Raw genomic sequence first — 100,686 nt, 5'->3', positions numbered from 1 at the left:
TTCTTAAACGATCGGCATTAGAGCATTATGCTCGGCTTTTAAATTCACTGTTTAAGCTATTCACCTATAAGCACTTGGCTTGTAAGTTCCACTTAAACTAAAGGTTGATTAACCTTCGTTGCGCTCTGGACGACGACCGCGGTTGCCGCCATTGCCTGCTGCGTTGCCATGGCCACGTTCGCCACGGTGGTTACCACGGTGATCGCCACCACGGTTACGGTCAAAGCGACGTTCGCCATCACGACCACCAGCAGAGTTACCATCACGTGCGCCGTCACGGTTGCCACGGTAGCCACCACGACCGCCATTGCCACCTTCACGGTTACCACCTTCGCGATTACCGCCTTCACGGTTACCACGGTAGCCGCCACCATCACGACCGCCACGACCGCCGCCACGGTTGCCATCACGACCGCCGCCGCCACGACGAGGCTCACGGAAGTCATTGAAATCAACAACTACAGCGCCAGCTTCTTTTTGACGAATGCGAAGTTTGCTTAGCTTACCAGCAGTTTCAGAGTTCATTGCTTTTGGCAGTTGAACGTAAGTAGAACCTTGGTCTAGCTTGATAGCACCGATAGAACCTTTAGTTAGGCCTAGTTCGTTTGCTAGTGCGCCAACGATGTCTTTAACCTGAACGCCTTGCTCACGGCCAACTTGTAGTTGGTATGTATCCCAATCTTGAGTATTGAAGTTACGACCACCACCGTCACGGCCATTGTCACGATCTTCACGACGCTCTTTGCGACGGTTCTTATCACGCTCAATAGCAGCGATCATTGGGTCTTCGCCAACGTAGAATAGAGGGCTCTTACCTTGCTGACGCTTAAGAAGCATTGCAGCTAGAGTAGCAGCATCAACTTCTAGAGATTCTTGTAGTGTAGAGATTAAACCTGCGAAGTTTTCTAGAGCTTTGCTCTCTTTCTCAGTTTCAAGCTCAGCACCAAGCTTAGCAACACGTGCAGCAGCAACTTCGTCACGTTGTGGAAGTTGGATTTCTTCCATTTGAGACTTAGTTACACGCTCGATAGTGCGAAGCATACGAATTTGGTTAGTACGAACTAGTAGGATCGCTTTACCTTTACGTCCAGCACGGCCAGTACGACCAATACGGTGGATGTAAGATTCAACATCAAATGGGATGTCGTAGTTGAATACGTGAGTGATACGTGGAACATCAAGACCACGTGCTACAACGTCAGTTGCAACTAGGATATCGATAACACCTTGTTTGATGTGATCAACAGTGCGCTCACGTAGAGACTGAGGAATATCACCGTGCAGTGCAGCAGCTTTGAAGCCACGTGCAGATAGCCAATCAGCTAGACGCTCAGTGTCTTGACGAGTACGTACGAATACGATTGACGCGTCAGTTTCTTCAGTTTCAAGAAGACGAGACATTGCTTCGTCTTTTTCTACGCCTTTAACAACCCAGTAGTTCTGCGCTACTTTGTCAACTGTGTGGTTAGTACCAGCAACATCAACTTTAGCCGGGTTACGTAGGTAACGGTCAACAATAGTTTTAACCATTGGAGGCATAGTCGCAGAGAAAAGTACACGTTGTGCAGATTCTGGAGCTTGCTCTAGGATCCAAGTAACGTCATCTACGAAACCCATTTTTAGCATTTCATCTGCTTCATCAAGAACAAATGTGTGCGCTTCATCTAGGTGTAGACGGTCACGAGTTAGTAAGTCTTTAACACGACCTGGAGTACCAACAACAATGTGAGCACCGCGGCTTAGAGCGCGCATTTGGTCAACAATTGAAGCGCCGCCGTAGATTTCAAGAACTTTAAGACCTTTGATATCACGGCCTAGGTTTTTGATTTCCGCAGCAACTTGAATCGCTAGCTCACGAGTAGGAGCCATGATGATTGCTTGTGGTTTATGTTGGTTCAGGTTGATTTTGTTAAGTAAAGGCAGAGAGAATGCTGCTGTTTTACCAGTACCAGTCTGTGCTTTACCTAGTGCGTCACGGCCTTCAAGAAGAAGAGGAATAGCTGCTGCTTGGATTGGAGTCGGAGAAACGAAACCCATGCTATCAAGAGCTGAAAGAATGTTTTCGTTTAGGGCTAATTCATTAAATTGAATTACAGATTCGGACATTGGGATCCCACTATATATAAGTAAACAAAAGGTCCCGGGAGCTCTATCAATTCCAATACTGATCCAATCAGATACTGATTCCATTCAGAGTTACGAAGCAGTAATAAAACACTTCAAGCCATTAGGGACGTCTAAGGGAGGCGGATTATTCCTTAAATGCATAAAAAAAGCCAGAAAAAATTGAAATACATCACATATTTTTCGGTTTTACATCAACACTGGCTATCATATCGTCAAAACTTGATGAATATCTCGTCACAGCACCAAACTTCTAGCAAATTGACCTAGTTAAATAAGAGGGCAATTAATTTACGCTCACTTCGCCTTTAAGTAGTAATCAAGCCTCGCAATGATTATAGTGTGCTCAATTGTCCTCGATAGATAAAAGTCAAATGTTTCAAGATAATCCTCTACTCGCTCAACTCAAACAGCAAATCCAAGAAACCCTCCCTAAAAAGGAAGGTACGATCAAAGCCACTGAAAAAGGGTTTGGTTTTCTCGAAGTCGATAGCAAAACTAGCTTCTTCATCCCACCGCCGTACATGAAAAAATGTGTGCACGGTGACAAGGTGATTGCCATCATTCGCACAGAGAAAGAGCGCGAAGTTGCAGAGCCAGAGGAGTTGATTGAACAGGGTCTTACTCGCTTTATTGCACGAGTTAAGCTTTTCAAAGGTCGATTGAACGTTGTTCCAGATCACCCGCAACTGAAAAAACTGCAGCTTAAAGCGAAAGCACAGAAGGGTTTGAACCCTGAAACGCTTAAAGAAGGCGACTGGGTTGTTGCTCATATCGTTCAACACCCGTTAAAAGGTGACAACGGCTTCTTAGCTCAGATCTCTGAGAAAATCACAGACGCTGATGACAAAATCGCGCCTTGGTGGGTAACGCTAGCGCAAAATGACCTACCAAACAGCGAACCTGAAGGCATCGACGACTGGCAGATCAAAGACGACGCTGATCTTGAACGTGTAGACATGACTCACGTCCCTTTTGTGACTATCGATGGCGAAAGCACAAAAGATATGGACGATGCGCTTTACGCTAAGAAGAAAGAGAACGGTGATTTCGAACTGACTATCGCAATTGCTGATCCTACCGCTTACATCTCTCCAGATGATGAAATGGATAAAGTGGCTCGCGAGCGTGGTTTCACTATTTACCTGCCTGGTCGTAACATCCCAATGTTGCCTCGCGATCTAGCTGACAACTTATGTTCACTCATAGAGAACGAAGTTCGCCCGGCACTTTGCTGCACAGTAACGGTATCTAAAGATGGTGTTATCGGTGATGACATTAACTTCTTCGCTGCAAACATAAAATCTCACGCTCGTCTTGCTTACGACCACGTATCAGACTGGCTAGAAACAGGTGCATCAGAGAAATGGCAACCGTCAGAAGAGATTGCTGCAATTGTTTCTGATCTTCACCAATTCGCACAAGCGCGTTCAGCATGGCGCTCAGCCAATGCTGTTGTGTTCCCAGATCGTCCTGACTACCGCTTTGAACTTAGCGAAGACAACGATGTTGTCGCTATCCACGCGGACATGCGTCGTAGCGCAAACAAGTTGGTTGAAGAGTCTATGATCAGCGCGAACATCTGTGCAGGTCGAGTATTAAAAGAAAGCTTTAACCAAGGTGTCTTTAACTGTCACTCTGGTTTTAAAGCTGAGAAATTAACAGACGTTCTGGAGCTGGTTAACCCAGAAGCAGAGACGCCGTTTACAGAAGAGCAGATCGTTTCTCTGGAAGGTTTTGCTACTCTGCGTCGTTGGTTAGGTTCTTTAGACAACAGCTACTACGACAACCGTATTCGTAAATTCCAAGCATACAGCGAGATCAGCAATGAACCTGCGCCGCACTACGCAATGGGATTAGACATTTACGCAACTTGGACTTCTCCAATTCGTAAATACGGTGACATGATTAACCACCGCATGCTTAAAGCACACATCCTAGGTAAAGCGCCAATTCAAACACCAGACGAAACCATTGGTGATGAACTTGCCCTGCACCGCCGTCACCACGGTATGGCTGAACGTAACGTTGGCGATTGGTTGTATGCTCGTACTCTAGCGAACGCTCCAGTTGAAGAAACTCGTTTCCAAGCAGAGATTTTCGATATTAACCGCGCAGGTATGCGTGTACGCCTACTTGACAATGGTGCAGCGGCGTTTATCCCTGGCTCTCTCATTCTTGATAATAAAGAGAGAATAGAGTGCAACGGTGATATGGGTACTGTATCTATCGATAAAGAAATGGTATACAAACTGGGAGACGTTTTAGAAGTAGTTCTCTCAGAAGTTAATCAGGAAAACCGTAACTTGGTAGCAAAACCTACACAAGTTTTTGCGGACTTGCCTAGCGGGCCTGAAACGACAAATGAAACCGAAGCCTAATTTCTGATAGGTTTACTTCTAAAGGCGCTAATTATTAGCGCCTTTTTTGTAAATGTCTCATGCTTAAACAATACTAAAAAAAGCAATTAATCTACAACGCCAAAGAAGCTCACTATGCCATCAATCACGGTCACTCAATTCAGAAACTTTATTCCCAGGAAACGCGAACGCTACCCCGCCTCTAAAAACGGTATCTTTATGGTATCGAAAGGAAGCATATCTTTTATGCTGCCCAATGGCACCCAAGCCTCGTTAAAAGCGGGAGATTTCACGCTTTACAATTCTGGTCAGATTAAAGACATCACGGTCGACACTGAAAATGGTGAGTTTAGTGCGATTTGCTTAGATTTTGATTTGGCAATTTTCCAAAAGTTCATAAATCAGTTCAGTGATTTAGAATCCACTCAAACTCCAGATAAGTACATTAAGTTCAATCAAACGGATACCGAAATCTGCCAATTGAAAGAGCTCATCATGTCCCTGGCCAATTCATCGACTCAGAATGATTACGCACTCACCCAGCTAGGCTTAGGTTTGCTGTCTTTAATGGTTGAGCAGTATCCGGAACTATTAACGATTATTAGCCGAATTTCTAGATTGACGGTGACACAAAAGGTCATTCATTACATTGAACAGAATATAGAAAATAATATCTCACTCGATACCCTAGCCAGCTATATGGGGATGTCACCAGCCACACTTAAACGCCGTTTATCGGCGGAAGACCTTTCGTTTTCAAACCTCTTGAAGATAAAGCGAATCGCCCACGCAGCCACACAGCTCAGAACATCGAACAAATCGATTACTCAAATTGCTTATGAATCCGGATTTAAAAGTGCGGCGCATTTTAGTACCGCCTTTAAAACCTATCACGGCAAAACACCAAAAGATTTCCGGTCTTTGGTTTCACAATCTTATTAATACCAATCGTAGTAAATCACTGATCACTTACTCACTGTGATTGGTATAACTACGCAATCTTATTGGCATAATTTGAAGTGACATCCATCATTTATAGTGATGCGGATAGTTTTAGTAACATAGATCGTTTTACTGACGCAGATAAGCTTTATTAACGTAGACTGTTTTTAGTGACTCAGATAGGTTGTAATGTGGTGAGTTAAAAAAAGTTGTTCGTTTTAGGTATCAAGCCCCTCGCAAACATCTCAACAGAATAATCACGACCAGAAGTACGATTTAGGGTCTTTTTCTATTTCAGACAAAATAGCATCAAGATCCTTCGATTGAGGTAAGTAAGGATAAGGCCCCCAATTTACTGAATCGGTTTTTACATCACCTTCTAGCGGCACCATTACCAACCAACATGACAGTGACTCATCAAAACTAACGCAGGCGATCTCATTTGTGTAATCGCTATGAGATGAGTCGAGCAGATAATGAGCCTGAGAAAACAGCACACCACCCTCACACTCTTCATAAAGGGACTTGCCTAGCTCGACAGGTAAACTGCGATTTCGAGATGTACAGAGCTTCTCAGCTCCAATTAAAAGACGATTCAGTTCGATATGAATGACGGACATAACACCTCTTGTAACTTCATAGAAACTTCTAAGTAGTGAATTCCTTTGTTTAGCTTAGGACTCAACCAACATTTTAGCGAACTAGCGCAAACAAAATACCCGTCCTGCTCCCAGAAACGAATCCTGCTTTTGTAAACCTAACTCGCTTTCACTCATCAAGCTAATAGCGACACATTGAGCGGATAGAATTTCACAAAATTGTCATATAACCGACCTATCATAGCCGGCAAATGTTATTAACTAGGAGTTGTTTATGTTACGAGTCGCGCTTGCCTCTCTTTTATCCTTAGCCCTGTCTTCTCACGCTGCTTTTGCACAAGAAACCAATATTTCGGGCTCCACTTCGGTATCACGTGTGATGGATGTATTGGCTGAGGAGTACAACAAGACTCACCCTGATAACTATATTGCGGTTCAAGGCATCGGTTCTACAGCGGGTATTACCATGGTCAATAAAGGTGTCGCTGATATTGGTATGAGCTCACGTTACTTAACTGACCGCGAACAGGGCGAAAAATTGAAGGTATTTCCAATTGCCTTTGACGGCCTAGCCGTCGTGACTAACCGTTCAAACGGTGTAAGCAACGTTACACGTGAACAGCTATTCGATATCTACAAAGGAAAAATCACAAACTGGAAAGCCATAGGTGGTGCGGATCAACCTATCGCAGTTGTAACTCGTGAAGCTTCTTCTGGTTCACGTTACAGCTTCGAGAGCTTACTTGGTTTGACAAAAATCATTAACGACCGTCTAGTGTCTGACATCAACCCAAATAACTTGGTTGTAAACAGCAACAGCATGGTAAAAACGATTGTTAACCATAACCCACATGCGATTGGATTCATCTCTGTTGGCTCTATCGACCGTTCGATCAAAGCAATCACATTTGAAGGCGTTGAGCCGACATCTAAGAACATCGCCAACCACAGTTATGAATTGGCTCGCCCATTCTTATTGCTGCACAAAACTGAATCAGTTTCTGACGAGAGCAAAGATTTCATTAAGTTCGTGAAGTCAAAACAAGGGCAAGATCTTATCGAAGAGTACGGTTACACGCGCATCAAGTAACTATAAACGCATTAAGTAGCTACAAACGCATTAAGTAACTACAAACGCATTAAATAACTACACACGTATCAAGTAAGATAACGACTTTTGTGATGTTGTTAGGATGCTGATGATATCGCCTTGATAGACAAAAACAAAAAGAGAGAGCCTTAAGCTCTCTCTTTTTTGAATCTATAATCTTCGCTAAAAGCAATTCTACTTATAAAAAAGCTCTAGAAGTGAAGTTGAATCACCGAAACAATCACAGCACCAGGACGACGGATGCCTTCGATTTCTACACGGATTTCGCGTTCAATCTCTAGGCCTTTCTTAATTGGCGTTACTTTTGTTAGCGTACTTTTAGCGCGAACGTTACTGCCCGATTTTACAGGGTATGGGAAACGTACTTGGTTAAGACCAATGTTTACAACCATCTTCGCCGTTGGGAATTGAGATTTGTCAGGATCAACACTGTCTGTCAGTCGAGGAAGCAGAGACAAAGTCAGAAAACCATGTGCAATGGTTGTTTTGAACGGAGAATCTGTTTCAGCCTTAGAAGGCTCTGTATGAATCCACTGCATATCTTCAGTAACGAGGCCAAACTGGTTGATTCTGTCTTGGCTTACATTGATCCAATCACCAGTATGGATCACTTCACCGATCTGCTGTTCAAGCTCATCAAATACAAGTTGTGCTTCTGGCTTAAGTACGATCTGTGGTTCAACAGGCATCTCTGGCGCATCTTCATTGACAGCAGGTTTGTGGTGATCACGAACCCACGCAAAGAAATGACTATTTTGCGTGCGATTCAGAAAGTCTCCCCAGTAATCTCTAAGAGCTGGAGACATCCATTGCATAAACTCTGAGTGTTGCGAAGACACGCTGTCGCCTCGGTGTTTAAATAAATCAATGACTTTCATAAGAACCTCAATGCACAAAATATTTCAATATAACTTGGTAATTTTGAAACACTTCACACTATTGTGCAAATACTTTCGAGCATACAAGTGTTAGCCGAACACTTATATATCCAACAAAAACAACAACCTAAGAATAAAACACCATTTTATTGGAGAGCTTTAATTGGAGTATTAACTCTACCTTATAATAAACATTTCATTATATAAACAGATTCTTTATTCACAAGTGGAATAAAAAAGGCTTAGCACAATGCTAAGCCTTCGTTTTTACAAGAAATTAATTACCAAGGAGAAACCTTGTAAAGGGCTCATCCTACAAGACACTAACTTCCCTATTCATCGTCCAGTGGAATCAACTTGGTATTGCCACCGTGTGCCTTCTCACGCTTACGTTGCACGAATGCATAGAAGCCAGGGATTAGGAACGTACCCGCTAACAACACACATAGCAGGCCACCAATCAGAGAAATACCCAATGAGTTTTGACTCACGTGACCAGCACCCGCAGCGAAGATAAGCGGGAATATACCTAAAATGAATGACCAAGACGTCATGTTCACAGCACGAAAACGCAGCGTACCGCCCTTCACCGCCGCATCTTCAATCGGTGCGTCTTTCTCTTCACGCTCAACCTTTGCGAATTCCACAATCAAGATTGCGTTCTTCGCGGCCAAAGCTATCAAGAGGACCAAACCAATTTGTGCATAGAGATTCAGCGGTGTGCCTGTCAGGTTCAGCGCCAAGAAAGAACCTAAGGTTGCAACCGGTACCACTAAGATAATCGCTATAGGGATTGTCCAACTCTCGTACTGCGCCACCATGAACAGATAGATGAAGATCAGAGCCAGTGCAAAAGCAAAGATCGCTTGGTTGCCTGCCAATACTTCTTGATAAGCCATGCCTGTCCATTCGTACTGGTAGCCTTGAGGCAGCACGTCAGCTGCGACACGTTCCATTGCAGCAATCGCATCACCGCTTGAGTAACCCGGTGCTGGTTGGCCTTGAATCACCGCACTGCGGTACATGTTGTAACGCCATGCTACGTCTGGTTCAAAGATCTGATCGTAAGTCACCAATGTGCTTAACGGGATCATCTCGCCATTAGACGAACGCACGTGGAATCGTTGTAGGTCATCCATGCTGCTACGGTGTTCACTGTCTGCTTGCATGGTGACACGGAAATTCTTACCAAACATGGTGAAGTCATTCACGTACATTGACCCAAGATTGCCTTGTAGCGTTTGGAATATTTCCGATAGGGGAATACCTAGCTGTTGCGCTTTCTCACGATCAATATCGACATAGTAGTGAGGTACATTGGCGCGGAAGGTACTGAAGGTATGTGAAATCTCAGGCTGTTTATTTGCCTCAGCAATCACGTCATTCATTACCATCGCCAGATCAGTGCGGCTACGACCTAATGTATCTTCGAGAACAAACTCAAAACCAGACGCAGCACCCATGCCCGGAACCGCAGGAGGTCCCATTGCAAATACAATCGCTTGAGGCAGTTCTGTTGCTGCTCGGCCATTAATACGTTGTGAGATAGCTTGCGCTGAATGTTGACCGTCTAGTGCGTTACGCATTTCCCAATCGTGGAGCTTGATGAACATCGACGCACCATTCGAAGCTGAAGCGCCCGTCATGAATGCATAGCCGTTAACCAGTGTCACACCATCAACGCCCGGCTCTTGCTCAACCATCTCTAGTAACTGCTCTGTCACATCTTCTGTACGAGACAGCGATGCCGCGTCAGGAAGCTGCACGTTAACCAGCAAGATGCCTTTATCTTCTTGAGGTACGAAAGCCGTAGACGTGGTTTTCGCGAAGTAAGTTACCGCTGCTAGCGCCACAACGAAGAAGGTAAACAGCAGAACACCCTTTTTCACAAGGAAGCCTGCAATTTGACCGTACTTGCTGGTTACTGATTCAAGACCACGGTTAAACGCTTGGTACCAACGTGCTGTGTTACCACCGCCCTGCTTAAGAACCAATGAACACAATGCTGGCGACAGCGTTAGAGCGTTAATAGAAGAGATCACAACCGCGATACAGATAGTCAGAGCAAACTGGCGATACATGATGCCGGTAATACCTGGCAACATCGCTACAGGGATAAACACGGCAAGCAGTACCAATGTAGATGTCACAATTGGACCGGTCACTTCTTTCATCGCGATCAGTGTTGCTTTTCGCGGTGAAATGGTAGGATCTTTGGCCATCGTAGTATCTACGTTCTCGATAACCAAGATCGCATCATCTACTACGATACCAATCGCCAAAATCAAACCAAACAGGGTTACTGTGTTGATGGTAAAGCCGGTCATCTGCATGACCGCAAAAGTACCAATCAAAGATACCGGAATCGCAACCACAGGAATCAAGGTTGCACGGGCACTGCCCAAGAACAAGTACGTTACTGCGATAACCAGCAAAATTGCTTCGATGAGTGTTTTAACTACACCTTTAATCGACTCAGCAACGAATAGTGTGGTGTCGTAACTCGCCTCGTAAGCAACGCCTTCAGGGAAATTTTTGCTTAGGTTGTCTAGCATCGCCATGACTGCTTTACCACTTTCCAGCGCATTAGCGTCTGACTGAAGTGACAGCGTTACGATTGAAGCGTCTTGACCACGGTATTTACCGTTACCATCGTAGAACTTTTTACCTAGCTCAACACGTGCAACGTCTTTTAAATAAACCGTTGAACCGTCTTGATTTGCACGAAGCACTACATTTTCAAACTCATCAGCCGTTTCTAATCGGCCTTTTGTCACCAAGTTGAATTGCACTTCTTGCGCGTTGTTATAAGGCGCTGCTCCAATACGGCCTGCAGCGACTTGAACGTTCTGCTCCGCCAAAGCGCGATTCACGTCAGAGGTAGTTATATTGAGGTTAGCCATTTTTTCAGGATCTAACCAAACACGCATCGCGTATTCACCACCACCCAACACGTTAACTTCACTGATGCCCTTTACACGAGCCAATTGGTCTTTAATGTTCAAGTTCACGTAGTTGATAAGGAATTGGTCGTTGTACTCTCCGTTCGGCGAGTAGAAGTTCAATACCATCAATAGGTCAGGTGAACGCTTCTTGACCGTTACACCCACCATTCTTACTTCTTGTGGAAGTTTCGATTCGATCTGAGCAACGCGGTTCTGAACGTTGACCTGAGCCATATCAGCATCAGTCCCGACATCAAAGGTCACGTTAAGGTTGTATGAACCATCATTAGCACTTTTAGAAGACATGTAGATCATATCTTCTACGCCATTCACCGATGTCTCTATGGGGTCGGCTATCGCCTGTTCCACCACTTCAGCACTGGCACCCGTGTAGAATGCCGACACACTGACCGATGGTGGGCTAATTTTTGGATATTCGGCCACTGGTAAGATAGCGAGAGAGATCGCACCCGCCAGCGTTAATATTATGGATATGACAAGGGCAAACTTAGGCCTTTGAATAAAGAAACGACTTAACATAAATAGCCCCCTTACTCAGCTTGTTCAGCAGAAGCTTGAATACGAACAGACATACCATTACGTACACGCTGTAGGCCTTGAGTGATCACTGCGTCGTTCTTCTCTAGACCAGAATGAACGATCACACCACCTTCAACTTGTCGCCCCATCTCAATGTTTCTGCGCTCAGCAACTGGTGCGGCTTCACCTTCAACCAATACCATCACAAAGTCACCTTCTAGGTCGGTTTGAACCGCACGACGCGGAATAGTCACAACATCAATAGATTGCTTTTCACGTAGATCAACGCGAACGTGTTGGCCTGGAAGTAATTGCTGGTTCGGGTTATCAGCAATTGCGCGCATCGCGATCGTACCAGTATTGAGGTTGATACGGTTACCCAAGAAATCAAGCTGACCTAGATGTTCGAACGCTTCACCATTCTCAAGCATGATCTGAACTTCAACACCTGCAGAATCGCTGCTGCCGTCGCCTTCGATGCGATCCATACCCAGCTCAATACGCTCACGCTCACTGATGCTGAACGATGCATGGATTGGATCTAGGCTAACCAACGTAGTCAGTACACCTGAAGACGGTGAAACCAGATCACCCGTGCTCACTTTGGTGTCACTAATTCGTCCAGAGAAAGGCGCAATAATTTTGGTATGAGAAAGCTGAACATTGGCTGCATTGAGTTGTGCTTGACTTGCTTCAAGCTGTGCCTGAGAACCCAATAAGTTTGCTGTCAATGCATCAAATTCCGATTGAGAAATACTCCCCTTAGGGAGAAGGTTCTTACCTCGGTTAAAATCAAGCTCGGCTTTTTTAAGGTTCGCGTTCGCTTGAGCAACAGACGCTTTTGCGCTTGCTACTTCAGCTTCAAATGAAGAGGGTTCAATGGAGTACAGTAATTGGCCCTTTTCGACCATTTGACCTTCATTGAAATGACGGCTTTGTAGATAGCCAGAAACCTGCGCTGTGATAGCCGTGTCTTCAACGGCTTCAATACGACCGATGTACGACTTACTTTGCTGGTGAGAAACAACGCTAACATCCTGTACTGCTACGAGAGGTAGAGGCGCTTGCTTGGCATTTTGAGCATCTTGCCCACATCCAGCAAGAATAAGAGAGCTTGCAAGAGCCGTAAGGATCAACTTTTTACGCATGGTTATACCGTCACTTGTTAGTATTTGAACAGTATAAAATTTACGTAACACACCTGTTACTATTGTCCGAGGAATATCAATTATAACGAACCAAAGTGTATCAATATGTTAATTGAAACTAAGTGCTTATAAAGTAATTACAAACGCGTTACAATTTCTAAGTAAATCAACCTCTCAGCTTCTGTTCTCTATGGATATTGTCTAACATCATGTATTGTCAGACAGATAAGCATTCACATTTAATTGTTAAGGAATTCTCATGATTTCAAAATGGGCTAAACGTTTCTATCAAATGGCGGAATTGGTCGGTTCTTGGAGTAAAGATCCTTCAACTCAAGTCGGCGCCGTCATCACTAAGCACAACCGTATTGTTTCAGTTGGCTTTAATGGCTACCCACATGGCGTGTCTGATAGTGCGGATACTGACGATCGCGAGATGAAATACCTCAAGACACTTCACGCTGAAGAAAATGCAATCTTGTTTGCTAAACGTGATTTAGACAGTTGTGAAGTTTGGGTCACTCACTTCCCTTGTCCGAACTGTGCAGCAAAAATCATCCAAACTGGAATTTCAGCGGTACATTGCCCAGAGCAAAGTGAAGATTTCCTTTCTCGTTGGGGAGATAAGATCAAGATAAGCCAAGATATGTTTGAGCAAGCTGGTGTAGAAGTAGACTGGTTGCCACTCGCTGACCTGGATTAATCTCTAACGCTAGGTCTCAGGTCTAAGTCTAGATCTCAAATACAAAAAAGCCGAGAGTCGATATTATCGCTCTCGGCTTTCTTTTTATTCGGACTTGTTAGCTTCCAGCATCGTATTAGTCACTTGAGGGAAATGCCAACGCGTAAGCTTCCATGAAATCTTTACGGATATCCTGTTCAAGGTGAATCGCTTTCTCTGTCGGGCAGAAGATCATAAAGTGGACTTCTTGCTCACCCGTTGAGCTGCTCGTGATATGAATGTGCGGTTCAGAGCCAGGAAGGTCAACCCCAGCGTGCTTCTCAATCACACCATTGTAACGACGGGCAACATCGATAAACTCTTCACAATGCTCTTCAATTTTCACGATAAGACCCGGCACCATAGGGTATAGGTTTACAAAGTCTTTCACCGTCACAAAAAAGTTATGATAAACATAGCGCTTCATGAAGTTGAGGTTCTTTACCGGATAAGTGAAGAACATGCTATTAGGCAGCGTGGCAGTCTTGCCAGTGAAGTGATATTGCCCATGATACAAATCGATTTCTTGAATCACAGTCGCCATCAAGTTGTGCTCAATCACCTCACCGCTGATTTTGCCCACTTCAATCCAATCACCAATTCGAAATGAGCGAGAACTCGCACGCTGAATAGAGCCAGTAAAACAGAGGATGATCTCTTTTGAAGCCACGACTATCGCAACCGCAATAGCGGTAACAGACAGCGCAAATTCGCTGATTTCGGATTTCCACAACACGAATAACGTCACAACAATAATCGCGAATGTGCCATTTTTGGTACGTGACATCCAGTTACGTTGGTCTTCACTAAGAAAAGCGACATCACCACGGATTCGAGACAAAGTGATTCGTCGGATTATTAATATAATGCAGATGATCAGCACACTAAAAATAAACTTATTAGCGAGTAAGAAATCTATTACTTGCCACATCTTTTCCATTACTTATTCCTTTGTATTACAACAATTAAGCTTTATAACGACGAGCATTAAAACGATTAGCTCTATAACGATGAGCTTTACAGCGACTGACTCAACCCAATAAACGCATTATGAAAAAGCACTCAAAAATAGAGCGCTCCTTTTCATGCTTTTATCAGCTATTAGGGCGTGTTGACCTTTCGCGGTTAAATTTTGTTCGAAAGATCAACACGCCCTAGTAAGGCTATCATTTTATCTTGGCAGAAGTAATAAATTGGCCAAAAGTTTCACACCAAATCACAACGGTATTAAATCGATTAAGATCAGTACCTTCTGGGAGGTTAACCATAAATCGGTCGAATGTTTTTACATCTCCGACTCTCAGTAACTCACTCTTGCTGTCATTGAATGCCTGTTCGGTTTCAATAAACTTAGGTGATAGGTAAACCTTATAATCCGGCCCCGGCGCCAATTCACCTTCAAAAGCTATCGCACTTTCAGAGACAGAGACCATGCCCTCTCCCCAATGCAAAAAGTCACTGTCTTGTCGGTCTTTGGTGAACTCACCTGTATAGATCGCCTGCTGACTGATCGCTTCAACAGAACTTGAGGAAGGAGAATCAGGCTCAATCAAGATAGGTAGTGCGTAGACACCAAGCCCAAAACCAAAAGCACCCACGGCTAAGTGGGTGCAAAGTAAAACTAACTTTTTCATCGCGTACTCCCTTATGCTTAAAGAGAGTATTAATGAATACTCTCAAAAATACAAAGAGATATCGCGTTTTAGGCGGCTATTTTTGATAGTGAATAGCGGTACGTTGAGAGAGTTTCACGATCACTTCTACCCCTTGTTCCATACCTTGAATGGTAATGAACTCGTGAATACCGTGGAAGTTGTAGCCACCAGTAAAGATATTCGGACACGGTAGCCCCATGAAAGATAAGCGAGCACCGTCTGTACCACCTCGGATAGGCTTGATCATTGGCTCAACATCGCACTCAATCATCGCTTGCTTCGCTAATTCAATAATATGTTGATGCGGTTCAACCATCTCTTTCATATTGAAGTAGCTATCGGTTAGCACCAGCTCAACACGGCCTTTCTCAAGACGCTCATTCAGCTCATCCACTTTCTGTTGCATGAATGCCTTACGCGCTTCTACACCCTCACGTTCAAAATCACGGATGATGTATCCCAGTTCAGAGCGAGCCACCCCCATTTCAGCCGACTTCAGGTGGTAAAAACCTTCATAACCTTCTGTGCACTCTGGTGTTTCTTGCGCAGGCATCATCAGTTGGAATTGCGCTGCAATGTTCATTGAGTTCACCATTTTACCTTTGGCGGTACCTGGGTGAACGTTCACACCATGACAGATAACATCAGCGCTCGTGGCATTAAAGTTCTCAAATTCCAACTCCCCTACTGGCCCACCATCGATGGTATACGCCCACTCGGCGCCAAATTTTTCAACGTCAAACAGGTTCGCACCGCGGCCAATCTCTTCATCCGGTGTGAAACAAATGCAGATGTCGCCATGTTTGATGTCTGGATTCGCTTTCAGGTAAGCAATCGCACTGATGATCTCAGCGATGCCCGCTTTGTTATCGGCACCAAGCAGAGTTGTGCCGTCAGTCGTAATAAGGTCGTGACCATGTAAAGAATCAAGGTCTGGGTATTGGCTTGGGTTCAAACTCTCGCCACTTTCACCTAATTCAATCGTTCCACCCTGGTAAGCTTTAATCACTTGTGGTTTCACATTTGCTCCTGAAGCATCAGGAGCGGTATCCATATGCGCCACAAAGCCAATCGCAGGCACTGGATAATCGACATTCGACGGCAGTTTAGCCATCAAATAGCCATTTTCGTCTAAAGACACATCAACTAACTCTAATGCAACCAATTCTAACTTTAAGGCTTCAGCAAAAGTAATTTGACCCGGTGAACTTGGGCATTGCTGATTAGAAGGATCGGATTTAGTATCAAAAGTAACGTAATTCAAGAAACGTTCTACAAGCTTTTCCATAATTCATCTCACCATGGATTAAGTAATTGATTTACTGACCTAATTATTAAGATAGATAAGCGATGTATTTTTAGACAAATACGTACGCAGAGTCAGTCGCGAGGCTTTTCATCTTACGCCCCTGACCATGTATGTAATTGCTCTAAATCATTGTTGTGCGAAATTAGATGCGCTTCCTATACTTGAAAACAGAGGGTTTCGTCAGTTCAACATTGCATACGGATGATAAGCGATCGCTTTGTACGCATTCTACGCCCTCCGCTCTCAGCCTAAAAAAAGTACAAAGTAGATGATGATCACAATTTATCCTTGATGCAGAATCTGTCATACGTTACACGGAGACACAGTTATGACGATTAATAAATATTTCATTTTCTCTCCTCAAGCCTCTGAGGAAACGCTTCAACCAGTATTAACTGAGAAAGAAGTTCAAAGGCAGGAAGCTCTAAGACAGGCGCAATCTCAAGGTGGTTTTGACACCAACGCGACCTCGTAACTTAATCAATACTCAGAACTTGTTTATAGAACCCCTAAAAAAGAGCTCTACTTCTCGTTGATGTAGAGCTCTTTTGTCTCTGAATCTTTCTCCTATCCCAATGCAGCTTCATTCAGGCGCCTGATCTATTAACACCTTGTTATCTATCGCGTCTTTTGTATGTTGCTTCTCAATCATCAAGCAGACTCATTTGTTGCAATGAGAAATGATTCATTAAACTTGTCCAAGCCATACCCTGTGTTGCCATTTTGTGCTAATAATTTATATTCGTTTTCATTCCTCACTCGCCCTCTTTCAATATCCACACTGCGAGCACTAACGAGCCTCACTACAGGAACCCCGAATTTAATGGAATACTCAAAATTAGGAAGTAGTCAAATTCCCGTTTCCCGAATCTGCCTTGGCAGCATGACTTGGGGGCTGCAAAATACGCAACAACAAGCTGACCAACAAATCGAATACTCGCTAAGCCAAGGTATTAACTTTATCGATACCGCAGAGATGTACGCAGTACCACCGTCTCCAGACACCTACGGTAAAACGGAAGCAATCATAGGTAACTGGTTAGCTCGCAATCCGCAGCGCCGCCAAGAAGTCATCATCGCCAGCAAAATTGCAGGTCCGGGATTGCCTTGGGTTCGAGATGGCGGGCCAATCACGGGGGAAGCTGTAATTGCAGCGGTTGACGCTTCACTAGCGCGTTTACAAACGGACTATATCGACCTTTACCAACTGCATTGGCCAAACCGAACGACGCCTCACTTTGGCAAGCATTTCCCGAATCATATTCGATTCAGTGATATCGACCGAAAGCAGCATGAAGCGGAGATGCTAGAGATCCTCCAAGCACTAGCGGGCTGCATTAAAGCCGGAAAAATCCGTCATGTTGGTTTGTCTGATGACACCACTTGGGGTATTAACACTTACCTTAAGCTCAGTGAGAAGCATGATTTACCGCGAATGGTCTCTATTCAGAATGAATTTAGCTTGCTGCACGCGAAAGACTGGCCTTATTTGATTGAAAACTGTGTGCATGAAGACGTTGCCTACCTACCATGGTCACCGTTAGCAGCGGGCATGCTGAGTGGCAAATACATTGATGGTGCGAGACCAGAAGGCAGCCGTTGGACGTACATGCAGCGTAAAGGTATTTTCCGCGACACTGAGTCTGCCAATGAGGCCGTAAAAGGATATTTCGAAGTTGCGAACGCTCACGGGTTTACACCGAGCCAACTAGCATTAGCGTGGTGTAATCAAGTTGATGGTGTCACCTCCACTATTATTGGCGCAACCACTATGGAACAACTGAAAGAGAACGTAGCAGCGTTCAGCAAACCGTTGTCAGAAGAGATCCTTACCGATATCAACACAGTGTTTAAGCGCTACCCTGCCCCATATTAATCATACAGGTCAGCTAATCTTGAGTTCAGCTTAATGTTAGATGATTAAATCAGATAAGAGCGCGCTATTTAGTGCGCTTTTCTTTTTTAAGTGGGTTGCTTTTGCTTTTTAGTGGATCGCATTGAGTTATCACGCTTTTGGTTATCCAACCTTTGCTCTATAATGCGCGGGCTTATATCTAGGATAAAAACATGATTTCAAAAAACCAATTAAAACTCCTTCGTGCTTTGGGCCAAAAGAAACAACGTAAAGCCCACGGCCTGTTTCTAGTTCAAGGTGAAAAAAACGTACTTGAGCTGTTCAATAGTGACTTAGTCGTAAAGAACGTCTTTGCTACGGCTGATTTCTTATCTGAAAATCACGCGTCACTGTTTGAGTTTGATTGTGTTGAAGCCTCGCTTGATGACCTAACCAAAGCGAGTACTTTGGTGAGTAACAATGCGGCGATTGCTGTTGTTGAGATCCCAACGTTTGAATTACCAAAAGCTACTGGGTTAATGATTGCACTGGATGGTGTATCTGATCCGGGCAACCTAGGTACGATTATTCGCGTAGCAGACTGGTATGGCATTAAGCATATCGTTGCGAGCAGCGATTGTGCAGACCCATACAACCCGAAAACGATCAGCGCGACCATGGGCAGCTTTGGCCGAGTACACGTAAGCCAAACAGACTTACCTGAATACTTAGAGCAAGCGAACCTGCCTGTTTACGGAGCGTTCTTAGAAGGTGAAAGTGTTCATAAGACGGAATTTACTGCCAACGGTATTTTACTGATGGGCAGTGAGTCTCACGGTATTCGTGAACACGCCGCTAAATTCGTGACAGACAAGATTACGATTCCAGCATTCGGTGGCGCAGAGTCTCTGAACGTAGCAATGGCGACAGGTATTATTCTCGACAACATGCGTCGTCAGCATAGCTAAATTTCATAAGCTAACGAGCCAGTCGACACTGCTCAGATATTAAAAAAGGCGTATTGATTAAATCAGTACGCCTTTTTATTTGAGTTCTTTTCAACAATTACTTTTCTAGCATTGCCAACTTATCAGCGACACCATTCCACTTTTCAGCTTCATCCATCGGTGCTTTGACTTCAGTTTGTACCGGCCAGATTTCGGCAAGCTCGGCATTCACTTCAATAAAGATCTTTTGATCTTCTGGCAGATCATCTTCTTGGAAGATCGCTTGAGCATCGCATTCAGGTACACATAAACCACAATCAATGCATTCGATTGGGTTGATTACCATGAAATTCGGGCCTTCATGGAACGCATCTGCGGGGCATACCGCCACACAGTCTGTGTATTTACATTGAATACAGTTATCGCCTACGACAAATGCCATGATGCTCTGCTCTATAAGTTAGTCAAAATTGAAGAATGGAGGATAATACTCATCCCAAGGCAAAATTCAACATCATACGGCTCTAATATCGTGTCTATTTGCTCCATGTTTCCAAATTAGTATGACAGATAAATCAATTTCTCGTAAAATGCGCGCCATTGTGAGCTTATCGCTTCTTTCAACATCAGCGTTTTCATCAAACTCTGCGTTTAGAAGCGGTCTAGCTAAGACACCTATAAAGACGAGACATCGAAATGATACGTTTAACCGAAATTAAACTCCCTCTAGACCACGAAGAATCAGCCATTCAAGCTGCTATTGAAGCGAAGCTTGGCATTAATTCTGATCAGGTACTTTCTTTTAATATCTTTAAACGTGGCTACGATGCTCGTAAGAAATCAAAAATCTTACTTATCTACACGCTTGATGTTCTCGTTGAAAACGAAGCTGAGTTGTTAGAGCAATTCATTAGCGACCCGCACGTAAAAGTGACTCCCGACATGGAGTACAAATTCGTGGCTAAAGCGGTTGAGAACCAAACTGAGCGCCCTGTCGTTATCGGTTTTGGCCCTTGTGGTTTATTCGCTGGCCTAGTGCTTGCTCAAATGGGTTTCAATCCAATCATCGTTGAGCGTGGCAAAGAAGTTCGTGAACGTACGAAAGACACCTTTGGTTTCTGGCGTAAGCGTACTCTGAACACTGAATCAAACGTACAGTTTGGTGAAGGCGGCGCAGGTACATTCTCTGACGGTAAGCTTTACAGCCAAGTTAAAGATCCAAAGCACTACGGCCGTAAGGTAATCGAAGAATTCGTAGCTGCTGGCGCACCAGAAGAAATTCTATACGTAAGTAAGCCACACATCGGTACCTTTAAACTGGTTACCATGATCGAGAAGATGCGTGCTTCTATCATTGAGCTAGGTGGCGAAATCCGCTTCAGCACTCGCGTTGATGACGTTCACATGGAAGACGGTCAAATCACTGGCTTGACGCTTTCTAACGGTGAAGAGATCAAATCTCGCCACGTTGTACTGGCTGTTGGCCATAGTGCTCGTGATACGTTTGAAATGCTGCACGAACGTGGCGTTTACATGGAAGCTAAGCCTTTTTCTGTTGGTTTCCGTATCGAACATAAGCAAGCGATGATCGATGAAGCTCGCTTCGGTAAAAACGCAGGTAATCCTATCTTAGGTGCAGCGGACTACAAATTAGTACACCACTGTAAGAATGGCCGCACTGTATACAGCTTCTGTATGTGCCCGGGTGGTACTGTGGTTGCCGCGACTTCTGAAGAAGGCCGCGTAGTAACCAACGGCATGAGCCAATACTCACGTGCAGAGCGCAACGCAAACAGTGCCATCGTTGTGGGTATCGACCCAGAGCGAGATTACCCAGGTGATGCACTAGCAGGTATCCGTTTACAACGTGAATTAGAAAGTGCCGCTTATGTTCTAGGTGGCGAGAACTACGACGCCCCTGCACAGAAAATCGGTGACTTCCTGAAAGGTCGCGATCCAAGTGAGATCGGTGAAGTAAAACCATCATTCACACCAGGTATCCACCTAACTGATATTTCAAAAGCACTGCCTGATTTTGCTATCGAAGCAATTCGTGAAGCAATCCCAGCGTTCGAGAAGAAGATCAAAGGCTTCTCTACGCCAGACGGCCTGCTAACGGGTGTTGAGACGCGTACGTCTTCTCCTGTCTGCATCAAACGTGGCAAAGACTTCCAAAGCATCAACCTTAAGGGCTTCTTCCCGGCTGGTGAAGGCGCAGGCTACGCTGGTGGTATCCTATCTGCTGGTATCGATGGTATTAAGGCTGCGGAAGCGCTAGCGATATCAATGGCTGAACAAAACCAAGCTGAGAAAATTGAGATCGCTTAGGCACTTTCGATAAAGCAAAGCTAAATTGCGATTAACCAAAACTAAAAATCCAGTGTCTTGTAGACACTGGATTTTTTATTGCATACGGATTATCTAGATTTACTCGGTATCGACGGGCTTTACTTACAAGTGTTTTTTGACCAGTTCACACCATCATTTGAACACTCAAACAGACTTGTCCCATTCTGGTAATAATAACCTCTAGTCCAGTTACCTTGAGAATCTTTAGACGTTATCGTCTGAGTATAATCAAAAGGTGTATTTTCAATGTGCGCATATTTATGACGAGTCCAACTATCTGAACCGTGTGCAGTGTTCTCATTGAAATCAACTGATAGATAGTTTAATACATCAAAGTCGCTTCGTGAGATATTAGATAAAGTATCACCTAAATTGACCCACTCAGGGTAAGGAGCATTTGAACCATAATGGTACTTCACCTGAGTTTGAGTAAACTGGTCTTTATAATCACCAACAACATCTGACGTTAAAGTTTGGCTAAATCCATTACCCACACTTTGAGTGGAACAGCTTTCCCAATCAGGCTGTTGAGACCAACCACTATTCTTTACACCAAAGGTGGTTAGTGAATTGGGTTGCACCTGTTGTTTAATTGTTTCCTGAACTGAACACGAGTGCTGCGTTCCATCACTGCTCAATGAAAACCAAGCTTCCTTGTCATATTCCAAACCATTTTTCTTCTGGCTATTACGCTCAATGTGCTTATTTAATTCTAGTTCTGTTTGTAGATCAGCTGACACTTCATGTTCAATAACAATCAGCTTGTCAGCGGTCATCACTGTTTTAACTTTATACCACTTATTAATTTCGTTCTTTTTAGAATAGTCCCAATGCTCCCAATAATAATCAACATAGGCTTGCTGAGCTTTGGGGTTTTCTTTTTGAATATCTTTAGTCTCTTGATACGACTTTTTAATGGCTGGCATCATTTTCTGCGCTAATTCATAAAGCTCAGTGTTTTGGGCTTTGACGAAGTCGCCATACAAGTCTTTCACTGCAATGTTATATCGATTCGCAATTCGGAAATCATGTTCCTTAACATTTTGGATAATGCTATTTTGAGTGTTTACAGCTTGCTTCAAAGCGGAACAACTGTTTAAACCACCTTTATATAGGTCGGCTTGGATCTGATTCCATAAAACGGTAGTAAGTGGCGTAGTAGATTTAATTTCTTGGTCAGAACTCACTGTCATTACTGGTGGGAAGACCAATTGATAAGGTTCAGTAATCGGCGAGTTAGGGCTATCCGCATCAATAGCACCAACCGGAACATTCACTACAATTGGGGCATAGTCCATACAGTCAGAGTTAGAACCAGTTAAAGACAATTGATAACTGCCTTCATCGTCCGTGATACTACTTGGCTCTCCCTCATCCAATACACCATTATAATTGATGTCTAGAAACGCGGTTGCACCGGAAATATACCCGTCAATGGCAACACCTTGTAAGGTTTTTGTTTGAGGAGCGGGAGCACTTGTACTGCTGCTACCACCGCCTCCCCCCCCGCCACAAGCAGCAAGACCACCAGCTATAAGTGCGATAGAAATAAGCTTAAGTTTCATTCGATGAGATCCTAATAAAATACATTAATAAGTAGGGTTGCCATTGGGGGGATGACCGAGAATGACTGTGATAGTCATGACCAGCCATAATAACGATTGGTATTCAAAAGAAACATGAAAGAGTGCTAGCCGATTCGTGCATGTTTTCATTTTGAACAGAAACTAAAAAATGGGTAAATGGAGTAAAAATGGACTAACTACTTCTCGCTCGAAGTTATCCAAAGCTTATAAAAATCACTATAACCGGTTTGGTTAACCTCTACGCCATGAACCTCAACACTATTAAAAACCTTCTCTTTACCGTGAAATAACGGACAAAGTAACTTCTGTTGATAAAACGAATCTTCAATCTCTTTCAAGTCGCTCATTAGGTTCTCGCCACTCACAGCGGCTCTAACTCTCTCGCAATGCGCCTTCATCTCAGAACTGTTGAAAATGAATCTAAGCCCAGATGAAGCAAGTAGCCAATCGTAAAGGCCATAATCGGCTGGCTGTTCGATAACTTCTTCAATGAATAACAAGTCTGCCGACTCACTCATGGAGCTAGGGTCACTGATGTTGGGAAGCTCAACAACTTCAATAGCAACACCTGTCTTTACAATAGTTTGTTGTAGCCAATCAGCCATCTCTTGAAGTAAAGGAATCGTCATTCTAGGTCGTGTTAGGACAACAGTGCCCGTCAAATTAGGAATTGGATTACTGGACGCTAGTTCGCTAAGCGAGAAAGACAAGTCATCGGCCACCATATCAGCATCGAACTCTTTACTACTGGACTTAATAAACGATACCAGCCTGTCGAGTTCTTCAGGGGTTATACCTGATTTTTCTCTACGATTAACCGCAAGATACGAAAGTGCATTGATGGTGGTTTCTTCAGCGACGCCAGATTGATTAAAACTCAGAGTGTGGTCATTTAAACCTTCTATGTCGGTAAGCGTTATTTGTTCTAACAAGGCATTTTGAGCAAAGTAACCTCGGTGACGTTTAAGAACCAAGCGCTCTTCGCTCCAATCATCCAATGAGAAAGGTCCTGTTCCGATATAGGCACTGCGGCCACTCGAAAAATAGGTACGCTTACGACGATAAATAGACGCGTGTGGACTAGTCAAAGCATGGAGAAACATTGGGTTTGCGTATGTCAGCTCAATAGTCAGTTGTTTATCACCCACCACTTGAACATCACTGACCTGATCAAATAAAGACTGTACCGGACCTTCAATATTTTTTAGCTGCAACAAACATTGAGCAACATCTTTGGCCGTTAAAGTTTCACCGTCATGGAATAACACATTCGGTCTCAACCAAAAATGCAGAAAGCGCCCTTCCATCTTCCAATGGTGCGCGAGGCTCGCTTGGGGATTTCCATCATGATCTTGGACGAGTAGCGTATTGTAGAGGCTTCTTAAGATGTGATGTTCACCAGTTCGGTATGTTTTGGCTGGCTCAAGGTTATCGACCCACGGATATTGAGTGATCAGTAAATGGTCATGTTGTTGATTGAACAGACTATGTTTTTCAGTCGCTAGCGTCAGTGCCTTTATTGCCGCATCACCATAGCTTTCTAGAAGACGGGGAATAACATTAAAGCCCCCCTGTTCTAACTGAAGCGCTAACACTTGTTCTAATGCTTCGGGAAAGCTGACCAAAATTCTAAATTGGCTAAGCTTCCCTCTCCCTTTAGACGGAATCCAACAAATCCAGCGATATTCCGATAAGCATTTAAGAATGATCGAAGTGTTTCTGCGAGAAGTCGATAGCGAGTGTTCGAGATCATCGATCGTTAGATGATACTCTTCACCTATTTCATACTTTGCAATAAGTTGTTGAAGTCTACGTAAGTTAGCGTCGTTCATTGAATTCCAGACTAAAGCTGTATGTCAAATGTCATTAATATCAGTATGAATTTATAAATTCAACTTTACACTGAAATATCTATAACAAGTTTTGGCTTTAAATATCAATAAATTAGATAAAAAAGCCTTTAATCACTCCGTTTTACTAGGGCTCCACTTACCTTCATGAATCGCTGAATTCACGTCTCTTCTTGGTAACCAACCCATGGTTTCAAGTTCTGGCTTATCTTTGATAGTGGTCAACGTAACCAATGCACAGGTACGCCACAATATCGATGTTTTCTGGTATATCTAATGCGTCTCGTAGTGTTGAGTCGTGCATGATACTCACCCACCCTAAGCCTAGGTTTTCGGCTCTAGCTGCCAGCCATAAGTTTTGAACCGCACACACGGTGCTGTACAGATCCATCTCTTGTTTGATGGTTCTACCTAACACGACCTTTCCGGTTCGGTTGCGATCGCAAGTCACACAGATACCGATAGGCGATTCAACAATACCTTCAAGCTTTAGGCGCTTATACATCGCTTGTTTTTCATCGGTGAACATTTCCGCGGATTCTGCATGAGCCTGATTAAAACCGGCTTTGATTTGTTGTTTGGTTTCGATATCACGGACAACGACAAAGTCCCAAGGCTGCATAAATCCAACACTGGGAGCATGGTGCGCTGCGGTTAGCACACGCATCAAAACGTCTTCTGGGATCTCATCAGGAAGAAACTGACCACGAACATCTCGGCGAGAAAAAATCGTTTTATATACTGCATCGCGTTCATTCGGCGTAATTTCCATACATCCCTGTCTTATCGTCGTCTTATTGAGCCAGTATTATCCAACTAAAGTGTGTATGTTGCTAGGGCGTGTTGACCTTTCGTGGTTAAATTTTGTTCGAGATAAAAGCGTTTTAATCGCGGCGAGGGAGAAGTTGCCTAGTCACTCTAAGCAAATCTCCCTCAACAAAGAGTAAAACGCTTTTAGCCGAACCCTTCGGGCAGCGTTTGCTGGTCATTTCTACTACGTTATCGGCTTCTCATGTAGGCTAGCTACACATCAAAGCCTCTGCCTTGTATAAATCCCCAGCAACTCGCTGCAAAAATTAGCTCGAAAGATCAACATGCCCTAGCAGTACACAAGCAACATGGTAGAATGCCGCCATTAATCTTATCCTTGTATAAGATTGTTGAACCTTTCCATCGCTATTTAGCCAAATCATACCGAGAAACTTATGCCATTTTCCAAGCTTGGATTAAGCTCACCTATTGTTAAAGCCGTTGCAAAACAAGGCTATGAAAAGCCAACCTCTATTCAAGAAAAAGCAATTCCGATTGTGCTTTCTGGTAAGAACCTAATTGCTGCTGCACAAACAGGTACAGGTAAAACTGCGAGCTTTGTTCTCCCTATCTTAGAAATGCTAAGTAAAGGTGAAACACAACGTAAAAAACGTATTCGTGCTGTTATTCTGACACCAACTCGCGAGCTTGCGATTCAGGTTGAGCAGAACATTACTAAGTACGCGAAGTTCCTAAACCTAACATCACTAGCGATGTACGGTGGCGTATCTTACCAACACCAGAAAGACCGCTTGATCGAAGGTGTCGATATTCTTGTGGCAACTCCAGGTCGTTTGATCGATATGTACGGACAACGTGCCGTTCATTTTGATGAAGTTGAAGTACTGGTTCTTGATGAAGCCGACCGCATGTTAGACATGGGTTTCATTGAAGACATCAACAAGATCATTGCGCGTTTACCACAAGACATCCAAAATCTACTGTTCTCAGCAACGCTTTCAACGCCAGTGCGTGCGCTAGCGAAAAGTGCTATCAGCGAAGCGGAAGAGATCTCAATTGCCAAAACTGACGCTTCTAAAGCGAACATTGAACAATGGTTGGTAACCGTAGATAAAGACCGTAAGTCTGCACTTTTAAGCCACATGATCAATGACGGTGAATGGGACCAAGCGCTTATCTTTATCGAGACTAAGCACGGCGCGGCTAAGCTAGTTGCCCAACTTGAAAAGCGTGGTATCGAAGCTGAAGCTTTCCACAGTGGACGTAGCCAAGCGATTCGTGAAAAGATTCTGGCTGATTTCAAAAAAGGTCGTCTAAAGTATCTAGTTGCGACAGGTGTTGCTGCTCGTGGTATCGATATCGATAATCTAAGCCGCGTAGTAAACTACGACATCCCATTCCCAGCAGATGATTATGTTCACCGTATTGGTCGTACTGGCCGTGCTGATGCATCTGGTGAAGCGATCTCTTTCCTATCGAAAGACAACTTCAAGAACCTGTGCATTATCGAAAAACGTCTTGGTCACTTGATTGAACGTCGTGTTGTTGAAGGTTTTGAACCACGCAAAGAAGTGCCAATATCTGTATTGAACTTCGTGCCTAAAAAGAAAAGAGACCTACAGCAACCTGAGTAATTTCAGGTTTAGACAATGCGAAAGTCGCGTTAGCCAAAATGAAAATAAAACGAAGCCCTATGTGGCTTCGTTTTGTTCTTTGAAATACATATAAAGTTGAGGCAATAAGATGATCACTCCTATCGCAACGAGATTAACTAGAGGCCAAGATCTAAAGCTTGAACTCCAAAAGCTAGTGACAGCGCACAATATCTCAGCGGGCTCTGTCGCGTCATGTGTCGGATGTGTTTCTCAACTCAATATTCGTCTGGCTAATGCAAACAACACCAAGCTAATCAAAGCTCCATTCGAAATCGTATCTGTGATGGCAACGCTAACCTCGAACCACCAGCATATTCATATATCCGTTGCTGATGAAAATGGTGACGTGATTGGCGGTCATCTGTTGGAGGGAACGATCATCGCAACCACCGCTGAATTGATTGTTCACCGCTACGATACTTTGACCTTCAACAGAGAGCATGACGATTCGACGGGTTACACTGAGCTCACTATCAGCAGTAACACATAATAGCTTCACTGATAGCAGCACCAAACGCCTCACATAAAGCGATACCACCCAATAGTAATTAGGAAACACGATGGCTCCAAACTCCGCAGACTCCGTTATCGTTCTCGATTTCGAAACCACAGGCTTATCACCAAACATGGGTGACCGAGCGATTGAAATCGGTGCGGTTAAATTAGTTAACGGCGAAGTCGTCGACACCTTTCAGCAACTCATGAACCCAGGGTTTCGTGTTAGCGGGTTCATTGAAAGCTATACCGGGATCAGTAACCGCATGTTAAGCAAAGCGGCCAATTGTAGCGAAGTGATGGATGAGTTTGCAGACTTTATCCAAGGCAGCCAACTTGTTGCTCACAATGCGTCGTTTGATAAGCGCTTTCTCGATGCGGAATTAGACTTTATTGGCCGAGACTACACAGGCAAGTTCGCTTGCTCAATGTTGATTGCTCGCCGCCTAATCCAAGATGCGCCGACTCATAAGCTAGGCGACCTTGTGCGCTTTAAGAATATCGACAACGACGGTACTTTCCACAGAGCGTTAGCCGATTCAGAAATGACAGCACGGTTGTGGTTATTGATGATTGATGAGCTTCAAAGTGACCACGGCATTCAACAGCCGAGTTTTCAACTGATGCAGAAAATATCTAAGACCGCTAAAGGCTCTATTCCAAAGCTGCTGATGAGCAACAGAAATTAAATATCTAAACTCTCTCCCCTTCAAGTTTGATTGACAGGCTAGTCGCATGGATAACTACTAGCCTTTAGAACGAAAGAAGACTCTACTCCTGCAGTGATTCAAATGTTCCTTTAAGGCTTGCTAATTCACTCATGAAATAAGCCCACTGCTTATTAGTGCTGCTTTCTACGATATCGACTAAAAAATTGGCTGATGTCTGCATGTTCTTATCAAGCTCAGGCTCAAGTCCTTCAGGATAATAAGCTTCATTGTTCAGAAGCAGGTTCATAATAATCGGCTGAGCTATATCTAAGTCACTTTTCTTTTCTATCAGTGTCGATAAATCTTGGTAGGTATTATTTTGATATTGGCGCCAGTTATCGTTGGTATTTACCCATTCTTGAGACCAAGTTGAAATAATCTGCTTTTGCTCTTTCGATACCGATCCTAGCCATCGCTCTAACCGATCTTCAATTCGACTTCGATAACGTTCTCTCGAATCTTCATCATTCAATGATAATCTTTCTTCGTAATATTCTTGCTGCTTTTCCCTAAAATTCTTTAAGAATTCCTTATCTTGTTTAGGGTTAAACTGCATGCTTAAAGCGTAAATATCGGGAGAGAACTTACTAACGATTGAGCGAATATGGTCTCTAATTTGGTCACTTTGTTCAGTGATAAAAGCAGAATTCATATCAGAACGATCTGTGTTTTGGATCACTTTTAATTGCGAAACATATAACGGCAGTTGAGTTTCTTTATGCCATTGCTGTAATGAATCGAGGCGCTCTTCGAGCTCTGATTCCTGACTATTGGAAAGAGTTACAAAGTCTTCAATATAGCTAACGACAAACCAGCTTATATTGTTATAGGCAAATTTAGTCCCGCAGCCAAAGAATAGAAAACAGCTTAATAAGACTAACCAGCGACACTTTCTCATTACACCCTCTCACAACATTTTACTCAACAACGAACCTCAAGACGATCTTATAACATTAGCTACAAAATCGGGTTCTCGTAAAAACTTTCGGATAAATTGAGACTCAGACTTGCTAATCTAACTATTTCGGCAAATGATTAAACTAAAAATAATTAATGGCAGTGATGTAACTTGATTTTTATTACTCATTTGACGCAATACGAGCCCTATAAATGAGTTGGGTTGGCGTATTTCAAATGATTGATATTTGGGAGGGGAGCTATGGCCGCTATTCCTGATCATCCAAGCGATTTAGAATATGAGCTTTGTTATTTTGACGATGGTTCAATAACCACAATAACGATATTGGTTCACAATCGAAAGGAAGCGATGACTTGGTATCTTAGCGAGGGAAAACATATCAACGATCTTTATTCGATAAGACCCGATGAATAATGCTTTGGTATAGAGAACTAGGTCGATAAACCTAAGAGAGTAAACTTGAGTGGCATTTTGTGGAACACCCTTTACTGCAATGTCATTAAGTAGCAATCTCGTTAATTAGACATATCGCAGCAAAGGGATTCAATCTCGAATTATTTCAGAATTCGGGCGCGGAATTGACGACCCTTCATCTTACCTGATTCGATTTTGCCTAATGCTTTCTTAGCCATTGATCTTTCTACAGCAACGTAAGCGCGCATCGCGAACAAGTTGATCTTACCTACTGATTTACCATCAATACCGCCTTGGCCTGTCAACGCACCAAGGATATCACCTGCGCGAAGTTTCGCTTTCTTACCACCATCAATCTGGATAGTTACCATGTTTGAGTAGTACGGCTTAGCAATTGGTTTAGCTGGCAACTGAGACGGTTCGATTGGCATATCCATGTACTCATCAATTTGAGCAACACGGTGCATCTCTTTTTCACTAAAGAAGCTAATTGCAACACCTTTACTTCCTGCACGACCAGTACGACCGATGCGGTGTACGTGAACTTCAGGATCGCGAGACAACTCAAAGTTGAACACAGCATCTAGGTTATCAACATCAAGACCACGAGCAGCAACATCTGTTGCAACCAAGATAGAGATGGTTTTATTTGAGAACTGAACCAAAGCTTGGTCACGTTCACGCTGTTCCATGTCGCCATGAAGCTCAATAACACTGAAGCCACGGTGGCTTAGCTCGTCGTTTACGTTCTGTACTTCTTTCTTAGTATTACAGAACACAACCGCTGACTCTGGTTGATGATGAAGAAGCATTAGCTCTAGTGCGTCATCACGAGCTTCAGTACCTTCAACCTTATAAAAGTGTTGCTGGATGCTTGAGTGATCGTGTGTTGATTCAACCTTCACCATTTCAGGGTTATTCATGATGCGGTCTGCAACAGATTTAATCTGTTTAGGGAAAGTTGCACTGAACAATAACGTTTGACGATCTTTTGGTGCTGCTTCAATAACAGCATCTAGTGCATCTTGGAAACCCATTTCCAGCATGCGGTCGGCTTCATCTAACACAAGTGTGTTCAACTCAGACAGGTCAATACGGTCTCTCTCTAGGTGGTCCAGGATACGACCAGGAGTGCCCACAAGAATGTGTGCGCCATGCTCTAATGAACCAATTTGTGGGCCCATTGGCATACCGCCACATAGTGTCAGCACTTTAATATTGTGAATACCACGAGCAAGAGTACGGATCTCTTTTGCTACTTGGTCTGCAAGCTCACGAGTCGGACATAACACTAAAGACTGAACACGGAAACGCTTAACGCGTAGGTTTTGCAGCACGCCTAAACCAAAAGCAGCTGTTTTACCTGAACCCGTTTTACCCTGACCGATAACATCCTTGCCATCCAGAATAGTAGGAAGACTTAACGCTTGAATAGGCGTCATTTCAGTATAACCAAGAGAATCTAACGTATTTAGAAGCTCTGGCTTAAGGGCGATTGAAGAGAATTTTGAAGTGCTCAATGGAAATATCCAACTGGTGAAAAACAGAGTGCATTATGAGTGTTTTTGAAAATTATTCCACCTTAATCACAGTTTTGAAGAAATAGGTTAGGCGAACACAAAAAAGCCAGCTTTGTTGGCTGGCTTATCGTCATTTTCGAATTACTTCTTATGGCACACCGTGACCTTTTGAGGCAACCCAAACGCGATACCATTGCTCGCGCGTCAGTTCGATTTTCAGTGAATCAACGGCCGTTTTCACTCGCTCAATCTTACCTGAACCAATAATAGTAATCGGATTAGACGGTAATCGACGAACCCAAGCGTAAATTACTTGGTCAATACTATCTGCACCCACTTCTTGGCGAATGGCTTCTAGTTCATCACGAACACGAATCGCTTGTGCTGAATCGCCACTAAAGATGCTACCACCACCGAGACAAGACCACGCCATTGGACGAATACGGTTCATCTGCAGTTGATCTAGCGTGCCATCATGAGCCACTTCGAAGTTCAATGGGTTGATTTCAACTTGGTTCGTCACCAGTGGCTTACCTAGCCGTGATTGCAGTAAGTCGAACTGACGCGGTGAAAAGTTAGAGACACCGAAGTGCTTAACTTTACCTACCTTATGTAGTTCAGCGAACGCTTCTGCTACTTCATCCGCGTCCATCAATACGTCAGGGCGATGAATCAGTAATACATCAAGTTCGGTTACACCCAAACGCTCTAGAGAGTTATTTACTGATTGGTAAATATGGTGCGCGCTGGTGTCATAGTGATTGATCTTGCGATCTGGAGTGTGGTCACCACACAAGTTGATGTCGCACTTGGTGACGATTTGAATATCATCTCGAAGGCTCGGCTCAAGCGCTAATGCTTCACCAAACAACTTTTCACATTGGTAGTTACCGTAAATGTCCGCGTGATCAACCGTTGTGATGCCAAGATCAATGTGCTGCTTTAGGAAAGTCAGACGTTGTTGCGGGGTCATACCCCACTCAGCTGTACGCCAGTATCCTTGCACCAGCTCAGAAAGTTCTGGGCCTTGTGGCGCTACCGTTACTTTTGCAACCATGGGTTGTCTCCTTTATCAATACTGAACGTATCCTAAGCTCGTTTTACCGAAGGCTCAACGTATAACAAATGGCAAAGGTAAACGCTTACTAAAAATGTGAGAGCCACAGAAAAACGAACACTTAAATGAATTATAACTTGCTGTCTGCCCGTGAGCCGTTCTCCTGAAAGGCTTGTTTACTCTGATGAATGACGAAACCATCTATAAATTTGAGCAATTAAAAGCGATTTAGTTCAACCGTTAAGTTGTCACCATCACTATGTAACTGAATCCAAGGGGCTGAAGAACGAGAAGAGGATGAGGAAGAGCTAGGCACATTCCATACACTCATTTGCTCAGAGGAATGATGTGGTGAGTTGATGAATTCTACGAGTTGTTTATCTACCTTGTCGTAACCAACTCCCTCACGTTTCGCTTGTTCGAGTTGAGCGACGACATCAAAATCATCCTCTCCAATGCGAATTGAACTGAGAGCAAAGCCATCTTGACGAAGATATGCCTGAAGCTTTGTGTAACTTAGGTTCGAATATGGCAGATTAAGGCGAACCACTTCGACGCTTGAGTCACCCAACTCCAGTTCAACATAAACATCCAAATCGTAATATTGGGTTAAGTCACTGCACAACAGAGTGCCTTCAACTTCGCCACAATCCATAAGATCGATATCGTTAATATAGTTTTGAGAACTCGGTTGAGTTGGGTTGCTATTGAATACCGTCCGTAACCACCAGCTTTCACTCGCTTGCGCAGAAAATGAAAAGGTACTCAGAGCCAATAAAAAAGATAGGATGAAGCTAGGAAGAGTTCTCATTATTTGTGCTTATTTCACGCGGTATGGAGCGTGCATTATACGTGACCAATCAACAAACAACTGCTCGATTTACATCTATAAAACTAAAAATATTGCTCAACGATAAGATTAACAAACTTGATACTAAGAAGAGTTGCACTCTGTTATATCTGTCGTCACACAATACACCCCATGAATGTGTCATAATGTTGAAATTAATGAATAATTTACAAGGAACGTCCATGACTGCAACGAACTATCTCAACCAATTGAACCAAAAGTATCTTGCGACTCATAAAGCGAAAGAAGACTTCTTTTGGGATACTTATATGGGGATCAGTGACGACCATGATGGCTCGACACTCGCGCAGACCCAATGGACTGAATTTCTTAGCTCTGCCGAGCAAATTGCTGCTATCGAAACGCAGCTAGCTACTATCGAAACGCAGCTAGCTACTATCGAAGAAATTCAAGACCCTCAAGAAAAAGAGAGCACGCTAACAGGCTTGAATGGTTGGTTAGCGACCTTTAGATCTCACGCTATTGAGTCTGAGCAGTCACAGAAGCTTAAAGCCGAACTCATAAAGTTTGAGGCTGAACTGTTTGAGAAAAAACAGAATCATGTAATGACTTACGTGAATGAAGCGGGCGACGACACTGAAGGGTCGTTACCGGTTCTAGGTTCAACAATAAGAACCAATAGTAATGAAAAAGTTAGGCTTTCAGCTCACCAAACACTACTAGGTTTAGAGCAGTGGCTGCTGGCTAACGGCTTCATTGAACTCATCAAAAAACGCAACCAGTTTGCTCAATCGCTGGGTTTCAAAACCTTTTTTGACTATTCCGTCGTTAAAACCGAGCAGATGACAACTGAGCAACTGTTTACAATTCTGGATGACTTTGAAGTTCGCACGCGAGATAACCATCAACAAAGCCTAGAGAGCTTAACTCAGAAAAAAGGTCAGAGCGCTCTAGAAGCCCATAATTTCACCTACTCTTTTTCAGGTGACGTCATGAATGACTTAGACCCTTATGTTCCATTTTCAAAGTCACTAAGGCGTTGGGTTGAGTCTTTTGGTCGTCTTAATATCGAATACTCACAAGCAACATTGAAATTAGATTTGCTTGATCGTAAAGGAAAGTATCCAAACGGTTTCTGTCATGGGCCAGTTCCTTCTTTCTACGATCAAGATACTTGGGTAGCTGCACAGGTCAACTTCACGAGCAACGCCAAGCCCGACCAAATCGGCAGCGGTTATGATGGTATCAATACGCTGTTTCACGAGGGCGGCCACGCTGCACATTTCGCTAATGTTAAAATGAATGCGCCTTGTTTCTCTCAAGAATTTGCACCAACATCGATGGCTTATGCCGAAACTCAATCCATGTTCTGTGACAGCTTATTGAATGACGCCGATTGGCTAAAACAATATGCCCTGGATTCAGAAGGCCAAGCAGTACCTGATGAGCTAATCAAAGCCATCATAGATAACAAACAACCGTTCAGAGCCTACCAAGAACGAAGCATTCTTGTTGTTCCCTATTTCGAACGAGCACTTTACGAATTGGCGGATGAAGATCTGACACCTGAAAAGATCACTGCTCTTGCTCGTAGCAGTGAGAAAACGATTCTTGGATTGGCTTGTAGCCCTCGCCCATTGATGGCGATTCCACATCTATTGTCGGATGAAGCCTCATGCGCTTACCAGGGCTACTTATTAGCTCATATGGCGGTGTATCAAACACGTGCTTATTTCACCGATAAGTTTGGCTACTTAACGGATAACCCAGAGATCGGCCCTTTGTTAGCTAAGCACTATTGGCACCAAGGCAATAGTGTGAATCATAATGGGACAATCGAAAGCCTGACTGGGGAAGGTTTTAATGCCAAGTACCTCGCTGACGAATGCAACTTATCGCCAGAAGAAGCTTGGGCTATTGAAGATCAAAAAATCAAACAGCTGTCGACAAGAGAACGAGCACCCGTCGCTGATTTGAATGCGAAGATATCAATCGTTGATGGGACAACCGAGTTGGCGAGTAATGATAAGTCAAACCATCAGATGTGTGATGAGTTTGAACACTTTATCGTTGGGCAATACGGCCGATAGCGGGTGCTGAGCATCTGTAACCAAGGTTGAACCAAAAAACTCAAACGAAAAAAAGGACGATATTTAATCGTCCTTTTTATTTACAGCATTGACCCTACACAGTGACACAATTTAAACGAGATTGAACATCAAAAATAATGTCGACAGAATCAAGGCTTCTTAGTGATTTCCTATGAATACCACATATCTGCCCTGTCAAAACAATATAAAACTTTTCTGTTTTGAGTAAATTCCAAGCTTCATCAAGAGATTCAGCATAAACCTTGTTCTTGAGATCTTGCGGGCGAGTACCTGCAACTCTTCCATGTTTACGCGCCAATTCAAATAATCCATTTCGATTCGGTTTACATGTAAACAGAGTGTCATTTCCGTAAATAACACCCTTGGCAGTAATGCTCTTAACCATTACATTCTCCAGATTATCATTCCACTCATAACACTGAGTGTCAAACCACATATCGGTTGGATACTTAAACGGCAAAACGAAGAGAACATGGTGTAACGACCGGGCATGCGACACACCATAGCAATCAGATTTAAAGTTCTTAAGCTCTCAAAGCTATTAAGCTATTAAGAGCTTAGAAGTAGTAGTAAGCTGCTGCGAATACGTGTGTTTCTTCGTCGTACTGTGCGCTAGTTGAACCCATGCGTGCACCATCAATATCTTGTTTGATATCAATACCCATGTCAGCGTTGTCTGCAATACGGTACATTGCCGCGATGTTGATGTAAGAAGCATCTACGTCCGCTTGGCCATCAAGTTCATTGCTGTTAGAGGCGTAACCAGCTGCAATTGTTAGGTCTTCAGAAACCGCGTAACCACCTGAAACGTAGTAACCCGTGTCTTTCTCAGAATCTGCGTCATCAATCCAAGAGTTCATACCTAGTGTTAGGTCACCAATTTTTACGTTACCAGTTACCGTGTAAACTTCGTAATTAGCTTCGTAATCACGGTTTTCGTAACCTGCGTATAGGTTGAATACTTCTTGCTCTAGACCGATGTAGCCGTTCACACCTTTGTCGAACTTATCATTGTTACGAGAATCTTTCGTTTCGAAGTAAGAGATACCGTAAGCGATACCGCTTGTTGCACCCTCGAACTTAACAACATTGAAGCCGTCAGAAGCATCACCAGCAGAAGCGCCAAACTCGTAAGTGTTATCACCAGCACCGTCAACTTTATCTAGTGCTGTATCATTTTCCCAACCGAATGAAGCGATACCGAAACCAGTGTCAAAACCAAGCCAAGCTTTGTCTACATCAGCAGCAGGGCCAGTATCGATGCCATTTGTCCACTTGTAGTTAACTGAATCATTCGCTGAAACGTTATTGTCTGTTGTGTAGTTCACCATCAAGTCTGTTTCGAAGTAACCAACAATACGGTTGTTACGGTAGTTTACTGCAAGTGTTAGGCCTGTAGCCCAGTCATCGTAGAATGCTTTAGAACCAGTGTCGTAGTAACCGCCAACACCCATAGCACCAGATACTGAGAATTGATCTTTATGCATTGAATCAAATGCGAACATGTCTTCATTTTGGCTGTTTTGGCTGCTTGTATTTACCGCGAAAGCTGAACTTGAAATGCTTGCAATCGCAAGTGCTACTAATGTCTTTTTCATAATAACCACTACCTATATATTGATTCGGCCTTGTTAGTCCGGCCTTTTGGAGTAGCGCTATTGTTCAAAAAAACAGGTTATTGATATACCGTAAATTTACTGAAATTTTATAGCTTCGGTGAATTTCATGAAATAAGAATATATTAATGTGTCGTTTATATTGAGAAACGTAATCCCAGAGTAAAGCCGATATCGGTGCTGTTATCCATATTGCGAATATTCTCTGTCATCAAGGCTTCTAAACTAAACCTATTGAATCGGTACCTATAACCGAGCACCACTTCATTAGACGGCTCTGAGAAATCTGGTTCATCCGTTGCCCACCCTTGATAATTTAACGATTCAATGACCAAGCTATGATGAGCATCGAATCGTAATTCATAGCCTACAGCCCAACTCGAACTGTAGTTTTCTAAGAGCACAGAATAGTCATCACCTTTGCGGTGAACTAAACCAAGAGTAACAAACACGTTGTGACGCACTGATAAATAGCTGTAATTCAGCTGAACACCTTGCTCAAAACTATTTCGCTCAAACTGCCCTTCTCGAACATTATTGTAAAACAGAGAGCCACCAGCAGAAATAAAAGAGGGGCCGTCGGAATACAACAATAATTCATTGTATAACGTGACAGCATTAGTCAGTTGATCGCCTTCAAAATCAGAAATATGAACCCCCGAGTTATTAAAATCCATAGTGAACTGATCTTGAGGAACTTCATCCCGACCATTTTGGCCGATATTAAATAAGTCATGAAAGCCCATCACAAAACTATCAAGTCCATTATCTTTGGCTGTTACCACTCGATAATCCAACTCCACCTTCCATACAGAAGATGCCTGCCATTGAACTGCAATATTCGATTGATTTTGGTAATAATCAAGACCATAAGCGTCGGTGTGTGCCCATATACTGGCTTGGGTATAAGAGGACTTGAACTCAATAGTCCCCACCCTTTTGGGCTGAGCAGAACGAAGTTGTGTTGAAAGCACATTTGAATGAATAGGTGACTGCGCATAGACAAACATTGGGGATGCGTTCGCGCTTGCAGTAGGATGAAAAAAAGTCAGTATCGAGACTGAAATACTCAGTAACGCCCTTAAACTTATCACAGTGTTTACTCGGTTGTATAAATGCCCGATTTTATTAAAAAACACCGTTCAATTAATGCAGTAGATCTACCGCTTATCATCCTAACATTTAGATTAAAGAGTTATAAAAAAACGAAAATTAGAACCTCTCGAAAATGTAAACATCTTATCTTGCACTGTGCTTTACGAACGCATAGTCTTCGGGATATTAACCTGATGAATATATTGATAGAGGAAAGGTATGTCGGCTACTAACCTAAATTTTGAACAATTGTTGATGAAGCAATCAACGACTCTCATCAATAGCGATCCTAAGTATTTTCAAGCTACTTGGTCAGAAGCGAGCTTTGACGTACTCGATTGGTTTGGGATGGATCGTTTAACACTCTACCCTAACTCAATGGTCTTACTGGAAGACGGAAAGACTTGTTCAGTATCGAAAGCGAACATACCCCCGGTCAATAAACAGAATCTCATTGGTGGCAACTATCTTGATTATTTAAAGCTGCTAAAGACCAAAAAAACTTATCTCGCGTTTTCGAAAGACGACCTCGAGAACACTCAGAATTACGTATTAAAGCAGTTATACAAAGAAGGGGGGCGATGGCACTGCATCATTCCTTTGCAACTCTTTAACCAACGCTGGGGAGCACTGTCTTTTACTAACTTTCACGACAACGATACCACTTTCGATCTCGAAGACATCCAGCGCTTAAAATTAGTCTGTGAGCTTTGGCTCTGTTATTGGCAGCACTCAACACTAGCCAGAACATTAAAGCAAAATGAGAATCGGCTAGAAGATGACAGTGACAAATTACTCTTACTCACCAAGAAGCAGACCAAAGTGTTGGCACTTATTGCTCAAGGCTTAAGTGCAAAAGAGTGTGCGGAACAGCTCCATCTAAGCTCTCGAACTATAGAATCGCATAAGTACAGAATGCTTGGGTTGCTCGATTTGAACAACCACAATGACCTCCTTCAGTTCGCGTTGCGTAATGGGTTAGGTATTACAGAAAACCTGCACACAACGCGTTAAAACAATCTATTAACCCTGTAAATCATTCTGTGTTCGGTGACCTTCAGCTATTTATATCTGAAGGGTCTGTATTTATGAAAGCTCTATATTTCTTGGTTTAAGGACACTGGCTACTCGTTACCTTCACTCAGAGCAAATTTAATTTCATCCGACGAAAAGCCTTTTCGACTTAGCATAGCGTAAGCTTTTGAGCGCTCTTTGTGATCGTTGAGGTCATAAGGTTTCTTTTGTAGTTGTTCTAAACACGAAGAGTAAAAATCCAGTTGCTCTTCGTTAATTAACCGATCGACCAATTGTGGCAATTCGCTCGTGTCTATTTGTCGCTGTCTAAGCTCTTGCTGAATAGCAGTCAAGCCTTTGCCTTTACGAGCATACTTAAGCACTTCTTTTTCCAAATCGGCTTTCTCTGCCTTAATTTGAATATTACTCTTCAGTTCATGCGCTTGTGGGTGCTGGTCAATCGCTACCTTAACTTGTTGATAGCTAAAACCACGCTTTTGCAGCGTCGCAACCAATTTTTCACGGCTCATGGTAAAGCTTGAGTAGTAGTGGTTGATTCGGTCTATCAAGATAGTTTGTTCATCAATAGACTTTTCGAAAGACACCTTATGGATAGCATCAGAAATCACTGAGTCCGTCAGGCCTTTCTTTTTCAATTTTTCAACAATATACCGAGAACCAAATTCACCTGAGAACGCTTGTTCTACGAATTGTTCAGCAAACATTTGGTCAGATTTGAGATACCCAAACCCTTTCAAAGTATTCAACGTTTCATCAATCCATTCTTGATTGTCGGTTTTCACTTTGAGCTTCGCTACCAACTCACTTTCTGTCATATCTCTCTGAGTTAAATGCCACATCGCAGAGTTCATGACGCTTTCGATTCGCGTCGCTTTTCTTACCGTTGTATTTCTACCATTCGTTTTTTGCTGTGAATCATCCATTCGATTTCAACTGTCCAAACTAAGCCTACCCCATCATAACGTAATTCTAAGGTGGTTGAGTTACCTAAAAGAGTGAAGCTCAATATAATACCAATCGTAGTAAATAACTGTTCACCCTAGCTGGTTAAAACGCTCGATAACGGCGTTAGAACTTTTGATTGTAGAATAACTACTTATCAAAAATTTCTGCCTTGTTCTCAAGCCTTTTTCCTGCGCTATTTCTGATCACTTACTTACTGTGATTGGTATAAACTGGCAGCCAATAAAAATGGACGCTTATTCAGCGTCCATTTGATATCACATTAAGAAGAGATCGACCTTAAGCCGTACTTAGTTCTCTCCGTATTAGCTATTCTCGTACTAGCCTTTTTCCGGGTTAGTTCTCTTCGTGATTGTAAACATGTACATCTCGTTGAGGGAATGGAATCGTGATGCCCTCTTCATCGAAGCGTTTCTTCACGGTTTCCGTCACATCCCAATACACTTCCCAGTAGTCATCTGTCTTAACCCAAGGTCTTACAACAAAATCAACTGAAGACGTATTCAAGGTGTGAAGCTTGATCATATGCTCTGGTTTTTTCAACACTAGAGGGTGAGCAAGAATGATGTCGTTCAATACCGATTTTGCTTTATCGATATCATCTGAGTAACCGATACCAAAAACCATATCAACACGTCTCACACGCTCTGCTGTGATGTTGTTGATCACGTCACCCCAGATCTTGTTGTTTGGGATCACCAAGCGTTGGTTATCGATGGTTTGAACGGTTGTCGATACTAAGCTCATGTCTTTTACAGTGCCTTGAACACCAGCGACTTTGACCATGTCGCCAACATCGTACGGACGGTAGATCAAGATCATCAAGCCCGATGCAAAGTTAGACAGCGTATCTTGCAATGCAAAACCAATGATGACACCCGCAACACCGAAACCCGTTAATAGTGGTGCTAGCTCAATCCCTATTTGAGACAGGGCGATCAGCAAACCAACAAACACGACCGCTTTAGATGCAATTGATACAAAGAAGTCCTGCATCAATACACTGAAGTCCATTTTAGAGTGCGAAACACTCTTACGAACGGTTTTACGAGCCACATTAGCAATAAGGCGAGTTACATACAAAATACCGAGGAAAAGCGCGAGTTTAACGATAAATGAAGGGGTATTTTCAAAAGCCCATGAACTGAATGAACGAAGCCAACCATCCAACAACTCCAGTGCAACATCAACATCCAATACATCAGCGTTAATGTCGCCGGTGGTCGCTAATAGAATACGCTTGTACGAGGTGACATCCACACCAAATGGCACCATCATGGAGATACTTTTCTCTAAGCTGGCAACCATAACGCTGGTTCGTTCTCTGAAACGTATTAATTCAGTTTTTATCGTCGCCTTTTCTTCTTCACTCACAAAAGACAAACGGCGCTCTAAATCTTGACGCTGCGTGTCTGTGTAGAGAATCGCATTTGTCAGATATTGCGAACGAGAAGCTAGTGCGGTTTTTAACTGACTTTCCGCAGCCGATACATCAACGCCTCGATCTTTTGACCAACTTAAGGTCTTAGAAAGTTGCTGATAGTAGTCATCCATCATTCCGATACGTTTTTGAATCAACAATTCAAGACGCTTTTTTGCATCCCCTTCAGCCGAACGGTTGTCTTTGCTCATAGAGACAATTTTAACTTCGTTCAATGACAGTAAATGCTGTAAAAGCTCTACTTGCTGGGCAAGAACAGCGTCTAAGCCTTGCTTCTTATCAGATGATAATTGGGAGGATATCTCTTTGCGTAGTGCTTGGTTCTTTCTTCGCAATATGTCTTCTAGAAACGGCTTTTCAGCATCGTGCGCTGTTTCTAATGTAGTGAGGTCCAGCATTAGCTGGTCTTGTACTTCTGCTATTTTATCGACGCTTTGCGCAAAACTTCCAAATGCGACAAACGCCAACATTAACAATAGACAACGCCAAACCTTCATCATACTAATTCCTATTATTGTCTAAATTGACCCTATAAATAGTAGTAAAAAGAAGATGGATAACAAGCATTTAAACGTATGTTGTGTTAAAACTTTGCAAATTATCAGCCTGTATCTAATATTTGAGAGTTCCAATCCCCTCTTATGACCTGTAGAGTACGCAACCAACAAAGAACAACAGCCAATATCGTCATTTAGGTGCATGTACTAAATCGCCTTAAATCCTATGTTGGCTCACAGCAAAAGAGCATAAAAATGAACAACGAACTTGATGTTATTGAGTCTCTAGAAGAGCTAGAGCAATTCCTAATTTCAGTAGAAGCAGGGGGCTTAGGTCTTGAAGACGTTGAAGGCGTAGGTATGGCCACCAATAATTCTGATGGTCGTCATTTCGTTGCAGTATTCAACAGCAGTCACAAGGTTTTACTCGCTCGCTGGATCACTAAAGAAATCTTTGAAAATGGTAAAGACCTTGTGCGCAACGGTCCTCGCCGTTCTCACTAAATCTTTCCAATAGCACCAATGGTTAAAGCCCAATATGTCCATCTGCGATCTGTTGGGCTTTTTTGTATCTCCTCATGATGAATAGAGCATTCTATACAGGATAAATTAGCGATAACTTCCAGTTGTTGTGAACTTTATCTAGAACTCAATGTCGTATTCGCGTGAGTTGTTGTTTATGCATCGTGTATCTACGGTATATCGCGTTTATGCATCGTTTCACTTTAACAATTTCATGACTTGTGACTCGAAGAGAACTTATTTAAGCTAGCCACAATTCAACAAGCTCGCTTGAGCGACTAACGACTAACTGATTCGACTACTGACTGATTTGCTGAATACACCATTACTTTTCTTATCTCAACAGAACCGCCGACAAAAGCATTCGCTTTGGGCGCTGTTCCTTACCGGACTGGTTATCGTAATCTGTCTGGCGAGTGCGCTTTCTACAAACAAAGTAACCACTTCAGCTTCCCTAATTGGACAATCAATACTTGTCGGCGCAGAAACTAGCCATCCACAAGCAATCGGCGCATCTTTCGATAAAATGTCTGAGCTCTATGCCAGCGTTTTTAGTTCAGAAGCTTCTAAAACTCTGTCAGCGCCAAACTCTAGCGCGTGCAGCCTAAGCTCCAAAATGCTCACCTTCGCAACACCTAAAACAGGTTGGCTGATTCCTTTTATCCTGTTTATTGCTGTTGCGTACAGCCTATCACCGCACATATCGAGATTGTCTAGAGATAACCATCGCTCTTCTCGACCTACAAAACACCGCTTACATCTAAAGCACTGTATATTTAGAGAGTAAATAACCGGGCTACTACACCCTTTTATTTATTTTTTGGAGATACATTTGTGTACAACACACTACTAACTAAGTTTGTCGATTCGTTGGCATTCTGCATGCGTACATGCGCGAAAACGCTAGTCACTGCCCTTTTGGTTATGACGTCATTTACTGCTTTGGCACAGACGACGGGCTGGCTCAGCGTGCCTGAACATCCACCAGTCAAGATGCGAATGATGTCGACGGGTGAACAGTCGGACGACGGTTCTAAGATTCAAACCGTGCTGGATGTCGTTCTCGACGGCGATTGGAAAACCTATTGGCGTAGCCCCGGCGAAGGTGGTATCCCGCCAAGTTGGGACTGGTCTGGTTCAACAAACATAGAGTCGGTAGAGTGGCATTGGCCGCTCCCTAAGTACTACGAACAACTCGACGTGATGACGTTAGGCTACAAAAAACACGTCAGCTTTCCCGTTACGTTGACACTGAAAGACAACACGAAGCCAGCACTGTTCAAGGCGTCGTTCACCTTTCCGTCGTGCACCAATATCTGTGTGTTAACCGATTACGACATCCAATTGCCGATTGATCCGCAAACATTAGAGCTCGATGAAGAAGCGATGTTCTTGTTCAATCAAGGCATGAGCCAATCTCCACGAGAAGCTAACCGCACTTCAGTGAACGGCCTGTTCTGGGATAAAAGTAAACAACAACTGGTGACTCAGCTAACAAGTAAGGAAGGCTGGGATAAACCGATGGTATTGATTGATGGGCAAGAAGTGCTTGATGACTTCTTCTCTCCACCAACCGTCCACATCACAGACAATACAATGACCGCAGTATTCGATGTGAGTAACTGGATCGGCGAGGTCAACTTAACGGATCGCACAGTGAGTATTACCGTTTCAGATACTAACTTTGCCGAAGAGATGACCGCGCAAGTTGAGTCAGACCCGATAGCTTACCAAACAAGCAACAACAGCTTTCTAGTCATGCTTGGCTTTGCTTTAATTGGTGGTTTGATCCTCAACATCATGCCGTGTGTTCTACCCGTATTAGGAATGAAGTTAAACAGCATCATTCAGAACCAAGGTGCTTCAAATCGCCACATCCGACTCTCATTCCTAGCGTCTGCTGCGGGGGTTATCACTTCGTTTTCGCTACTAGCTCTAGGCATGACCGTTCTGAAAATGGGTGGCAATGCGATTGGTTGGGGAATCCAGTTCCAAAATGTTTGGTTCATCGGGTTCATGCTGGTCATTACCCTACTGTTCTCAGTTAACCTGCTCGGTCTATTCGAATTCAGGCTTCCATCAGGCTTGAACACTTGGATGGCAACCAAAGGCGACGACTCACATTCAGGTCACTTCATCCAAGGCATGTTTGCGACACTATTGGCAACGCCTTGCAGTGCTCCATTCCTAGGAACTGCAGTGGCTTATGCTCTGGGCGCAAGTTACCAAGAGTTGTGGGCTATCTTTATCGCACTCGGCATTGGTATGAGCGCACCTTGGTTGATCTTCGCGTTATTCCCAAGCCTAACTAAATTGCTACCAAAACCGGGCGCGTGGATGTTCAAAGTTAAGTTGGTATTCGGCTTAATGATGTTCATCACCAGTCTGTGGTTAACAAACCTGCTGAGCCCATTCGTTGGCAAGTTCCCAACCATCTTGTTGTCACTGTTTATCGTCGTTTCAGTGTTAATTTGGATTGGCATGAAATTAGGACGCAAGGTACTGATTCCTATCATGGCAACCACAACCTTGGTATTTGGTGCTGCATTGATCGTCGGTAGTGTTACTGCTGATAACTGGGCAACGCCAATTGTCGATAACCTTGATTGGCAGAAACTGGATGCGAAACAAATCCCTCAGTTGGTCGAGCAAGGAAAAACAGTCTTTGTCGACGTGACTGCTGAATGGTGTATCACCTGTAAAGCCAACAAAATTGGCGTCATTCTTCAAGATCCTGTCTACAGCCACCTGCAACAAGAAGACATTGTTTTGATGAAAGGCGATTGGACAACACCAAGTGAAAGTGTCACTCAATACTTACAAAGTAATGGGCGATTTGGTGTGCCATTTAATATCGTTTATGGCCCGAGCTATAAAAATGGTATTCCATTACCCGTAATTCTAGACAGTGACACTGTTATTCAAGCCATCGACGCTGCGAGATAATTGATGAAGACGCCCAACAACGAACAAAAGCCTAGCTCTGCTGAAGATAACGCTGTAAAGGCTGAAACCAAAAAGCCAAGCCGTCTTAAGAAGTGGGGAAAGGAACTCGTTTCAATGATACTGATCGTTGGCGTGGTTTCGTTTGCCATGGATTTTTACCACAGCAGAAGCATGCCTCAAGGAGACGCGATACCAATCGTGGGTCAGTCGATCCAAGGGGAAGATATTGATGTTATCGAGCTAAGCAAAAGCGGTAAGCCCGTTATTGTCTATTTTTGGGCGACTTGGTGTAGCGCGTGCAAATTGGTGAGCCCGACGGTTAATAGCTTCAGCGACTCCCATCAAGTAGTTTCTGTCGCACTTTCATCTGGCCCAGACGAACGTGTTCAGCGCTTCTTAGACGCCAAAGAGTATGACTTCCCTGTTATCAATGATCTCTCTGGATCGATCAGCAGAAGTTGGGGAGTCAATGTCACGCCAAGTATTGTCATCATCAAAGATGGAAAGATCAGCAGCATCGCAACCGGCGTTACTTCCCCTATCGGCCTGTGGTTAAGAACCTACTTTGCATAACTCGCTCACTAAGAAAAACAGAGCAGAGCAAATGAACCGATTAAAGCCAATTTAACAAACAATAATACCGTGAGCGCGACCCAAAACGTGCTCACGATTATCAAGAATTAGAGAAAAACAACATGAAAAAACATCTGATTAGCACACTGATTTTAGGCTCACTAATGAGCACAAGTGCCTTCGCTGAGTTAAGCACAGAACAAACCCAGCAACTTGAAGAAATTAACCAGTTCCTGAAGGAGAACCCTTCTACGATCTCAGGGCTGCATACCAGTTTAGAGCAGTACGTAGCTGGCCAAGCGCAAGCAAAGAAAGCTCAAGCGGAGAGTCACGATTGGTTGTATAACAATGACGCTCACCCAATCACGGGCAACCCGAATGGCAAATCAGTAATCGTTAACTTTACTGACTACAACTGCCCTTACTGTAAGCGCTTGGAAAAAGGCTTGGTTCAATTAGCCTCTGAAAACAGCGACATTAAAGTGATCAACGTGTACTTGTCATTTAAGCAGCAACAAGTAGATGGCCTTGATACCAATGCAGCTCTATACGCGATGAAAGTATGGAAAGATAACCCAGCAGCCTTCCCTGAAGTCAACAGACTGCTGATGGCAAAAAGTGGTATTCACTCGAAAAGCTCACTAGAAGCCGTAGCCAAGAAGACAGGCACAGAAGCGCAATTGGACACAACTTCGGAGCAAAGCGACATACTGATGACCAACCACCAAGCCTTTAGCGCTCTAGGTTTAACCGGCACTCCAACCATGATGATGAACGGAAATGTTTTACCGGGATATGTGCCTTACGACCGACTAAAAGATATCGTGGATGATGCTTTTTAATCGAGCGTAGATAGAGATAAAGACTAGAAAGAGAAGTGAATAAAAGCCGACTCGCGCAACACCCAGTCGGCTTTTTCATTGTTTGAATAAAGTAGATAGTCCATTTACCTTAAATTTAAAGGTGAGTTGAATCCTAAAAACGACCAAAGTTAAAACGCGTACATTCTTTTGTCCGTCGATAGTTCAAAACAGTACTCTGCGTGTTTTCTAAGGCATTCAAACACTTCTCGATCCAACTTATAACTATCAACTTGGTCCGTTAATATCGCTAGAGTTTCTTCCAGTGTCATACCTTTACGATAAGGGCGAGACTGGGTTAATGCTTGGAATACATCGACTACAGCAACAATTCTACTGGGTTGATCTAAATCTTCAGCCGTTTTACCCATCGGATAGCCTGAACCATCTAACCTTTCATGGTGGTCGGAAGCCCACTGACACACCTGAGGCGAACTAAACAACTCCTGCAGCGCGAATCGAGTATCTGTCGCATGGCGTTTAATACAACAGTATTCTTCGTCAGTGAGCAAATCTGGCTTATGAAGAATGTCACCAGGGGTTTGCAGTTTGCCAATATCGTGAACTAAACCAGCCAAATAGAGCTTTCTCTGCGTTGTGTGAGAATAACCAAGTTGTTTAGCTAAATATTCAGAAAGTTGCCCTACCTTCAACGAGTGCTTGAAAGTGAACGAGCTTTTCGTATCAACGACATTAGCAATAAACTCGGCAAAGGCGACTGTCTCATCCAGCGACATTTGCTGAGAGAAAAAGGGTACAGGTTCAAAGTTATCTCTCATATTCTCGATGTAAGGGGTCTCCATCGAGAACCAAAAATCATCCAGATCAACCAACTCACACATGTGCTGTACAAGATTGGTTTCGAACATCTCGTCCGCTTGCTCAGTCAAACGTCCAATAATGCTCGCTTTACCGTCTGGGGTTAGGTTCCCATAACGATCAGAAGCTGTTATGCCATATAGATAGTCAACTCTGTCAGCAAGCATCACAACTGCAGCCAGTTCCTTTTCTAATTCACTGATATTCATAGTCTTTAGATCTAACCAAGGGGTATGATGATAAAGAACTGGCTTAGCAAATATAGAAAGAACAGGGCACTCCTTTAAAATTTGGTAGCCCTTTTGACAATGGTAATAAGTCGAGTCGGGAACAAACCCCGAATTCAGTCGACGTTGCTCGTCTATTTGCGACACTCCGCAGTCGTGAATTAGCCCTAACGAAAATGCGAGCTGTGCCTGCTCCTCTTCCCACCCCACGCTCAGAGCACATCGATACGCGATGTAACCCACCCTCTGTCCATGGTTTTTGCTTTCAAAACCGACGTTATCAAGCGCCTTAGCAATACCAAATAGAGCCTTTCTTAGGTCTACGGTTACCTCTTGGCAATGTTGATTCATTACTTAAGCCTAGTATTTTTATATATTTTATATATTTAGGCTGCTAATACTAATGCATGACTAACGATCATACCCGCAATTATTATAAGGTTTAATGTATTTCGTGATAGATCTAGCGTATCACGAATAATTCGTGCCACAAGTGGTTGCATATTAAAAATTGTGCGACATTATAACCTGCCGACCAAAAGACACTTAAATCATCAGCCAAAAGAAAAGGGAAAACATGTTTAAAACAGTTATCGATGAAGAGTTATCCATCGCTCTGGTTGAAGAGAACTTCGCATCTCATTACGCGGAAATTTCACAAAGCCAAAATGAGTATCTTAGCCAATGGTTAGCATGGCCACCGCACTGCAAAACAGAGCAGGACTTTAGGATCTTCATCCAGCGCTCGCTACATGATTACGCGGAAGGCAAAAGCATGACATGTGCGATTGTGTACAAAGACAATATCGTCGGTAACTGTAGCTTTAACTCCATTGACCACAGCAAACAGAAAGTCACGATAGGCTATTGGTTGTCCGAGACTTACCAAGGTAACGGGATCGTTACACGCGTAGTTGAGAAGCTCATTGATATTGCTTTCAATGAGTTAGATATGGAAAAGGTGGAGATATCAGCTGCAACTGGCAACCAGAGTAGTCGCAAGGTTTGTGAGCGCTTACATTTCACATTAGAAGGTATCATAACTCGTAACGAGAACTTAAATGGCCGTATCATAGATCATGCTATTTATGGCCTTCATCGTTTAAGCGCCAACAGCATCTAAGCTTGATTTTCTACTTGGTAAATTTTGCCAATTGATAGTGAATGATAATTGGTAATTAGTAAGTTAATTAAATTAGTAAGCCACGATATTAAACCGTGGCTTTCATTTTTAAGAGTCTAATTGGTCTCTTACTAAAATCATTTACGTGATCTTTGGGATTAAGATACAGAACTTGGCACCACCGCGATTGCTATCGCAGATCCGAATGTCCCAAGAAAGCTTTTTAGCCGCTGAAATCGCTATCGCTAGACCTAACCCTAACCCACCAGTTGCTGATGCTCTGCTAGAATCTAAGCGAGAAAACGGAAGGAATACTTCTTCACGCCTGTCCTCAGGTATCCCAGAGCCATTGTCTTCAATCAGAACCAGCCAATTTTCTGAGTTCTCGTCCAGAGTTACCCAGACTTTGTCTTGTGTGTAATTCCCAGCGTTCTTAATCACGTTATCAAAAACCAAACGCGCCATCGAGCAATCACACTTAATTTTGCACTCTAGCTTTACTTTGGACTCAAAAATAACATTGTCTAACTCCGAGTAACGGATTCTATCTAAACAATACTCGCGAAGATCAGCTTTCACTTTAACAAGCTCGAAGAAAGAGTTATCCATGACATTCAATTTCGACAGCATGATAATTTCTGACGTGAGGTCGTTGATATCCCCGATGTAGGTATCAATATCATCGAAAAAAACCTGATGATGCTCTGGTGCTTCCCGCCTTAAGAGATCCGTCGCCAATTGAATACGGCTTAGCGGTGTGCGGACTTCATGTGGAATCGCTTGAGCAAATATATGACTTTGTTTTACTTTGCTCTCAATCTCCTCAGCCATGAAGTTAAAACTTTTGGCTAGCTCAGACACTGGGTGTATATCATCTACGTCAGAGCGAGTACTCAGCTTCCCCTTACCAAACTGCTTCTGTTTCTCAACAAGTAACTCTATTCTTTCTTGAAAACGCCTAACAGGTAAGTAAACACTTGCGCCAATAGCGAAGATAACGGCCAACAAAAGCCCAATAAGAAAGTTTCTTTCTGAATCTTCATACCACTCAATTTCAGGTGAGAAGAAATCGCCTACCTCACTGAACGCAAAGCTAAACCTAGAATTTGGTAGCTGAAATACTGCCGAATAGAGATTATTTTCACTTAGGTATACCGGTACACCATTCAAGGTGGTAAATAACTCGCATCGTTGACACGGAGCCTCTCCCGACCAATTCTCCAACAGGCGTAAATTGAAAATATAAAATTGCTGGTAGCCTGTTCTGTCGAGTTCTTTATATAGCGAGTTTTCTCGGTTGTGTTGACGAACATACTGCTCAGAAAAGTAGATGCCATCATTAAGGAATATTTCGATCTGGGTACGCCGCATGTGCCCTTCACCAAGGTTCCAAAACAAAAAGATCGTTGCCGACATCCCTGCCACAATTCCAAGGTACAAACGAGTAAACATAGAAACAGATCGAAGTTTCACCGCGATAGACTTATACAACCAGCATATACCCCTTGTTACGAACCGTACGGATCAACTGCTTATCTTTTGCATGCATACGCAGCTTCCGGCGCAACCCTGAAACACGCATATCAATAGAGCGGTCGTTAAAGGCATAATCAATACCTCTAAATAGCTGGCAACATTGATCTCGAGTAACGACCTGACAAATGTTATTAACAAGAAGATTTAGAATTTCAAACTCGGCAGAGGTGAGCTTTAGGTTCTGTCCGTACAGAGTGGCACTTTGAGCTGTACTGTTGATCACAATTTCACCTGGGGTTTCAGCGGTCGTGTCAGGCTCAGCAACAACAGGGGCTGCGCGACGCAATAGTGCTTCAATTCGTGCCAATAATGCATGACCACGAATAGGTTTTGCAACGTAATCATCCGCGCCAAACTTAAACAAACTAACCTCACTCATTTCATCAGCAGAGGCAGTCAATACTAAGATAATCCCATTATAAAATTCGCGAGCCTGTCGGCAAATCTGTGCGCCGCTCATTCCTGGAAGCATCAAGTCCAACAGAACGAGATCGGGTTCAATACTGCGGATCGCTTCAATGGCCAAATCCCCTTCATGGACAACGCTAACATTGTAGCCTTCAGCTTCGAGGTAAAGCGTAGTTAAACGCGCTATCGCCTGGTCATCTTCGACAATCAGCACTTTGGTTTTCGACATTTCTATCACCAGCATTTATTAAAAGCGAGGGCAGTATATATACTGTTCATATATCATCAATATTGTTATTGAAGTCACTAACTTACCGTACGCAAAACATATTAATCACTTTTGTACATACACGTTTACAAACCATCGTTCAGCAACAAAAACGCTCATTTATTGATTGATTTCCCGTCAAAAACGGAAAATCCAAACGCTTAAATGCTTACGTTTGCTTACCTTCTTACGCACACTTACATTAAAGGAATTTACAAAACTCATTCAAATAAACTTGCTAAACATTAATAACACAATAGTTAGTAACACTTCAAATCAACAAAATGACAGATTTTAAAACCGCGTTCGTATTCTAAAAAATTGAAGAAAACGATTACTTAACCAATCAAATAGCATGTTCCATTATCAAGCTCTCTCCCCCTCTATCAAGTAAAGTCTTCTTCAAGTAACATTTATTCGGCTAATCATTAACTCAAATAATAAACAACGGTGACTTACTGATTAAACAAAAGTCACTTTGTCACAAGGCCACTTAAAGATGAACAAATCGCTTTTAATGTTACTGACCATAACCGCTTTGTTGGCAACACGAGTCACCGCTGCTCCTAATAAACATGAGGTGATGAATCAAATCAAAGCACAAGTAAGCTCTTGGATAGATATTCAAGTCACACCACAAAATAGTATTATCCAAAAGATGGTCTTCAACTGTAATTTCTACCTAACAACCCCAAGCATTAAATCTCCAGATGGCAACGAAAGCAGCTCTGGTTCATATCGCTTTTATTCACATAATGGGGTAGTCGGCGCGATGACTGAACCTTTCACTACTCAACCCCTTCCAGAATTAACAATGTGCCTGAAAGAAGACTTCATCGTCACTAACCAAGATCAAGCCCAATTATTATTTGAAGCAATTGAGACGGTATACACAAATCATTCAATGTTTGACGATCGCTTCCCGAAAGAAATCGTCAAGACATCAACAGGTTGGAACTTCATCAACGGGGAAATTTTTGGGGACAATAAAGGCTATGCGATTGAAAGCACCCCGAAAGGAAAAGTAACCAAAATTATCCGTTCACTGAATCTTTAAACGCTATTTTGTCGCTAATTTATCTTTAGCGCCTGATTTTTCTTGAACACATAGCTCCTTCACGGCTGTTAAAGATCAGAGTTCAATTTGATAGACGCACTGCCAAAGCACGACATCTGTCTGCATAAATCGATTAAAGTATGAGTTCCCCGAATTTATTATGATGACCAGCTACCAACCTTTCGAACATCTAAAGTGTCCTATCTGGATATATGACATTGATAATAAGCGAATAACCTGGGCAAACAGCAGTGCCCTCCCTCTTTGGGAGTCTGAATCTCTATTTGAACTGACCTCACGCGATTTTGGTGTTGAAATGTCAAAAGCGATCGAAGCAACGCTTGAAGAATATCAGAGACAATTTCAGCGAAATCAAAGTGTAAAGACTTGGTGGAACTTCACCCCAAAATACATATCTAAACGCGCACTATGTCTTTTCTCTGGAATCCCATTACCCGATGGCCGAACAGGGATGCTAGCGCAAGTCATCGCAGAAGAAGAGAGCTTAAAACGCGATCTCACATACTCTGATGGTTCCAACCTCTCTCTTTTATTCAACAAAGTGGGAAGCGTAGTGAGTGCAAACTCCGCTTTTTCTAAAAACTACGGCTCGCCGTTTAGTCGCCTATCCGATTTTGTTTCAAGCGAAGAAGTTGCAGACCAATGGTTATTTTCAGCTCGCAAAGGTCGAGACATTTTGGAGGAAGTCAGCTGTAAAATTGAAAATAAAACCCACCACTTTGATGTTCATGGAAAGTGGTTGTTTGACAAAAGTGAACTGCTATTAAACCTAACCTGTACCACCAAACAAAAAGAAAATTTGATTAAAGCTCGATATAACGCAGAGCACGACTGTCTCACTGAGCTCTACAACCGCCGCGGGATCACCAAAAGGCTCGAATCGAGTATTGCCTGTCGCTCGCCCTTTGAATTGATGTTTGTGGACCTTGATGGCTTTAAGTTGGTGAATGACACTTATGGGCATAGTGTTGGTGACCAACTACTCAAAAAAGTTGGCAAGCGTCTTAAACAGATCCTCGACGAAACATGCACAATCGGTCGCTTTGGTGGTGATGAGTTCATCGTGATTGCTCACGCCCGAAAAAATCAAAATATCCCGTTACTCTGCTCTCGCATTATCGATTCTTTGAACAAAAGCTTCCAAATAAAAGGAATTGGCACCTTATCTGTAGGTTGCAGCATAGGTTCTGCTCATTTTCCAGATAATGCCACGGATAAAGAGTCATTGTTAAAGCAGGCCGGAATGGCGATGCATGTTGCCAAAGCCAATGGTCGGAACCGCTTCCAAACTTTTACTCCAAATTTAGCGCAGATTCTGCATCGGCAAGTAGAGATACGCCATAGGTTAACTCTGGCACTAGAAGGTGATGACCTCAATCTTCATTACCAACCGATAATGGACACCAATAGCAATAAAGTTAAAGGGTTTGAAGCCTTACTAAGATGGTCGGATAAAGATCTTGGCAACATCAAGCCTGATGAGTTTATTAGCCTAGCGGAAGAAACTGGACAGATTGTTCCACTCGGAAAGTGGGTCCTTAACTCTGCACTTAAGCAACTGTCGATATGGCACCGAAAATTTGATGATGAATTGGTAATGAGCATCAATATCTCGTGTATTCAGATGCACACTACTTTTGCAGAGCAACTATCGGCAATGCTCAACTTCTACAACATACAACCTAAAAGTATCGCCCTTGAGATCACTGAATCCTCAATGATCTTCAAACACGGTGAAGTCAGACAAGCATTAGACGATATTTCAGCGTTAGGCGTTGAGCTACACCTTGACGACTTCGGCACTGGCTACTCTTCTCTCTCTATGTTGCATGACTTGCCAATTAGTACCGTTAAGCTAGATAAAAGCTTCGTCCATGGCACCTATAAAGGGAGCGAAGCGATTGTCCAAGCCACCTATGCTATCTGTGAAAAATTGGGGCTTATGGTGGTTGCGGAAGGGGTCGAAACTGAAACACAAAAAGCTTTCTTAACCAGTTGCGGATATCAATATTTACAGGGATTTCTGTTCAGCAAACCTATCCCACCCGATGAAGTCGAAATGCGATTTTTGTCTAGTAGATAACTCGACTCTAAGGGGGTTACTTACTAAAGCAATTAAATTCCCCAAGCACAATATAATTATGTAAGTGGTAGATGCGAAAATGCTATCAACATACCGCTTACGTAAATTTTACGTCATACCCAAGTCTAGATAATTTACACTTTGGTTAGTTGTAATTAAATTACCATTTAAATTACTCCCCAATGTCACCCTAATATAATCATCAATATCCAACCAACCAAAGTAGACATACTTATACTATGCTCTGGAAAATAATACTAGATATTACCCTTTCTTATAGAGCGGGTAATCTTTAATTTATTTCCTTTATTTACATAAACTTAAATGACATGAAAATCAAATCAAGCCATCCTTATAGAAACAGGCCAACAACAGAAGTAAACACAAGTGAAATACAAATTAACATAGAAAAGAAAACTATATTTTCAAAATTAACAATAAAGAAACCATGTCGAGATAATCATAAAAACCCGGAGAGATCTGACATATAAATAATTTAATCATATAAAACCAAAAGCCAAATTAGCTTTCCAAAGAGGGAATCACAAAAATTACAGAACAAGACAAAAAGTCAAAATCCAGCCCCTAGGAATGGATAAATGCCAAAATAAATGGATAAATCCACTTTACCCCTTGTAAATCATCAACTTTTATTTATAAATTCAAGTTTTGGGTGAACATCTCTATAACCTGTTATTGACCCCAAATTCTGCGATTAGTATCAACATCTTGAGAGAAATAGTGACATTTTAGTTATGTTATTTAGAAAGGACTCTTAGGTTGAATGAAAATCTCAGCATCACATATCAATCACGTAAATATAATAACTATCGCTTAGGAGTTAAGCTATGCATTGTTCTTTCAATATAAACAATAACTATGAGAGCTTGCAATTAATTTATAATGAAGAAAAAATATACATAAAAAGGAACAGTAATAAGATATCAGAGGAAAGTCTTAATAGTAAAGAAAGTTTTGTTTTTAAATATCTTATTGAGCATTCATCGATATCAAACCCTCAATCTGCTAGAGATGTTGAAAAGTCATTTAAATTACACTTCGATGAAGAGTTCAGTTTATACGCTTTAAAGAATATTATTGCTTCGATAAGAAAAAAGTATAGAAATCTGTGTAAGAAAGCCAAAATTAACAATAATAGTGAACTTATCTCGAACCTTTATAAGGTTGGTTATTTTATCGATCTAGATAAAAGTACAACCAACCGTATAACACCAAAATACAACATCAACCAATTCAAGCTCAGCCATATCGAGATGTTGAAGCTGATGCTCAACACTTACCAAAAAGAGTTGATCAGAGGCTTTATAGCCGTTTGTACCGTTTCTTCATTTTTTTTGTTCGTTGTCTACTTCTTCCAAATCCTTTATACAACGAAAATTGCAGATGAATACAGTAAAAACGCAAAGCAAATAGTAGAGGAAGTAATGAACTATGGCTGTGATAGCGAAGTTGCAGTGTACGCATTGAGGCACTCACTTAACCTTGATTCTGTTTTGATGACAACGCCTTATGGTTCATGCTACATATCCAAAACACAATCAAAAATGGTTGAACTAGACCAAATTGAAAACTTTGACGATAGCCTAGATTTTGCTTATTCACGCTTCTCAGACCCCAAAGAGGACATCGAACTCATTGCGCGTATTTCTAAATGGTCTATTGAAGCTAGATATAAGAACTCATTACTCCCTCTTTTGGTTGATTCAGTTTCCATACAAAAAAATGGTCACTACATATTAAACCTAGGCGAAAACAGTCAGCCTATTTATCAAGCCCCACTTCCAACCGGTGCAACCATCACTTTCTACAGTGATGATATTGTGCTTCTGTGGGTCATTTTTTCTCTGGTGATCGCCACGCTACTTTATCGCTCATATATTCTTGGCTTTGGCATTTACCTGCTTCGTTGGCGACACATATCCTTCGAGGAAGAGCCCATAATCAACACTGACGACAATAGCGTTTTATATTACGAGTTATTGTCTAGAGTGCGTAACGTAGGCGTTCTGAGTTTCATCAACACCATGAGACGTACTAATTTGTTGACCTTTCATACTATTTTAATCATTGAAACAGTAAAAAAAGCGAAGTTGGACAACAGCCATGATATCTACGGTGTCAATGTGTGCCCGAGTGCGTTGGTGGGATCTAACTTTACAAAGCTCAAAGAGCATTTAGTCACGATGGAAGCGAATGAGTTTGTCGTAGAAATAACAGAGTATTCAAACATTGGCTATGGCTATGAGGTCATCGACAACATCAAAATGATCAAAGATCTTGGAATCACCATCGCGCTAGACGACTTTGGTACAGGTAACAACAACATTGAAATAATTAGTGCTATCTCTCCGACCTACCTAAAACTGGATCGTTGTTTTGTTAAAGACATTGAGTCAGGAGATTATCATCAAGGAGTATTGCTTAATATATCGGAGATTGGACGCTTATCAAACATCACGATGATTTATGAAGGTGTCGAGACGCGCAGGCAGCAATATATCTTATGTCAGTTAGGCTACAACCTACATCAAGGTTATCTGTACAGTAGACCTAGTCACTCGGAGGAGTAATTATCTACCACCTCATTTAAATATTGATGACCTCCCTTTTCTTGTTTAATTGCCATTGATCATACAACGACTTGAGAGCCCACAAGGAAGTAGGCTTCAAGCGTTCTCATAACCCAATACATTTCTCTCAAACATAAAAATATACTCTTCATTTTTATAAAAACCTTGCCAATCTGAATAAAAAGTTTAGTGTTATACACATGTATATCACCATGCAGTTTTAATTATGACCGAATGGAAAGACGACCAACCGATCTTTAGGCAGCTAGCGGCAAAGATCAGTGACCAAATTCTTCAAGGTGTTTGGTTAGAGCAACAAGCACTGCCCTCTGTGCGTGCGGTTGCCGCCGATCTCAAGATCAACCACCTTACTGTCATGAAAAGCTACCAGTTACTGGTGGATGAAGGCTTGGTAGAGAAAAAACGCGGCCAAGGTATGTATGTCGCAGAAGGGGCACTTCAAAAATTGAAAGAGTCCGCACATCAATCATTCATCAACACACAGATCCCAGCCATCGCTGAGACGCTAGGCATCATTGATATGAGTGTCGAAGAACTCGTGAAACAGCTAGAACAACATATAAAGGACAAGTCATGAGTACTTTACTTTCAGTGAAAAACGTAACCAAAACCTATTCAAATCAAGTGGGTGTCGAGAACATCAGCTTTGAGTTAAAACCGGGGCAAGTGCTTGGTCTGCTAGGCCACAATGGCGCAGGGAAATCGACTCTGATCAAATCACTGCTTGGCGGACACAGCTATCAAGGTGAGATAGAAGTTAACGGCTATCACCCTATCCACCAGCATGCAGAACTCATGTTGCACCTGTCGTACATTTCAGATGTTAATGTGCTACCCGAGTGGATGACCGTTAAACAACTGCTTCGATACACCCAAGGCGTGCACCCAAGCTTCAACAAGCAAAAAGCAGAACAGACGTTAAGTAGCACCAACATTAAGCTGTCTTCAACGATCAAACAGCTTTCTAAAGGGATGAAGGTACAACTTCACCTTGCAATCATTATCGCGACCGACACTCAAGTGTTGATCTTAGATGAGCCAACGCTAGGTCTAGATCTGCTCTACCGCGATACTTTTTATCGCCACCTCCTAGAGTGGTTCCATGACGGCGAACGCGCGATGATCATTGCCAGCCATGAGGTTTCAGAGATTGAACACCTATTAACGGATGTGTTGATTCTGAAACAAGGCCATTGTGTGCTGCAAAAGAGCATGGAAGACATCGAGAACGACTATTTCATTATCGATGTCGCAAACAACCACTCAAGCGAAATCCAGAAACTTAATCCACTGACCTCACAACCTGGGCTAGGAACCACTAAATGGTTATTGGAAGGCCAATACAAAGCGCAAGTTGAATCATTGGGTAACATCTACAACGTTGGTCTCGCAGACCTATTCCTTGCAACACAGACGGAGAAGGCATAATGCACCCAACTTTTTATATGCTAGAAAAAGAACTGATCGAGCACAAAATTAACACTCGATTACCTCTATTTATCGCGTTATGTGGTTTCTTGCTGTTCGTTAGTTTGTTTTTCAATGGCGTAGCGCAGCATGAGTTCTTCTTCCAAATGGAAGTGAATGGCGACGTGAGCGACATCCACAGAGAGTTTGCACAAGACCTCAACTCAGTGATCTACTTTGGTGCTGGCCTTATTTCACTCATACTTTCAACGCTTTACATCCCTAAAACACTGCGTAAAGAGCGCCAAGAAGGCAGTTCGATGTTTTGGAGAAGTATGCCAGTATCCAATGCCATGACTCACGGCGTTAAGCTAGGCTTCGGTCTAGTGGTTATTCCGGCTATCTGCGCGCTATTAGTTCTATTCGCTGACTTCCTATTCTGGATATTGAACGTCTCAAGCGAACAACAATTGGCATTGATAGTAGAGCAGCAATCACTGTTTTATGTGCTGAGCAATTGGTTGGTATTCTTTGGGCGAATGATGTTAGTTGCACTGGTTTTATTGCCACTAGCAACCGTTACCCTGGCAATTTCGCAGTTAGTGAATTCTCCACTGCTTGTCATTTTTATCTCAAGCTATGCGATTAAGTTACTCTCGGTCGCCGTATTTGGATTCTATGGCATCAATGACTTCTTCTCTCTCATCGCATCACTACCAATAAAGGTACTAACGGCGAGCAACCCATTCAGTGCGATTGCAGAAGCGCCGGTTTTGTCTTTGGGTATTTATGTACTGATTGGTGTTGGCGGGTGTCTACTGAGCTTGAAGCTAAATAGAACGGACGATGTGAGTTTGAAGACGCTGTTCCATCGATAGAGTCACTTATTCTGAACTCTCAACGGGTAACCAAATCAGATATCAAAATCTAAATCAAAGCTTCTGAGAAATCGGGAGCTTTTTTATTGGCCGCTGTTTTATTGTTAGGTGCTTTGAATTCTAACAACGGTTTTCGTGATAGAGGCAAAGGTACGGATTGGTGGTTGGTTTTGGTTTTGCTTCAGAGTGCTGAGCGGGTAAAGATAAACTAGGAGGTATTAATGAGCTGACATTGAATTGCATTACTGTTAATGCCTGCCAGCTCTTTGGGGGGTAATTTCTTTAGTCGCCGACCAGATGAAGGTCCTTGAGAGTGCTATTGAAATCGGTTTGTTGCGTTTTACATTTGATTAAGCTGTTCAGCTTTTTTAAAGCTTTACGATTTAAAGCTTATTTCTTTGAAGCTTCTTTCGCTGTGTCTTTCCAGTATTGGATGCGAACGCGATGAAGCTGTGCTCTTCTCATTTTTTTCATAAGGGATATTTCCTTTTCTTTATCTGCTCTTCATGAGCTATTTTTATTGCCTACCATTCGAATCTAACGGTGTTTGATGGCCAGATCAATGATACAAGTCACAAAATATATAGAGTTTCGAGTACCATTTACATCAAAGTATGACCTAGTTATCAACTATGGCTCAATTCAATCTATTAAGCCGTTGTTCGAAATTTAGATTAGTTATCTCAGATGACAAATTCATTTCAGTATCAATACAGTTCAGTGATACGTATTTAATAGACCGGACTAACACAGATTTAGTTCCCAATAATTTGTCTTTCCTACTCCTACCATTAACTGGCCTTTCTCGCGTAATACTTGTCTCCCTCCCAATTAAAGTTACGTTGTAACTTGCGTGCTTTTTGTATTGACTATTTTTTATTCACACAGGCCTATACGACACAAACTCAAAATGGGATTATGTTTGTAACGGAAGAGCTTTTAATAGAAAAAGACAGTAATGGATAAAATCAAATGGACGTGATCATGAGTAAAGTCATTCTACAAGGGCATATTCTTGTGCCAGACAACGACCTAGAAGCCGTCACACAAGCGCTGGTTGTTCATAAGGAACTCACACTCTCAGAACCCGGTTGTATCGTGTTTCGAGTCAGTCAAAGCTCACTTCAACCTAATCGTTTTGAAGTGTATGAAGAATTCACTAGCCGTGAGGCGTTTGAAGCGCACCAACAGCGAGTAAAAACGTCTGAATGGGGTGAAACCTCCAAGAACGTGACACGTCATTACCAAGTCACCGACGTTCCGACATCATAATGATACGTCCGCTAGCCAACCACATCGTCACGTTGATCAAACAAGATCCCTTACGAATGCAGGTTTTAGACTGTGTCGATCAGCTGGATTTACCGCAGTGCTATGTCGCTGCGGGCTTTGTGAGAAACCTAGTTTGGGACGACCTACATGGTTATGCTTCCCCGACTCCACTTAATGATATTGATGTGATCTACTTTGATCCTATTGATACCTTCTACGAATCGGGTCTTAGATACGAGGCTCTACTTCAACAACGGTTGCCTGAATTAAATTGGCAAGTTCGCAATCAAGCCAACATGCATACTCGAAACGAGGATGAGCCCTATCAAAGCTCATTGGATGCGATGCGTTACTGGCCAGAGAAAGAAACCGCAGTCGCCGTCAAGCAAAGCCCGACAGGGGAAATCGAGTGCATTTCGGCTTTTGGTTTAGAGAGTTTGTTTGATTTAAAGATCACACCGAATCCCAATCGCAGCAGAGACGTGTTTGATCAACGAGTTCAGTCTAAAAACTGGTTAACTCATTGGCCGAAGTTAACTATTGGTTGTTTGAGTCTCAAAGGGTCCTTTGTCGCTCGTACTAATTAGTCGCAAGTTTTATACATTAATATGTTTAATATAAACTATGGTTAATATTAACTCACATCCATATAAGGTAGCTATTATGTCGATTTTACGTGCGTTACTGATACTTATAAGCTTAGTTATCATTGGGTGTGCTGATACACATAAACTTCAGGTTACGGATGTAAACTCGACAGCTAAATTTGAAACAAGTGATTCAGTTTTAATCGGCCGCTCAAAGAATGGGGAGTATGGGAAGCACTATTATTCAGGCTCAGGACTAATGGTGAGTAAAGCTCTTCAATCAGAGTTATTCACAAAACTAAACAACGTCGCAATCGCTAACCAAGCAGCTGACTACAATTTTGTCCTTGAATATGCGAAAAGCAATGAGTTCGACTACTTAATTTTTCCTACCATATTACACTGGGAAGATCGCGCGACTGAATGGTCAGCAAAGCCAGATAAAGTAAGCGTAAAAATTACAGTTGTTGATGTTAAAACAAAAGTAATTATTAAGTCTGGCATAATCGAAGGAAAAAGCGGGCTAGCTACCTTTGGCGGTGACCACCCACAAGATTTATTGTCAGAGCCGGTCAGCGAATTTATGGCTAGCCTATTAAATTAATTATCGTGGTGATTCAATAATTGAGCTCTATTGCGTAGACAACATCAACTCTACCTTATGACACCGTAGTTAGCATGGTTAACCTATGTCGAATCAAACTTTGCCTCTGTAAAACCATTGACTAAAAGCCCAATCAGATCGAACATGCCCCCACTTGCTTAGCTTATCAATTTATTAGCTTAGTAAGTTAGTAACTAACCAACTCATCAACCGCGCGTGGCGACTAGCAGCTACGCTCTCTCGTCATACTGAGTAACGACCATGAACCAACAATACATGCTGCAAGCTCTTGAAGCTTCGCGCCAAGCCCTACCCGATTGCCAACCAAACCCGCCTGTGGGTTGTGTTTTGGTGAAAAACGATAAGGTGGTGTCTGTTGGATATACGCAAAAGGTCGGTGGAAACCACGCCGAGGTTGAAGCACTGAATGGCTATGACTGCGAAACGGATGGAGAAATGGAAGGCGTTACCGCTTACGTAACTTTAGAGCCATGTTCATTTGTTGGCAGAACACCCGCTTGCGCCAGTACATTGGTTAAAGCAGGTGTAAAACACGTAGTAGTGGCGATGCTAGACCCAGACCCTCGCAATAATGGTCGTGGTGTGGCGATACTCGAGTCGCACGGCGTGAAAGTCGATGTAGGGTTATGCCAAGAACAGGTAAACGCCTTTTTAACCCCGTATCTTGGTAAGTCCTAGATCTTAAACAGCCAGTGCTAATTCAATTTCACTCGGTAAAGCGGATTGCCTGGCTTATCGACAAAATACGACCAAATATGATCGTAGACGGCATGTTGGTTGGGGAACGGCGCAAGTGCTTTCGCTTCCTCTAAATCGCACCAGCGGTACTCTGTATGTTCGTCATTCAGTTCAATCGCTTGGTTGGGTGGGCATAGCACCGCAAACAGAGGGATTAGCTGAATCACATTAACGTGAGCCTCGTAAAACTGCTCCAGAAACTGCGCGTTATACAAAGCTTCCACTTTAATTTGGGTCTCTTCTTCAAACTCGCGCACGATAGCCTGCCAGCCTGTTTCACCCGCTTCAATCGAGCCTGCGACGTGACACCAAAACTCGCCCTTTACACGCTTCATTAATAGCATTTTCATTTGTCCGTCGATCTCTGAAAGAGCGACACCGGAGACAATCGAAGTATTGAGTGGAATCATAACGTTACCTTAGTTTTCATAAGAGGGCGGCAAGGCTACCACCCTTCGTTTGTGAAGTTACCTTCTATGATTAAAAACGAGAAGTTACTCATCAATTAATGAAGTTCAAGCCATAACTCATGGGTTCCGTGTTAACCGTCTCGCTTAGCTATCCAGTAATAGAACCATTTCTTATTTGAGGCGCTTTTCGATAAAGAGTAGAATCGCCGCCTTGTACTGTGTTTAAAACCTTTAAACATACACAGTAGACTCACAACCATTTATCACCACGATATAAGTATTAATACGACTATGCACTCATCAAAACCAACGCACGACTCAGAAAACAGCCATACTCCTGAGCATTGCTTCACTCGTTTTCAACAGCCGATCGAGTCATATTCGTTGCCTGAGCGTTTCACATTCCCGTTCTATTATGAACCGCATCCACTGTGTGAAATCGCCTCTCATCAGCTTCAACAATATCTAGAAACGCAAACCGATTGGCAACATGACTTCGGCTTAGATTCTGACGCAGGTCGCGGCAAAATGTTTGGTGTGTTACTGGTGAAAAGCCCTGAAGGTGAGCTTGGTTACTTCTCTGCTTTCTCTGGAAAAATCGCCGACCAAAACCTACTGCATCACTTTGTTCCGCCCGTATTCGACATGTTGAGTAGCGACAGCTTTTTCCATCAAGACACGGCCGACATGATGGCTGTGAATGCGAAATTTAAAGCGCTGCAAGCAAACGCTGATTACCTTGAACTGTGCGAGCAACTGGCACAACAAAAAGCACAAGCTGAACAAGAGATTGAAGCTCAGCGTTTATTAATTATAGAAGGCCGAAAAACACGTAAAGAACAACGCGAACAATGTAAAGAAAACCTTGATGAGCAAGCCTTCGAACAGCTAAATAACGAGCTAAACAAAGCCAGTGTTGCCGACAAGAACCAACAGAAGTATCTAAAACTCAACTGGGAACAGACTCTGCAAGTGTTGCAGGCTAAAGTTGATGTGTTCACGACTCAACTGGCTGAGCTAAAAGAGCAAAGAGCACACCTTTCTCATCAGCTTCAGCACAAACTGTTTTCACAATACGCTTTCCAGAATGCGGAAGGTAACATTGAGGATCTCAACCAGATCTTTGAAGACACCCCAAACAAGATACCACCAGCGGGTTCTGGCGAATGTGCCGCTCCCAAGCTGCTGCAATACGCGTATTTGAACGGTTACACACCGCTGGCATTGGCTGAATTTTGGTGGGGTCGTTCACCGAAATCGGAAATCCGTAAGCACAAGAAATACTACGCGTCTTGCCAAAGTAAGTGTGTACCGATTTTAGGCCATATGATGAAAGGCTTGGAAGTCGATCCCAACCCATTGCTAGAGAACCCAGCAGAAGGCAAAGACCTCGATATCCTGTTCCAAGACGATCACATCGTTGTGGTACACAAACCAGCAGGTTTTCTATCCGTACCGGGTAAAACCATAAAAGATTCGGCCTACACTCGTGTTCAAGAAATGCATCCCGATGTTGAAGGGCCATTTGTTATCCACCGCTTGGATATGGCGACCTCTGGCATTCTAATATTTGCGCTTACACGACGTGCGAACAAAAGCCTACAGAAGCAGTTCATTACTCGTGAAGTTGAGAAGCGTTACGTGGCAATGATAGAAGGCGTTTTAGAGCAAGATGAAGGTTATGTTCGCTTACCACTACGTGGAGATTTATACGATCGTCCTCGTCAGATTGTCTGCTTCGAACACGGCAAGCCTGCTGAAACGAAATGGGAAGTGATTGAGCGAAGCCAAGACACAACAAAGGTTTATCTGCACCCGAAAACGGGCCGCACACACCAATTACGTGTTCACTGTTCACATGAAGAAGGGCTTAACATGCCTATCGTTGGTGACGGCTTATATGGCAACAAAGCCGACCGACTGCACCTACACGCAGAAAGGCTAGCACTACACCACCCAGTCACCAAAGAGTGGATGGAGTTCCAGTTCGACGCCGAATTCTAAGCGTTAAGACTACTTTCTGCGTTAAGCCTATTTTCTGCGTTGAGCCTAGGAGATAAACCAGAGTCACAAACCATTTGTGACTCTGACTCCCTCTTTCTCCTACCCCTTTCGGATAATTCACCACGCTTATTGCACTACATCAAGGTCCACTTTGTTGTGAGGAGTAGCATGCGCCTCTTCTTCTTTCCTTGAGGCCTTTGATATGTCATCAGCTGCTTTGAATATACAACCCAACACAACGACTTCTTCCGTGATCGCTTCGCAAGCACTAAGCTTGAAACCACTCACAAACAAAAAGCCAGACTTAAACTCGGCAATGCTCAATCTAATTAAAGAAGTTAAAAACGAACTCCCTCTTTACGAGTCGGAGACGTTTATCTGTGGACCGAAAGGAAACTGCTCTGGTTGCTCTAAGAAATTATTGGAGATGGTCGACAGTGAATTGATGTACTGGGAACACAGTATTTCAATCGGCCAAGGCCCTAACTTCGAAGAATTACGCCGTTTTGGTAAGCTATGCAGTAGTGTTAGACGCGGCCTAGAACGCAACGGCTTGGTAGAAAAGCGCCCAAAGAAAAGATAACCAGCTAACTCACAGCTACTACAAGCTTTCGATGAGCATTACAAACTATCTATCCGCACTACAATCTATCGATCATCATTGCAATCTAACCTAGTCACTAACAGGTTGAACTCGTTCACTATAAGAGTGATAATATTTTGTAATACAATAAGTACCAAGACAAACCATTAGAGATTTTCCGCCAAGTTCTTGAGCGAATCCATCCTTCATGTCTAGCGTGTCTTAAACCTTCTGAAAGCCAACATCACATCCATTAAAAGCCCTTTATTGGATAGCGGGGAAATACCTTGAAGAAACCACAACCAATACTGGGTAAGACCGGTATGCTATTTTTCCTCGTCATCATCAGTGCGTTTCCTCCATTGACCATCGACCTGTATTTGCCAGCCCTTCCGCAAATGGTTGAGGTGTTCAATACCGACCAATCGATGGTCAACCTAACCCTGAGCAGCTACTTCGTGACCTATGCGGTTGGCCTGTTGTTCTGGGGACCGCTCAGCGAAAAGTTTGGACGTAAGCCGATTCTACTCATTGGCATCGCAAGCTATATGGTGGCGAGCGTATTATGTGCCATGACCAACAGCATTGAGCAGTTGATTGGTGCCCGTATATTCCAAGCCTTTGCGGGCAGTGCCATCACCGTTATCGCAACCGCCATCGTGAAAGACCTTTATGACGGCCGAGAACGTGAAAAGATCATGGCGACTATCATGTCACTGGTGATCATCGCGCCAATGGTTGCGCCTGTATTTGGTGCCTTCTTACTGAAAATTGCGTCTTGGCGAATGATGTTCGTCACCCTCGCCATTTTTGGTGCATTTGCGTCAGTTTTAGCTTGCTGCTATCGAGAAACACTCGAAACCAAATACCAAGGTTCTATGTTCCGCTCATGGGGAAGGATGGGCGTGGTCATGAAAAACCGCTCGTTCCTCAAGCTGCTGGTCATTTTCTCTATCATACCGATGGCATTGATGGGCTTTCTTGCGGCGGGTTCTTATATCTACATCGATCACTTTGGATTGACCGAACAACAGTTTAGTTACGCGTTCGCATTCAATGCATTGTGCGCCTCATTTGGCCCAACAATTTATATGAAGTTGTCCTACAGAATATCAGTTCAAAAGGTCATCTCTGGATGTTTTGCTTTATTGGCGATAGCAGGAATCTTTACCCTAACCATCGGCGACTTGTCCCCTTGGTTCTTTATGTTTATCGCAGCACCAGCGACGCTGATGGTTATCATCATGCGAGTACCGGGCACCAACTTAATGCTGAACCAGCAAGATCATGACACGGGCTCTGCCGTCGCATTGATTCAGTTCTTTAGCATGATTTGTGGTTCACTTGGTATGGTGTTGGTTTCAATCCGCCCAGAGTCGCTGATTGAAAACCTCGGCTTTATCCAATTATCCATCGGTACGCTAGGCGGCCTGATGTGGCTAATGGTCAGAAACAAAGAGTATGTGACTAAGAAACTGAATTAGGCCCCTTCAAGATGATCACTGACTGTACGAGTCGATAAACATGAGGAATGGTGAGTATTAAAAAATCATTCCTCAGAGAGAAATCTAGAACGAAATCTTGATGGTGTTAAGCCGATGATTTTCATGAAGACTTTTCGGAAGCTGTTTACGTCCTCATAACCAACCAAATAGCTGATCTGCTCTACCGGTTTATGAGAGCTTTCCAATAACTCGCATGCGCTTTGAATACGTACGTGTTGGATATAATTGATAGGCGTAAAACTGGTCGCTTTAGTAAATTGTCGGATAAAGGTTCTTCGTGTCATGAAGGCTTCTTCTGCCAATTGATCGAGCGACAAAGGGAGATGATGATGCTTCTGAATAAAACGCTGCACCGACACAATCTTGTCATTGCCGTGAGCATAGTTCGGCACAAAACTCTGATAGTAGCGCTGCTCTCTCAAGCCCGTATCAAGCACCAAATATTTACCTAGATTACGAGTGTTGGTCGGTGTCGTGTATTTGGTCAGGATAAACAAAGCGAGATCCATCCACGACATCAAACCACCAGCGGTCATCACATCCGCATCATCAATCAAGATTTTGTCGATATCGACTGCGATCTGTGGGTAAAGCTCCGTAAACTTCTGCTGCGCTTGCCAGTGCGTGGTCACGGTTCGCCCTTCTAACAAACCTGTTTTCGCCAAAATGAACACGCCGGCACAAGCTGAGCAAAGTATCGCCCCCCTTTGGTGAGACTCAATCAGGTACTCAAGCAAGGTGTCACTCGGCTCTAGATAGTAACAACCATCTAAATTCGGTGGGAGTATGATGATATCGGCGTTCGACACGCTAACACTGTCATGCGCTTGGATCTGAACGTTGAATTGAGTCTTCTCAGGCGAAGGTTCAAGAGAATTTGCCATCTGCAGAAACTCTTTCACGCCAAACACGGCACTTTGCAGAGAGCCTGGGTAGTCGATGATTTCGACCACAACTGATTTTGTCACTATTGCCATAGAGTCTGTCATTTTTGACGTGCGATAAAAACTACAGAGTATTCATAATACCCCTACACCGCAACACACTAAATACAAAGGTATAGAATATGAAGAACACTGCACTACTACTTATCGACTTTCAAAATGACTATTTCCCTTCATACGAGGGCGCAAAATGGGCGCTGTCTGAAACAGAGCAAGCAGCAGAAAAAGGTGCACAGTTATTATCCGCTTTCAGAGACAAGCAACTTCCTGTGGTTCATGTACGTCATGAGTTTCCGACGGTTGATGCTCCGTTCTTCTTACCAGAATCAGACGGTGCTCAAATCCACAGCAGCGTGACTCCGCTAGAGGGTGAACCTGTTATCATAAAGCATCAAATCAATAGCTTTAGAGATACTGAACTGAACAAGGTGCTAAAAGATCAAGGCATTGAGAAACTGATCATCGTTGGCGCAATGAGCCACATGTGTATTGATGCAGTGACTCGTGCGGCTACCGATTTTGGCTACGAATGCCACGTAGCGCATGACGCTTGCACAACCTTAGACATGGAGTTCAATGGCGTTAAGGTTCCAGCAGCTCATGTCCATGCCGCTTTCATGGCAGCGCTTAGCTTTGGTTACTGCAATGTCGCAACGGCCAGCGAGCTTGAAAGCCAACTTTAGTCAGACTCAAAACCGTCCACATGGGCGGTTTTGTCTATATTCAAATCAGAATTAGCTTCCAAACAATTCTTTCAGGCGCAAAAAAGGCCCCTTTCGGAGCCTTCTTATTAGAGTCTGAGATCACTCAACTTGAACAATTGCTACTAAGCTTGAGCCACTTGACGCGCTGGGTGTTTGATAAACACAGCAACCACAGCCACGATTGCAAGAGCAAAACAGTAGTACGAGTTAGCTACAATATCCAAAGGCGATAGGTTAAATACCGAACCTAATAGCAATACCTGCGCACCGTAAGGCAACACGCCTTGAATCACACACGAGAAGATATCCAATAAGCTCGCTGAGCGACGAGGAGATACATCGTTCTCTTCAGCTAATTGGCGAGCAACACTACCAGACACAATGATTGCTACCGTGTTGTTTGCCGTACATAGGTTCACCATTGATACCAAGCCTGCAATGCCTAGCTCACTTGCGCGGCCATTTGCTTGCTTAGAGTGTGAAGAACCAAACGCACGAATCACACCACTTACTAAGTTAGTCAGGAACGCTAATCCACCTTGACGACGCATGAGCTCACTCAAACCGCCAATTAGCATCGACAATAAGAAAATCTCCTGCATGTTGCCGAAGCCTGCGTAGATGTCTTGAGCGTAATCAGTCATACCGTAGTTCTCAACAGAACCTAGGCTCACTCCACCCGCTAGCAAGATACCAATCGTCAACACAACGAATACATTCATGCCCGATACCGCAAGGATTAGGATAGTGATGTACGGAAGTACTTTCAGCCACTCGATTGGACCCGTTTCAGGCACCTGAGTCGCTGTGCTGTTGAAAGCAAAGATAACAATCGCGATAAGTGCAGCAGGCAGTGCAATACGGATGTTCTCTTTAAACTTGTCTCTCATCTCACAGCCTTGCGAGCGTGTCGCGGCAATCGTGGTATCAGAGATGATAGACAGGTTGTCACCAAACATAGCGCCACTTAGCACCACGCCAGCGGTTAGAGGAATGCTCATGCCAGCTGAGTCAGCAATGCCTAGCGCAACAGGGGCTACCGCAGCGATAGTACCCATAGATGTGCCCATTGCGGTCGCAATGAAAGCTGAAATTAGGAAGATACCCGGTAGGATCATGCTTGTCGGAATCGCCGATAGACCTAGGTTTACCGTCGCGTCCACGCCACCAGACGCTTTAGCCACAGCCGCAAAAGCACCCGCCAATAGGTAGATCATACACATTGCGATAATGTCTTTGTGACCTACTCCACCTAAGAATTGTTCGATAGCGCGGTTCAATTTATCTTTGCTTAGCAACAACGCTAACATCACAGCAGGCAAAGCTGCAATTGGAGCTGGAAGCTGATAGAAAGCAAAATCGACGCCTTGCAGCGACAAGTACGTACCTACGCCAATAAACAACGATAGGAACACGATAAGAGGGATAAGCGCAACTGCCGAAGGGGCAATTACCGCATTAGAATTTTTTGAATTGGACATGGAACATCAACGCAATAGAACAGGAAGATGAGCAGACTAATGTCACACTTAGAGGTTGTCAACGTCTAGACGTCTAAACGCCCAATTTAATGCAAAGTAATAAGCACGCCATTGAACATCACATAATAGAAAAGGCTATTTACTAACCAAGTAAGCAGCCTTTGGATAACAGATCATGTAAGCAGAAAGCTTTATAACTTTTGTTTAAATATCACTTCATATTCGCCTAACTCGTCATAACGTACTGTCGTTAGTTGATCGAATTCGACTTCAACAACACCACAATATGACCCGGTAATAATGGCCTCACCCGCTTCGAAGCTAACACCGCGTTGAGTCATAGTGTTAATCAGCCAATAGATAGGAGTTTGTGGTAGTGAGTTTGGGTGCTTACCAGAGAAGGCTTGCACTTTCTCATCTTGAGTAATAGTAATCTCAAAGTTCGCTGCTGCAAAAGCGCTCTCTTTACTAAGCTCAGGACCAAGAAACAAACCTTGATTAGCTAAGCCATCGGCCAACACCTCATAGAACTCTACGCCACTATCATCAGCAAAGCGGGATTGAATAAGCTCTAAAGCCATGCGACACGAACCGATAGCCTCATTAACTTGCTCTTCAGTGTAACCATTGGAATTTGCTGGTAAAGGCTTGGCCAAGACAAAAGCAATTTCAGGTTCAATACGAACTACTCCGTTATCCGAAAAAGCCTCGCATTCAGAACCAAACTGAACGCTATCTTCGAAAATAGGCGCAACGATCAACTTCTCTTCGCTCAATGGCAACAGGCATTTCCAACCACCGACTTTACTGCGGTGAAGGTCAACCATTGATGCTTGAATGTGTAAAGAATCTTCAAGGTTGTTCGGGCGAAATTGCTCACTCATTCGCGCTGCTTTCATACCAGCAACTCGGTAGCTTAGTAACTCTTTTGCCGCTTGTTTAAACTTACTTTGCATGTCTTATCACCCTGAAATTATAGGGCTTTATAATACTGAAATTTATAGCTTGTGGGTAGGCATCCAATTACAGTTTCCACCATGCCTGAACAGGTACGGGCTCTGAGATCACCAAACGTTCACCCATCACAGGGCTTACCATTTGTACATCTCGCTCTTTGCTTATCGCCAGTGCTTGTTCCATTGGGTCTTGCCAATCGTGCATAGAAAGGTCGAAGGTACTGTTGTGGATTGGCATCATCACCTTACCTTGCAGATCAATGTGTGCCTGAACACTCTGTTCTGGGAACATATGAATATCCGCCCAAAGTGAATTGTATGCGCCCGTTTCGACCATGGTTAAATCAAACGGCCCGTAGCGCTCACCAATCTCTTTAAAGCCGCTGAAGTAACCGGAGTCACCGCTAAAGAAGACTTTCTTGTCTGAAGCGTTAATAACCCAGCTACCCCACAGTGTTTGGTCACGATCAAGCAAGCCACGTCCAGAGAAGTGCTGTGTCGGCGTCAAAGTAAACTCAATGTCTGAGGCCGTTGCCGATTCCCACCAGTTCAACTCGATGATCTTTGCTTTATCCACGCCCCACTTTTCAAGTAGCGCTCCGACTCTAAGTGGCACCAAGAATGTCCCTACTTTGTCGGCTAATACTTTAACCGCACCTTTATCTAAATGGTCGTAGTGATCATGGCTGATCACCACCACATCAATATCAGGCAGTTCTTGCAGTGAGATTGGTGTCGGATGAAAACGTTTTGGCCCCATCCATTGCACGGGTGATGCACGATCACTGAACACAGGGTCAGTCATCACTAGCTTCCCATCCAGTTTCATCATCACACTGGAGTGACCTAAGCGGTAAGCAACGTCGTCTTGTTCTTCGATCAATTGCTCAGCTGTCATTGGAATCAAAGGCAATGCAGCGCGCGGCACGGGCTCATTCCTTTCCACTGTCACGTATGCTTTCAAGATTGAAAAAATATCAGACATACCCGATTTGTATTCCAGCTCACTGTTAACAAACTTCTTCGGAAGCTTATCTAGATTGTCATTTGATTGTGAACCTGTGCTTACGATAGCGACCACGGCAAGTACTCCTAAAATCGGTAATAGATATTTTTTCATTGGTATCTCTTTAATCATTGGGTCTATCCCAACGCAAAAACTACACCGACTAGTTTACATACCAAAATTAAAAAGTAAACCAATGAGTGTAATTTTTAATTTACCTAGACGTGAGCATGCCAAAGTCGATTTTGGAGAAACCGACTTTGAAAACGAGCTAACTTAGTTATTTAGTAAGAAAGGCTAATCAGCAGACCATACATTTTTGAAGTCAGGCCATCCCCAGTTGGTGATAGCGACGTTTTTCAAAATGCCTTGGAAACGCACGGTTTGTAGGTGATGGAACATAGGCACTAACCAATAATCAGAAATCAACGTCGATGCAACGGGCTCCAACTCAGCCAAGTAATTCGGCAGTTCAACCGATGCTTTGTGCTGATCTAAGCGCTGTTTGAGCCAATCACTGTTCATCTCTCCCAAAGCAGAGTGCAAAACAGGATCATTCATCATCCACGAAAACAGCGAAGACGGGGCATTATCATCGAGATTCAGGTTACACAGCACCAGATCCTCCTTTAACTCTCCACTCTGAGAGAGCTGCGCCAATTCTCGGAAGCTGTAGGTATTCACCTCCACTTCCACGCCATATCGCTTGAGTATGTCTGACACACAGATAGCACATCGATAGAGCGCATAGTAATTGTAAACGGCGATGCTCATCTTTTTCGGCAGTTGCGTCTCTTTCGCAGGCATTCGATACAAATCCTGCCAACTTGGCAGTATGTTTTGAGCTAAAGAGACACTAAACAAACCCTTATTACGTTCCAACTGAGACAAAATCGCTTGTGGGTTGGTCAGTTCTGAAAGGTATTTTCGCTGCTCATTATTTAGTGGACTAGCCGCTGAGTTCTGATTGAATAGGATAAACAGACACCCATCCTCGACTCGGCTACGAAGGCCATCAGTTTCAGCCGACACCAGCTTCGCGTCGCTTTTTCCGAGTTGATGAAAACAAGACGAATCTTCATAAGGTGACACCTGCATTTGGCTGTCATCAAAGCGAGCACTGCCCGTCATCGACTCTTCGAATTGCCAAATCGTCACTTCATCCGTCAGGGAACGACACCCGTAATAGTGTTCGAACGCGGCAAGTTTGATACGTTCGTTATTAACCTCAACCACTTTAAATGGGCCGGTTCCAATCACGGCATGAGACACCGAATTTAAGGGCGATGGCTCACGAGTCACTTGCGCAGCAGGTTGAATCGAATACTTAACGCCAGCCAATAAGCCCGCGAAGCCGGTGTCGGCTTTGGTCAATTGAAAGCTGATCCTTAACGGCTGTTCACTGTAAACCGAAGCTACATGGGCTAACTCTGTCTGATAGAAAGGTAGCGGTTGTAAGGCGGTAAACAACGACACGAGCTGCTTGGCGTCAACGGGTTGGCCATCGTGAAAGGTTAAGCCGGGGCGCAAATAGAAGGTCCAAACTAATTTTTCAGCATCATATTCCCAATGGTGCGCCAGTTCAGGCTTCAACTTGCCCTTGCCATTACAAGTGACGAGGCAACTGAACACTTGCCTGATCAAAAAGCGTTCGCTACTGCGGTGAATATGATGCGGGAACAAGTCTTCAAACTTACGTTTATAGGTTAATTGAACGTGCAGCAGCCCTTCACGCATCGTCGCGCCAGAGGTTTCTTGGAGGAGAGAGCCAAATACAGCGCGGTCATTGTCTAAAATTGAGAGTGCTTTTTCGTATTTGCCCTGCTCTATCAGTTTACTGGCAACATGTTGAGTCAATTCTTGATTGCTAAAACGTACAGTCAGATTAGAACGTTGATTCCTGCCGACTTTTGGCTCCCACACCAACCATTCAGCCTGATGCATCTTGCCTAACAAGGTTCGTGCATGGCGCAAGCTGGTGAACAGCTTGTCTGCCACCTCAGTTAAGGTAACCGAATGTGAGAGGTTAGGTTCGAACGAATCCAGCCTTGTGTAGTAACGCATCATGTTTAGATCAGACAAATAATGAACCTTTTTAGAAACAACCCTTCCTGATTAAGCTCATTATAAAACACATCAGCCCAAAAGTAGCGCTAAAAGACAAAAACAGGAACAACCTAGTAAAAACCCATCTGTTTATTACTTCCTATTAAGTGACCATAATTAATGGGTCAACAAGGAACTTTGAGTTCCCACCAAAGCCTAATACAAGAGAAGTAATCATCATGAGAAAATACTATCTTAATAAGCTTAAAAGCACCGGTAGCAAGCTCGAAAGAGAAGCACTACGAACACTTATAGAGCTATGTAACTGGCGTTATTAGTACACTTTTAAGCACCGAGTTAACGCGAGTTGAGTACAACCTAATATGCTCCTACCCCCAATATGAGTTAGGTCTCAACTCGCTTTTCCATTCAAAACGCCCTCTAAACCCTGCTGTACCAATCACTCACACATACGATAAATTTCTGTTGTCGACTCGACAAATTTAATTCGTTTTCTTAGTTAAACGAAAAGCCTTAAGGTTCGCCCCGAAGCAAGCAAGGAGCCTCAGAAAAACTGAAAGCTCAGCTAACAACTAATTTATTTGCAGTTACCAATCAGGTATTAACTAAGGAAACGCCATGCGTATCGCAATTCTTTCTCGCAACGAAAATCTATACTCTACTTCTCGCTTAAAAGCGGCAGGAGAAGCTCGTGGTCACCAGGTCGATGTTATCGACACGCTGCACTGTGATATAGATATCGCGAGTAACAATCCGAAGATTCGCTACATGGGTGAAGAGCTACCTCAATACGATGCTGTTATTCCACGTATTGGCGCTTCCATTACCTTTTACGGCACTGCGGTTGTTCGCCAATTCGAAATGATGGGCACTTTTTGTATCAATGAGTCAGTAGCAATCAGTCGTTCTCGCGACAAACTGCGCTCACTACAATTGTTGTCTCGTAAAGGTATTGGCTTACCAAAAACAGGTTTCGCTAGCCGCCCAGACAAAATTCAAGACTTGATCAAAAACGTAGGTGGTGCGCCACTGGTTATCAAGCTTCTTGAAGGTACTCAAGGTATCGGCGTTGTTCTAGCAGAAACAAACAAAGCAGCTGAAAGCGTTATCGAAGCATTCATGGGCCTAAAAGCGAACATCTTGGTTCAAGAGTTCATTGAAGAAGCTAACGGCGCAGACATTCGTTGTTTTGTTGTGGGTAACAAGGTTATTGCAGCAATGAAACGCCAAGCTGGTGAGGGTGAATTCCGCTCTAACCTGCACCGTGGCGGTACAGCTCAACTGGTTAAACTAACCAAAGAAGAGCGCGCTACAGCGATCAATGCGGCTAAAATCATGGGTTTAAACCTATGTGGCGTCGATATTCTACAATCTAAGAATGGCCCTGTTGTAATGGAAGTGAACTCTTCTCCAGGCCTAGAAGGTATCGAGAAATCAACAGGCAAAGATGTGGCAGACATGATTTTCGAGTTCATTGAAAAAAATGCAAAACCAAACGCTAACCGTACTCGTGGCAAAGGCTGATTAAACGCCGTTTACTCATGATTGGAAAAAACATGAACAATAAAATGATCATAGGGAATACAGAAGCACTTTGCTTACCAGAGTTAGGGATAACTGGACTACATACACGTGTTGATACAGGGGCTCAAACCTCTTCTCTACACGTAGACAATCTACTATGTGTAAAAACAGATGGTGAAAACTTCGTTGAGTTCGATCTTCACCCAGACGTTTACCACCTAGAAGAGACAGTACGCTGCAAGGCGAAACTGAAAACGAGTAAAAGAATCAAATCATCGAACGGCGAAGTTGAACACCGTTGTGTGATTGAAACCATGCTAAAAATTGGTGGTCAGGAGTGGCCTATCGATATCACACTAAGCAACCGTCAAGATATGACTTATATGATGCTGCTTGGTCGTCAAGGCATGAGTGACAAAGTGATTGTTGACCCAGCGGGTGAATTTCTAATTTCTCACTAATTGAACTGCTCCACAGCTCAAATAGTGAGTCAACAACGCGCAATAATAAAGGCCAGTCTTTAAGACTGGCCTTTATTATTTATGGCGATTTTTTTTATCTTTAAACCCAAATCGCCAAACAGATTTAACCAAACCTTTGAGTTTGATTTTGGTCACTCGCCAATGTGTCACTGGCCTTCTTGGCGCACTCATCAACAGGTGTTCAAACGCTTGCTCACTCAAATTCACTTGTCCCCCATGCGCCACCAGCAAGGTGTCGAGCTGCATGTCATAGATACGAGATACCGACGCTCGATACTTATTGGGATGAAAGATAGGAAACGGAGGAATCAGTTTCTTCTTAACCTCGACCATCAAGTCCGCCACATAAGCAACGCTGTGTGATGGGCAATAGACAGAGAGATCTCTGTCGGTATGGCCCGGCGTTTCCAGAACCAACCAATCATCAAAGCCAGGAATGCTATCACCATCCGACAGCTTGTAGTCCGGCTTCAACTTTCTTGAATACCATAGGTTTGCTTTGGGCTTGCCCAATCGGTTCGCCATCCACCGTGCTAATGCCAAATCGGTCAAATGCATCAATATGCCATCGATGCCGTGGTACCAATCCTTATCTCGATTTGCTGCAACCAAATTACAATTCGTGAGCTTTCTGAGTTTGTGCGCTGCCCCTGCGTGGTCTGGATGCATGTGCGTAACAACCACTGTGTGTAGGTCGCTAAATTCACGGCCAAGATCATCTTCAATGAAAACTTTAAGATGCGGGATGTCGGCTCGGCACGCACCATCAAGTAACAACAACCTGTCAGGGTACTCTACGAGATACATGTCTTGGATATAGCCTTTAATGGTATGGAGTTGCAAAACCGTATTCCTATTCGTTATTCCTGCCGTTCAGAACAAATTAACAGTTCAGCAACAAGTGGTCTAACCAGAATATAGCAAAGATCAACGAAGTGTGGTTTTGTGAGTTCAAAATTACTAACACTGATAACAAAAAAATGAACCTGTTACTCGAAAAAGGTAATCACAACATTACAACCCCTTCATCATTATGATTTTTAAGAACTAAATTCAATTTAACTGATTATCAATACGCATTGATATGAATAGGTTAAAGCTAATTATCAAATTTCTTTTGAAAGTGTAACAAATACAAGGCTGTTGATGATTGTTAACCCATTGGTAACATTTGCGTAAATTATCAAGGGAAAGAAAATGAAAAAATCAATAATCTACACCGTACTAGCGAGCGCAATTTTGTCTACTTATGCACATGCAGAGGCAAAGTTCACTCCAAAACAAGCTACCGTGGTCGCGACCATGACTGAACGCCCAGGTAACCCTTCGGTTACACCAGATGGGCGTTTATTGTTAAGCGTTCATCCGCTCGATCATCCAACGACTAAAGTCATCGAGTTAAGCGTGGCTGGAAATCAAACGCCATACCCGACGATGAAATATGCACAAGGTGAAAACTCTCAATTTAAGGCTGTCATTGCCATTCGTACCGATGATAACGGAGTCGCGTGGATTCTCGATCTGGCAACTCATACCATAACGGGCTGGGATACTCGCAATGAAGCATTAGTAAAAACGATAAAAATACCCGCCTCTGTTCTAAAACCGACAAGCTTCCTACAAGACTTTGCTCTAGACCAAAAAAGACAACGTATTATCATTGCTGATATGACCCAGAACGATCTAAAAAGTGAAGCCATTCCAGCCTTTGTAACGGTTGACCTAAAGACGGGAGAAGCGGTTCGAGTGGCAGAAAACCACCCATCTATGAAGGCCGACAGTAAAACTGGGTTTGCGTTAAACCCAATCACGATCGATCCATCTTACGAATGGGTCTATTTCGGAGCTGTCAACGGACGCACTATTTATCGAGTGAAAGCGAGTGAGTTCGATAACGATGGAAAGACTGTCGCAGACAATATTAAAAGATACGCAGACAAACCTTATTCAGATGGTATTACTGTAGACAGTGCTCAGAACGTTTATGTTACGGATATTGAGAACAATGCAATTGGTGTGTCCACACCAAAAGGGTACCGAATTATTGCGACGCTGTCAGAGAACCAAACTTGGCCTGATGGCATGTCATTTGGTCCTGATGGCTATGTTTATGTAACTGTCAATCAGCTGAACCGAACCGCAGCTTTAAATAACGGCAAAGATACTGGCATCAGACCATTCGAAGTCGTAAAAATCAAAGCACTGGCGACAGGAACGACCGGCCGATAATCAAACGGAAGTGAGCCTTTTATACTGGCTCACTTTCCTTTCTGAAGAGCCCCTTCCCTATTTCTACGAGTAAACGAAAGACATTTATCGTAACGACAAAACATGTGATTTGGTGACCTCAGTTATTCGGACTATATATGCGCCTCTAATTTATTGTCTGAGTGCTATACATGAACCAATTGATCGATGCTCTTTCTACCCAAGGTTACTTTGTTTGGGATGACTTCTTAACTCACGAAGAAGTGGTGGCATTGAGGGATTGCATTCCAGAGAACTGGAAAAAGGCTAGGATCGGCCGTAACGATGACGTAGCACGAGAAGCAACGATTCGTAGTGACAAAATTCAGTGGGTACGCCGTGATATGGGCGAACCAGCCTCTCTGTTCCTAGACAAAATGGAACAAATTCGTTTAGAGGCAAACCAAGCGTTCTTTTTAGGTCTGTTCGAATACGAAGCGCACTTTGCAAAATATGAAAAAGGTGACTTTTACCAGAAGCACTTAGACTGCTTCAAAGGCAACGAAAACCGCCGCCTGACCACAGTATTCTACATGAATGACGAATGGTCTGAGGAAGACGCAGGGGAGCTCGTGGTTTACGATTTAAAAGACAACCACATCGCGACCATTCCACCAAAGGGTGGTCGACTGTTGGTATTCTTGTCTGAACAATTCCCACACGAGGTTCTGCCGACAAACACAGAGCGATTCAGTATCGCGGGTTGGTTTCGCATTAACGGTGTGAAAGACAACCAATTGGACATCGCGCACTAAATCTGTATCCACATCGAACCTTCTTCTAAGCCTCTCCATCGAGAGGCTTTTTTATTGAACAACAGTTGTCCAATAAAACGCCTTAAAAACCGAACATGTTCAACATCAAAACCATCAATAACTTTTCTCTTAAATAAAATCGAAATGAATCTTTCACATCAGTGAAACGCTTTAGCCACGTAAGTGAAATATACCCTGTTCAAGATAGCTTCAAACGATACCCCTACCGTCTCGTTAATACTCAAATTCAATACCTCTATATCGATTTCATCCAAAAGGAAAAGAAGATGAATAAGCTAATTTTGGCAGGCGTTCTTTCTGCGACAGCAGCAATGCCGGCGTTCGCAACGACTCAAGTCACTTGGTGGCACGCAATGGGCGGCCAACTTGGAGAAACCGTCAATAAGATTGCGACTGACTTTAATGCGTCACAAGATGATTACAAGATCACGCCAATCTATAAAGGTTCATACACAGAGACCTTAACAGCGGGTATCGCAGCATATCGAGCAGGCGAAGCTCCTAACATTCTACAAGTCTTCGATGCCGGTGCTGCAACCATCATGAACGCGAAAGGTGTCGCGAAACCGGTACAGGATATTCTGGTTGAATCGGGCTACAACTTTAATTCAAACGACTACCTAGCTGGCGTTCGTAACTTCTATGCCGACAACCAAGGCAAGATGGTTGGTATGCCTTTCAACAGTTCGACGCCGGTTCTTTACTACAACAAAGACCTTCTCGCAGAAGTGGGAGCCGAAGCGCCTAAGACTTATGAAGAACTCGAAGTGGTTGCTAAGAAACTGAAGGCCGAAGGGCACATCGCGTTTTCTCAATCTCTGACGCCGTGGATCATGTTTGAAAACTTTAAGTCTCGCCACAATCTACCTGTCGCAGACCAAAACAATGGTTACGACGGCTTATCCACTAAGATCATGTTCAATACCAAAGACATGATGATGCATGTTAGCAAGATGAAAGAGTGGTCAGATCTAGGTTACTACAAATATTACGGCAGCGACTGGGACGCGAACCAAACACCTTTCGAGCGCCAAGAAGTGGCGATGTGGATGGGTTCTTCAGGCTCGTTCGGTGGCTTGCGTAACCGCGTACCTTTCGAGTTAGGCACAACTTACCTTCCATACTGGAAATCGGTCAACCCTGATGCTGGCTTAACCTTCATTGGTGGTGCAGCTCTGTTTGCACTCAATGGCCATGACCAGAAACAGGACAAAGGTGTTGCAGCGTTCTTTGATTACCTGACCAAACCTGAAACTCAGGTTTACTGGCACAAAACAACAGGCTATGTACCTGTAACAACTGCTGCCTATGAACTAGCGAAAAAGTCCGGCTACTACACAGAGCAGCCAGACGCAGAAGTGGGCGTTAAGCAACTAAGCCTCAAATCGGGCGAGTGGACTAAAGGCTACCGCCTAGGTTATTACCCGCAGATCCGTGAAGTGATGCACCGTGAGTTCGATAACATCTTCGCTGATCGCTCTAGCGTCGAGAGCAGCCTAGACAAGGTCGAAGATGAGAGCAGCAAACTACTAAAGCGCTTCGCTCGAACGATGAACTAGATCGATTAATGAAACGAAACTGTTCACAAGCTTAAGGCTTAGCGAATCAGAGCCGTTCATCACTCCTCACTACTTGTCACTGCGTCGCTAAAAAAACGCTATGGCAAGGCGTGAGGAGACTCTTCCCTAGCGCCATTTCTTGCTCCAACAACGATAACTCAACGGGATGCATGCCTGATACAGCGCTAGTGGTAACAGCCGCTCATAGTGGCCACTGTAATTATTTTTAGGGATTACCCTGTGGAACGACGTCAACAATTCTTTCACTCTCCGCTGCCTTACCTATTTTTGGCACCTCAGATACTCATCATTGCGGTTTTCTTTATCTACCCAGCAGCAAAGGCGGTTTACCTTTCATTTATGCTGGAAGACCCTTGGGGCACCTCATCTATATTCGTCTGGTTTGAGAATTACCAAATGCTATTCGAATCGAGCGAGTACCTGAACTCGATTGGCTTTACTTTGATGTTCGCAATTGTGGTCTCTTTCTTATCACTTGCCTTGGCTCTGCTGCTTGCCGTGAAAGCCGACAACATCATTCACGGACAAGGCGCTTACAAGGTCACTCTCACTTGGGTTTATGCGGTTGCCCCTGCGATTGCAGGTGTTATCGGTGCTTTCTTGTTTAACCCGCACATTGGCGTGTTCACAGAAATCTTTGCTGTTGTGGGTTGGGATTTTAGCTTCCAAACCGATCCCGTGGATGCCACGTTTGCTCTGATTTTGGTTTCCGTGTGGAAACAGGTTTCGGTGAATTTCATCTACTTCCTAGCGGGACTCCAATCGATCTCTTACGCCGTAAAAGAAGCGGCGATGCTGGATTGTGTCAGCGACTCAAAACGTTTCTGGACCATTACCTTCCCACTGCTCGCCCCGACTGGCTTCTTTCTACTGGTCATCAACCTCACCTACTCATTCTTTGAAACCTTTGGCGTGATAGACACCATGACCAATGGTGGCCCAGGTGGCGGTACAACTTCATTAGTGTACAAGGTGTATCGAGATGGTTTTGTTGGCGCAGATTTAGGCGGCAGTTCCGCCCAGTCTGTTGTGTTGTTACTACTGGTACTCACTCTCACATTTATCCAGTTTCGCGTTGTAGAAAAGCGCGTCCATTACTAGCCCCTCCCCGCTAGGATTTAACGCGACAGGAGTTATTTATGAAAAGTAATAAGGTCTCAGACCACCTAATTTTAATTGCAGGGATGCTGTTTATGTTGGTCCCTATCTGGCTAATCTTCGCTAGTTCTACGCATAACCCAAACACCATTGTCAGCGAAGGTCTGCAATGGCTACCGGGCGATAACTTTACGGCCATTTATAGCGAAGCTTGGAACAAAAGCATGGGCTTTAGTGGCGAAGTCACCGCCAGTAAAATGATCACCAACTCGATGATCATGGGGCTAGGTTTTGCGATCGGTAAGATCATCATTTCGATGATGGCCGCGTTTGCTTTGGTCTACTTTAGACTCCCTTACGCCACGGCGTGGTTTTGGCTGATCTTCGTGACGCTGCTACTGCCATTAGAGGTTCGTATTATCCCTTCCTATGAAGTTGTCGCTGGGCTTGGTCTTCTTAATAGCTATACAGGGTTGATTCTGCCTTTGATCGCATCAGCCACCGCGACCTTCTTTTTCAGGCAATTTTTCAAAACCATCCCCGATGAATTGTTAGAAGCAGCTCAACTAGATAATGCAGGCCCATTTCGATTCTTTGTCGATATCTTGCTGCCTCTTTCTAAAACCATGATCGCCGCTATTTTCATCATCATGTTTGTGGTGGGTTGGAACCAATACTTATGGCCGATCATGATGACTACCGATGAAGGTTACAACACCATCGTGATGGGCATCAAACAAGTACTCAATAATATCAATGAAACCAGTTTACCGCGCTATGACTATGCTTTCGCCATGGTGATTTTAGCCATGTTGCCACCCGTACTAGTGGTGGTTGTATTTCAGCGTTGGTTTGTAAAAGGGCTAGTAGAAAGTGAAAAATAATAACGACACAACTCAAATGAACAATAATCGCATTCAATCACTCGATGAGTACAAGACGTCTCACCAACCTTCTCACCAAGCTATCCACAAAAATACAGAGGACACCCCGATGCCAAAGCTAAAACAAACGTTAGCGCACAACCAAGCCACTCACGATCGTACGCGTAAAGCTCCCATCATGCTGGGTATCAAAAACTTGGTAAAGACGTATGAAAACGGCCATCAAGCCGTCAAAGGAGTCTCGCTTGATATCGATGAGGGTGAGTTCCTTGTTTTGGTGGGTCCTTCTGGTTGTGGCAAGTCTTCTATCCTACGTTCCATTGCGGGCTTGGAAAGCATTTCTGGTGGCGAGATTCACTTAAGTGGTCGCCGTGTTGATAACGAAAAGCCAGCTCAGCGTGATATCGCAATGGTCTTCCAAAATTATGCGCTCTACCCCCACATGTCGGTTTACAAAAACCTAGCTTATGGCTTAAAGAACCGAGGTGTTAGTCAGCACCTTATTGAAGAGAAAATTGAGAAAGTCGCCAAAACGCTGAAAATCGAAGAATACCTAGACCGCAAGCCAGCCAAGCTTTCGGGTGGTCAACGTCAACGTGTTGCTATGGGACGAGCGATCGTTCGCGATCCACAACTTTTTCTGTTTGACGAACCTTTGTCTAACCTAGATGCCTCACTGCGTGCTCACATGAGATTAGAGATCAAAAAACTGCAACGCGAACTTGGCGTGACCAGTGTTTACGTGACTCATGACCAAGTCGAAGCCATGACACTGGCTGATAGAATCGTGGTGCTCAACAAAGGCCAGATAGAGCAAGTCGGGACGCCACGAGAGGTCTACCACCAGCCAGCCAGTACTTTTGTGGCGAGCTTCATTGGCAGCCCTGCAATGAATTTTTTACCAGCAACACTCGATGACGGATACCTTGAGATTGGTGATCAGCAAATGTACTTACCCGAGTACGCCCACGTAAAAAATACAGCTATCACACTTGGTATTCGTCCAGAGCACTCTGAAATTGGTTCAGAATTGATGATGAATACCTTGCCTCTTGAACTGCGTATCAGTGTGGTTGAGCCTTTGGGTCCAAATCAATTGGTTCATGGTCTGGTGAACGAGCAGCCCTTCATTGCAGTAACACCCGAAACGACACTGTGCCAAGCCGTCCCCCTAGGGCTAAGAATCGATAAATCCAACCTGCATATTTTTGACAATCATGGCAAACGCATTCACCCAAATAATTTCACATCACAGGAGCCACACGAAGATACGACAAGCTTAACGACGGCTCTCGCTTAATCGAGTACACTGATATTTAATGCGTTTTTACGGTGCGTCTTTAAGAAGGATTAATTATGTCGTCTATCATCGTAGGTCATAGAGGTGTAGCAGGTACTCACCCAGAAAATACCAAAGCAAGCATTGAACAAGCGGCGAAGCTCGGCTTGAAATGGATTGAAGTTGATATTCAGCCCACTCAGGATGACCAACTGGTCGTTTGTCACGATCACACGCTTGAGCGCTGCAGCGATGGCAAGGGTCGAGTTGATGAACACACCCTTGCTGAACTGCGTCAGCTCGATTTTGGCAGTTGGAAGTCTGAGCAGTTCGTTGGAGAAAAAATACTGACGTTGAAAGAGTTGCTCGCGCTTGTTGAGCAGTATGATCTTAGCGTCAACCTAGAGGTCAAAGTCGATAGCCGACATCAAGCACCTCATGTCGTTGATTTGCTGCACACCGAGTTGATTCATTCAAATCTTGACACCGACAGAGTTTTGCTTTCAAGCTTCAGCCATCAAGTCGTTGCTGAAATGGCTCGTCATTTGCCTAGATACCGTGTCGGTGTGATCACAGAGCAACTGACTCAAGATGATCTTATGCTGATTGATGAGGTTAAAGCGTTCAGTTGTCACATGAACTACGAGCATCTGAAGCAGAGCGATCTTGATACACTTGGTGAAGCAAACATTCAAACATGGTGCTACACTGTCAATGATCCGTCTCGCTTCAAATTTCGCTCAAAAGTAGATGCTGTATTTACTGATTTTCCGAATCAGTTCAATCCTATAAATTGAGCTCGTAAATACCGAAAAAATAGCCCCGATAAACTTTAAATAAACTCCCGGGATGCCTTAAAATTAATTCTCGGGAAACCATAAAATTAAGTAGCAAACACAAGTGAGTAGGAGTACATTCCGCTACTCACTTGGTTTCATCGCTCGCTCTATTTAGACAGCTTCATTGGTTACTTAATTTATGGATCTCATTTTTAGTCCAACCTTCCCAATTTTGGGTGCTATCTTCATTTTTGCCGCTATTGTTCGTGGCTTCTCAGGTTTCGGTTTTACCTTAGTGGCACTGCCATTGAGTGCGTTATTCGTGCCTGTTATCGAACTGGTTCCCGTTTTCATGCTGATCGACCTGTTAGGCAATATCCAATTGCTGCCGAAGGTTAAACATCATGTGAATTGGCGCTGGGTTTCAAAGGTATTTGTCCCTTGTTTGGCCTTCACTCCGGTCGGCCTACTTCTGCTAAAATCCGTTAGCCAAGACACGATCATCTTGATCATCAGCGCCTTCATTTTTGCATCTGCACTTATGATCTACAAAGGGTTCCAGTACAAAAGAGAGCCTAGATTTGCTCCCTATATTCTAGGTAGCCTTGCTGGGGTAATGAACGGCGCAGCTTCAATGTCAGGGCCTCCGATTGGTACACACGCGTTGGCAAGCCCAGTTGCTCCGCATATAGCCAGAGCTGGCCTGATTGCGTTCTTTGTGTTGGCAGATTCCAGTGCGTTTGTATCGGCATCTATCGCAGGATTAGTCGACCGCGAGGTGGTCTGGCTTACTTTTGCACTGTTACCAAGCAGCATGTTTGGCGGTTATGTGGGTTCTAAATTATTCGAGAGATTTGGTGGAGCGAAATTTAAGCCAGTCACCATTGCGTTGCTGATCGTAATTGCGATATTCAGTGCAGGTCGAGTCATACTGTAACTGACTTTAGCGGTTAATTTCGGAAGTTGGTTTCACGAATTGACTGCGCTAATTGCCTGCGCGAATAGATTCCGAAAGTGACTAAGAAAATGGGGTACCAATGACTACCATTCGATATGGATAGGGGTACCCATTTTTACAAGTTGGAGAAACTCATCCATATCTTGATTGGTTAATGCGATACAGCCATCCGTCCAATCAAAGCTTTGAATAAAGCTCGGTGAACGGCGCTCACCATTTTTAATTCCGTGGATCTTGATGTTCCCTCCAGGGTCGACATCATTTTCTTCAGCCCACTGCATATCCGAAGGTTGCGGGTAGCTGATATGCACCGAGCGGTGAAAATCCGATTCTTCCATCACATAATCGAGCTGGTATTCCCCTTCAGGTGTTCGGTTGTCTCCTTCAAAACGTTTATGCCCTTTCGGTTGTTTCCCTAACGCAATACGAAACTCTTGAATAACCTCGTCACCCTTAAGTAGGTACATTCTACGTTTCGATTTATCAACTTTGACTAAGGTGACCACTTGCGACAGAGAGTCTGCCTCAGAAGAGGGACCGGTTAGAGTGTAAGACTGTTGAGAAGAGCTTTGAGGGGGACGTTTAGATGAACCTTGAGACAGCTGGGCAACTTGTTCGCCAGAGTTACTGCTAAGAACATCATCCACAATAATCACATGTTTGGAATTTGAGATCACTGAAGAGGTTGAGTTAGAGGAAGACGTTGAGACACGCTGAGAGTGAGCCGGTTTCGACTCGAATACAATGGTTTCGATTGCCGTCGCGTCAGAAATTATCTTTTCAACCACAACCTTTTCAGCTTGCACACTCGAAGCTACAAACAGTAAACACAGTAATAAAGGCAAAAATAGACGCACCTTTAGTTCTCCTCAAAGCGCATGGACATGGTTCGTGATTGAGTTTCCATGCCTAACGACTCATAGAAACCCTTAGCTTGCTGATTAAACTCCATCACTTCTAACCTAAGCTCAATAGCACCGCTCGCTTGCGCCCACTGATTAAACGACTTCATCAACGCTTTGCCGACGCCTTGGCTCTGAACCTGATCGTTTACCACAATCGTATTCACTCGCGCTATTTTGTGAGACTGAATGAAGCTTACCCCTTTATTCTGCGTTACCTTCCCCACCAAGAAACCAACAACCTGTTGAGCATCAACCGCAACTAAGAAAGTGCCAACCGGATCAAGCATCAATCCCAACCAATATTCTTCACTATCAGCCAAGCCATGAGAAGCGGGAGCAAATACTATAGGGGCACCAAGATGATGTTGACGATTTATTTGCATAGAGAGCTCTAAGATCGAGCTAATATCAGTTACCTTAGCGTTCCGGATTTGCATATCACTACCTTTTTAAATTCAATAACACCTTAGCAAAAATAGCTTAGCTGTGCACCGTCCTACTCTTTTAACAAAACTTTCGAGCTAGAGCTTGATACCACTAATTACATGACACGATAACGAAGAACAGCTCCCAATTGGGAGCTGTTCTTATATCTAAATCTCGGTTCGTTCTAAACGAATGACGTAAAATCAATCAGATAAGAAACGATTAAAAACCGTTAAACATTTTGGGTCTGCTTTTTTTGATTATTACGGTATAGGTCAAATTGAACAAACCATTCATAGCGACATCTCTAAACTTACTTAAGAATTTTAGAGTTTTAATACGGAGTGATTTTTTTGTTCTAGAAGACCGATTCCCAATGACTGAGCCACCTTCTCCCCCGGTTAATCCTGCAGGAGATATTCCGTAAGTTGGTTGCTTATGAAGCCATACATTTCTAATAAATACATCTACTGGGTAGAGGAATCGTTCACTTTTTTCTATAAAAATTTTCGCCACATGCGGTGTGATCATATAGGCAGTGGTGCATAGTGGTGTTTTAATATGTCGCACTAGACTTTGTTCGTCATCGAGATTTTCAACGACATAATTATACTCTCTCTTAGTCGAATAATTTTCCAATCTCATAAAACCACACTCTTCAATATGCTTACTGGCAAATTGAACCGTTTTTTCAAATACATCGACATCAACAACAACATCGTCTTCGAAGACAATAACTGGTTGATTTAACTGAATGCATCTTTCCCACGCTAAATAGTGACTACCATAACACCCGATCTCACCAGGAACAGCGATCCTTCCATTTAGTGCATAAAAGGCGGTTTCATCATAGAAATCCATCAAAGGATGAGGTTTAGAGGACATAGCATCAACAGCACTCAACTTTTCAATATCTAGAGACTTAATATTTAAAAGTTGCTTTTGGCTGGATAAAAATCGTTCAGATTTACGTTCTAGCGCAATAATAAGAGATTTCACAGTAAAAAAACACCTATTGCTAATAATTTAACCCATAAGAAATTAATATAAATATCAACAAAAGTAACCCCCCTATTTCTCATAATTAGAACCAATCTAAAACAAATGTTGTTCATTATTCCAATTATGTTCAATTTCGTGACTCTGTAACGTAAATTGCTCCCAATCGATAACATTTATTGTCTTAAAATGTTATCAATTACTAAACAAAGTGATATTAAAACACCATAGGTTAATTGCGCGATTGCATATAAATACAATTGCACACCAATTCAGCTTGTATAATATTTCTTAAGAATTGACGAGAGGATATAATCAATAGATCTTCATTCTTTGGGTATTGAGTCTTTTATATTAAACACTTCCAATAAACCACCAATTGAGAGAATACAATCGGTCACTGATACTAAACCTGCACCTCCCACCTCCGAACCAGCACAACAAAAGACTCTATTATGATGCTCTAGAAAGCTCAGGTATAGACGAGTTAATATTAATATCAGACTAAAGATCTTGGAGAATTGTTCCGCAAATCTCAGAAACAATGCTAGCCATTGAGTGCTACTATCTTCATAGAATTAATATACTAACTAACGGATACCTTATGATTAAGTTCGCTGTAATTGGAACCAATTGGATTACAAAGAAATTTGTTCAAGCTGCTCATGAATCACAATCGATGCAACTTGCTGCGGTTTATTCACGAAATCTGGCCAGCGCGGCACAGTTCGCCCAAGAATTTAACGTTGAAACGACGTATGACTCACTCGACGCATTGGCAAATGACAACACAGTTGAAGCCGTGTACATCGCTTCACCAAACTCACTGCACTGCGAGCAATCTATCTTGATGATGGAACACGGCAAGCATGTCATCTGTGAGAAGCCTGTCGCATCGAATATTGAAGAAGCAACACACATGTTTGAGGTCGCTCAGAAGAACGGGGTGGTGCTGTTTGAGGCGTATAAATCTCAGTATCTACCGAACTTTGAGCAAGTTCAACTCGGCTTAAAAAAGATAGGCAAAGTGCATAAAGCGCACATCAACTACTGTCAGTATTCATCGCGTTACCAGAAATACCTAAACGGCGAGAACCCAAACACCTTCAACCCAGCTTTCTCTAACGGTTCATTAGTCGATATTGGCTTCTACTGCGTAGCCGCGACTTCTGCTCTGTTTGGTGAACCTGAGAATGCGCTGGCTTCGGCAAAGCTACTTGACTCAGGTGTGGATGCGCATGGCTGTGCGATCTTCCAGTATCCAGAATTTGATGTAACCCTTGCGCACTCTAAAGTCAGCGACTCTTACGTACCAAGCGAGATCCAAGGCGAACAGGGAGCGATCATCATCGATCACATTGCAGAATGCACCGACGTTAAGATTCGCTATCGTGATGGCACGGTAGAAAACCTTACTCAAGCACAAAGCGAAAACTCCATGAGTTACGAGGTCCAAGCCTTTGCAAACTGCATTGCTGGTGACAAAAGCACCCAAGCTCAAGCCCAACTGCGTGCTTTAACCGTTGCCAAGTTAATTACAGATATGCGTCAGCAAGTTGGTGTCATTTATCCCGCCGACAAATAACACCCCAAGCATGTTAACCAACTGATTTTTAAGAAATGCCGATTTATGCATAACTAAATTTAATCTTTACGACAAATAACCGGATTAGTTGATTGGGATACCATCTGTTTAAATCCGCGTTCGATATCTGTCGTATTTATTTATTTTATTGAAGGTGTGTAAAGTGTTTTCAGTTGATGATCGCGTTGTTGCAACAAAAGGTGTTGAGCTAGGTGAAATGGTAGTAATTGGCCTAAGTGCTGGTGGTGGCTACGTTCATGTTACAACAGTAGAAGGCGCAATAATGACGCTTACTTACCCTGCAAAAGACCTTAAAAAAGCATAGTTTAACCGCTCCGCTCTTTTAGTAGTCACTCTGCTAAAGGTAACAAAATTGAGGCTTTGGCTGACTTCATTCTTCTACATTAGAGTGAGCAGCCAGAGCCTTTTTTGTGCCTGTAATTTACCCACCAGTTTCCCCTCTAATTTACTCATTACAATAACGTCCAATCCAACGGACAATAGAATTCAGTAAAGAGTATCTACACTAAATACTTATTGTCTGTTAGTGCATGCTGTTTATTAGTGCTAAGCGTTTACTGGAACTTGGCATTTATTGATGCTTAGTATTCGTAAGAGTTTCTGGTACATTAGCATTATCTTATACTTGTAATGACCATAAATGAGGGAAGCTATGAAGCTTTACATTTACGACCACTGCCCTTTCTGTGCAAGAGTTGCCTACATTGCTCAATCTCTTGGCTTGAATATCGAACTTGTTTCTGTGGATTATGATGATGCCCAAACCCTTATCGATCTGATCGGTAAAAAAATGGTGCCCGTCTTACAGAAAGACGATGGTTCTATCATGGCCGAAAGCCTAGACATCATTGCTTATTTCATGGATTTGAAATCAAATAATGAGCAACGTGAACCTTCAGAGCAGGCTACTCTTTTCCAAAGCCGAACTTTCCCTCTCACTCAACAGATCGGACGCCCACGTTGGTGGAACCTCGACTTGGCTGAATATCGTTCGGCTGGAGCAAAAAAAGCTTGGCGTGTTAGTAAAGAGACCGAAGGCTTTAATTTTGAAGAGCTCTTAGAAAAGACCCCACAATACGTTCAACTGATTAACCCATTGCTGAAAGATGCAGAGCTTCTATTGGAACTAGAGAATGGTGAATCATCGCTACCTTTGGTTGATCAAGCTCTTTATTTCTCAATGCTTCGCGGTTTCTGTGTCGAACCAAGTATCGAATGGCCACCAGCACTTGAACATTGGCTCGAAAAACAGAGCAAAACGCTTAGCATCATGCTGCTTCGCTAATTTGTTGAGTCGTTAATAGTTAATAGCTAACAACCAGCTAAAAGAAAAATCGAAGCTCCCCGAACCATTGTCCGTACGAGCTTCGATTTTTATGACTCAATTGTCTTTTTCTACAACAAGCGCCTTCTCAAACCTGTACGTTCCAAGATTCGTGTCGAAATCTCTTCAACAGACAGTGACGAGGTGTTGATGTATGGAATGGCTTCACGTCTGAACAACCCTTCAACCGTTTGTAGCTCATACAAACATTGTGAATCACTTGCGTACTCGCTACCTGCCAATCGATTCTCACGGATCTCGGTCAGCCTTTCCGCATCGATCGTCAAACCAAACAACTTATGGCGATATATCTCAAACTCCGGTAACAACCTTAAGCGAGCAATATCATCATGGATAAACGGATAGTTTGCGACGCGTAAACCAAACTGCATTGCCATGTACAAGCTCGTTGGCGTTTTACCGCTGCGAGAGACACCCAACAAGATAATGTCTGCCTCTTCCAAGCCTTTTAAAGTAATGCCGTCGTCGTGCGCTAACGTGTATTCGATAGCAGCAATACGGTCGAAGTATTTGTCCGAGTCTTTATTAACGCTACGAGAACGCTGCAGCTTCGGCTTAGGCGCCATTTTCGTATCATCTTGCACTTTCTGCACGATACTTTCTAACACGTCATAACAATGCGCAGGCGCATCTAACAGCTTGAGTTTTATCTCCGGAATCACAATCGAGAAAAAGACCAAAGGTTCATGGCCTGTTGCTCGATATGAAATCTCGATCTCTTTCAATAAATCAGAAAGTTTGTCTTCACTTTCGACAAACGGGAAGGTTTTTTCATTAGCTTCGAATGGGAATTGACCTAGAACAACATGCCCTAAAGTCTCACATGTTATGGCCGTTCCATCAGAAACATAGAATACATCACGACTTTGGATATCAATTTGCATTTTTTATTTAATGTTTAAAATTATTTTGAGTAGGATGGGAACCATAATATATATAACGAAACCCTGCTGACTATTACGTCCCCCACAGCTTTAGAAAATAATTTACATTTTTTTAAACTGATACGTAATCGTTTGCCTTTAAATCCCTACAATGCTTGCTATGTTTCTGGAGAAATAAATGCAAAATAACACCCTATGGTTCAATGGCCTTTCCATGGAAGATGTCGACAAAGTCGGCGGTAAGAATGCTTCACTTGGCGAGATGGTTTCTAACCTAGCCAACGCTGGCGTATCAGTACCTAATGGTTTTGCTACCACATCTTATGCGTTTAACAACTTTCTTGACTACAAAGGTCTTGATGAGCGCATTCACCAACTCCTTGATGAACTTGATGTTGAAGACGTTGACGCACTGCGTAAGACAGGTGCAACGATTCGACAATGGGTTCTAGACGCACCCTTCCCAGAATCACTAGAGCAAGATATCCGTGATAACTACCGTGAACTGATTGAAGGCAACGAAGAATTGTCTGTTGCGGTTCGCTCATCGGCAACAGCTGAAGACCTTCCAGATGCTTCTTTTGCTGGCCAACAAGAAACCTTCCTTAACGTGAAAGGTATCGATGCAGTTATCGAAGCAACGAAACACGTGTTCGCTTCTCTGTTTAACGATCGCGCTATCTCTTACCGAGTACACCAAGGCTTTGATCACCGTGGCATTTCATTGTCTGCGGGTATCCAGCGTATGGTTCGCTCAGACAAAGCTTCTTCAGGTGTGATGTTCACGCTTGATACTGAGTCAGGCTTCGACCAAGTGGTATTCATCACCTCTTCTTGGGGCCTAGGTGAAATGGTCGTACAAGGCGCGGTGAACCCAGATGAGTTCTACGTTCATAAGCCAATGCTAGAAGCGGGTCACTACCCAGTTGTTAAAAAGACGTTTGGTTCTAAGTTGATCAAGATGATCTACTCAACCAACCAAGAGATCGGCAAGCAAGTTGATATCATCGATACAGATACTAAAGAACGTAACGAGTTCTCATTGAACGATGAAGAGATCAAAGAACTTGCAAAACAAGCAATGATCATCGAGAAGCACTACCAACGTCCGATGGACATTGAGTGGGCAAAAGATGGCATCGACGGCAAGCTTTACATCGTTCAAGCGCGTCCTGAAACCGTATGTTCTCAGAGCGACCAAAACGTTATCGAGCGTTACGAGCTAAACAACAAGGCGGATGTCTTGGTTGAAGGCCGCGCTATCGGTCAGCGTATCGGTTCAGGCCCTGTTCGCTTGGTTGACTCTCTAGACCAAATGTCACTGGTTCAAGAAGGCGACGTACTGGTCACTGACATGACAGACCCGGACTGGGAGCCTGTGATGAAGAAAGCCTCTGCGATTGTCACTAACCGTGGCGGCCGTACTTGTCACGCAGCAATCATTGCTCGTGAGCTAGGCATTCCTGCCATAGTTGGTTGTGGTACCGCGACAAGCAGCCTGAATGATGGCGACACCGTAACAGTGTCATGTTCAGAAGGCGAAACAGGCTACGTTTACAACGGCGAACTCGACTTCGAGATCAAACGTTCTGAGGTTGATGAGCTACCAATGCTGCCAACCAAAGTAATGATGAACGTGGGTAACCCAGATCGTGCCTTCGACTTCGCCCAAATCCCGAACGAAGGTGTTGGCCTTGCTCGCCTTGAATTCATCATCAACAAGATGATTGGTATTCACCCTAAAGCTCTGTTGAACTTCGATGAGCAAACGGATGAGATCAAAGCAGAAATCAACCAGCGTATTCGTGGCTACAAAGATCCTATCGATTTCTACGTAAGCAAGCTAACAGAAGGCATTGCTACAATCGCTTCTGCATTCTGGCCTAAGCGTGTGATCGTACGTATGTCTGACTTCAAGTCGAACGAATACAGCAACCTAGTCGGTGGTAAAACGTTTGAACCGCATGAAGAGAACCCAATGCTGGGCTTCCGTGGCGCATCTCGTTACATCTCACCAGTATTCGAAGACTGTTTCGAGCTAGAGACTCAAGCAATCAAACGCGTTCGCAACGAAATGGGTCTTAAGAACGTTGAAATCATGATCCCATTCGTTCGTACTCCAAGCGAAGCAGCATCGGTTATCGACATTCTGGCTAAGTTCGATCTTCGTCGTGGCGACCAAGGTCTGAAGGTCATCATGATGTGTGAGCTACCATCGAATGCGATTTTGGCTGAGGAATTCTTGAAGTACTTCGATGGCTTCTCTATCGGTTCAAACGACATGACACAGCTGACACTTGGCCTAGACCGAGATTCAGGTGACGTTGCTCACTTATTCGATGAGCGTAACCCAGCGGTGAAAGCGATGCTGAAAATGGCAATCGATGCAGCAGCTAAAGCGGGTAAATACGTAGGAATTTGTGGCCAAGGCCCATCAGACCATGACGACCTAGCGGAGTGGTTAATGGAACAAGGCATCAGCTCTGTTTCACTAAACCCAGATACGGTTATCGACACGTGGTTGAAGCTTGGTAACGTTGCAAACAAGTAACGCTTAGAGTCAACAACTAGATATAGAGTCAACAAAGCCAGTCATCGCGACTGGCTTTTTTGTTCACCGAGAGCCAACAAAGATAACCTGCCTATCATAACAAGCATTGGTATCGCGCTGACCTTACGTTATCCTTTACACAATTCTTCATTGAGAGGTTTGTCATCACAACAAGCCTAACTTCAAGACCGATAAGAGTGTTATGAATTCTACTACCGCAACTCCCTCGCCTTCTCTTGGCCGACAACTCTATACAATGACATGGCCAATGCTATTTGGGGTACTTTCCCTAATGAGCTTCCAGCTTGTCGACAGTGCTTTTATTGGCCAACTGGGCGTACTGCCGCTCGCTGTTCAAGGTTTCACGCTTCCAATACAGATGATCATCATCGGTATTCAGGTCGGGTTAGGTATCGCGACAACCGCGGTAATCGCGAGAGCCATTGGCGCGAATGAAACGCGCTACGCTAAGCAGCTTGGTGGATTAGTGATTGCGATGGGCAGCGTGAGTGTCGCGTTTTTCTCCGTCATCATCTATCTGCTGCGAGGGCCAATTTTACAATTGTTGGATGCGCCACCGACGGTATTACCGATCATTGATTCTTATTGGATCTATTGGCTAGCCAGCTCTTGGACAGGTGCACTGCTCTACTTTTCCTACAGTGTGTGTCGTGCCAATGGTAATACCATGCTGCCCGGTTCAATGATGATCGCGACCAGTATCATCAACTTAATATTGGACCCGATTTTCATCTTTACGCTCGACATGGGCATCAATGGAGCCGCCATTGCGACCATCTTGGCGTTCGGTGCGGGTATATTTATCGTTGCACCAAAGGTCACCAAGAAGCATTGGATGACCTTCGACTGGCACGACCTCGACATCAGCAAGAGTGTTCGCTCCATTGGTAACATCATGGGGCCTGCGATGATCAGTCAGCTGCTGCCTCCTGTTTCATCCATGTTCGCCACTAAGCTGCTTGCTGGCTATGGCACAGCTGCCGTTGCAGCTTGGGCATTGGGTTCACGTTTTGAATTCTTCTCGATTGTCGCTGTGCTAGCACTAACGATGTCGATGCCTCCGATGATTGGCCGCATGTTGGGAGAGAACAATCTCGAAAACATACGTAAGCTCGTTAAGATTGCGGTGATGTTTGTATTGGGTTTCCAGTTGGTGATCGCACTAGTGACTTGGTTATTCTCTGGCGGACTAGCAAACCTAATGACCAGTGAAAGCGAAGTCTCGACGATTTTAAACTATCACCTACTGATCGTACCTATTAGCTTAGGGCCATTAGGAATCTGTATGCTGATGGTTTCCGTCTCTAACGCATTAGGCAAGTCCTATACCGCCTTGACGATTTCAGCGCTGCGCCTGTTCGCCTTCTTCTTACCTAGCTTGTGGGTTGGCTCTCAGCTTGCGGGTATTGAAGGCCTATTCTGGGGCGCAATGACAGGTAATGTGCTTGCCGGCACCTGTGCATGGTTTATGTATCAGCGCGCGCTAAAACAAGTCGAGCTTAAACTGCCAAGCGAATAATCAAACAGAACACTCCAAAATAAAGCAGCAACTTCAGCTGCTTTTTTAGGATCTAAATCCTAGCTTGCATCCTATTAAAAAGCTGTTTTTTGTGAATTTAACTCTCTAATACAACCTCATTTTCAATTAACCACCTATCTTTACTCACCACCACATTCGCAAGGTAAATGCTTGATTGCCATGCATTTACAATACCAATTAATTCAATTTTTTGCCTTTCCTTATAACTTGTCCTAGATCATCAAAGGGTTCAAAAATGCAACCTTTGGTTTTAAATATGTAAACCTTGATGCGGTTTAAGAAATTAAACCTCATTTGGCTACCTTTGGTGATCTTGTTCAAATTCCGCTCGTGATATAGGTCTAAAACTTACGATTTGTTGATGTTTTGAACGTTCACTTCAGGTTTACAGAAGTTTACCGCATCTTGTGGGAGTACCACCAAAGGAGTAGATTCCAGTCATTGAGTTCAAAAATGTAAACCGAAATCATGAATGTAAAACAAGTTCGATTCACCGATGAAGACAGAGAATGCTTAAGTAATTACTTCCGCTTAGCAGACACTATCGCCGATTTGATTGGTCCTTACTGCGAAGTGGTTATCCATTCATTTGAAAGCTTAGAAAACTCAGTCGTGAAGATCGTCAATGGTCATCATACGGGTCGTGAAATTGGGTCACCAATCACCGATTTAGGTTTACGCATGTGGAGCACATTCGAGAAAACTGGCGAAGTTTCTCCGAAAAGCTATTTCACCAACTCAGCAGATGGTTCCCTACTTAAATCGACCACCTGTGTACTGGCTGGTCCACAACAAAAGCCGATTGGTATGCTGTGTATCAACATGAACTTATCTTTCCCATTTCCAGAAATCGTCAAGACGCTGATGCCGCAGTGCAATGTGCCACAAACCATTGTCAGTGAGACCTTCAGTAACAATGCAAATGATGTGATTCAGCAAGCATTGAGTTCAGCCATTAACGAGGTTGACCAAGACGAGTCGGTTTCCTGCAAAGGTCGTAATAAAGCCATCATCCGTTGCTTATTTGATAACGGCGTATTTGAGCTAAAAGAGACGACTACACAAGTATCAGAGCAACTTGGGATCAGCCGACAGGCGGTTTACAAGTTTATCCGTGAATTTAAATCAGAATAAAACCAATAATTAGGAGTTACATCGTGAAACAGATCATTGCCACTGAACAAGCACCTGCAGCTATCGGCCCTTACTCACAAGGTACGTCTTACGGCGACATGGTTTATACATCAGGTCAATTACCTCTCGTTCCAGAAACCATGCAGTTTGTTGAGGGCGGCATCAAAGAGCAGGCTCGTCAGTCTCTGGAAAACTTAAAAGCTGTATTAGAAGCGAGTAATGCGGGACTGGACACAGTGCTTAAGACAACCTGCTTCCTATCAGACATGGAGAACTTCGTTGCCTTTAACGAAGTGTATACAGAGGTGTTTGGTACAGAGAACGCACCTGCTCGCTCTTGTGTTGAAGCAGCACGACTACCAAAAGACGCACTGGTTGAAATTGAAGCCATCGCATACAAAAAATAACCGACTTAGGTATTAATGGGTATCATAGGAGATTCTCATGAGCGTTTCATTTATTGGATTAAGCATACTGTTCTTTGGGTTCTACGCACTGCTGTCGAACTTCAAAAAGCAAAAGAAAAGTTTTAACTTCCGCGTACTGAGTGCGCTTGCTGCTGGCTTACTGTTCGGTGGCGCAATTCAACTTGTTTTCGGTGTCGGCAACGTTGCGACATCTGGCTTTGCTGAACTGATTTCGGTGTTCGGTAAAGGCTACATCAAACTTCTACAAATGATCGTTATCCCACTTGTGTTTGTGGCGATGATCTCTTCGATCATGAACGTTGAAGGCGGCGGTGCGCTATCTCGAATCGCACCAAAAATCATCGGTATTCTACTTTTCACTTGTGCTATCTCAGCGGCCGTTGGTATCGCAAGTATTTACCTATTTGGTATCGATGCGAACGCGCTAGTAAGCACAATCGGCACAAACAGTGCGATTGAAGCTCGCGGTGATTCACTGGTCGCAACACAAGATGCGATGGCGAGCAGCGGTCTGTCTGGTATGGCTCTGTCTATCATTCCAACCAACATCTTCGACATGCTAACGGGCTCTCAACGTACTTCTACGCTATCAACTGTACTGTTCGGTATGTTCCTTGGTTACTGCATCCTTCAAGTGAAAAACCGTAAGCCTGAGAAAGTGCAAAACTTCGTTGATTTCATCAACTCTGCAAAAGAAGTAGTGCTTTCAATGGTTCGTGAAATCCTGAAGCTAACGCCTTACGGTGTATTCGCTCTGATGACCACGTTCATGATGACAAACGACCTGTTCGCACTTGCAGAGATGGGCCGCTTCCTTCTAGCAAGCTACGTAGCAATTGGCGTTATGTTCGGCATCCACTTCGTGATGGTGTCAATGTTCGGCCTTTCTCCTGCCAAGTTCATGAAGAAAATCTGGCCAGTACTCGTGTTCGGTTTCGGGTCTCGTTCAAGCATGGCAGCTATCCCACTAAACGTTGAAACACAAACTCAGCGCCTAGGTGTAGACGAAGAAACAGCAAACATGTCAGCGACATTCGGTACTAGTATCGGTCAAAACGGTTGTGCCGGTATCTACCCAGCAATGCTAGCAATCATGGCGGCACAGGTCATGGGCATGCCTGTAGACTTGAGCTTTATCCTACAACTGATAGCTGTTATCGCGATTGCTTCATTCGGTATCGCAGGTGTTGGTGGCGGTGCAACGTTCGCAGCAGTAGCGGTACTCACCATCATGGGTCTAGACATCACAGTAGTCGCGATTTTAGTGTCTATTGAAGCACTAATTGACATGGCTCGTACAGCGCTGAACATCTCAGGCTCTATGTTGTCAGGCGTTCTTACAGCGAAGAAGAATGGCTCATTGGATACTGAACAATACGACGCTGACGTTACAGCGACAGTATCAAAAGAAGCAGCAGTATAATTCTCAAACTTAATTAAGAGCACTCCACGTGAGTGCTCTTCTGTTTTTCCTGAGTTCAGGTTATTTAGGTAGTAAATATGAAAGTTGTTGTTATAGGCGGTAGCGCCGCGGGTATGAGTTTCGCAGCAAAATACAAACGTAATCAACCATCAGACGAAGTCATCGTTTTAGATAAGCGTAGCTACATCTCTTTCGGAGCCTGTGGCTTACCTTACTTTGCAGGCGGCATGTTTGATGACACCGAGCGAATGATCTCCCGTACACCAGATCAAGCCATAAAATCAGGCTTAGATGTACGTGTAGAAACAGAAATGGTGTCATTCGACCGCACTGAAAAGCAAATTACGGTACGTCACCAAAATGAAGAAAGCGTCATCGATTACGATATGTTGGTCATTGCAACAGGTGCGCGACCAATCGTTCCACCATTAGGTGAATTCAATCCAGAACACGTATACACACTAACAAGCATGGAAGACGGCTTGGCGGTTAAAGAAGCGCTAAAGGATGTTAACAAGCAACGTGTGTGTGTTATTGGGGCTGGTTTTATCGGCCTGGAAGTATTCGATGCAGCGCACGGCTTAGACAAACACGTGACGATCATCGAACGTGAACAACACATCATGAGCCGTCAGTTCAGCCCAGAAATCATTGAAGTAGTCGAAGGTGCGATTCGTGAATCAGGTGCAGACCTTAAAACAGGGTGCAGCGTGTCTGCAATTCGCGATGCGGAACAAGGTGGTTACATAGTAGAAACCGATAATGGCAACGTAGAAGCCGATGTCGTGATCCTGTCACTCGGTTTCAAACCAAACACGGAAGCATTCGAACTGCCAAAAGCTGCAAACGGCGCTCTGTTGGTAAATGAATATGGTGCTACTGTAGATGCTTACATCCACGCAGTCGGTGACTGTGCCGTTGTCCATCATATGGCACTAGGCAAACCTGTTTATGTTGCTCTAGCAACCACAGCCAATAAGCAAGCGCGTATGATGGCAGACAAGCTAGCAGGTAAAGATACCTACATGTCGGGCTTCTTGGGGTCGTCTTGTTTGAAAGTACTCGATTACGAGCTGGCGTGTACTGGCGTAAATGAACTTCTAGCGAAAGAACATAACTTGGATGTGAAAGTATCGACCATTTCAGATAAGAACCAAACCGATTACTACCCTGGCCAGGAAGACATCAAGGTGAAGTTGGTTTATCACCCAGAAACTAAGGTCCTTTTAGGTGGTGAAATCGTAGGTAAGAAAGGAGCCGTTGGCCGCATCAATGCACTGGCCGTAGCGATCACAGCCAAGATGACTACTCAACAACTAGGCTACATGGATTTCTGTTATGCCCCACCTTTTTCACGTACTTGGGATGCTTTAAACGTGGCGGGTAACGTCGCTAAATAAGCGAGCTGATTGTACAAATTCCAAAGAGTATTCATTGAGACATCAAAGCAGAGCGATTACGCTCTGCTTTTTTAATGCCTTAACTCTACGAACCTTATAACTAGATAATATAACGACTTATCTAGTGTTTTTGAGCTCTCTTTTAGCAAATTCAAGATGTAAAAAAGCCCGCTGATTTCTCAGCGGG

The 100,686-nt window shown here is 43.5% G+C and carries 87 protein-coding genes and 1 pseudogene; 53 read left to right on the top strand and 35 right to left on the bottom strand.

Features of this window, described 5'->3' with window-relative positions:
* Nucleotides 1–108: 108 nt before the first annotated feature.
* Entirely contained in the window at nucleotides 109–2,190 is a 2,082-nt protein-coding gene (locus AB4513_RS21900; protein ID WP_032554996.1) for a DEAD/DEAH box helicase, read from the bottom strand.
* A gap of 308 nt (nucleotides 2,191–2,498) precedes the next feature.
* Between AB4513_RS21900 and rnb the strand changes: the two genes are divergently transcribed.
* Nucleotides 2,499–4,505: an exoribonuclease II gene (gene rnb, locus AB4513_RS21895; protein WP_009844794.1), complete on the top strand. Its 2,007-nt coding sequence runs from the start codon at nucleotides 2,499–2,501 to the stop codon at nucleotides 4,503–4,505.
* A 114-nt stretch (nucleotides 4,506–4,619) separates the two neighbouring features.
* Nucleotides 4,620–5,426, top strand: a complete 807-nt coding sequence (locus AB4513_RS21890) for an AraC family transcriptional regulator (RefSeq protein WP_009844793.1) — start codon at nucleotides 4,620–4,622, stop codon at nucleotides 5,424–5,426.
* Between the two features lie 257 nt (nucleotides 5,427–5,683).
* Here the strand turns inward: AB4513_RS21890 and AB4513_RS21885 are convergent, their stop codons facing one another.
* Entirely contained in the window at nucleotides 5,684–6,046 is a 363-nt protein-coding gene (locus tag AB4513_RS21885) for a DUF3024 domain-containing protein (RefSeq protein WP_009844792.1), read from the bottom strand.
* Between the two features lie 253 nt (nucleotides 6,047–6,299).
* Here AB4513_RS21885 and AB4513_RS21880 point away from each other — a divergent pair, with 253 nt between their 5' ends.
* Nucleotides 6,300–7,115 (top strand): phosphate ABC transporter substrate-binding protein, encoded by an 816-nt coding sequence (locus AB4513_RS21880; protein WP_009844791.1) that lies wholly within the window; start codon nucleotides 6,300–6,302, stop codon nucleotides 7,113–7,115.
* Between the two features lie 212 nt (nucleotides 7,116–7,327).
* Here AB4513_RS21880 and AB4513_RS21875 read toward each other — a convergent pair whose 3' ends face one another.
* The 3 genes from AB4513_RS21875 to AB4513_RS21865 all read right to left on the bottom strand — a co-directional run bounded on the left by AB4513_RS21875 (nucleotide 7,328) and on the right by AB4513_RS21865 (nucleotide 12,647).
* A complete protein-coding gene (locus AB4513_RS21875; protein ID WP_009844790.1) occupies nucleotides 7,328–8,014 on the bottom strand; it encodes a MaoC family dehydratase in 687 nt (228 codons plus the stop codon).
* Nucleotides 8,015–8,346: 332 nt separating this feature from the next.
* Entirely contained in the window at nucleotides 8,347–11,499 is a 3,153-nt protein-coding gene (locus tag AB4513_RS21870; RefSeq protein WP_009844789.1) for an efflux RND transporter permease subunit, read from the bottom strand.
* A gap of 11 nt (nucleotides 11,500–11,510) precedes the next feature.
* Nucleotides 11,511–12,647 (bottom strand): efflux RND transporter periplasmic adaptor subunit, encoded by a 1,137-nt coding sequence (locus AB4513_RS21865; protein ID WP_009844788.1) that lies wholly within the window; start codon nucleotides 12,645–12,647, stop codon nucleotides 11,511–11,513.
* A 259-nt stretch (nucleotides 12,648–12,906) separates the two neighbouring features.
* Here AB4513_RS21865 and AB4513_RS21860 point away from each other — a divergent pair, with 259 nt between their 5' ends.
* Complete coding sequence (locus AB4513_RS21860; RefSeq protein ID WP_004731749.1) at nucleotides 12,907–13,350, top strand: dCMP deaminase family protein; 444 nt, start codon at nucleotides 12,907–12,909, stop codon at nucleotides 13,348–13,350.
* A gap of 115 nt (nucleotides 13,351–13,465) precedes the next feature.
* Here AB4513_RS21860 and AB4513_RS21855 read toward each other — a convergent pair whose 3' ends face one another.
* The 3 genes from AB4513_RS21855 to pepT all read right to left on the bottom strand — a co-directional run bounded on the left by AB4513_RS21855 (nucleotide 13,466) and on the right by pepT (nucleotide 16,311).
* Nucleotides 13,466–14,308, bottom strand: coding sequence for a mechanosensitive ion channel family protein (locus AB4513_RS21855; RefSeq protein ID WP_009844787.1), 843 nt, complete (start codon nucleotides 14,306–14,308; stop codon nucleotides 13,466–13,468).
* A 226-nt stretch (nucleotides 14,309–14,534) separates the two neighbouring features.
* Nucleotides 14,535–15,002, bottom strand: a complete 468-nt coding sequence (locus AB4513_RS21850) for a DM13 domain-containing protein (protein ID WP_017099789.1) — start codon at nucleotides 15,000–15,002, stop codon at nucleotides 14,535–14,537.
* Between the two features lie 76 nt (nucleotides 15,003–15,078).
* A complete protein-coding gene (gene pepT / locus AB4513_RS21845) occupies nucleotides 15,079–16,311 on the bottom strand; it encodes a peptidase T (RefSeq protein WP_102258178.1) in 1,233 nt (410 codons plus the stop codon).
* A 349-nt stretch (nucleotides 16,312–16,660) separates the two neighbouring features.
* Between pepT and AB4513_RS21840 the strand changes: the two genes are divergently transcribed.
* The 3 genes from AB4513_RS21840 to AB4513_RS21830 all read left to right on the top strand — a co-directional run bounded on the left by AB4513_RS21840 (nucleotide 16,661) and on the right by AB4513_RS21830 (nucleotide 19,134).
* Nucleotides 16,661–16,807 carry a hypothetical protein gene (locus AB4513_RS21840; protein ID WP_009844784.1) on the top strand — a complete coding sequence of 49 codons (147 nt, stop codon included), beginning with the start codon at nucleotides 16,661–16,663 and terminating at the stop codon, nucleotides 16,805–16,807.
* A 348-nt stretch (nucleotides 16,808–17,155) separates the two neighbouring features.
* Nucleotides 17,156–18,208, top strand: a complete 1,053-nt coding sequence (locus AB4513_RS21835; RefSeq protein WP_102258179.1) for an aldo/keto reductase — start codon at nucleotides 17,156–17,158, stop codon at nucleotides 18,206–18,208.
* 191 nt (nucleotides 18,209–18,399) lie between these two features.
* Nucleotides 18,400–19,134, top strand: a complete 735-nt coding sequence (locus AB4513_RS21830; RefSeq protein WP_009844781.1) for an RNA methyltransferase — start codon at nucleotides 18,400–18,402, stop codon at nucleotides 19,132–19,134.
* Nucleotides 19,135–19,231: 97 nt separating this feature from the next.
* Here the strand turns inward: AB4513_RS21830 and fdxA are convergent, their stop codons facing one another.
* Nucleotides 19,232–19,555, bottom strand: coding sequence for a ferredoxin FdxA (fdxA, locus tag AB4513_RS21825; protein ID WP_009844780.1), 324 nt, complete (start codon nucleotides 19,553–19,555; stop codon nucleotides 19,232–19,234).
* Between the two features lie 254 nt (nucleotides 19,556–19,809).
* Here fdxA and AB4513_RS21820 point away from each other — a divergent pair, with 254 nt between their 5' ends.
* Nucleotides 19,810–21,441: an NAD(P)/FAD-dependent oxidoreductase gene (locus AB4513_RS21820; RefSeq protein ID WP_102258180.1), complete on the top strand. Its 1,632-nt coding sequence runs from the start codon at nucleotides 19,810–19,812 to the stop codon at nucleotides 21,439–21,441.
* A gap of 119 nt (nucleotides 21,442–21,560) precedes the next feature.
* Here the strand turns inward: AB4513_RS21820 and AB4513_RS21815 are convergent, their stop codons facing one another.
* The 3 genes and pseudogenes from AB4513_RS21815 to bluB form a co-directional block, all read right to left on the bottom strand.
* Nucleotides 21,561–23,027, bottom strand: coding sequence for a hypothetical protein (locus AB4513_RS21815; RefSeq protein ID WP_017099784.1), 1,467 nt, complete (start codon nucleotides 23,025–23,027; stop codon nucleotides 21,561–21,563).
* Between the two features lie 197 nt (nucleotides 23,028–23,224).
* Nucleotides 23,225–24,880, bottom strand: coding sequence for an ABC transporter substrate-binding protein (locus AB4513_RS21810; RefSeq protein ID WP_102258181.1), 1,656 nt, complete (start codon nucleotides 24,878–24,880; stop codon nucleotides 23,225–23,227).
* Nucleotides 24,881–25,012: 132 nt separating this feature from the next.
* Nucleotides 25,013–25,670, bottom strand: a pseudogene (gene bluB, locus AB4513_RS21805) (5,6-dimethylbenzimidazole synthase).
* 433 nt (nucleotides 25,671–26,103) lie between these two features.
* Between bluB and AB4513_RS21800 the strand changes: the two are divergent.
* The 3 genes from AB4513_RS21800 to AB4513_RS21790 all read left to right on the top strand — a co-directional run bounded on the left by AB4513_RS21800 (nucleotide 26,104) and on the right by AB4513_RS21790 (nucleotide 28,508).
* Complete coding sequence (locus tag AB4513_RS21800; RefSeq protein ID WP_102258182.1) at nucleotides 26,104–27,303, top strand: DEAD/DEAH box helicase; 1,200 nt, start codon at nucleotides 26,104–26,106, stop codon at nucleotides 27,301–27,303.
* A gap of 109 nt (nucleotides 27,304–27,412) precedes the next feature.
* Entirely contained in the window at nucleotides 27,413–27,814 is a 402-nt protein-coding gene (locus AB4513_RS21795; RefSeq protein WP_102258183.1) for a PPC domain-containing DNA-binding protein, read from the top strand.
* A gap of 70 nt (nucleotides 27,815–27,884) precedes the next feature.
* Nucleotides 27,885–28,508 carry a PolC-type DNA polymerase III gene (locus AB4513_RS21790; protein WP_102258184.1) on the top strand — a complete coding sequence of 208 codons (624 nt, stop codon included), beginning with the start codon at nucleotides 27,885–27,887 and terminating at the stop codon, nucleotides 28,506–28,508.
* An 82-nt stretch (nucleotides 28,509–28,590) separates the two neighbouring features.
* Here AB4513_RS21790 and AB4513_RS21785 read toward each other — a convergent pair whose 3' ends face one another.
* Nucleotides 28,591–29,427 carry a DUF6279 family lipoprotein gene (locus AB4513_RS21785; RefSeq protein ID WP_102258185.1) on the bottom strand — a complete coding sequence of 279 codons (837 nt, stop codon included), beginning with the start codon at nucleotides 29,425–29,427 and terminating at the stop codon, nucleotides 28,591–28,593.
* A 261-nt stretch (nucleotides 29,428–29,688) separates the two neighbouring features.
* On the opposite strand from AB4513_RS21785, the gene AB4513_RS21780 reads away from it, so the two are divergent.
* Nucleotides 29,689–29,862 carry a hypothetical protein gene (locus tag AB4513_RS21780; RefSeq protein ID WP_009844771.1) on the top strand — a complete coding sequence of 58 codons (174 nt, stop codon included), beginning with the start codon at nucleotides 29,689–29,691 and terminating at the stop codon, nucleotides 29,860–29,862.
* A gap of 140 nt (nucleotides 29,863–30,002) precedes the next feature.
* Here the strand turns inward: AB4513_RS21780 and dbpA are convergent, their stop codons facing one another.
* From dbpA to AB4513_RS21765, 3 genes are all read right to left on the bottom strand, one after another.
* Complete coding sequence (dbpA, locus tag AB4513_RS21775; protein WP_009844770.1) at nucleotides 30,003–31,382, bottom strand: ATP-dependent RNA helicase DbpA; 1,380 nt, start codon at nucleotides 31,380–31,382, stop codon at nucleotides 30,003–30,005.
* A gap of 148 nt (nucleotides 31,383–31,530) precedes the next feature.
* The gene (locus AB4513_RS21770; RefSeq protein WP_102258186.1) at nucleotides 31,531–32,439 is read right to left on the bottom strand and encodes an aldo/keto reductase family oxidoreductase; all 909 of its coding nucleotides are present in this window, start codon (nucleotides 32,437–32,439) and stop codon (nucleotides 31,531–31,533) included.
* 217 nt (nucleotides 32,440–32,656) lie between these two features.
* Complete coding sequence (locus tag AB4513_RS21765; protein WP_102258187.1) at nucleotides 32,657–33,250, bottom strand: hypothetical protein; 594 nt, start codon at nucleotides 33,248–33,250, stop codon at nucleotides 32,657–32,659.
* Between the two features lie 221 nt (nucleotides 33,251–33,471).
* On the opposite strand from AB4513_RS21765, the gene AB4513_RS21760 reads away from it, so the two are divergent.
* On the top strand, nucleotides 33,472–35,340 hold the full coding sequence (locus AB4513_RS21760) for a M3 family metallopeptidase (protein WP_102258188.1): 1,869 nt from the start codon (nucleotides 33,472–33,474) through the stop codon (nucleotides 35,338–35,340).
* Nucleotides 35,341–35,434: 94 nt separating this feature from the next.
* On the opposite strand, the gene AB4513_RS21755 is transcribed toward AB4513_RS21760, so the two are convergent.
* The 3 genes from AB4513_RS21755 to AB4513_RS21745 form a co-directional block, all read right to left on the bottom strand.
* Entirely contained in the window at nucleotides 35,435–35,746 is a 312-nt protein-coding gene (locus tag AB4513_RS21755) for a hypothetical protein (protein ID WP_029222827.1), read from the bottom strand.
* 172 nt (nucleotides 35,747–35,918) lie between these two features.
* Complete coding sequence (locus AB4513_RS21750; protein WP_102258189.1) at nucleotides 35,919–36,959, bottom strand: porin; 1,041 nt, start codon at nucleotides 36,957–36,959, stop codon at nucleotides 35,919–35,921.
* A gap of 155 nt (nucleotides 36,960–37,114) precedes the next feature.
* On the bottom strand, nucleotides 37,115–37,987 hold the full coding sequence (locus AB4513_RS21745) for a DUF3187 family protein (protein ID WP_372069590.1): 873 nt from the start codon (nucleotides 37,985–37,987) through the stop codon (nucleotides 37,115–37,117).
* Nucleotides 37,988–38,291: 304 nt separating this feature from the next.
* On the opposite strand from AB4513_RS21745, the gene AB4513_RS21740 reads away from it, so the two are divergent.
* The gene (locus tag AB4513_RS21740; RefSeq protein WP_102258190.1) at nucleotides 38,292–39,086 is read left to right on the top strand and encodes a response regulator transcription factor; all 795 of its coding nucleotides are present in this window, start codon (nucleotides 38,292–38,294) and stop codon (nucleotides 39,084–39,086) included.
* Nucleotides 39,087–39,196: 110 nt separating this feature from the next.
* Here the strand turns inward: AB4513_RS21740 and AB4513_RS21735 are convergent, their stop codons facing one another.
* Together AB4513_RS21735 and AB4513_RS21730 are read right to left on the bottom strand one after the other, a co-directional pair.
* Nucleotides 39,197–40,030 (bottom strand): RecX family transcriptional regulator, encoded by an 834-nt coding sequence (locus tag AB4513_RS21735; protein WP_102258191.1) that lies wholly within the window; start codon nucleotides 40,028–40,030, stop codon nucleotides 39,197–39,199.
* A 376-nt stretch (nucleotides 40,031–40,406) separates the two neighbouring features.
* Nucleotides 40,407–42,011 (bottom strand): mechanosensitive ion channel family protein, encoded by a 1,605-nt coding sequence (locus AB4513_RS21730; protein ID WP_102258192.1) that lies wholly within the window; start codon nucleotides 42,009–42,011, stop codon nucleotides 40,407–40,409.
* 252 nt (nucleotides 42,012–42,263) lie between these two features.
* Between AB4513_RS21730 and AB4513_RS21725 the strand changes: the two genes are divergently transcribed.
* From AB4513_RS21725 to AB4513_RS21705, 5 genes are all read left to right on the top strand, one after another.
* A complete protein-coding gene (locus tag AB4513_RS21725; RefSeq protein ID WP_009844760.1) occupies nucleotides 42,264–42,512 on the top strand; it encodes a hypothetical protein in 249 nt (82 codons plus the stop codon).
* A gap of 328 nt (nucleotides 42,513–42,840) precedes the next feature.
* A complete protein-coding gene (locus tag AB4513_RS21720; RefSeq protein ID WP_157936401.1) occupies nucleotides 42,841–43,317 on the top strand; it encodes a hypothetical protein in 477 nt (158 codons plus the stop codon).
* Nucleotides 43,318–43,412: 95 nt separating this feature from the next.
* On the top strand, nucleotides 43,413–45,476 hold the full coding sequence (locus tag AB4513_RS21715; RefSeq protein ID WP_102258200.1) for a protein-disulfide reductase DsbD: 2,064 nt from the start codon (nucleotides 43,413–43,415) through the stop codon (nucleotides 45,474–45,476).
* Nucleotides 45,477–45,479: 3 nt separating this feature from the next.
* Nucleotides 45,480–46,049 (top strand): protein disulfide oxidoreductase, encoded by a 570-nt coding sequence (locus tag AB4513_RS21710; RefSeq protein ID WP_009844757.1) that lies wholly within the window; start codon nucleotides 45,480–45,482, stop codon nucleotides 46,047–46,049.
* 122 nt (nucleotides 46,050–46,171) lie between these two features.
* Nucleotides 46,172–46,891 carry a DsbA family protein gene (locus AB4513_RS21705; protein ID WP_102258193.1) on the top strand — a complete coding sequence of 240 codons (720 nt, stop codon included), beginning with the start codon at nucleotides 46,172–46,174 and terminating at the stop codon, nucleotides 46,889–46,891.
* Between the two features lie 149 nt (nucleotides 46,892–47,040).
* On the opposite strand, the gene AB4513_RS21700 is transcribed toward AB4513_RS21705, so the two are convergent.
* Nucleotides 47,041–48,306, bottom strand: a complete 1,266-nt coding sequence (locus AB4513_RS21700; RefSeq protein ID WP_009844755.1) for an HD-GYP domain-containing protein — start codon at nucleotides 48,304–48,306, stop codon at nucleotides 47,041–47,043.
* Nucleotides 48,307–48,532: 226 nt separating this feature from the next.
* On the opposite strand from AB4513_RS21700, the gene AB4513_RS21695 reads away from it, so the two are divergent.
* Entirely contained in the window at nucleotides 48,533–49,078 is a 546-nt protein-coding gene (locus AB4513_RS21695) for a GNAT family N-acetyltransferase (RefSeq protein WP_102258194.1), read from the top strand.
* A gap of 141 nt (nucleotides 49,079–49,219) precedes the next feature.
* Here the strand turns inward: AB4513_RS21695 and AB4513_RS21690 are convergent, their stop codons facing one another.
* Together AB4513_RS21690 and AB4513_RS21685 are read right to left on the bottom strand one after the other, a co-directional pair.
* Nucleotides 49,220–50,569: a HAMP domain-containing sensor histidine kinase gene (locus AB4513_RS21690; protein WP_017099768.1), complete on the bottom strand. Its 1,350-nt coding sequence runs from the start codon at nucleotides 50,567–50,569 to the stop codon at nucleotides 49,220–49,222.
* Nucleotides 50,562–51,251: a response regulator transcription factor gene (locus tag AB4513_RS21685; protein ID WP_029222829.1), complete on the bottom strand. Its 690-nt coding sequence runs from the start codon at nucleotides 51,249–51,251 to the stop codon at nucleotides 50,562–50,564. The genes AB4513_RS21690 and AB4513_RS21685 overlap by 8 nt, the downstream gene beginning before the upstream one ends.
* Nucleotides 51,252–51,789: 538 nt before the next feature.
* Between AB4513_RS21685 and AB4513_RS21680 the strand changes: the two genes are divergently transcribed.
* The 10 genes from AB4513_RS21680 to AB4513_RS21635 all read left to right on the top strand — a co-directional run bounded on the left by AB4513_RS21680 (nucleotide 51,790) and on the right by AB4513_RS21635 (nucleotide 62,510).
* Entirely contained in the window at nucleotides 51,790–52,347 is a 558-nt protein-coding gene (locus AB4513_RS21680; RefSeq protein ID WP_017102472.1) for a hypothetical protein, read from the top strand.
* 160 nt (nucleotides 52,348–52,507) lie between these two features.
* Nucleotides 52,508–54,451 (top strand): bifunctional diguanylate cyclase/phosphodiesterase, encoded by a 1,944-nt coding sequence (locus AB4513_RS21675; RefSeq protein WP_102258195.1) that lies wholly within the window; start codon nucleotides 52,508–52,510, stop codon nucleotides 54,449–54,451.
* Nucleotides 54,452–55,299: 848 nt separating this feature from the next.
* The gene (locus tag AB4513_RS21670) at nucleotides 55,300–57,042 is read left to right on the top strand and encodes an EAL domain-containing protein (RefSeq protein WP_017096648.1); all 1,743 of its coding nucleotides are present in this window, start codon (nucleotides 55,300–55,302) and stop codon (nucleotides 57,040–57,042) included.
* A 226-nt stretch (nucleotides 57,043–57,268) separates the two neighbouring features.
* Nucleotides 57,269–57,640 (top strand): GntR family transcriptional regulator, encoded by a 372-nt coding sequence (locus AB4513_RS21665; protein WP_012601023.1) that lies wholly within the window; start codon nucleotides 57,269–57,271, stop codon nucleotides 57,638–57,640.
* On the top strand, nucleotides 57,637–58,491 hold the full coding sequence (locus AB4513_RS21660; protein ID WP_009844747.1) for an ABC transporter ATP-binding protein: 855 nt from the start codon (nucleotides 57,637–57,639) through the stop codon (nucleotides 58,489–58,491). Before AB4513_RS21665 ends, AB4513_RS21660 begins: the two co-directional genes overlap by 4 nt.
* Nucleotides 58,491–59,348, top strand: coding sequence for a hypothetical protein (locus tag AB4513_RS21655; RefSeq protein WP_009844746.1), 858 nt, complete (start codon nucleotides 58,491–58,493; stop codon nucleotides 59,346–59,348). The genes AB4513_RS21660 and AB4513_RS21655 overlap by 1 nt, the downstream gene beginning before the upstream one ends.
* Nucleotides 59,349–60,332: 984 nt before the next feature.
* Nucleotides 60,333–60,620: a putative quinol monooxygenase gene (locus AB4513_RS21650; protein ID WP_032555117.1), complete on the top strand. Its 288-nt coding sequence runs from the start codon at nucleotides 60,333–60,335 to the stop codon at nucleotides 60,618–60,620.
* Nucleotides 60,620–61,207 (top strand): nucleotidyltransferase family protein, encoded by a 588-nt coding sequence (locus tag AB4513_RS21645; protein WP_009844744.1) that lies wholly within the window; start codon nucleotides 60,620–60,622, stop codon nucleotides 61,205–61,207. The genes AB4513_RS21650 and AB4513_RS21645 overlap by 1 nt, the downstream gene beginning before the upstream one ends.
* Before the next feature lie 76 nt (nucleotides 61,208–61,283).
* Nucleotides 61,284–61,811 carry a DUF4823 domain-containing protein gene (locus tag AB4513_RS21640; RefSeq protein ID WP_009844743.1) on the top strand — a complete coding sequence of 176 codons (528 nt, stop codon included), beginning with the start codon at nucleotides 61,284–61,286 and terminating at the stop codon, nucleotides 61,809–61,811.
* A 261-nt stretch (nucleotides 61,812–62,072) separates the two neighbouring features.
* Nucleotides 62,073–62,510, top strand: coding sequence for a bifunctional diaminohydroxyphosphoribosylaminopyrimidine deaminase/5-amino-6-(5-phosphoribosylamino)uracil reductase RibD (locus AB4513_RS21635; RefSeq protein WP_009844742.1), 438 nt, complete (start codon nucleotides 62,073–62,075; stop codon nucleotides 62,508–62,510).
* Nucleotides 62,511–62,527: 17 nt separating this feature from the next.
* Here the strand turns inward: AB4513_RS21635 and AB4513_RS21630 are convergent, their stop codons facing one another.
* Nucleotides 62,528–62,980, bottom strand: coding sequence for an NUDIX pyrophosphatase (locus AB4513_RS21630; RefSeq protein WP_009844741.1), 453 nt, complete (start codon nucleotides 62,978–62,980; stop codon nucleotides 62,528–62,530).
* Nucleotides 62,981–63,271: 291 nt separating this feature from the next.
* Here AB4513_RS21630 and AB4513_RS21625 point away from each other — a divergent pair, with 291 nt between their 5' ends.
* The 3 genes from AB4513_RS21625 to AB4513_RS21615 all read left to right on the top strand — a co-directional run bounded on the left by AB4513_RS21625 (nucleotide 63,272) and on the right by AB4513_RS21615 (nucleotide 67,051).
* Entirely contained in the window at nucleotides 63,272–64,984 is a 1,713-nt protein-coding gene (locus AB4513_RS21625) for an RluA family pseudouridine synthase (protein ID WP_009844740.1), read from the top strand.
* Between the two features lie 202 nt (nucleotides 64,985–65,186).
* Nucleotides 65,187–65,567, top strand: a complete 381-nt coding sequence (locus AB4513_RS21620; protein WP_009844739.1) for a hypothetical protein — start codon at nucleotides 65,187–65,189, stop codon at nucleotides 65,565–65,567.
* A gap of 323 nt (nucleotides 65,568–65,890) precedes the next feature.
* Complete coding sequence (locus AB4513_RS21615) at nucleotides 65,891–67,051, top strand: multidrug effflux MFS transporter (protein WP_032554992.1); 1,161 nt, start codon at nucleotides 65,891–65,893, stop codon at nucleotides 67,049–67,051.
* Nucleotides 67,052–67,116: 65 nt separating this feature from the next.
* Here AB4513_RS21615 and AB4513_RS21610 read toward each other — a convergent pair whose 3' ends face one another.
* Nucleotides 67,117–68,049, bottom strand: a complete 933-nt coding sequence (locus tag AB4513_RS21610; RefSeq protein WP_009844737.1) for a GlxA family transcriptional regulator — start codon at nucleotides 68,047–68,049, stop codon at nucleotides 67,117–67,119.
* Nucleotides 68,050–68,138: 89 nt separating this feature from the next.
* Between AB4513_RS21610 and AB4513_RS21605 the strand changes: the two genes are divergently transcribed.
* A complete protein-coding gene (locus AB4513_RS21605; RefSeq protein ID WP_009844736.1) occupies nucleotides 68,139–68,699 on the top strand; it encodes a cysteine hydrolase family protein in 561 nt (186 codons plus the stop codon).
* Between the two features lie 143 nt (nucleotides 68,700–68,842).
* On the opposite strand, the gene AB4513_RS21600 is transcribed toward AB4513_RS21605, so the two are convergent.
* From AB4513_RS21600 to AB4513_RS21585, 4 genes are all read right to left on the bottom strand, one after another.
* Complete coding sequence (locus tag AB4513_RS21600; protein WP_009844735.1) at nucleotides 68,843–70,201, bottom strand: Na+/H+ antiporter NhaC family protein; 1,359 nt, start codon at nucleotides 70,199–70,201, stop codon at nucleotides 68,843–68,845.
* A gap of 191 nt (nucleotides 70,202–70,392) precedes the next feature.
* Nucleotides 70,393–71,157, bottom strand: coding sequence for a fumarylacetoacetate hydrolase family protein (locus AB4513_RS21595; protein ID WP_009844734.1), 765 nt, complete (start codon nucleotides 71,155–71,157; stop codon nucleotides 70,393–70,395).
* A gap of 67 nt (nucleotides 71,158–71,224) precedes the next feature.
* On the bottom strand, nucleotides 71,225–72,277 hold the full coding sequence (locus AB4513_RS21590; RefSeq protein ID WP_102250233.1) for an MBL fold metallo-hydrolase: 1,053 nt from the start codon (nucleotides 72,275–72,277) through the stop codon (nucleotides 71,225–71,227).
* A gap of 183 nt (nucleotides 72,278–72,460) precedes the next feature.
* Nucleotides 72,461–74,245, bottom strand: a complete 1,785-nt coding sequence (locus AB4513_RS21585; protein WP_102258196.1) for an SgrR family transcriptional regulator — start codon at nucleotides 74,243–74,245, stop codon at nucleotides 72,461–72,463.
* 603 nt (nucleotides 74,246–74,848) lie between these two features.
* On the opposite strand from AB4513_RS21585, the gene rimK reads away from it, so the two are divergent.
* Together rimK and AB4513_RS21575 are read left to right on the top strand one after the other, a co-directional pair.
* Nucleotides 74,849–75,754, top strand: a complete 906-nt coding sequence (rimK, locus tag AB4513_RS21580; protein ID WP_012601042.1) for a 30S ribosomal protein S6--L-glutamate ligase — start codon at nucleotides 74,849–74,851, stop codon at nucleotides 75,752–75,754.
* A 32-nt stretch (nucleotides 75,755–75,786) separates the two neighbouring features.
* Nucleotides 75,787–76,215: a RimK/LysX family protein gene (locus AB4513_RS21575; RefSeq protein WP_004733090.1), complete on the top strand. Its 429-nt coding sequence runs from the start codon at nucleotides 75,787–75,789 to the stop codon at nucleotides 76,213–76,215.
* Nucleotides 76,216–76,290: 75 nt separating this feature from the next.
* Here the strand turns inward: AB4513_RS21575 and AB4513_RS21570 are convergent, their stop codons facing one another.
* Nucleotides 76,291–77,079: an MBL fold metallo-hydrolase gene (locus tag AB4513_RS21570; protein ID WP_009846309.1), complete on the bottom strand. Its 789-nt coding sequence runs from the start codon at nucleotides 77,077–77,079 to the stop codon at nucleotides 76,291–76,293.
* Between the two features lie 354 nt (nucleotides 77,080–77,433).
* Here AB4513_RS21570 and AB4513_RS21565 point away from each other — a divergent pair, with 354 nt between their 5' ends.
* From AB4513_RS21565 to AB4513_RS21530, 8 genes are all read left to right on the top strand, one after another.
* Nucleotides 77,434–78,465, top strand: a complete 1,032-nt coding sequence (locus tag AB4513_RS21565) for an L-dopachrome tautomerase-related protein (protein ID WP_102258197.1) — start codon at nucleotides 77,434–77,436, stop codon at nucleotides 78,463–78,465.
* 170 nt (nucleotides 78,466–78,635) lie between these two features.
* Nucleotides 78,636–79,238 carry a 2OG-Fe(II) oxygenase gene (locus AB4513_RS21560; RefSeq protein ID WP_009846307.1) on the top strand — a complete coding sequence of 201 codons (603 nt, stop codon included), beginning with the start codon at nucleotides 78,636–78,638 and terminating at the stop codon, nucleotides 79,236–79,238.
* Nucleotides 79,239–79,525: 287 nt separating this feature from the next.
* A complete protein-coding gene (locus AB4513_RS21555; protein ID WP_009846306.1) occupies nucleotides 79,526–80,818 on the top strand; it encodes an extracellular solute-binding protein in 1,293 nt (430 codons plus the stop codon).
* A gap of 240 nt (nucleotides 80,819–81,058) precedes the next feature.
* Nucleotides 81,059–81,940 (top strand): ABC transporter permease subunit, encoded by an 882-nt coding sequence (locus AB4513_RS21550; RefSeq protein WP_009846305.1) that lies wholly within the window; start codon nucleotides 81,059–81,061, stop codon nucleotides 81,938–81,940.
* A gap of 38 nt (nucleotides 81,941–81,978) precedes the next feature.
* A complete protein-coding gene (gene ugpE, locus AB4513_RS21545; protein ID WP_009846304.1) occupies nucleotides 81,979–82,821 on the top strand; it encodes a sn-glycerol-3-phosphate ABC transporter permease UgpE in 843 nt (280 codons plus the stop codon).
* Complete coding sequence (locus AB4513_RS21540; RefSeq protein ID WP_009846303.1) at nucleotides 82,811–84,121, top strand: sn-glycerol-3-phosphate import ATP-binding protein UgpC; 1,311 nt, start codon at nucleotides 82,811–82,813, stop codon at nucleotides 84,119–84,121. The genes ugpE and AB4513_RS21540 overlap by 11 nt, the downstream gene beginning before the upstream one ends.
* Nucleotides 84,122–84,177: 56 nt before the next feature.
* Nucleotides 84,178–84,897, top strand: coding sequence for a glycerophosphodiester phosphodiesterase family protein (locus AB4513_RS21535; RefSeq protein ID WP_009846302.1), 720 nt, complete (start codon nucleotides 84,178–84,180; stop codon nucleotides 84,895–84,897).
* A gap of 181 nt (nucleotides 84,898–85,078) precedes the next feature.
* Nucleotides 85,079–85,816, top strand: coding sequence for a sulfite exporter TauE/SafE family protein (locus AB4513_RS21530; protein ID WP_009846301.1), 738 nt, complete (start codon nucleotides 85,079–85,081; stop codon nucleotides 85,814–85,816).
* A 104-nt stretch (nucleotides 85,817–85,920) separates the two neighbouring features.
* On the opposite strand, the gene AB4513_RS21525 is transcribed toward AB4513_RS21530, so the two are convergent.
* From AB4513_RS21525 to AB4513_RS21515, 3 genes are all read right to left on the bottom strand, one after another.
* A complete protein-coding gene (locus AB4513_RS21525; protein WP_009846300.1) occupies nucleotides 85,921–86,694 on the bottom strand; it encodes a murein L,D-transpeptidase family protein in 774 nt (257 codons plus the stop codon).
* Between the two features lie 2 nt (nucleotides 86,695–86,696).
* Nucleotides 86,697–87,179: a GNAT family N-acetyltransferase gene (locus AB4513_RS21520; RefSeq protein ID WP_009846299.1), complete on the bottom strand. Its 483-nt coding sequence runs from the start codon at nucleotides 87,177–87,179 to the stop codon at nucleotides 86,697–86,699.
* A 211-nt stretch (nucleotides 87,180–87,390) separates the two neighbouring features.
* Nucleotides 87,391–88,167: a glycosyltransferase family 25 protein gene (locus tag AB4513_RS21515; RefSeq protein WP_009846298.1), complete on the bottom strand. Its 777-nt coding sequence runs from the start codon at nucleotides 88,165–88,167 to the stop codon at nucleotides 87,391–87,393.
* Nucleotides 88,168–88,771: 604 nt separating this feature from the next.
* On the opposite strand from AB4513_RS21515, the gene AB4513_RS21510 reads away from it, so the two are divergent.
* From AB4513_RS21510 to grxB, 3 genes are all read left to right on the top strand, one after another.
* A complete protein-coding gene (locus AB4513_RS21510) occupies nucleotides 88,772–89,752 on the top strand; it encodes a Gfo/Idh/MocA family protein (protein ID WP_009846297.1) in 981 nt (326 codons plus the stop codon).
* A 163-nt stretch (nucleotides 89,753–89,915) separates the two neighbouring features.
* Nucleotides 89,916–90,077 carry a hypothetical protein gene (locus AB4513_RS21505; RefSeq protein WP_009846296.1) on the top strand — a complete coding sequence of 54 codons (162 nt, stop codon included), beginning with the start codon at nucleotides 89,916–89,918 and terminating at the stop codon, nucleotides 90,075–90,077.
* A 348-nt stretch (nucleotides 90,078–90,425) separates the two neighbouring features.
* Complete coding sequence (gene grxB, locus AB4513_RS21500; protein ID WP_009846295.1) at nucleotides 90,426–91,058, top strand: glutaredoxin 2; 633 nt, start codon at nucleotides 90,426–90,428, stop codon at nucleotides 91,056–91,058.
* Between the two features lie 110 nt (nucleotides 91,059–91,168).
* Here the strand turns inward: grxB and AB4513_RS21495 are convergent, their stop codons facing one another.
* Entirely contained in the window at nucleotides 91,169–92,002 is an 834-nt protein-coding gene (locus tag AB4513_RS21495) for a pyruvate, water dikinase regulatory protein (protein ID WP_009846294.1), read from the bottom strand.
* Nucleotides 92,003–92,180: 178 nt separating this feature from the next.
* Here AB4513_RS21495 and ppsA point away from each other — a divergent pair, with 178 nt between their 5' ends.
* The 6 genes from ppsA (at nucleotide 92,181) to AB4513_RS21465 (ending at nucleotide 100,499) form a co-directional block, all read left to right on the top strand.
* Nucleotides 92,181–94,553, top strand: coding sequence for a phosphoenolpyruvate synthase (ppsA, locus tag AB4513_RS21490; RefSeq protein WP_009846293.1), 2,373 nt, complete (start codon nucleotides 92,181–92,183; stop codon nucleotides 94,551–94,553).
* Nucleotides 94,554–94,755: 202 nt separating this feature from the next.
* Entirely contained in the window at nucleotides 94,756–96,093 is a 1,338-nt protein-coding gene (locus AB4513_RS21485) for an MATE family efflux transporter (protein WP_102258198.1), read from the top strand.
* 489 nt (nucleotides 96,094–96,582) lie between these two features.
* Entirely contained in the window at nucleotides 96,583–97,248 is a 666-nt protein-coding gene (locus AB4513_RS21480) for a transcriptional regulator (protein ID WP_009846291.1), read from the top strand.
* Between the two features lie 23 nt (nucleotides 97,249–97,271).
* Complete coding sequence (locus tag AB4513_RS21475; RefSeq protein ID WP_009846290.1) at nucleotides 97,272–97,655, top strand: RidA family protein; 384 nt, start codon at nucleotides 97,272–97,274, stop codon at nucleotides 97,653–97,655.
* Between the two features lie 37 nt (nucleotides 97,656–97,692).
* The gene (locus AB4513_RS21470) at nucleotides 97,693–99,099 is read left to right on the top strand and encodes a cation:dicarboxylate symporter family transporter (RefSeq protein ID WP_009846289.1); all 1,407 of its coding nucleotides are present in this window, start codon (nucleotides 97,693–97,695) and stop codon (nucleotides 99,097–99,099) included.
* 77 nt (nucleotides 99,100–99,176) lie between these two features.
* Complete coding sequence (locus AB4513_RS21465) at nucleotides 99,177–100,499, top strand: CoA-disulfide reductase (RefSeq protein WP_009846288.1); 1,323 nt, start codon at nucleotides 99,177–99,179, stop codon at nucleotides 100,497–100,499.
* The last annotated feature ends 187 nt before the right edge of the window (nucleotides 100,500–100,686 follow it).

Origin of the sequence: Vibrio sp. 10N.222.54.E6 (assembly GCF_041473955.1) — a bacterium.
Taxonomy (GTDB): Bacteria; Pseudomonadota; Gammaproteobacteria; order Enterobacterales; family Vibrionaceae; genus Vibrio; species Vibrio tasmaniensis_A.
The sequence above is the reverse complement of the archived record's forward strand: the minus strand, read 5'-3'. Positions and strand labels throughout refer to the sequence as shown.

Coding starts and splice junctions, on each gene's coding strand:
- AB4513_RS21900 (WP_032554996.1), bottom strand. CDS start 2,190: ATGGAATCAGTATCTGATTGGATCAGTATTGGAATTGATAGAGCTCCC.
- rnb (WP_009844794.1), top strand. CDS start 2,499: ATGTTTCAAGATAATCCTCTACTCGCTCAACTCAAACAGCAAATCCAA.
- AB4513_RS21890 (WP_009844793.1), top strand. CDS start 4,620: ATGCCATCAATCACGGTCACTCAATTCAGAAACTTTATTCCCAGGAAA.
- AB4513_RS21885 (WP_009844792.1), bottom strand. CDS start 6,046: ATGTCCGTCATTCATATCGAACTGAATCGTCTTTTAATTGGAGCTGAG.
- AB4513_RS21880 (WP_009844791.1), top strand. CDS start 6,300: ATGTTACGAGTCGCGCTTGCCTCTCTTTTATCCTTAGCCCTGTCTTCT.
- AB4513_RS21875 (WP_009844790.1), bottom strand. CDS start 8,014: ATGAAAGTCATTGATTTATTTAAACACCGAGGCGACAGCGTGTCTTCG.
- AB4513_RS21870 (WP_009844789.1), bottom strand. CDS start 11,499: ATGTTAAGTCGTTTCTTTATTCAAAGGCCTAAGTTTGCCCTTGTCATA.
- AB4513_RS21865 (WP_009844788.1), bottom strand. CDS start 12,647: ATGCGTAAAAAGTTGATCCTTACGGCTCTTGCAAGCTCTCTTATTCTT.
- AB4513_RS21860 (WP_004731749.1), top strand. CDS start 12,907: ATGATTTCAAAATGGGCTAAACGTTTCTATCAAATGGCGGAATTGGTC.
- AB4513_RS21855 (WP_009844787.1), bottom strand. CDS start 14,308: ATGGAAAAGATGTGGCAAGTAATAGATTTCTTACTCGCTAATAAGTTT.
- AB4513_RS21850 (WP_017099789.1), bottom strand. CDS start 15,002: ATGAAAAAGTTAGTTTTACTTTGCACCCACTTAGCCGTGGGTGCTTTT.
- pepT (WP_102258178.1), bottom strand. CDS start 16,311: ATGGAAAAGCTTGTAGAACGTTTCTTGAATTACGTTACTTTTGATACT.
- AB4513_RS21840 (WP_009844784.1), top strand. CDS start 16,661: ATGACGATTAATAAATATTTCATTTTCTCTCCTCAAGCCTCTGAGGAA.
- AB4513_RS21835 (WP_102258179.1), top strand. CDS start 17,156: ATGGAATACTCAAAATTAGGAAGTAGTCAAATTCCCGTTTCCCGAATC.
- AB4513_RS21830 (WP_009844781.1), top strand. CDS start 18,400: ATGATTTCAAAAAACCAATTAAAACTCCTTCGTGCTTTGGGCCAAAAG.
- fdxA (WP_009844780.1), bottom strand. CDS start 19,555: ATGGCATTTGTCGTAGGCGATAACTGTATTCAATGTAAATACACAGAC.
- AB4513_RS21820 (WP_102258180.1), top strand. CDS start 19,810: ATGATACGTTTAACCGAAATTAAACTCCCTCTAGACCACGAAGAATCA.
- AB4513_RS21815 (WP_017099784.1), bottom strand. CDS start 23,027: ATGAAACTTAAGCTTATTTCTATCGCACTTATAGCTGGTGGTCTTGCT.
- AB4513_RS21810 (WP_102258181.1), bottom strand. CDS start 24,880: ATGAACGACGCTAACTTACGTAGACTTCAACAACTTATTGCAAAGTAT.
- AB4513_RS21800 (WP_102258182.1), top strand. CDS start 26,104: ATGCCATTTTCCAAGCTTGGATTAAGCTCACCTATTGTTAAAGCCGTT.
- AB4513_RS21795 (WP_102258183.1), top strand. CDS start 27,413: ATGATCACTCCTATCGCAACGAGATTAACTAGAGGCCAAGATCTAAAG.
- AB4513_RS21790 (WP_102258184.1), top strand. CDS start 27,885: ATGGCTCCAAACTCCGCAGACTCCGTTATCGTTCTCGATTTCGAAACC.
- AB4513_RS21785 (WP_102258185.1), bottom strand. CDS start 29,427: ATGAGAAAGTGTCGCTGGTTAGTCTTATTAAGCTGTTTTCTATTCTTT.
- AB4513_RS21780 (WP_009844771.1), top strand. CDS start 29,689: ATGGCCGCTATTCCTGATCATCCAAGCGATTTAGAATATGAGCTTTGT.
- AB4513_RS21770 (WP_102258186.1), bottom strand. CDS start 32,439: ATGGTTGCAAAAGTAACGGTAGCGCCACAAGGCCCAGAACTTTCTGAG.
- AB4513_RS21765 (WP_102258187.1), bottom strand. CDS start 33,250: ATGAGAACTCTTCCTAGCTTCATCCTATCTTTTTTATTGGCTCTGAGT.
- AB4513_RS21760 (WP_102258188.1), top strand. CDS start 33,472: ATGACTGCAACGAACTATCTCAACCAATTGAACCAAAAGTATCTTGCG.
- AB4513_RS21755 (WP_029222827.1), bottom strand. CDS start 35,746: ATGGTTAAGAGCATTACTGCCAAGGGTGTTATTTACGGAAATGACACT.
- AB4513_RS21750 (WP_102258189.1), bottom strand. CDS start 36,959: ATGAAAAAGACATTAGTAGCACTTGCGATTGCAAGCATTTCAAGTTCA.
- AB4513_RS21745 (WP_372069590.1), bottom strand. CDS start 37,987: ATGTTTGTCTATGCGCAGTCACCTATTCATTCAAATGTGCTTTCAACA.
- AB4513_RS21740 (WP_102258190.1), top strand. CDS start 38,292: ATGTCGGCTACTAACCTAAATTTTGAACAATTGTTGATGAAGCAATCA.
- AB4513_RS21735 (WP_102258191.1), bottom strand. CDS start 40,030: ATGGATGATTCACAGCAAAAAACGAATGGTAGAAATACAACGGTAAGA.
- AB4513_RS21730 (WP_102258192.1), bottom strand. CDS start 42,011: ATGATGAAGGTTTGGCGTTGTCTATTGTTAATGTTGGCGTTTGTCGCA.
- AB4513_RS21725 (WP_009844760.1), top strand. CDS start 42,264: ATGAACAACGAACTTGATGTTATTGAGTCTCTAGAAGAGCTAGAGCAA.
- AB4513_RS21715 (WP_102258200.1), top strand. CDS start 43,413: ATGCGTACATGCGCGAAAACGCTAGTCACTGCCCTTTTGGTTATGACG.
- AB4513_RS21710 (WP_009844757.1), top strand. CDS start 45,480: ATGAAGACGCCCAACAACGAACAAAAGCCTAGCTCTGCTGAAGATAAC.
- AB4513_RS21705 (WP_102258193.1), top strand. CDS start 46,172: ATGAAAAAACATCTGATTAGCACACTGATTTTAGGCTCACTAATGAGC.
- AB4513_RS21700 (WP_009844755.1), bottom strand. CDS start 48,306: ATGAATCAACATTGCCAAGAGGTAACCGTAGACCTAAGAAAGGCTCTA.
- AB4513_RS21695 (WP_102258194.1), top strand. CDS start 48,533: ATGTTTAAAACAGTTATCGATGAAGAGTTATCCATCGCTCTGGTTGAA.
- AB4513_RS21685 (WP_029222829.1), bottom strand. CDS start 51,251: ATGTCGAAAACCAAAGTGCTGATTGTCGAAGATGACCAGGCGATAGCG.
- AB4513_RS21680 (WP_017102472.1), top strand. CDS start 51,790: ATGAACAAATCGCTTTTAATGTTACTGACCATAACCGCTTTGTTGGCA.
- AB4513_RS21675 (WP_102258195.1), top strand. CDS start 52,508: ATGATGACCAGCTACCAACCTTTCGAACATCTAAAGTGTCCTATCTGG.
- AB4513_RS21670 (WP_017096648.1), top strand. CDS start 55,300: ATGCATTGTTCTTTCAATATAAACAATAACTATGAGAGCTTGCAATTA.
- AB4513_RS21665 (WP_012601023.1), top strand. CDS start 57,269: ATGACCGAATGGAAAGACGACCAACCGATCTTTAGGCAGCTAGCGGCA.
- AB4513_RS21660 (WP_009844747.1), top strand. CDS start 57,637: ATGAGTACTTTACTTTCAGTGAAAAACGTAACCAAAACCTATTCAAAT.
- AB4513_RS21655 (WP_009844746.1), top strand. CDS start 58,491: ATGCACCCAACTTTTTATATGCTAGAAAAAGAACTGATCGAGCACAAA.
- AB4513_RS21650 (WP_032555117.1), top strand. CDS start 60,333: ATGAGTAAAGTCATTCTACAAGGGCATATTCTTGTGCCAGACAACGAC.
- AB4513_RS21645 (WP_009844744.1), top strand. CDS start 60,620: ATGATACGTCCGCTAGCCAACCACATCGTCACGTTGATCAAACAAGAT.
- AB4513_RS21640 (WP_009844743.1), top strand. CDS start 61,284: ATGTCGATTTTACGTGCGTTACTGATACTTATAAGCTTAGTTATCATT.
- AB4513_RS21635 (WP_009844742.1), top strand. CDS start 62,073: ATGAACCAACAATACATGCTGCAAGCTCTTGAAGCTTCGCGCCAAGCC.
- AB4513_RS21630 (WP_009844741.1), bottom strand. CDS start 62,980: ATGATTCCACTCAATACTTCGATTGTCTCCGGTGTCGCTCTTTCAGAG.
- AB4513_RS21625 (WP_009844740.1), top strand. CDS start 63,272: ATGCACTCATCAAAACCAACGCACGACTCAGAAAACAGCCATACTCCT.
- AB4513_RS21620 (WP_009844739.1), top strand. CDS start 65,187: ATGTCATCAGCTGCTTTGAATATACAACCCAACACAACGACTTCTTCC.
- AB4513_RS21615 (WP_032554992.1), top strand. CDS start 65,891: ATGCTATTTTTCCTCGTCATCATCAGTGCGTTTCCTCCATTGACCATC.
- AB4513_RS21610 (WP_009844737.1), bottom strand. CDS start 68,049: ATGGCAATAGTGACAAAATCAGTTGTGGTCGAAATCATCGACTACCCA.
- AB4513_RS21605 (WP_009844736.1), top strand. CDS start 68,139: ATGAAGAACACTGCACTACTACTTATCGACTTTCAAAATGACTATTTC.
- AB4513_RS21600 (WP_009844735.1), bottom strand. CDS start 70,201: ATGTCCAATTCAAAAAATTCTAATGCGGTAATTGCCCCTTCGGCAGTT.
- AB4513_RS21595 (WP_009844734.1), bottom strand. CDS start 71,157: ATGCAAAGTAAGTTTAAACAAGCGGCAAAAGAGTTACTAAGCTACCGA.
- AB4513_RS21590 (WP_102250233.1), bottom strand. CDS start 72,277: ATGAAAAAATATCTATTACCGATTTTAGGAGTACTTGCCGTGGTCGCT.
- rimK (WP_012601042.1), top strand. CDS start 74,849: ATGCGTATCGCAATTCTTTCTCGCAACGAAAATCTATACTCTACTTCT.
- AB4513_RS21575 (WP_004733090.1), top strand. CDS start 75,787: ATGAACAATAAAATGATCATAGGGAATACAGAAGCACTTTGCTTACCA.
- AB4513_RS21565 (WP_102258197.1), top strand. CDS start 77,434: ATGAAAAAATCAATAATCTACACCGTACTAGCGAGCGCAATTTTGTCT.
- AB4513_RS21560 (WP_009846307.1), top strand. CDS start 78,636: ATGAACCAATTGATCGATGCTCTTTCTACCCAAGGTTACTTTGTTTGG.
- AB4513_RS21555 (WP_009846306.1), top strand. CDS start 79,526: ATGAATAAGCTAATTTTGGCAGGCGTTCTTTCTGCGACAGCAGCAATG.
- ugpE (WP_009846304.1), top strand. CDS start 81,979: ATGAAAAGTAATAAGGTCTCAGACCACCTAATTTTAATTGCAGGGATG.
- AB4513_RS21535 (WP_009846302.1), top strand. CDS start 84,178: ATGTCGTCTATCATCGTAGGTCATAGAGGTGTAGCAGGTACTCACCCA.
- AB4513_RS21530 (WP_009846301.1), top strand. CDS start 85,079: ATGGATCTCATTTTTAGTCCAACCTTCCCAATTTTGGGTGCTATCTTC.
- AB4513_RS21520 (WP_009846299.1), bottom strand. CDS start 87,179: ATGCAAATCCGGAACGCTAAGGTAACTGATATTAGCTCGATCTTAGAG.
- AB4513_RS21510 (WP_009846297.1), top strand. CDS start 88,772: ATGATTAAGTTCGCTGTAATTGGAACCAATTGGATTACAAAGAAATTT.
- grxB (WP_009846295.1), top strand. CDS start 90,426: ATGAAGCTTTACATTTACGACCACTGCCCTTTCTGTGCAAGAGTTGCC.
- AB4513_RS21495 (WP_009846294.1), bottom strand. CDS start 92,002: ATGCAAATTGATATCCAAAGTCGTGATGTATTCTATGTTTCTGATGGA.
- ppsA (WP_009846293.1), top strand. CDS start 92,181: ATGCAAAATAACACCCTATGGTTCAATGGCCTTTCCATGGAAGATGTC.
- AB4513_RS21485 (WP_102258198.1), top strand. CDS start 94,756: ATGAATTCTACTACCGCAACTCCCTCGCCTTCTCTTGGCCGACAACTC.
- AB4513_RS21480 (WP_009846291.1), top strand. CDS start 96,583: ATGAATGTAAAACAAGTTCGATTCACCGATGAAGACAGAGAATGCTTA.
- AB4513_RS21470 (WP_009846289.1), top strand. CDS start 97,693: ATGAGCGTTTCATTTATTGGATTAAGCATACTGTTCTTTGGGTTCTAC.
- AB4513_RS21465 (WP_009846288.1), top strand. CDS start 99,177: ATGAAAGTTGTTGTTATAGGCGGTAGCGCCGCGGGTATGAGTTTCGCA.